We start from the raw sequence: 114,627 nt of genomic DNA on the forward strand, positions 1-114,627 counted from the left end.
ACCGACGTAACCGGTTCTTGTGAATTGCCGGAAGGCGTAGAAATGGTTATGCCAGGTGATAACGTGAAGATGGAAGTAACGCTGATTGCTCCGATCGCCATGGAAGATGGTCTGCGCTTCGCGATTCGTGAAGGCGGCCGTACCGTTGGTGCCGGTGTGGTAGCGAAGATTATCGAGTAATCTACTCGTTTGATCTGGAAAAAGGGGCTGATTTGATCAGCCCCTTTTTCTGTTTCAGTTGCAATGTATGATCCTGGTCAGTCTTCCAGTAAGGCTGTTGACAGGGTTGTTTATTATGCATACAATGCGGCTCCTTTTTTTGAAGGTCAGCGAACGGTTTCGCTACTACGAGTGGAGTTTGGTGCAACATGCAAAGCCAAAAGATTCGGATCCGGTTGAAGGCGTTTGATTATCGCCTGATCGACCAGTCCACACAGGAGATCGTCGATACCGCCAAGCGGACCGGCGCTCAAGTGCGTGGGCCTATTCCTTTGCCGACGCGCAAAGAGAAGTTCACTATTCTGGTTTCTCCGCACGTCAACAAAGACGCGCGCGACCAGTATGAAATTCGTACCCACAAGCGTTTGCTTGACATTGTTGAGCCGACGGAAAAGACAGTAGATGCTTTGATGAAGTTAGACCTGGCAGCAGGTGTAGACGTTCAGATTAGCCTCGGTTAATACCGCCAGGTATTGACCTGTGTAACTGTCCTAAGGCCATAGAGGGTGAGAGCCCCGTACACTTAGAGGTGAAACATGGCAATTGGTATTGTCGGTCGTAAGGCCGGTATGACCCGTATTTTTACGGAAGACGGGCAAGCGCTGCCCGTAACAGTGATTGAAGTTGAGCCTAACCGCATCACTCAGCTCAAAACTCTTGAAAGCGATGGCTATCGCGCAGTTCAGGTAACTGTGGGATCGCGTCGTTCCTCTCGCGTTAATAAGAGTGCAGCAGGTCATTTCGCTAAAGCCGGCGTTGAAGCTGGTCGTAGCGTATGGGAATTTCGTCTTGCGGATGGTGAAGGTGAAGACCTTGCCGCCGGTGGCGAAATTACTGCGTCAGTCTTTGAAGACGGTCAGGTTGTTGATGCTACCGGAACATCCAAGGGTAAAGGCTTTCAGGGCGGTGTAAAGCGCTGGAATTTCTCTATGCAGGATGCCACTCACGGTAACTCACTGTCTCACCGTGCGCCGGGTTCCATTGGTCAGAACCAGACTCCGGGCAAGGTATTCAAAGGCAAAAAGATGGCAGGGCAGATGGGTAATGTTCAGGTGACTGTTCAGAACCTGAAAATTGTCCGTGTCGACGCTGAGCGCAACCTTCTGCTGGTTAGTGGTGCCGTACCCGGCGCAACTGGCGGCGATGTTGTCATCAAGCCTGCTGTTAAAGCCTGAGGAGCGGTTCGATGGAATTGACTATTACAGGTAGCGGCAAGGGAATTACGGTTTCCGAGGCTGCTTTCGCGAAAGATTTTAACGAGTCCCTGGTTCACCAGGTGGTTACTGCTTATATGGCAGCTGGCCGTCAGGGTACCAAGGCTCAGAAAACCCGTTCAGAAGTCAGCGGCGGTGGTAAAAAGCCCTGGCGTCAGAAGGGCACGGGTCGCGCTCGTGCCGGTACTATCCGGAGCCCGATCTGGCGCGCCGGTGGTGTAACCTTTGCTGCCAAGCCGCGTAGCTTCGAGCAGAAGGTTAACCGCAAGATGTACCGTGCTGCGATGTGCTCCATTTTTTCCGAGCTGGTTCGTCAAGAGCGTCTGGTCCTGGTTGACGACTTCGCTGTCGATGCGCCCAAGACTAAGACCTTTACTGCCAAGTTGGCAGATATGGGTATCTCAAACGCATTGATCCTGACGGAAAGTGTTGAGCAAAACCTGCACCTGGCCTCTCGCAACGTTCCTCACGTCGATGTGCGTGATGTTGCTGGCCTGGATCCGGTTAGCTTGGTTGCCTTCGAGAAAGTCGTGGTGACTGTTCCCGCTCTGAAGAAGATCGAGGAGATGCTGGGATGAATCAGGAACGTATTTATAAGGTCCTTCTGGGGCCGCACGTATCGGAGAAGGCTTCTCTGGTTGCCGAGCACGGTCAAGTCGTTTTCCGGGTTGCCCCGGACGCTACCAAGCCGGAGATCAAGAAGGCTGTTGAGCAATTGTTCAACGTCACCGTAGAAGGTGTTCAGGTTCTGAATCGTAAGGGCAAGCTTAAGCGTACTGCCCGCGGGTTCGGCAAGCGTAATGACATTCGTAAGGCTTACGTAAAGCTGGCTGAAGGTCAGGACATCGATTTTCTGGATGTGGAATAAGGTAAAGGGGTCGTAATATGCCGATCGTCAAAACCAAACCAACATCTGCCGGACGCCGTCACGTTGTAAAGCTTTACAACCCGGATTTGCACAAAGGGCGCCCTTACGAACCGTTGGTTGAATCACAAAGTAAGTCGGGTGGTCGTAACAATGCTGGCCGCATTACCACTCGTCACGTTGGTGGTGGTCATAAGCAGCACTACCGAATCATCGACTTCAAGCGGACAAAAGATGGTATTCCTGCGACAATAGAACGCATTGAATACGATCCTAACCGCTCTGCGCACATCGCGCTGATCAAGTATGCCGATGGCGAGCGTCGTTACATTATCGCTCCCAAAGGTATGCAGATTGGCGAGCCTGTGCGCTCAGGAATCGACGCGCCTATCAAGGTAGGAAGTACATTGCCGCTGCGGAATATCCCGGTTGGTTCTGTGATCCATTGCGTTGAACTCAAGCCTGGAAAAGGTGCACAGCTGGCTCGCTCTGCGGGTGCATCCGTACAGCTGGTTGCTCGGGAAGGCGCTTATGCGACTATCCGCCTCCGTTCAGGTGAAATGCGTAAGGTGCTTGTAGACTGCCGTGCCACGTTGGGAGAAGTTTCCAACAGTGAGCACAGTCTCAAGCGGCTTGGCAAAGCGGGTGCATCACGTTGGCGTGGCAAGCGTCCAACAGTACGTGGTGTTGCTATGAACCCAGTTGACCACCCGCATGGTGGTGGTGAAGGGCGTACCTCTGGCGGACGTCACCCGGTTACTCCGTGGGGTGTTCCGACCAAAGGGCATAAGACTCGTAAGAACAAACGTACTGATAAAATGATAGTACGTCGTCGTTCAGCCAAGTAAACGACTACATAGAGGTAATTGCTGTGCCACGTTCTTTAAAGAAAGGTCCTTTTATAGACCTGCATCTGTTGAAGAAGGTCGAGGCAGCTCTGGAAGCAAACGATAAACGACCGATCAAAACCTGGTCCCGTCGTTCGACGATCTTTCCAGAGTTCGTAGGCCTGACCATCGCAGTCCACAACGGCAGGCAACACGTGCCGGTTTATGTGACCGAAGATATGGTCGGACATAAACTGGGTGAGTTCGCGGCGACGCGTACTTATCGTGGCCATGCGGCCGACAAGAAAGCTAAACGCTGATTGTGAGGGGAATAGAAATGGAAGTAGCAGCCAAGTATAAGGGCGCTCGCCTCTCAGCTCAGAAAGCACGTCTTGTCGCCGACCAGGTCCGCGGCAAGGCTGTTGAGGACGCCCTGAACATTCTGACTTTCAGCCCTAAGAAGGCGGCGGTTATTATCAAGAAAGCTCTTGAGTCTGCCATCGCCAACGCTGAGCATAACGAAGGTCTGGACGTTGACGAACTGCGGGTTTCCACCGTTATGGTGGATGAGGGCCCGACGCTCAAGCGTATCAAGGCTCGAGCCAAGGGGCGCGCTGATAGAATTATGAAGCGCACCTGCCATATCACCGTCAAGGTCGCCGACAAGTAGGAGATGCTCAGATGGGTCATAAAGTAAATCCAACCGGCATGCGACTGGGTGTTATAAAAGAACACAACTCAGTCTGGTATGCCGATAAAAAGGAATACGCCAAGAACCTGTTGAACGATATTCAGGTCCGCGAATTCCTCGACAAGCGTCTGGTTAAGGCGTCTGTTAGCAAGATTGTGATCGAGCGCCCTGCTCAGAACGCCCGTATCACGATTCATACTGCCCGTCCCGGTATCGTTATCGGTAAGAAGGGTGAAGATGTTGATCGTCTGCGTCGTGAAGTCGGCGAGATGATGGGTGTGCCTGTGCACATCAACATCGAAGAAGTCCGCAAGCCGGATCTGGATGCTCGCCTGGTAGCGCAAAACGTTGCCGGTCAGCTGGAGCGTCGTGTGATGTTCCGTCGCGCTATGAAGCGTGCGGTTCAGAATGCCATGCGCCAGGGAGCCAAAGGTATCAAGATTCAGGTTGGTGGTCGTCTCGGGGGTGCTGAGATTGCGCGTTCCGAGTGGTATCGCGAAGGTCGTGTTCCTCTGCACACACTGCGTGCAGATATTGATTACGCAACCTACGAAGCGCATACCACTTACGGCGTAATCGGCGTCAAGGTATGGATCTTCAAAGGTGAGATTCTTGGTGGTATGGAACAAGTCCGTGCTGACAAGAAAGCCTCTGGGAAGAAAGGTTCTAAGTAAAGGGGCAATCTTATGCTGCAACCAAAACGCACCAAATTTCGCAAGGTAATGAAAGGCCGTAACACCGGTCTTGCTCACCGCGCCAACAAGGTGAGCTTCGGTGAATACGGATTGAAAGCGACAAGTCGTGGGCGTATAAATGCGCGCCAGATTGAAGCGGCGCGTCGTACCATGACTCGTAAGATCAAGCGTGGTGGTAAGATCTGGATCCGGGTTTTCCCGGATAAGCCGATCACCGGTAAGCCGCTTGAAGTACGTATGGGTAAAGGTAAGGGTTCTGTTGAGTATTGGGTGGCGGAAATTCAGCCAGGCCGTATGCTCTATGAGATGGAAGGCGTTGCAGAAGATATCGCACGCGAAGCCTTCACACTCGCAGCGGCAAAGCTGCCGGTACAGACCACCTTCGTAACTAGGACGGTGATGTGATGAAAGCAACAGAGCTGCGTGAAAAATCAGCCGCGGAGCTGAATAAGGAGCTGATCGACCTCCTGAAGGAGCAGTTCAACCTGCGCATGCGCAAGGCAACCGGTCAGCTCAATCAGTCTCACCTTCTCGCCGGGGTGAAGCGTGATATTGCTCGCGTGAAAACAGTATTGAACGAAAAGGCAGGACAGTGACATGACCGAAGCTACCCAAACTGCCAGAACTCTTAGCGGTAAGGTCGTGAGCAACAAGATGGAGAAATCCATCGTGGTATTGGTTGAACGTCAGGTAAAGCATCCTCTGTACGGTAAGTACATGAAGCGTTCAACCAAGATCCACGCTCACGATGAGAGCAACCAGTGCAACATCGGTGACAAAGTTACCATCCAGGAAACCCGTCCGGTCTCGAAGACCAAGAGCTGGGCCCTGGTTGAAGTCATCGAACATGCATCCAAGGTGTAAATCGCCCGGAGAACAACCATGATTCAGACTCAGACAATGCTTGAAGTCGCGGATAACAGCGGTGCGCGTCAGGTGATGTGCATTAAGGTCCTGGGCGGTTCACACCGGCGTTATGCCAGCGTTGGGGATATCATCAAGGTAACCGTTAAGGAAGCCATCCCCCGCGGAAAGGTGAAAAAGGGCCAGGTCCTGAAGGCTGTAGTAGTACGCACCCGCAAGGGTGTTCGCCGTCCCGATGGGTCGCTGATCCGTTTTGACGGCAATGCGGCGGTACTTCTGAACACTCAGGACGCTCCCATTGGTACCCGTATCTTCGGACCGGTTACCCGTGAACTGCGAAATGAGAAGTTCATGAAAATTATCTCACTGGCACCCGAAGTACTTTAAAGGACCAGAGGCCGGTTATGAAAAAGATCAAACGAGATGACGAAGTAATCGTCACCACGGGGAAAGACAAAGGTAAACGTGGTAAAGTCCTGAAAGTGCAGGACGATGGTAAAGTGATTGTTTCTGGCATCAATATGATGAAGAAGCACACTAAACCAAACCCGATGCTGGGCACCCCAGGTGGCATCGTCGAAAAAGAAGCACCTATCCAGGCTTCCAACGTGGCTATTTTTAATCCGCAGACCGGCAAAGCCGATCGTGTTGGCTTCCAGATCAAGGAAGACGGGGCGAAAACGCGGATCTTCAAAGCTACGAAAGAAGCTGTCGATAACCAGTAAGCGGTGGTGGTTACGATGCTTAACATGAAAGAGCAGTACAGCAAGGAAGTGGTACCCGCCCTGCAGAAAGAGTTCGGTTTCAAGAACATTATGCAGGTGCCGCGTATCGAAAAGATTACCCTGAACATGGGTGTTGGCGAGGCGGTCGGTGACAAAAAACTGATTGAGAATGCTGTGGCGGATCTTGAGCGCCTGGCAGGTCAAAAGGTTGTTGTTACTACGGCACGTAAATCCGTTGCGGGCTTTAAAATCCGCGAAGGCTGGCCAATTGGTTGTAAAGTTACCCTGCGCGGTGAGCGTATGTGGGATTTCTTTGATCGCCTGGTTCACATTGCGGTTCCCCGCATCCGTGACTTCCGTGGTCTGAATCCCAAGTCTTTTGACGGACGCGGTAACTACAGCATGGGTGTGCGTGAGCAGATTATCTTCCCGGAAATCGAGTACGACAAAGTCGACAAGATCCGTGGTCTGGATATCACCATTACCACCAGTGCCCGTACCGACGATGAAGGTCGTGAGCTTTTGAAAGCTTTCGGTTTTCCGTTCAAGAAATAAAGGAACGAGTGTAATGGCTAAGGTTTCCATGAAAAACCGTGAGCTCAAGCGCGAGCAAACCGTTGCAAAATTTGCAGCGAAGCGCGCCGAGCTCAAGGCGATTATCAAAAACCCGAATACCAGCGATGATGACCGCTGGGATGCACAGATGAAGCTCCAGCAGCTTCCTCGCGATGCATCTCCTTCGCGTCTTCGTAATCGTTGCCAGGTGACTGGTCGTCCCCATGGCGTTCTACGCAAGTTCGAACTTTCACGGATTAAGCTCCGTGAGTACGGCATGCGTGGTGACGTCCCGGGTCTGACCAAGGCAAGCTGGTAAGATAGGTATCCTGGCTTCGGTCAGGTGCCTGTTGGTAAGCGGTGCGGCAAGCCGCTGCACAACTAAAAAGATCAGGAGCCTCATACCAATGAGTATGCAAGATACGCTTGCGGATATGTTTACTCGTATTCGTAATGCACAGATGGCATCGAAAGCAGACGTTACGATGCCCTCTTCAAAGATGAAGATCTCCGTAGCCCAGGTCCTGAAGGACGAGGGTTATGTTGACGATTTCTCCGTTACAGCCGATGCAAAGCCCGAGCTGACGATCACTCTGAAGTATTTCGGTGGTAAGCCGGTTATTGAGTCGATCAAGCGGGTTAGCCGCCCGAGCCTGCGCCAGTACAAGGGCACAGGGGAGCTGCCGAAAGTATCCGGTGGTCTGGGAGTCGCGATTGTTTCTACGTCCAAGGGCGTAATGACAGATCGTGCTGCACGTGCTGCCGGCGTAGGTGGCGAAGTCATCTGCACCGTATTCTAGGAGAATCACATGTCCAGGGTTGCCAATAATCCTGTCGTGCTGCCTTCCGGTGTTGAGGTTAAGCTAAACGGACAGGAAATTAGTGTAAAGGGCTCCAAAGGAGCACTTGAGTTTTCAATTCACCAGGCGGTTGAGGTAAAGCAGGAAGAAAATCTTCTGCGTTTTGCAGCCCGCGATGGTGCCCAAAAGTCCCGCGCTCTTGCTGGTACAACTCGTGCGCTGGTCAACAATATGGTGACCGGTGTATCCACAGGCTTTGAGCGTAAGCTCCAGCTGATCGGTGTAGGTTATCGGGCCCAGGCGCAAGGTAAGAAGCTTAATTTGACGCTGGGTTTTTCTCACCCGGTAGAGTATGAGCTGCCCGAGGGGATTACCGTTGAAACTCCGTCCAATACGGAAGTAGTCATTCGCGGTATCGACAAGCAACAGGTTGGCCACGTCGCTGCGGAAATCCGCGCGTTCCGTCCGCCCGAGCCCTATAAAGGCAAAGGTGTTCGGTATGCGGATGAGCAGGTAAGACGTAAAGAAGCCAAGAAGAAATAAGGCGGGACTATGAGCGCGAATAACGAAAGATTGCGTCGCGCACGCAAAGTGCGCATGAAGATCCGTGAACTGGGTACGACACGTTTGTGCGTTCATCGCACCCCGCGTCACATGTATGCTCAGGTTACGTCCGCAGATGGCAGCAAAGTTATTGCCACTGCCTCCACGTTGGATAAGGAACTGCGCCAGGGTGCAACCGGTAACGTGGACGCCGCCAAAAAGGTTGGTCAGCTGATTGCTGAGCGTGCCAAGGCGGCAGGTGTTGAGCAGGTCGCTTTTGACCGCTCCGGTTACCGTTATCATGGACGCGTTCAGGCCTTGGCCGACGCTGCCCGTGAAGCTGGCTTGCAATTCTAAGAGGTGGAGAAGATGAGCGTTAATGATCAGAAGGCGCCTGAGCTCCAGGAAAAGCTGGTTCAGGTGAATCGTGTCGCCAAGGTAGTCAAGGGTGGTCGCGTTTTCGCGTTCACCGCACTGAGTGTCGTTGGTGATGGAAAAGGACGCGTTGGCTTCGGTCGTGGCAAGGCACGTGAAGTGCCGGTCGCCATCCAGAAGGCAATGGAAGCTGCACGCAAGAACATGGTAGATGTGCCGCTTGACGGTACTACCCTGCAATACGCAGTTCGGGCCCAACATGGTGGTTCGAAGGTGTACATGCAGCCAGCTTCAGAAGGTACAGGTATCATCGCCGGTGGCGCGATGCGTGCAGTACTGGAAGTCGCAGGTGTTCAGAACGTACTGTCCAAGTGTTACGGGTCTACCAACCCGGTGAACGTGGTACGTTCCACCATCAAGGGTCTCCAGGCCACTCAGGCGCCTGAAGATATTGCAGCCAAGCGCGGTAAATCCGTCGAAGAGATTCTGGGTTGAAGTCATGGCGAACGCAAAAACGATCAAAGTAACTCTGACCCGCAGCCCAATCGGCTGTCAGCCTAAGCACAAATTGTGTGTGAAAGGCTTGGGTCTTCGTAAAATCGGTCACACCGTTGAGGTGGAAGATACACCTTCTATTCGCGGTATGATCAACCGGGTAGATTACCTGGTTCGGGTTGAGGAGAACTAAGATGCGTCTGAACGAACTTAGTCCGGAACCCGGTTCACGTCCGGCCGCAAGGCGCGTAGGTCGTGGTATCGGAAGTGGTCTCGGAAAAACCGGTGGTCGCGGTCATAAAGGTCTCAAAGCCCGTTCCGGGGGCAGTGTAGCTCCTGGTTTTGAGGGTGGTCAGCAGCCTTTGGCCCGTCGTCTGCCGAAGTTTGGCTTCACATCGCGTCAACAGCGTTATGTTGCCGAGGTTCGCTTGAACGAACTGGCGAAAGTTGAAGGCGATATTGTGGATCTTGCTGCCCTTAAAAAGGCGGACATCATCCGCGACGAAATTCGCGAAGCCAAGGTTATTCTGTCCGGAGAACTTGACCGTGCAGTGACCGTTAAGGGACTTCGGGTAACCAAAGGCGCGCGCGAGGCAATTTCTGCCGCGGGTGGTAAAGTCGAAGACTAAGGCGAGTCGAGGACTAAATGGCCAAGAACGCATCATTGCCTGCGGGCGCGGGAAAAGGACTTGCAGAGCTTAAGTCACGGCTCTGGTTTGTTTTCCTGGCATTGCTGGTGTACCGGATCGGTGCCCACATTCCGGTGCCAGGTATAAATCCCGACCGGCTGGCAGCACTGTTTGAGCAGAATCAGGGAACGATCCTGAGTATGTTCAACATGTTTTCAGGTGGTGCGCTCGAGCGCATGAGTATCTTCGCTCTCGGTATCATGCCGTATATCTCGGCCTCGATTATCATGCAGCTCATGACTGCGGTAAGTCCGCAGCTTGAGCAGCTGAAAAAAGAGGGTGAGGCGGGCCGTCGAAAGATTAGCCAGTATACGCGGTATGGTACGGTTATCCTGGCCCTGGTGCAGGGCTTCGGGATTTCCGTTGGATTGGCATCGCAGGGTGTGACCTTTAACGACAGTTTCAGCTTTCACTTTGTGGCGGTTGTGTCTTTTGTTAGCGGTGCAGTCTTCATGATGTGGCTGGGTGAGCAGATTACTGAGCGGGGTGTCGGGAACGGCATTTCACTCTTGATCTTCGCTGGAATTGTTGCCGGACTTCCCGGTGCAATAGGTCAGACTCTTGAGCAGGCCCGAAACGGCGAAATGAGCTTGCTGGTTGTTCTGGGTATCGGCATTCTTGCGGTCGCAGTGGTTGGCTTTGTGGTTTTCATGGAGCGTGGGCAGCGTCGTCTGACCATCAACTACGCCAAACGGCAGCAGGGGCGCCAGGTATTTGCGCAGCAATCCAGTCATTTGCCGCTGAAAGTAAATATGGCCGGCGTTATTCCGCCCATCTTTGCTTCATCCATTCTGCTTTTCCCGGCGTCGCTGGGGCAGTGGTTTGGTCAGGGCGAAGGCATGGAGTGGCTCAGCGACGTTTCGCAGGCTTTGGCGCCAAGCCAGCCGTTGTACATCATTCTGTTTGCGGCAGCAGTTGTGTTCTTTTGCTTCTTCTATACAGCGTTGATGTATAACCCGAAAGAAGTTGCGGATAATCTCAAGCGCTCTGGCGCGTTTATTCCGGGCATACGTCCGGGCGATCAGACTGCCAAGTATATTGATGGTGTGCTGACACGTCTGACATTGTTCGGTGCAATGTACATTGCAGCAGTCTCCCTGTTCCCTCAGTTTTTGATGGTTGCCGGGAATGTGCCCTTCTATTTGGGAGGCACCTCACTGCTGATTGTTGTAGTCGTCGTGATGGATTTCATGGCCCAGGTACAATCGCACCTGATGTCGCATCAGTATGAATCGCTGATGAAGAAGTCCAATCTCAAGGGCTATGGTCGGAACAGCTAACCCTGTTCCCCTTGAAAACTGGAGTCGACAATGAAAGTACGCGCTTCGGTAAAGAAAATTTGCCGTAACTGCAAAGTAATTCGTCGCAATGGCTCAGTACGAGTCATTTGCCCGGAACCTCGCCATAAACAGCGCCAGGGTTAATTCCTTCGGGAAATAGCCAGGCCTGTAAAAGGTGTCGTGATGATAGCGCTTGACTCGATCACGGGTCAGGCGTTATTATTTCGCGCCCCTTTTTTGTGGCGGACAATTCACACAGCAAAGCTTTGAACGCGGAGTAATTTGGATGGCACGTATAGCCGGTGTCAATATACCCGATCACAAACATGCTGTTGTCTCTCTCACCTATATTTTCGGTGTTGGCAAGACAACAGCCCAGAAGCTTTGCGATGCAACCGGTGTTAAGCCGGACGTCAAGGTCAAAGACCTGTCCGACGAGCAGCTTGAGACACTTCGTACTGAAGTGGGTAAAGCTATCGTTGAAGGCGATCTGCGTCGTGAAGTACAGATGAACATCAAGCGTTTGAAGGATCTCGGATGTCACCGTGGTCTGCGCCACCGTCATGGACTTCCAGTCCGTGGACAGCGCACCAAGACCAACGCACGCACCCGTAAAGGTCCACGCAAACCTATTCGTAAGTAACAGGTAGGCAAACATGGCAAAGCCAGGTACACGTACCCGTAAAAAGGTGAAAAAGACAGTTGTTGATGGCGTCGCGCATATTCACGCGTCCTTCAACAACACTATCGTGACCATTTCAGACCGTCAGGGCAACGTCCTGTCCTGGGCCACTTCCGGTGGTTCCGGTTTCCGTGGGTCACGTAAAAGTACACCTTTTGCTGCGCAGGTAGCAGCTGAAAGAGCCGGTAACGCGGCTGCTGAATACGGCCTTAAAAACCTGGACGTAGAGGTTAAAGGACCCGGGCCCGGACGTGAGTCTGCAGTTCGCGCGTTGAACTCGTGCGGCTACAAGATCACAAACATCACAGATGTGACGCCGATTCCTCATAACGGCTGTCGTCCGCCCAAAAAGCGCCGCGTCTAACACAGGAGACAGTGAAATATGGCTCGTTATATAGGCCCGAAGTGCAAGCTGTCTCGTCGTGAAGGGACAGATCTTTTTCTGAAGAGCGGTGTTCGCGCGCTGGATTCAAAGTGCAACATCGAGACCCCGCCGGGTATGCACGGCGCGCGTCGCAGTCGTCTGTCCGAATATGGCGTACAGCTTCGTGAAAAACAGAAAGTTCGTCGTATTTATGGCGTTCTTGAAAAGCAATTTCGCAACTATTACAAAGAGGCTGCCCGTCTGAAGGGTGCAACTGGTGAAAACCTGCTGCAACTTCTCGAAACGCGCCTCGATAACGTTGTATACCGCATGGGTTTTGGTTCTACCCGTGCAGAGTCCCGTCAGCTCGTGTCCCACAAAGCGATCCTGGTGAATGACAAAGTAGTGAATATCCCTTCCTACAAAGTCAAATCAGGTGATGTTGTGAGTGTACGTGAGAAGGCTAAGAACCAGTTGCGCGTTAAAGGTGCGCTGGATTTGTCTTCAAGCCGCGCACCAGTGGGCTGGGTAGAGGTCGACGCCACTAAGATGTCTGGCGTTTACAAGTCAGTGCCTGAGCGTACTGAACTGCCGGCCGACATCAACGAGAACCTCATCGTCGAGCTTTACTCCAAGTAAAGCCCAGTTAGCAACGATAGTAGATAGGGGCGTCTATGCAGCGTTCAGTACAAGAGTTATTGACACCTCGTACCATTGACGTGAAAGAATCTGGTGCCACGCGCGCCAAGGTAACGCTGGAGCCTCTCGAAAGAGGTTTTGGCCACACTTTGGGTAGCGCGTTGCGTCGAATTCTCTTGTCTTCGATGCCGGGCTGCGCCGTTACTGAAGCGCAGATTGACGGTGTTTTGCACGAGTACAGCGCAATCGAGGGTGTCCAGGAAGACGTCATTGAGATTCTTTTGAACCTCAAGGGCGTTGCGGTAAAGATGAACGGTCGGGACGACACTGAGCTTACGCTCAGCAAGAAAGGCCCGGGCGTCGTTACAGCCGGTGATATCAAGCTGGACCACGATGTTGAGATTTCCAACCCTGACCATGTGATTTGTCACTTGAGTGAAAAGGGCGAAGTTAACATGCGTTTGCGTGTGGCACGTGGCCGCGGCTATGAGCCGGCGGATCAGCGTGGTCTCGACGAGGATGAAACCCGTGCAATCGGACGTCTGCAGTTGGACGCAACCTTTAGCCCGGTTCGTCGTGTTGCTTACTCTGTGGAAAGTGCACGGGTAGAGCAGCGTACCGATCTGGACAAGCTGGTTATTGATCTGGAGACTAATGGCACTATCGATCCCGAAGAAGCAATTCGCCGGGCGGCCACGATTCTTCAGCAGCAGCTGGCAGTGTTTGTTGATTTCGATCATGAAAAAGAACCAGAGCGTGTTGAAGAAGAGGAAGAAATTGATCCGATTCTGCTGCGTCCGGTAGATGATCTGGAATTAACAGTGCGTTCAGCTAACTGCTTGAAAGCTGAAAATATTTACTACATCGGCGATCTTATCCAGCGCACAGAAGTTGAGCTGTTGAAGACGCCTAACCTTGGTAAGAAGTCGCTCACCGAGATCAAGGACGTTTTGGCGTCCCGTGGTTTGTCTCTGGGTATGCGTCTTGATAACTGGCCTCCGGCTAGCCTTCGTGGCGACGACCGGGTTCTGGGCGGTTGATTGCCGATTAGTTTAAGGTAAGGAATCAGAGCAATGCGTCATCGTAAGAGTGGTCGTAAGTTCAGCAGGACCAGTGCGCATCGCAAGGCCATGTTTCGTAACATGACTGCGTCACTGGTTGGTCATGAGCTGATTAAAACAACGCTGCCGAAAGCCAAAGAGCTTCGTCGGGTAGCCGAGCCTTTGATCACGCTCGCCAAGAAAGATTCGGTTGCGAATCGTCGTCTGGCGTTTTCTCGCCTGCGCGACGACGCAGCGGTAGCCAAGCTGTTTAATGAGCTTGGTCCCCGTTACAACGAGCGCCCGGGTGGTTACCTTCGTATTCTGAAGTGTGGCTTCCGTGCTGGCGACAATGCCCCTATGGCATTTGTTGAGCTGGTAGGTCGTCCGTTGGACATCGAAGCAGAAGAAGTGGACGAAGGCGACGAGTAATTTCGTTCTTTGGTCTGCAGAAAAAACCGGGTCCCGTAAGGTTCCCGGTTTTTTTTGTGTCCTGGATTTGAGTTGGTTCTCTGTAGCCTGCCTGAGTGTGGGTTTGGCCAGAGGTGGGGACGCTTTCAAAACTGAAAAACAACTCGCTTTGCTCAGACATTTTTTCAGTTTTGAAAGCGTCCCCACCCCCGGCCTTTGTGCTCCGGAATATATCCGATCTATCTATTCAGCAGTGGCTTCAAATAACGGCCTGTATGGGACGCTGGACTCTCTGCAACTTCTTCCGGAGTGCCTTCCGCAATGATCTGACCACCCCCAGAACCACCTTCGGGGCCCAGGTCGATTACCCAGTCCGCCGTTTTGATTACGTCCAGGTTGTGTTCGATGACCACAATGGTGTTGCCGTGGTCTCGCAAGCGCTGCAAAACGTTCAACAGTTGCTGAATGTCGTAGAAATGAAGCCCTGTGGTGGGTTCGTCGAGTATGTACAGGGTTTTACCGGTATCCCGTTTGGAGAGTTCTTTAGCCAGCTTTACCCGTTGAGCCTCACCACCGGACAGCGTTACTGCGCTTTGCCCAAGGCGAATGTAGGATAGCCCTACATCAATCAGGGTTTGCAGTTTTCTGGCCAGGAATGGGACTGCGTCAAAAAATTCCCGTCCTTCTTCAACGGTCATACTCAGGACTTCGTTGATATTCTTGCCCTTGTATCGGACCTCCAGTGTTTCTCGGTTATAGCGCTTGGCTTTGCATACATCACAGGGGACATAGACGTCGGGAAGAAAATGCATTTCAACCTTGATCATGCCGTCGCCCTGGCAAGCCTCACAACGCCCCCCTTTTACGTTGAAAGAGAAACGCCCTGGTTTGTATCCCCTTGACCGTGCCTCCTGGGTTCCTGCAAATAGCTCCCGAATCGGGGTGAACAGCCCGGTATAGGTGGCCGGGTTCGAGCGGGGTGTTCTCCCGATCGGGCTCTGGTCTATATCGATCACTTTGTCCAGATGATCAAGCCCTTTCAGCGAGCCATAGGGTGCGTGGCTCAGGCTGGTGGCTTTGTTTAGCTTGGCGGCTGCGACAGGATACAGAGTGCTGTTAATGAGAGTGGACTTGCCTGAGCCTGATACTCCCGTTACACAGGTCATGATGCCCAGGGGCAATGTGAGTGTCACATTCTGCAGGTTGTTGCCGGTTGCTCCGGTCAGCGTCAGAGTTTGTCCGTTTCCCTTGTTTCTTACTTCGGGAATGGCGATTTCTTTTGTCCCGCTCAAATACTGGCCGGTCAATGAATCCGGATTCTCCAGGATTTGGGCAGGGGTTCCCTGAGCTATGATTTGGCCGCCATGAACGCCAGCGCCAGGGCCGATATCAATTACGTGATCTGCCGCGAGGATGGCGTCCTCGTCGTGTTCGACCACGATGACAGTATTACCCAGGTCACGAAGGTGGGTTAGGGTGCTCAATAACCTGTCATTATCTCGTTGATGAAGCCCAATGGAGGGTTCATCAAGAATGTACATAACTCCTACCAGGCCTGCCCCAATTTGGCTGGCGAGCCTGATTCTCTGTGCCTCACCGCCAGACAGTGTGTCGGCACTGCGCTCGAGAGTCAGGTATTCGAGGCCGACATTTACCAGGAACTGGAGCCTCTGGCGCACTTCCTTTGTGATCTTTTCGGCGATCTCGCCTCTGCGCCCAGGCAGTGTGAGTGTCTCAAAGTAGGCATAAGCTTCACCGATCGGAAGATGGGTAAGGTCCGGCAGGTCGTGATTGTCGATGAAAACGTGCCGTGCGCTGCGGCGAAGGCGGGTGCCGTTGCATCCCTTGCAGGCCTGGGTGCTGAGATTGCGCGAAAGTTCTTCTCGCACGCTTTGCGAGTCCGTTTCCCGATAGCGGCGTTCGAGGTTTGGAATGATCCCTTCAAAAGAATGGGATTTTTCCATGATGTGACCACGGGAGTTCACGTAGCGAAATGGAATCTCTTCTGATCCCGATCCGAAAAGGAGAGTGGTCTGAAATTCTTCCGGGAGCTCCTCCCAGGGCGTCTCCAGATCGATGCCATAGTGTTCGGCGACACTGCTCAGTATCTGGAAATAGTATACTGCCCGGCGATCCCAGCCTTTAATGGCACCAGCGGCAAGAGTTGCTTCAGGATGCTGGACGATTTTATCCGCATCAAAAAACTGTTTTACCCCCAGTCCGTCGCAAGTAGGACATGCCCCTGCCGGGTTGTTAAATGAAAACAACTTTGGCTCGAGTTCGCTTAAAGCATAGCCGCACTGAGTGCAGGCGTATTTTGCGGAAAAAGTGCGTTCTTCTATGTCGCTGCTGCTATCGCCGTCCATCGGAGCCACAAGGGCGATGCCGTCAGCGAGACCCAGAGCGGTTTCAAAACTCTCGGCAAGACGCTGTTCCAAGCCTGGCTTAACTTTGAAGCGGTCAACCACCACGTCAATCTGGTGCTTGCGCTTCTTGTCCAGCGTTGGTACATCGTCGATATCGTAAACTGTGCCATCCACTCGAAGTCGAATAAAGCCCTGGCTACGCATGGTCTCCACGACTTGAAGGTGTTCACCTTTACGGTCACGGATAACCGGAGCAAGGATCATCAGCTTGCTGTCTTCGGGCATAGCAAGCACCTGATCAACCATCTGGCTGACAGTTTGCGCTACCAGTGGTTGGCCATGATCCGGGCATCGAGGCTCACCAGCCCGGGCGAACAACAGGCGCAGGTAATCATAGATTTCGGTGATGGTGCCAACTGTGGAGCGGGGGTTGTGCGATGTGGATTTCTGCTCGATAGATATGGCAGGGGAGAGGCCTTCGATGTGGTCGACATCGGGCTTTTCCATCATGGAGAGGAACTGGCGCGCATAGGTGGATAGAGATTCCACATAGCGTCTCTGACCTTCGGCATAAAGTGTATCAAAGGCCAGGGATGATTTGCCTGATCCGGATAAGCCGGTAATGACAATCAGCTTGTCCCTTGGGATATCCAGGTCGATGTTCTTCAGGTTGTGGGTCCGTGCCCCTTTGATCTGGATATGATCCATAACACCTCGCTTGGAGAAAAAACGGAAATTATACCGCGTTACACCCGCCGCGGCGAAAATGTAGATAAAGTCGTACCTGTCCCCCGGCGGAGAACCTTCTGATACAATGCGCCGCCGGCGACAGATATGTTCTTTCGCCAGGCCACGCATTCAACCCCGGGAGAGGAGCCGATTGCCATGAATACGCTGGAAAAACGCTCCGTATTTGCGCTGGCGTCGGTATACGCCATACGCATGCTCGGGTTGTTCATGATCATGCCAGTGTTCATGTTGCTGGGTGACAGCCTTGAAGGTGCAACTCCGGCGTTGCTCGGCTTCGCCATTGGCGCCTATGGCCTGAGCCAGGCATTGCTCCAGATTCCCTTTGGCTTTCTGTCAGATCGTGTTGGCCGCAAACGAATGATCTATATCGGCCTGGTTCTGTTTGCTGCAGGCAGCATACTGGCAGGCTCTGCGGATTCAATATACGTTGTTATCGCAGGCCGGATTCTTCAGGGGGCGGGCGCTATTGCCAGTGTGCTCATGGCGTTGCTCAGTGACCTTACCCGGGAAGAAGAGCGAACCAAGGCCATGGCGACGGTAGGTATCTCTATCGGGCTTTCCTTTTCTGTCTCGCTGGTACTGGGACCTCTGGTGGGTTCGGTATGGGGGCTGTCTGGGATTTTCTATGCCACGGGCGTATTGGCAATGATTGCCCTGTTCATCGTCAGCCGCGTGGTGCCTACTCCGCATCAGCATAAAGTCAGTGCCGACACTCATCCTGCGAAAGCCATGCTCGGAAAGGTTTTGTCTGACAAGCGATTGTTACGACTGGATTTCGGTATTTTCGTGCTGCATCTCGTTCTTACTTCGTTGTTTCTGGTGTTTCCATCAGTTCTTCAGAACCAGCTCGGATTGGCCAGTGGCTCCCATTGGTGGTTTTACCTGAGTGTGATGGTTACTTCATTTTTTGCCATGGTGCCCTTCATCATTATTGGCGAGAAAAAGCGCATGATGAAGCCTGTGCTCGGCGGCGCAATCGCCTTACTTGCAATGGCGACGGCGGGACTTTCGGGTGTATCCGACAGCCTCGCTTTCGCGTGGGTGGTGATGTTTTTCTTTTTCATGGCGTTCAATCTGCTGGAAGCCAGCCTGCCTTCCCTGATCAGTAAAGAGGCGCCAGCGGCCAGCAAAGGAACGGCTATGGGCGTGTACTCCACCTCCCAGTTTATGGGAGCCTTCCTGGGCGGAGCTTTTGGCGGTTACTTGCTGCAGCAGGTAGGTATAGACGGTGTTGTCTGGTTTATGGTCGCCGCCCTCGGATTGTGGTTGCTGGTCGCTCTGACTATGCCGGCGCCGGGCCACACATCAGGTTTCGTGGTACAGTTGCGGGATATGGTCGGCAATCAGTACGATGATGTTGATGGCAGTCTGCGCCGCTTGCCGGGTGTGCAGGATGTGGTCATTATTGAAAACGCGTCTACCGCCTACTTAAAGGTGGATCGACAGCACTTTGATGAGGCGTTACTTGCGGACTTCCCGTTTGTCCGACAGGGTAGCAGTTCTTGAAATCCGGAGGCTCGCAAGGAATGCGAGTGTCGCTGAAAACAGAATCAGGAGCAGAACATGGCAAGAGGTGTTAACAAAGTTATTCTTATCGGAAATCTCGGGCAGGATCCGGATACCCGTTATACCCCGAACGGCAATGCCGTGGTGAACCTGAATCTTGCTACTGACGAGAGTTACAAAGATCGCCAGACCGGCCAGATGGTTCCAAAAACCGAATGGCATCGAATTGTCATGTTTGGAAAGATTGCCGAGATCGCAGGCCAGTACCTGCGTAAAGGCTCCAAAGTCTATATTGAGGGCAAGCTTCAGACGCGTAAATGGCAGAACAAAGAAGGCCAGGATGTTTACACCACAGAGGTGGTTGTCGATATAAATGGTCAGATGCAGATGCTGGATAGCCGCGGCGGTGAAGGTGGTATGGGCCAAGGCGCTCCTGCCGGGCGTCCACAGCAGCAATCTGCGCCTGCTGCACCCGCCCAGAATAACCCGCAGCCTCAACAGTCAGGTGGTTACAATCAGAGTCCTGGCCAACCAACTCAGGGTGGCAGTATGCCTGAGCCAGTTGACGATTTTGATGATGATATTCCGTTTTAGGATATACCTGCGACATAAAGTCTTTAAAAATGGCTGCCTTACTTGGCAGCCATTTTTTTGAGTCGGTGATTCAGCTATTCATTGCCCTGCTCAGGCCGGATTCGGCGCCGGCCACACGCAGCGGATTCATAGCTTGAGCTCTGTCCGAACCTCAGACCATAATCGCCGATAAGAAGCCGCTGGTTCGGATCGTGGGCTCAGTAATTCCAGGGGAAGCCCTTCCTCGCCCATTCTTTCTACTGCACTGGAATACGGGATTCTTGTCTTTGATGGTTTATCAAATAGCGATGAGTTTTGTTCTACGAGTTCCCTATGAAGTTTTTTGCGCCTATCTACCAGCGTGAAGAAGGGGCGAAGCTTTTTGACGCCCAGCTTTTTGTCGCGGACAAAATCATGAAACTGTTTCCAGCTGTTTAGTGACAGCCAAGTAGGGACCAGGGGCACGTAGACCAGATCGGCGACCTTCAAAACTTGTTCCGTCAACCTGGACTGGCCAGGTGGGCAATCCAATATAACAAGGCTTGTTTCCTCCGCCAGAGGAGCGAGCATGTCTTTTAGAGGCTGGCTGCGTTCGTCTTCTTCAAGCCGGATATCGAGGTGCCTGAAGCTCTTATGAGCAGGGATGAAATCCAGGTTTGGGTAAACGCCTTCCTCTATGAAATCTGCGATTGGGGTACGACCTTCAAGCAGTTTCGTTATTTTCTTTCCTTCGCCTGGAGCTCCTCTTGACAGGTAGAAGCTAGCAGAGCCCTGAGAATCCAAGTCCCAGAGCAGGGTTGATAGCCCGCTGAGACTTGCCAGATAAGCAATGTTTACCGCAGAGGCAGTTTTTCCCACACCTCCTTTTGGACTGTAAAACGCAACGGTCCTCATGTTCTTGGCGTCCTTTCTAGTCAGACTTCATGTCTTGTGCTCAAACCAACTTATACTCTATCAGGGTACCGAAAACATATTTCAATTTGGAGCTCACTCTTCCTCCGCGCTTTCCATGCCCAGTTCATTAATTTTGCGTGTAAGAGTATTGCGCCCCCAGCCAAGAAGAATTGAGGCATCCCGACGGCGGCCTCCGGTGTGTTTCAGGGCGGTCTCGATCATGATTCTTTCAAACTCTGGCAGAGCCGATCCGAGTATTGCCCTTTCTCCTCTCTTTAATTCTTGTTCAGCCCAGTTTTTAAGCCCCTCCTGCCATGTTATTCCCGTAGTGGGGGCTTCGCTCTGGTGTAATAGCTCCGGCGGCAGGTCATTAATGTGTATTTCTCGTCCGCTGGCCATCACCGTGAGCCATCGACACGTGTTTTCAAGCTGACGCACGTTGCCGGGCCAGGGCAGGGTTGTGAGGTAGTTTTCGGCTTCCGGACGAAGAATCTTGGGCTCTACGGATAGTTCCCTGGCGGCTCGTTGCAAAAAGTGCTGCATTAATCGGGGGATGTCCTCACTGCGTTCGGACAGCTTCGGCAGATGCACGCGAATAACATTCAAACGATGAAAAAGGTCTTCCCGGAAGGAGCCAGATTGCACGAGCTTTTCCAGATTCTGGTGCGTGGCTGCGATGATGCGGACGTCTACCTTAATGGGGGTTGTGCCGCCAACGCGGTAGAACTCTCCATCCGCCAGTACCCTGAGTAGTCGGGTCTGGGTGTCGCCTGGCATATCACCGATTTCATCAAGAAACAGGGTGCCTCCATTCGCTTGTTCAAACCGTCCTTGACGGACCGCCGAAGCACCGGTGAATGCGCCTTTTTCATGGCCGAAGAGTTCTGATTCTATAAGGTCCCGAGGGATGGCAGCCATGTTGAGGGCTATGAAAGGATGTCGCGCTCTGGGGCTATGGTTGTGTAGCGCCTGGGCGACAAGCTCCTTTCCTGTGCCGCTTTCACCGTTGATAAGCACGGTGATATTCGAGTGGGAAAGCCTGCCGATAGCGCGAAAAACTTCCTGCATGGCGGGCGCCTCACCGATGATTTCGGTGCTGCGCTGCATGGTTTCTGCTTGTGGCTGAGAGGCTGCCCGTTTTTCCTGGCTATGAGCGACGGCTCGCTTCGCAAGGCCTACTGCGTCGTCTACATCGAACGGTTTTGGAAGGTACTCGAATGCCCCCGTCTGATAACTTGTAACGGCGCTTTCCAGATCTGAATGCGCGGTCATTATGATGACAGGTACGTCTGGGTGTGCTTCCACAATATGTGATAGCAAGGTGATGCCATCGACCCCTGGCATGCGAATATCACTGATTATGGCATCTGGTTGTTCGTGTTCCAGTCGCCTCATGATATTTTCGCCGCTTTCGAAAGCGGTGGGCTGCATGCCAGCCTGGCTAAGGGCGCGTTCCAGCACCCAGCGTATGCTGCGATCGTCGTCGACGATCCAGATGTTTGCGGGTTGTTGGCTCATGGTGTGCCCTCCAGGGGTAAGAAGATGATGAAATCTGTCCGACCCGGCTCGCTCTCACACTCAACCAGCCCGTGATGTTGGCTGATGATGCTCTGGGTAATGGATAGCCCGAGCCCTGTGCCATTGGCGCGGCCGCTGATCATGGGGTAGAAAATATTCTGTCGGAGTTCCGGGGGGATTCCCGGGCCGTTGTCGATGATGTCTATCCGGCACACAAGCCGATGCCGCCTTGGGCCGATGGTGACCTTGCGCAGTGCACGGGTGCGGAAAGTAATCGTGGGTGCTTTCTGGCTTTCTGAATGGATGGCCTCGCTTTCAAAGGCCGCTTCCATCGCATTTCGGGCAATGTTGAGAAAAGCCTGAATGAGCTGCTCTTTATCGCCTAAAAACTCTGGCAGACTCGGGTCGTAGTCGCGCTGCAGGCGCACCCTGCCTTTGGACTCGGCTTCCAGCAAGGTGCGCACCCGTTCAAGGATTTCATGAATATTGACGAGTGCCGGCTTCATTGCTTTGTTGGGGCCCAGCATGCGATCAACAAGGCTGCGTAGCCGATCGGCTTCTTCAATGATGACTCGTGTGTATTCGCGTTGATCTGCACTGGATAGTTCACGATCGAGTAACTGGGCGGCGCCGCGAATTCCCCCGAGAGGATTCTTTATCTCATGGGCCATGCCGCGCACCAGGATTCGTGTGGTTTCCTGCTGGGATATCAGGTCTTCTTCTCTGCTTATCCGCAGCAGGCGGTCCCTAGGTTGCACCTCCAGAAGCAAAACCGCAGGGTCTTGGTCAAGGAGTGAAACCGAGTAGTCCACAACTCTCTGAGAGCCGCCGGCAAGAAGGAACTCTGTTTCCCTGCGAGTGTAAGACTGGCCTGACTCTGCTGCAGTGCGAAGGGTATTAAAGGTGCTTTCCGCATCCAGAAGGATATCGCTGAGATGAAGCCCGGAACTGCGGGTCAGGCTGGTCTCAAAGAGACTTTCGGCAGCGGGGTTCAGGTAGCGGATTATAAGATCGCTCTCCAGTACCAGAACTGCGGTCGTAAGATGCTCCAGCATGTTCTTGTACATGTTTGCGTTGGCGAATGTGTTTGCCATACGTGCTTCCTGTTGGTGTTAAGCCGGAAGAGCGGGGTTTGGTGTTTGCTGTAACAGGAATCAGCAAAAATTGAACCAATTTCAGAGTGCGGCCGTGTTGTTTGGCCAAACAAAGGAGAAGCTGGCCGGCGGCGCGTCATTTCAGGGCGGGATTGCTATGAAAAGGGTCGGGCAGCCCGAAGCATTGCTCCGTTGCTGCCTGAAGTTTCGCACAACCATGAATCGGTTGCACTATAATGGTGCGGCTATCGAGAGTTAATTCTGAACAGAAGGGCGGTGAACGGTGAATCGAATCGAACTGCCAGTTTTAATCTGAACGCCATTGCTGTCCACAATGTGGATACCTGCCTCGTGCGTTCCCCGAAAAACATTGCTGACGGTAACCGTGCCGGAAGAGCTCTGGCCAACTGGCTGGCCATCCAGCGTTACCTCATATTTGTGCCCGGCTTCAAGTCCTGGCGTGCTGCGCATTTCGAACCGCACGTCTCCACTGCCGGAGTGGAATGCCTGTTCGTCTTCAGGATAAGAAAACGAGACGCTCTCATAGATCGAGCCTTCACGTTCCACTTCTTCCCGGAGTTTGTCGGTTTCCCGGACATTTTGGGGCTTGGGGAGCGTAATCGTAGTAACCGGCTTAACCTTTACCGCCTCTGCGCCTTTCGAGGGCTCGTCAGAGAAGGTTACATTGCCCTGGGCATCTACATTACGGTAGACCTCTGCAGCCGCGGGGCCCGCGACCAGGAGCGATAGCCCTGCGATGATTCCAAGCTTGCGGTTCATAATCACGACCTATGTAATGTTTGCATTGATTATCAATGGCGGGGCGGGCCTTTTCAATGCAGTAGAGGGAGATGTTGGTTACATATCGTTAAGGGCTGCGGCAGTGTGCGGAAGATCACAAATGCGGCCCGAAAAAAAGCCCCGCTCTTTGAGAACGAGGCTTCTGGGCTGCTATTCACCGCAAAGGCGGTTCAAGCAAAAACTGCTGGTGCAGCTTTAGCAAGAATAGTACAGCTCGAACTCAACCGGGTGGGTGGTCATGTTGATGCGTTCAACTTCGCCACGCTTCAGGTCGATATACCCTGCAATCATGTCTTCAGTAAAGACGCCGCCCTGGGTCAGAAATTCGTGATCTTCTTCCAGGCAGTCCAGCGCTTCTTTCAGGGTTTCGGCAACCTTTGGAATGCTGAGAGCTTCCTCTTTGGGCAGGTCGTAAAGATCCTTGTCCATGGCATCGCCCGGGTGAATCTTGTTCTGGATGCCGTCAATGCCGGCCATCATCATGGCTGCGAATGCCAGGTACGGGTTAGCTGCTGCATCCGGGAAGCGTACTTCCACGCGACGGGCTTTCGGGCTGGTGACATATGGGATGCGGATAGATGCAGAACGGTTGCGGGCAGAGTAAGCCAGCATGACCGGCGCTTCGAACCCGGGGACCAGGCGCTTATAGCTGTTAGTGGCCGGGTTGGTGAAAGCATTGATGGCTTTGGCGTGCTTGATGATACCGCCAACGTAGAATAGAGCCATTTCACTCAGGCCAGCATAGCTGTCGCCTGCAAACAGGTTCTTGCCATCTTTGTTCAGGCTCATGTGTACGTGCATGCCGGAGCCGTTGTCACCGACTACGGGCTTGGGCATAAAGGTGGCGGTCTTGCCGTAGGCATGAGCCACGTTGTGCACGCAGTACTTCAGAATCTGAACTTCGTCTGCTTTTTTGGTCAGTGTATTGGGTCCAACACCGATTTCACACTGGCCCGCAGTGCCTACTTCGTGGTGGTGTACTTCAATATCCAGACCCATGGATTCCATGGCCGCGCACATAGCTCCACGCAGATCATGCAGGCTATCTACCGGTGGTACCGGGAAGTAGCCGCCTTTCACGCCAGGGCGGTGGCCTGTGTTATTGCGGTCGAAATCGTCGCCGGAAACCCACGCTGCTTCTTCGGAGTAGAGCTCATACATGGAGCCCTGCATATCGGTTTTCCACTTGGCGGAATCGAAAACGAAGAACTCGGGCTCAGGGCCAAACAAAGCGCCATCTGCGATACCTGTGGACTTCAAGTACTCTTCGGCACGGCGGGCAACGGAGCGCGGATCACGCTCGTAGCCTTGCATGGTAGAAGGCTCAACAATGTTGCAGGTAATGTTGACGGTGCTTTCTTCGGTGAACGGGTCAAGAACTGAACTGCTGTCATCCGGCATCAGGATCATGTCGGATTCGTTAATGCCTTTCCAGCCAGAGATGGAAGAACCGTCAAACATCTTGCCTTCGGCAAAGAAGTCTTCATCGATATCTGTTGCAGGGATGGTGACATGCTGCTCTTTACCCCGGCTGTCGGTGAAGCGCATATCAACCCATTTGACTTCGTGTTCTTTAATCAAATCAACTGTCTTGGACATTGTGACTGCTCCATAAGTAACCCCGCACCGCGGGTGTATTCGTGATCATACTCCGGATTGCTCTTTTAGAGTCGAGTTCCGGTCTTTTGTTCAGGTTTGCGCAGCTTAGCAAAAGCTGTTGGTTGTTACCTTCACATTTCGGCTTTACAGATAATCGAAAAACCTGATGAGGGGATCAAAGCAATGTGCTTGCCAGTTTTGATTGTTTTTCCGGTGTCGGTGGTCATCTAGGTCCTATAACAGGTGGCTAGCACGGTTTGTGCAAACGAGTTGTGCCGGTCTACATATCGCGATGGTGGGGTGTCGCACTGTAATAGGGCGTTCAAAGGGCGTCATTGGCAACATTGCTCCGATTTGGTGCGCAACCTTGTCTGGGCGAGATTGATTAAGAAATAGGCGTTCTTCTTCATATAAACGGCGAAGAGTTTTCGATATACTGCGCGCCGCTTCATTTTCTCCGCACGTGCCCGGGTTAGAGACCTGCCAGGCACATGTGAGGCGCCGGGCCACCAGGCTCCGGTGGATGAGTTCATTTTACGGATTTGAGATGGCATGTGCGGGCGTTGCCCGTGAACGACCCTCTCAGGTCATTGAGTGCATGCCGCAGGAATAATTTTGTGATTGAGAAACTTCGTAATATCGCCATCATCGCCCACGTTGACCATGGTAAGACCACCCTCGTAGATAAGCTTTTGCGCCTTTCTGGTACGCTGGATCGCAAAGAGCTCGAGAACGAGCGCGTCATGGATTCCAATGACCAGGAAAAAGAACGTGGCATTACCATTCTGGCCAAGAATACCGCACTGAAGTGGAACGGCTACGACATCAACATCGTAGATACCCCGGGCCACGCGGACTTTGGTGGTGAGGTAGAGCGAGTAATGAGCATGGTCGATTGTGTGCTTCTGGTGGTCGATTCCATCGACGGGCCCATGCCGCAGACTCGCTTTGTAACCCAGAAGGCATTCGCGGCCGGGCTGCGCCCGATCGTTGTGGTGAACAAGATCGATCGCCCGGGTGCTCGCCCGGATTGGGTTGTGGATCAGGTATTCGACCTGTTTGATAGCCTGGGTGCCACTGACGAGCAGCTGGACTTTCCTATTGTTTACGCCAGTGCCTTGAATGGTATTGCCGGTCTGGATCATGAAGACCTGAGTGACAATATGGATCCTGTTTTTCAGGCGATCGTCGACCACGTGCCTGCGCCTGCGGTGGATATGGATGGCCCTTTCCAGATGCAGGTCTCGCAGTTGGACTACAGCAGCTTTTTGGGTGTGATCGGTATTGGACGTATCGCACGCGGGAAGATCAAAACCAATTCGCCTGTGGTCGCTATCGGTGCAGATGGCAAAAAACGCCAGGGTCGGATTCTGAAAATCATGGGCCACTCGGGCTTGCAGCGGGTTGAGGTTGACGAGGCTCAAGCGGGCGACATTGTGTGTGTCAGTGGTCTGGATCAGCTGTTTATCTCCGACACTCTGTGCGACATGAACAATGTTGAGGCCTTGCCGCCGTTGACGGTGGACGAGCCTACAGTGTCTATGACCTTCCAGGTCAACGACTCACCGTTTTGTGGCAAAGAAGGCAAGTTTGTCACCAGTCGGAACATTAAGGACCGCCTTGAGAAAGAGCTGTTGCACAACGTTGCTCTGCGCGTTGAAGAAGGCGATTCGGCGGACAAGTTCAAGGTGTCTGGCCGCGGTGAGCTGCACCTGTCGGTACTCATCGAGAACATGCGTCGCGAAAACTTTGAGCTGGCGGTAGGTCGTCCCGAAGTCGTTATCAGGGAAGTGGATGGCGAAAAACAGGAGCCATACGAGAACGTTATCGTCGATATCGAAGAGCAGCACCAGGGGCCTTTGATGGAACAGATGGGTCTGCGCAGAGGCGATCTGACCAACATGGTTCCGGATGGAAAGGGTCGTATGCGCCTGGAATACACCATTCCGGCTCGCGGTCTGATTGGTTTCCGGAATACTTTTCTGACCATGACTTCCGGCACAGGTATTCTTACCTCAACCTTCAGTCATTATGGCCCGATCAAGGTTGGAGATGTGACCAATCGTCAGAATGGCGTTCTGGTCTCTATGGCCAAGGGCACCGCGTTGACTTATTCCCTGGAAACACTCCAGAGCCGTGGCAAATTGTTCCTGGAGCCGGGTCAGGAAGTCTACGAGGGGCAGCTTTGCGGTATCCATAGTCGTGACAACGACCTGGTGATTAATCCGACCAAGGGCAAGAAACTCGATAACATGCGTGCGTCCGGCAAGGATGAAGTCATTGCGCTGGTACCGCCGATTAAGTTTACTCTGGAGCAGGCGCTTGAATTTATTGATGATGACGAACTGGTTGAAGTAACGCCTAAGTCTATTCGTCTGCGTAAGAAGCACCTTACGGAGAATGAGCGTAAGCGCGCCACCAAGAAGTAATCTTTATGTTCTGAATCAGGCCGGCGCTGGCAACAGCCCCGGCCTTTTTTATGCTCGTGCTTTGTGCATGGCTCACACACCGACTATTCAACTCCGCTACAATGCTACCAAACCCTATCGAATCGGCGGACTGGTCATGCTTAATTTGTACCCGGATATCAAACCCTATGCCAAACATCGGCTGGCAGTTGATGTGCCCCATGAGTTGTATGTTGAAGAGAGTGGGAATCCTGATGGTATACCTGTGCTCTTCGTTCATGGAGGCCCGGGGGGCGGGTGCGAAGACTATCATCGCCGTTTTTTCGATGCTGAGCGTTTTCGGATAATCTTGATGGACCAGCGCGGTGCCGGCCGTTCCACGCCTCTTGCCGAGCTGGAAGGAAACAGCACTGACAAGCTCGTAGAGGATATGGAGACCATTCGCACGTTTCTGGGCATTGATCGCTGGCTGTTATTCGGTGGGAGCTGGGGCTCTACTCTTAGCCTGGTATATGCCCAAGCGCATACCGAGAGAGTGCTGGGGCTTGTTCTTCGCGGTATTTTTCTGTGCCGGCCGAAGGATATTTCCTGGTTTTACCAGGATGGTGCAAGCCGGATCTTTCCGGATTATTGGCAGGACTTTGAAGCGCAGATTCCCGAAAGTGAGCGTGGGGACATGGTAAGTGCCTACTATCGCAGACTGACAAGCGATAACGAGCTGGAGCAGATTCAGGCTGCAAAAGCCTGGTCGGTCTGGGAAGGCCGTTGTGCGACTCTGCAGCCTAATCCGGGCGTTGTTGAGCATTTTAGCCATCCTCATGTTGCAATCGCGTTGGCGCGTATAGAATGCCACTACTTCATGAATGCCTCGTTTCTAGAGGATAATCAGATTATCCGGGATGCCCACAAACTCCGGGAGATACCCGGTATTATCGTTCATGGTCGCTACGACATGGTTTGCCCGCTTGATAATGCCCTTGCGCTTAGCAGAGCATGGCCGGAGGCAGATTTGCGCATTATTCGCGATGCGGGTCATTCAGCTTCCGAGCCCGCCATTGTGGACGCGCTCATGCGCGGTGTTGATGAGGTCTTGGCTAAAGCTCGCCAAAATGCGGGCTGATATCTTCTGGCCTTAAAGGGTTGCGAGAATCTGTGGGCATGGATACACTCTTACCAGATTTTAATTCTCGTTTGGTCGGAGCGGTCAGAGCGCCAGATGAAAGGGCTTGTTCAGCGGGTATCGGAAGCGAGCGTCGAAGTCGATGATCGTGAAGTTTCAAGGATAGGCGCAGGTATCCTTTTGTTGCTGGGTGTCGAGAATGGAGATGGGCTGGATGAGGCAAAGGAACTGTGCCGCAGAGTTCTTACTTATCGTATTTTTCCTGATGAAGCCGGCCGTATGAACCGAAGTGTACTTGACACTGGTGGCGCCCTTCTTGTTGTCCCTCAATTTACGCTTGCTGCAGATACCTCCTCTGGTACTCGTCCGGGGTTCTCTTTGGCGGCTGGTCCGGATATTGCAAGCGAAATGTGTGCTGGCTTCATAGCTTTTTCCCGTGCGGAAATGGGTGCGGAGAGAGTTAAAGCAGGGCTTTTCGGCGCAGATATGAAAGTGAGCCTGATCAATGACGGTCCTGCTACGTTTTTGCTCTCAACCCGGAAAAGGTAAGTGTGCCTCGAAGATACTCAGGACGAAGGTGCTCAGGAATAAGGGTTGAATGTTCTGCTGCCAAATGAGCTAAAAGGCGAGCATTAAATATTTGCAAAAAAGGCTCTGTTGTATTAAAACAGTGTCATCATCCAGTGCTTTAAGAGAGTGCTGTAACTAGCTGAACTATATGGATCTGGTTTATTCCAGGTCCCAATAATAAGAAAAGTTGCTGTCATGTCATCATTCTGACATGCGGAAGCAATACAGTCGGAGCCATCCAGTTGTTCTGGGGCGCCTTACAGAAACCGGGATTAGCCCGTTGTTATTACCTGATAAAACTCGCAAAAGGATATACAACATGAAGAAAACACTCATTGCATCGGCTATCGCTGCAGCCACTATTTCTGGCACTGCGCTGGCTCAGGAAAGCAACATGCCGACTGTGTACGGTAATATCCAGTACGCGGTGACCTACAGTGACGTTGAAGGCGGAGCTAACGGCCTCGATCATCGCGACAACGGCAGCACCCTTGGTATTTTGCACGACCACGAGATTGCTCCTGGTATCACTGGCTTCTTCAAAATTGAACTGGAAGGTATCAATGCTGATGACAAAGCTAACAGCAGCGGTATCGATAAGCTGGACGAAGCCTACATTGGTGTGAAAGGCGACAGCTTCGGTCAGTTGTGGGTTGGTTCTGACGACTCTACCTATGAGCGTGCGATTGATACCATTGCCAACTTCTACGAAGCTGCCGACCTGAGCATTGGCGGATCGTACGACACAGGTGAAGGCGATCTGGTTCAGTACTCTACTCCGTCCTTCGGTGGTTTGACTCTGGGTGCAGCTGTTCAAGTGAATGGCGACGGCACTCCTGGTGGCAAGTCCTACCCGTACCAATTGGCTGCGATCTATGCAGTGGATAGCCTGGAACTGGCGTTCGCTATGGACTCCAACGACGGTACTACTGGATATTCCAGTAATGGCGCCGATATCAACAACGAAAACACCTATGGTCTGCGCGGCACTTACGACGCGGGCGATTTCAGCCTGACCGGTGAGTACCAGACTCGCAAAGACGTCGGTGATACTTATGGCGTTATGGGCGTTTACGCACTGGGTGCTAACCAGTTCGCTCTGTCATACGAAATGTTCAGCTCTGACGTAACTGGAGGAGCAGACAGTGACACTGTGACTCTTCAGGCTCTGCACAACCTGTCTGACAACATGTATGTGTATTTCGAAGGCTACCTTGGTGGTGGTGACGACGGCGCATACGGCGTTCCTACAGAGAGCGAAGCCTCTGTTGCAGCCGTTGGTGCGGTATACTACTTCTGATCAGCTGAAAAGCTAATCAGAATTCCGAAAAACCGGCAGCCCTTTGGGCGGCCGGTTTTTTTATGGGATGTATCATCGTTTGACGAGACGGTAAGATAGCGAAGTTAGAAATCGAACTGCCTGTACCTCAACTCGGCCTGGTATAGTGCTTTGAAGTGTCTGTCAGTAAGGCTATGATTTGCTGTGATAAACGTCGCCCGAGAAGATGCTCAGGGAGTTTTGCTGATTTCGGAGGTATGGAAATTAGAGCCCAAATCCTCTTCGCCAAAACCGAGACCATTTAAAAGGAAGATATAGAATGAAAAAAACACTCATAGCATCAGCTATCGCTGCAGCCACTATTTCTGGTACCGCACTGGCTCAGGAAAGCAACCTGCCGACTGTTTACGGTAACATTCAGTACGTGCTGACACACACCAACGTTGACGGTGCCGGTTCAGATGTTGAGCACTCTGACAACGGTTCAACCCTCGGCGTCAAGCATGATCACGAAATCGCTCCGGGCATCACTGGTTTCTTCAAGTTGGAGCTGGAAGGCATCAACGCTGATGACAAAGCTAACAGCAACGGTATTGATAAGCTGGACGAAGCTTACATCGGTGTGAAAGGCGACGGCTTTGGTCAGGTTTGGGTGGGTTCCGACGACTCCATGTACGAGTCAGCGATTGACGAGATCTATAACTTTTACGAAGTCGGCTCCAATCTCGGTGGCAACTATGACACAGGTGAAGGCGATTTGATCCAATACCTGTCTCCGTCCTTCGGCGGTTTGACCATAGGTGCAGCTGTACAGGTGAACGGCGACAGCACTCCAGGTGGCAAGTCCTACCCGTACCAGTTGGCAGCAATGTACACCGTTGATGCTCTGGAACTGGCGTTCGCTATGGATTCCAATGACGGTACTACTGAGTATTCAAGTAATAGCGCCGATATCAACAACGAAAACACCTATGGCCTTCGTGCCAGTTTCAACCTTGATGACCTGCGCCTGACCGCCTCTTACGAGACCCGTAAAGATGTGGCAGACGTTCTTGGTTTGATGGGTGTATACACTCTGGGCGCAAATCAGTTCGCGTTGTCTTATCAGTTGCGTGACAATGATGTTTCCGGTGACAAAGACGACACTCTTGCTCTGCAAGCTTTGCACAACCTGTCTGACAACATGTATGTGTATGTAGAAGGCTACCTGTCGAACGCTGACAATGCTGCTCAGTACACTCTGGAAGGCAACTCAGGTGACGAGCGCACCATCGCAGCCGTTGGTGCGGTATACTATTTCTGATCAGCTAACCAGCTAATGAGTTAGTATTGAAAACCGGTGACCTGAGGGTCGCCGGTTTTTCGTTTTTGGATGAGAAAACTTTATAGGCGGTAGAGTGATGGCTGAGGAGCTGGAAATAAAACTGAGTCTTGAGCAGAATTGCCTCAAAAGTGCGCTTGATTGGCTGCTGGCGCAGAATGAAGCCTCAAAAGGGTGCAAAAAGTCCTTGGTTAACTGCTATTACGATACCCCGGATGCGCAACTCAACCGGCAGCACGCAGCCTTGCGTATCAGGCACTCGGGAGAGAAATATATACAAACGCTTAAAACCCGGGGCGAACTGGTTAACGGGGCGCACCGTCGCGGCGAATGGGAGTGGGAGCTGACCTCGCCGTCACTGTCTTTGTGCTTGCTGGCAGATACGCCGCTGAAAAAAAACATAGACCTCTCTCTGCTGGCGCCGGTATTTGAAACCAATTTCACCCGACAAGTTGTGATGCTTGATGATGGTGAAGCCGTAATCGAATGCGCCCTGGACAGCGGTGTTATTGTTGCCGGCTCACGCCAAAAACCGCTTCATGAGGTGGAGTTTGAGCTTAAATCCGGCAACCCTTCCCGTCTTCTGGTCTGGGCTGAAAGGCTCGCCTGGCAGTGCCCGGTCTTTCTCAATCTGATCAGCAAAGCGGAGCAAGGTTATCATCTTGCAGGGATACAGGAAGCAACACCGAAAGAAACTGAAAATGATGGGATGGCACCCGACAGTTTTGATGAAATCGATCGCTTGTTAAAGCGGCTAAGTGACGCATGGCTAGAGCAGAGTACAGTGTCGCTGGAAGGACTTGACCTTCCATTGCTTGGTGCTCAGGCTGAAGCTTGCGACCTGGGAGAGATCTTCTCTGGGTTGGTCAAGGATCTGGCCTCGGGCGGCGGTATAAGCTATTTGCTCGGTAAACCGGAGCTTGGTCAATGCCAACTCGGTTTATTGGCGAGCAGGGCAAGGCAGTCGGCAGGCCCCTAGGATTATGGTGGCGATACCGAAATAAACTTTCACTGCGCTCGCGTCGGTAATTGTCGCGATAAACGCTGTACTCGCGTTAGAGCAAGTGCTCAGCTAGTGGTTTTGCCTGAGTCAGTTGCGGTCGCATCATCCTGCATATTCCTCCATTTCTCCATAAATTGCCGGTATCGCTCCAGAGCTTCTTTGACCACCTCAAGCTCCGGCGGCTCGTTGGATTTGACCAGCACAATAAGCCCTTTACCCTCAATTTCCTTGTTGACTTCCGGATGGCAGATAACTTCGTCGTCGTTATCGATGTAGGCCAGCGCAGTGCCAATACCGTGCCGAATCAGCGCGCTGACGATATCTGCCCAGTTAAGGTCGTCCAGTTCCAGATCGTAACGGTGTGGGTGATCCTGTTCGTAATTGAACATGTCTTCCAGAACTTTTTCCGAACCGGGGGCAACCACGGAACGTACCATGATTTCAGGGTAGGTCCGAACGGGACGTATAACGGCCCGCACCCCGAGCTCCTTGAAGCGGCTACGGTTGGCATCTGTAACACACTCAGTGGTGGTTTTCTGGCCAAGATTTAGCTCGCCAAGGCGATGGGATATATCGAAAGTCAGGCTGTCTGAGTGAGGGTCAGATTCATCGGCAGCCAAGACAACAATGTGCTTTGCGCTGCCTGCGTGCACTGCCTTTAACGCATCCGGGTCGAAACCGGAGCCATGATAATGGACGATACCCAGGTCAGACAGCTCGGCTGGTAGGCCGCTCGGAAATTGACGAGTCAGCAGCATGATAGGAATGGTCTCATAGCCTTGTACAGCGCGGATCTGTGTTGCAAAGCGCATAAAATAGGTCATGCCGCCGTGTTTCGGAGTATTGATAATGACAATGTGGTTGTTCATTTTATAGATCCAACGTCCGGTGAGAATGCGTTCCCGGCGGTAGAACCGGTACTCGATAAAATCACTGACAATCAGGGTCAGTAGAGTGATGGCGCCCACGAACATGAGCAGGATAGTACTGATCCGGCCAATGTAGGTTACAGGGGCGAAGTCGCCGTAGCCCACAGTAGCGATGGTAGTCATCGACATCCACAGCGACTCGAACAGGGTCAGGTCTTCAACGGCCCAGATAATCAGTATCTGCGTCGTCAGCAACGCTATCAATATCATGAACAGGCGCTTCACCCGCTTCCTGATGAGCCCCCCCATGGGGATTTTGCTTTTCTCATGTTCGGCGTTGAGGGGAAAGCGGTTTCTCAGCATCCGGTATTGGCCTGTTCAGTCTCGGGTAAGTTCGTTATACAGTAATGGGAATATAACAGAGAGACAGGGGTTTGCATTATGTCCGAGCCATGGAGTTGCCTTCCGTCACCGCTGGCAGATGATGTTGCTGACGGCTGGGCGTCGGTTTTTCCGGAAGGTGTGCCAGATTGGCTGCAGGAGGACGCCAGTATATCGGCCGCAACCATTGCCCAGGCCATGGCCCGGAGCCCGTTTCTGCGCCAGACGCTGGAAAGACACCCGGAACAGGTGCGAACCTTGCTCGAGTCACGGTTGCTGAATGAACCGACCACGCCGGAATATCTGCAGGCGCGCTGGAATGAGTATCTAGTAGATGTGGAGGATGAGCCTGGCCTGCATGCGGCGTTGCGCCGTTTTCGCCGAGAAGCGCAGTTCCGCATCATATGGCGGGACCTGATGCGCTGGGCCGATTTACCCGAAACCATAGCTGCAACCAGTGCGTTTGCGGAGGTATGTATTCAGGGGGCCCTCGACTGGCTCTATAAGTCAGCTTGCGAACAATTTGGCACGCCCTGGGGCAAGGATCCGGTAACAGGTGCGGAAGCGCCCCAGTCGCTGATCGTGATCGGAATGGGAAAGTTGGGGGGGCGCGAGCTGAACGTCTCCTCGGATATTGATCTCATATTTGCTTTTCCCGGCAAAGGTGAAACCCGGGGCGGCAGTCGTTCTCTGGATAATCAGCAGTTTTTCATCCGGCTTGGACAGCGCCTGATTCAGGCACTGGATCAGATCACCGCTGATGGCTTCGTGTTCCGTGTGGATATGCGCTTGCGGCCCTATGGGCAGAGTGGCGCTCTTGCACTGAGTTTCGCAGCCCTGGAAACCTACTACCAGGACCAAGGAAGGGACTGGGAGCGTTATGCCATGGTCAAGGCACGAGTGGTTGCCGGTGACCAGAAGGCGGGCCAGGTTCTTATGGAAAGCCTTAGGCCGTTCGTGTATCGCAGATACATCGATTTCAGCGCTTTCGAGTCTCTGCGAAGTATGAAGGCGATGATAAGCCGTGAAGTTCGCAGGCAGGGGCTGGAAAACAACATAAAACTTGGCAGTGGTGGCATCCGGGAAATCGAGTTTGTTGTTCAGGCGTTTCAGCTCATTCGTGGCGGCCGGGACAGAGAGCTGCAGCAGAGGGAGTTGCTGATCATACTGAAAGAACTTGAGGCGCTGGAGTTGCTGCCTTCACAGGTTGTTAACGAACTCCGTGACGCTTATGTATTCCTGCGTGATCTTGAGCATGCCCTGCAAGGTATGGAAGACAAGCAGACTCAGCTATTGCCTGAAGACGAGCTTTCCCAGGCGCGCGTTGCACTGATCATGGGGTTTGATGATTGGCAGAGCTGCCAGCAAGCGCTGATTCAGCATAGGGAGAAAGTGGCTACACACTTTGCCAATATCATTGCTACGGAAGAAGATGAAGACGGCGCGCAGACCTCAGTTGACGAAGGCTGGTTTGAGCTCTGGCTGGCGGAGGCCGATGAGGTTTCAGATACTCAGTGGCTGGAACAAAACGGGTACGAGGATCCCTCGGGTAGTCTCAGTCTGCTTGGCAGCTTGCGCGACGGTCGTACTGTTCAGACCATGCAAACTCAGGGGCGTAAACGTCTTAATCAGTTTATGCCGGTGTTACTGGAAGCATTGACCGAAGTAGATAACCCTTCAGAAACCCTGTCTCGTGTTTTACAGCTGGTTGAAGCCATTTTGCGCCGAACGGCCTACATGGTGTTATTGCTGGAGAATCCGGGGGCTCGAACGCAATTGGTCAAGCTGTGCAGCGAAAGTCCCTGGATTGCAAGGCAGCTTGCAGAAACACCACTACTGCTGGATGAGCTGCTCAACGCTGAAAGCCTGTACAGCCCACCTGCACGAGACGAATTACAGGATGATCTGCGTCAGCAAATGTTGCGGATCTCCTATGACGACCTGGAAAACCAGATGGAGTCGTTGCGGCACTTCAAAAAGGCTCACACGCTTCGAGTCGCCGCTTCTGAGCTGAAGGGCACCCTGCCATTGATGAAGGTGAGTGACTATCTAACCTGGATTGCCGAGGTTGTTCTTGATCACGTGGTGGACGTGGCCTTTGCCAACCTGGTGGTGCGCCATGGACACCCGGGGCGTGCTGATGACGTCCCCGGTGAAACGGATTTCGCAGTCATCGGGTACGGAAAGCTGGGCGGAATCGAACTTGGCTATACCTCGGATCTTGATCTGGTATTTGTTCACAATGCAGATCCCGGTCTGGCCACAGATGGCGACAAGCCCATTGATAATGCGGTCTTCTACACTCGTCTGGGGCAGCGAATTGTGCACATCCTTAATGCACAGACCCCCTCTGGCCAGTTGTATGAGGTCGATATGCGTTTGCGTCCCTCGGGCAATTCGGGGTTGCTGGTAAGTACACTGCAGGCTTTCGAAAAGTATCAGTGCAACGACGCCTGGACCTGGGAACATCAGGCGTTGGCCCGGGCCAGAGGCGTCGCAGGTTGTCGCGAAACACTCGCGGCCTTCGAATCTGTGCGGCACAACATACTTTGTCAAAGTCGTGAAAAGGACAAGCTGCGCCAGGACGTAGTGGAAATGCGTGAAAAAATGCGTGCCAGTCTGGGTACGCCGGAAAGCCGGCGGAAAGAAACCTTTCATATCAAGCACGATGCGGGCGGTATTGTGGATATGGAGTTTATGGTGCAATACCTCATGCTTGCATGGAGTGAGGATCATCCAGAGCTTACCCAGTGGTCTGACAATATTCGGCAAATGGAGGAGTTGGGCCGAGCTGGCGTATTGCCCGTAGAGGACGCAGAAAAACTGCGAGAAGCATACATTGCTCTGCGTTCAAGCATTCACCGGCGGGCGCTGCAAAACCTGAACAGCCAGGTCGCAGGCGATGCGTTCACAGAGGAGCGGCGCTATATACAATCAGTTTGGAAGAAAATTATGGAGGTATAGTGAGCCTGGTGTCGTTCTATCAAAATTTCCTGCTAGAATGCTAAATCCCCGAAAACCGCTTTTTTAGGAGCAATAAAGAATGTCGATGGCTGATCGCGATGGCGTTATCTGGCTGGATGGTGAAATGGTTCCCTGGCGTGAAGCCAAAACCCACGTCCTGACCCACACCCTGCACTACGGCCTGGGCTGTTTTGAAGGGGTGCGAGCCTACAACACTGCGAATGGCCCGGCTATTTTTCGCTTGAAAGACCATACCGATCGTTTGTTCAGGTCCGCCCACATTCTGAACATGAAAATGCCGTTTAGCAAAGAAGAGCTTAACGAGGCGCAGTGTGCAGCGGTTCGTGAGAATAATCTTGATGAAGCTTACCTGCGCCCAATGGTCTTTCTGGGTTCCGAGGGAATGGGGCTGCGAGCAGACAACCTGAATGTTCATGTAATGGTTGCAGCGTGGAGCTGGCCGTCTTACATGTCGCCAGAAGCCAAGGAAATCGGCATCAAGGTGCGTACCTCTTCCTACACTCGTCACCATGTCAACATCACCATGTGCAAGGCCAAGGCGAACGGCAACTATATCAACTCCATGCTGGCATTGAACGAAGCCATTGCCAGTGGTTGTGAAGAAGCGCTGTTGCTGGACAACGAAGGCTATGTGGCGGAAGGCTCCGGCGAGAATATTTTCATCATGCGCAACGGTGTTTTGCACACCCCTGAGCTGACATCTTGTTTGGAAGGCATTACTCGACAGACCATTCTGGATTTTGCTGCCGACCTTGGGATTCCAGTGAAAGAACGGCGTATTACTCGTGATGAAGTGTACATTGCGGACGAGGCGTTCTTTACGGGTACTGCCGCCGAGGTGTTGCCAATTCGTGAACTGGATGGTCGGGCTATTGGCGCTGGCAAGCGCGGACCGGTTACAGAGAAGCTCCAGGCTATGTATTTTGATGCGGTCAAGGGCAGGCTCCCACAGCATAGCGAGTGGTTGACGCCGGTCAAAGGCTGAGCGTAAGTATTTTGTAGCCGTCCTCTGTTAACTGGCAGTCGGGCGGCTTCTTTGTTTTAAAATCCATAAAATTGACAGGTGCAGAAAATGACTGATGTCATTAAAGTTCCGGTTTCGTTCGGCGAAGTTCTCGACAAAATCACCATTCTGGAAATCAAATCTGAACGCATCAAAGATGAAGCCAAGGTTCGAAATGTCCGGCTTGAACTGGATGAGCTCAGCGCGACCTGGAACGAGGCAGTAAAGGACCAGAGCGCAATTGCTGAGTTGCGGAAGCAATTGAAAGCGGTCAATGAAGAACTTTGGGTAATCGAAGACGATATACGGGATGAAGAAGCGGCGCAGAACTTCGGCTCAAAATTTATAGAGTTAGCTCGTGCAGTTTACGTTACAAACGACAAGCGGGCGGCCCTGAAGAAAGACATCAATCTGGCGCTTGGCTCCCGATTTGTAGAAGAGAAATCCTATCAGGATTACACAGCACGGAAGTAAGCCTCTCCAGGCTTGTGTAAGGTAATCTTTCCCAGGCTGCACGAAATACCCCTCGTCCCGAACTGAATAGAGGTGGGAAGCGAGGGGTCCTATGGGTTAGCTGTCACCCACAAATCCAGCATCGTTGTAGCATCTTCAACCGTCACCAACTCCATGGCACCTTCGAATTCTGCCTTGGCTCCCCAGCGGGCCTCCGCCACCGTTTTTCCGGTGAATTTCTGTAATGCCTCCGGGTAACGATTAACGCACCATTTGAGCGAGTTATATGGGCCGGACCGGTTCGGGTTGCTGGCGGCAAATATTCCCAGCACATCTGTACCAACAGCGCTGGCAATGTGTGCGGGGCCGGTATCTGGCGCAACCACCAGGTCGGCATGGGACATCAATGCTGTGAGTTGCTTCAGCGTGTCTTTGCCACAGATGTTGTGAGCTTTCTCTTTCATGGCAGTTTCGATGGCGGCGCAATAGTCGGCTTCAAACGAAGCTGGGCTACCAACCAGGATAACCTTCATTCCATGCTGTCTCGCAGCATGATCCGCGAGTTGAGCGTAACGCTCAGGTGGCCAGTTTCTCAGCGCGTGGCTCGCACAGGGGCTAATGATCAGATTTTTGCGTTCACGGGCGAGGTGTTGATTGGCGAACTCGTGATCGCTTCCGGTAAGGGGGATTAACCATTTTGGCGGAGCGGCTCGCAGGCCTAGTGGTTCCAGGAAGCTGGCCAGACAGTCGCGAACATGCTGATGTTGAGCAGGCTTTATGCGGTGACCTACAAACAGACTGTGGAGGTCTTTACTGCGTGCTTTGTCATAGCCCACTCGAACTTTCGCGGGAATACAGGCGGACGCAAGGTTCGCGCGAAAGGCCACCTGCATATGCAGTAGCGCGTCAAACGAGCGGCCTTTCATTTTCTTCCGTAGGTCTGAGTAACCCTGACGCCCAGCGTTCTTGTCAAAGATAATAAACTCGACGCCGGGCATATCACCAACCAGCTTTGCTTCGATCTTTCCGATCACCCAAGTGATTTTGATGCCTGGCACCTGTTCCTGAAGGCTTAGCACGACAGGGATCACATGGGTAACGTCGCCAATAGCGGATAGTCGGAGAATACAGATGGAGTGAATCAATTTACAGCCTGTTTTAATTCTTTTACTGCTGAATGTAGAGCCTGGCGGGGCTCGTTGGTAAACTAACCGCCATTTTAGCCTATTGGGCTCCCAACGTCTTTACCCGGGAATTTCGGGTTGCCGGATTAGAGGCATCAAACTTTTGACACTGATTACGGACAGCCGGACACAACCCAGAAAATCGTTACTGCTGGTGTCATCTGAGTATGAGGCCGTATTAACCCCGGTCTGGTTTTGCCCGGACTTCTGGGCGGGCGATGCACAGCCTGTAAGCACGGGCGGGCGAGGTAGTGCCTGGTTTATCAGTGAGGAGAAAGGCAGCCTTGTTCTTCGTCACTATCGGCGGGGTGGGCTCATGGCGAGGCTGGCCGAGAAAACGTATCTGTTTACGGGTTTTGATCAGGCCAGATCGATATCAGAATTCCGTTTGCTGGAAAGCTTGTTGTCGGCTGGGTTACCCGTGCCGGAACCTGTTGCAGCGATTGCTTGGAAAACCCGCGTGTTTTGGTACCAGGCTGCAATTTTGATTAAACGTATACCTGATGCTGTAACCTTTGCGGACTCGTTAATGCTTGGCGAAGAACAATTGTGGCGGAAATTGGGGAGAGTGATACGCGAGTTTCACGATTTCGGTCTGGATCATGTAGACCTGAATTGTGACAATATCCTTGTGACTCGTGATCAGATATACCTGATTGATTTTGACCGCTGCAGGCTGCGGAGTTCGTCTGTCAGTGGAGGTGAACCCTGGAAGTCTCGTAATCTTTTGCGTTTGCGGCGATCGATGCGTAAACGGATATGCTTTTCCGAGCCAATGCTTGAACAATTTTGGGAAGTTCTCGTTGACGCCTATCAATCCGGCTCCTAGCGCCCAGCCTGGCTAAATTAAGAACCTATTGCTTGATATTAAACCCCTCGCCAAGGCAGCGATTCAGTAATTCCTGAGTCGTTGAGCAAAGTTTGAGCGTGCTTATCTAAGGCACGCCTCGATACTGGGCACACACTTTATAATCTGAGTTTTTACATGAATGATACGTCAAGCATTCGCTCCACGACCTCCCGCGTAATTTGGCAAGGGAGTGATATGTTGGCGATACCGAAACCTCTTTTTGCTTTGCTGGCTGGCCTGGCGCTACTTTACTCCATACTGCCGCTTACCGCGGTTCGATTGCCCAACTGGATCGAGATCTTATTTGCGTTGGTAGGCCTTTATACCCTGTTTCGCTTCGGAAGCGGACTGAGATGGAGTAGCCCCGTAAAGTTAATGGTGGCATCTATCGTTGTGTTGACGCTGAGCTGGGTATTCATGCTGCGGGATCATCCGGACCTCGCGCGCTCAGGACCCTCATTAGAGGATTTTCTGGATAAATTCTTTTTTCTTTTTATATCCATTGTACTTGCAGGTCGTGTTAGAAATGTTTTGGTTTACCTCAGCCTCATAGGACTTTTCATTATAGCCATGCCATGGCTGTCCGGTGACGGTTTCGAGGAGCTGGTTCAGGGCCTGCATGGCCAGCGAGCAAACTTTGGAATTAACCCGATCCGGACCGGCATATTGTACGGCGTTGTTTTCCTGGGGCTTTGCTGTTTCGCAGGTAAGTTTTTTTTGAACGGCAGGTTTTCACCTCTGCGATTCTGTATGTGGCTGATGCTACTTATTTTTACGCTCATGGCGATTGTGATAACACAGTCGCGTACTGCGATGGTGGCTCTGGTCCCTGCGCTATTCATTGGTATGGTTTATCTCTTTGCTGTTGTCAGATTATCGTGGGCTGGGAAGCTGCAGCTGGCCGTCGTGCTCGCCTTTGTATCGTTACTCGCCATTATTGCAAGCTATCAGGTGGGCTTGCCCGCTCTCGTAACAGACCGCTTTGAGAGTGAGTCAGTCGTTGTGGCTGATCTCATGAGTGGAGATTTGTCGGATATCCCTAAGACTAGCTGGGGATTGCGGGTTCATTTTCTCATTGAAGGTTCAAAGGGTATCACGGAGCGACCTTGGACCGGGTGGGGCTACCGGGCAGGGGAATTGATCCTAGACCAGGAGGGGCTTTTAAAGGGCAATAGCGACGCTTTCAGCCAAGTTCATAATGGGTATTATGAGGCTGCATTAAGGTACGGTGTTGGTGGGGTGATCATAGTTTTTTTGCTGTTTGCTTGGGGGTTCCGGGGGCTTTGGAATGCGCGGCAAGCTGGGTTGGTGGAACCCGATATGTTTGGGTTTTTGATAGTGACGCTTGTATTCTTTATGGTCACTAACCTGTTCGATGGAATATTGTTCCAAACAGAAGGTGTGCTGTTATTTAACATACTGATGGGGGTGACAGCCTCGTTTATTTTCCTCAACAGGTGTCAGCGACAAAAAAGTCAGGACGGATAGTGATGATCACACAGCTTGATTGCACCCTTAGAGACGGAGGGTATTACAATAATTGGAACTTTGAGCGGGGCTTGGTTGAGAACTATTTAGGCGCGATGGTAGAGGTTGGTGTGGGGGCCATCGAAATCGGTCTCAGATCACTCCGAAATCAGGGTTTCAAAGGAGCCTCTGCGTTCTGTAAGGATGAATATTTGAAAACCCTGCCACTTCCGGACGACGTTCTGATTGGCGTAATGGTCAATGCTAGTGAGTTGGTAGATGATGATGCCCTTGAATATAAATTGGGGCAGCTTTTTCCGGTTAATTCAGCCGCTTCACCCGTTTCGTTGGTACGTATTGCGTGCCACGTTCACGAGTTTTCGTCAGTGTTGCCGGCTACTGAATGGTTAAGGGAAAGGGGGTACATCGTCGGCTTTAACCTTATGCAGGTGGCCGACCGAACTCGAGATGAAATTCGGTCGTTAGCTCAAGCTGCGACACAGTATCAACCGGATGTTCTTTATTTTGCGGATAGCATGGGCTGTATGGATCCGCGTCAAACGGCCGAGGTGATTTCCTGGTTGCGGGAAGGCTGGCAAGGGCCGCTTGGAATCCATACTCACGACAATATGGGGTTGGCTTTGCAAAATACTTTGTGTGCGATAGACCAAGGTGTTACCTGGGTCGACGCCACCGTCACCGGAATGGGGCGAGGCCCTGGCAATGCTCGTACCGAGGAGTTGGCAATCGAAATGGCCGAGCGCAAAGGCCAGGACGTAAATCTTATCCCGTTAATGCAGTTGATCCGGACTCATTTTCGGCCGATGCAGTACCATTACGGTTGGGGGACAAACCCTTACTACTTCTTGGCTGGCAAGTTCGGAATCCACCCATCCTATGTCCAGGAGATGCTGGCGGATTCTCGTTATCTGGAAGAGGATATCCTGGCCGTAATTGAGCACTTACGCAAGGAAGGTGGCAAGAAGTTCAGTCGTGAAGCATTGGACTCGGCTCGCCACTTTTACCGTGGCGAGCCTGAAGGTAGCTGGTCTCCAGATGCCCTCCTGGCGGGAAGGGAGGTGCTGTTGCTTGGCTCCGGGCCGGGGGTCAAAGAACACAATGGCGCAATTGAGCAGTACATCCGCGAGTATCGGCCACTGGTTATGGCGCTCAACACTCAGTCGTCCGTTGATTCGGCGCTGATTGATGTGCGTGTGGCCTGCCACCCCGTGAGGCTGCTGGCGGATTGCGATGTCCATTCACGACTTCCTCAGCCATTGATTACACCCGCGTCGATGCTACCGGATCATGTTCGAAGCGCTTTACGAGGAAAAGAACTACTGGATTATGGTTTTAGCGTTAGAGGCGGTACCTTCCGGTTTGGTGACAGCTTCTGTACGGTCCCGGTTTCGTTGGTGATTGCATATGCACTCGCTATAGCGACTAGTGGAAAGGCCTTACGCATATTGATGGCTGGTTTTGATGGATATGGTGCTGATGACCCCAGGAGCGCCGAAATGCAATCACTATTGTCGCAATACCAAGCCTGTGCAGAAGCGTTACCTTTGCTCGCCGTGACGCCGACACGGTATTCAGTGCCGGTTCAATCCATATATGCCATGTAAGGGCCCTCTCATGCGCAGTGTTGTTTTAATTCCAGCCCGCTACGCTTCTAGCCGTTATCCCGGAAAGCCACTTGTGCATTTGCTAGGCAAGCCGATGATCCTTTGGGTGGCTGAGTTGGCGGCCAGAGCGGTATCGGCGGAAAATGTCTATGTCGCAACAGACGATAACCGTATCGCATCGGTGGTGGAAGGAGCTGGTTTTCAAACTGTTATGACTGAGAAAACAGCGTTGACCGGCACAGATCGTCTTGCAGAGGCAGCTGAATCGATTGAGGCGGATATTTACATTAATGTTCAAGGTGATGAACCTTTGGTAGACCCTCAGGATATCCTCAATGTCCGAGACGCTAAAGCCGCAAATATGGATCAAGTAGTCAATGGCTTTAGCTGGCTATCCGAATCGGAGGAGCCTTCAAATCTGAACATTCCCAAGGTGATTACTAACGAGTCCAGCCGTCTCATATACATGTCTAGAAATCCGCTTCCGGGCTTCAAAAGCTCGGAGAATGCGCCTTCGCGGTATCGCAAACAGGTTTGTATCTATGGTTTTACTCGCGATGAATTGTTTGCCTTCCGTGATTTTGGCCGTAAAAGTACCCTCGAACACAGTGAAGATATTGAGATTTTGCGTTTTTTCGAGCTTAGGAAAAACGTGCTTATGGTCGAAACCAAACCTGGCAGCTTGGCGGTTGACGTTCCTGAAGATGTTGCTGGCGTCGAGGCCGCGCTACTAGCTGCTGCAAACAGTTCTCCTGTCGTAAAAGGTTAATGTCTGTTGTGATCAATAAGCTACTGTTTGCAAAAAAGCGTCAAGATCGCTGGTGGCGCTTCAATACACTTAAAGCGGCTTTCTGTCAGGCCCAACATGCTGGTGACTATGCGCTGGAAGCGAGAGTGCTCTCCAAGGCATTTAGTCGTATGGGCTATAAAAGGCCTCCTACTGATATCATGAAACTTTGGCATGAGCTCGTTGACGTTGGAGCTACGCGAAGGGCAGTTATTGCCAAAACTGACATTGATCGCATCGAAGTGATTGTTGAAGATATCGATCCACTGATTTTGCCCTACTTGTGTTGGCTAGACCTCTATCATCTGTGCATAGGGTTAGGTCTATATTCACCTGCTGAAATCATGCGCAATCAGGCACTATCCAAGGCCACGGCTCAAGCAGCTTCTGAAGGTTCTCTTAGCCAGCTCTATGTTGGGTTTTACGCAGAAATAGAGGTTGGGCATTTCGGAAGTGCTTGGAAGTTTTTACAGGAAATGAGACGCCAGGGTTGTTCAGATGATCGGCTGAGACAAGCGGAGTGGCTCTGGCAGGTCCTTTCCCAAAATAGTGAAGGTGAGATCGTTGGATATAGCCGTTCAGAAGAGCCTTCAAATTCGGAATTCGCGCGGTTCATAGAGGGGCGGCAGGTTGCGTTGGTTGGACCAGTGGCCAGTTCAGTTGACCAGGGAGCTGAAATCGACAGCCACGACGTGGTCGTCAAGTTTAGCTATCGGGGGGGCGACAAGGGCAGGGACCCAGTGACTCAAGGGCGTCGTTTAGATGTCAGTTACTACAACAATACCCAGGCAAAGGCATTGGCAGAGGGTGATTTTGATAGCGTCCTGTCCAGCCTTCGATGGGCAGTGTGTATTAACCGAAAGGGCCTCGGCCAACTTCCAAAAAACCAAGCCAATATTCGCCAGTTGGCCTCGTTCGACTGGATGTTGCCGGATACTCACTTCAATGCAGGCCCAAATGCTGTTCTCGACCTCCTAAGGTTCAATCCGGCGGATATCCGTGTCTTCAATACAGACCTTATGCTATCGGCAGGACGTTTTGCGGGTTATAACCCGGCGGGAGCCAAGCCTATCGACTACACGCGCTCTTTTATAAAAACACATGATCCGATTCTCCAATACAGGTTCATGGAGCGGCTTTGGAGCATTGGTTTGATACATGGTGATGCTCGCTTCAATGAGGTGATGGCGCTGGGTGAAAAAAAATATATGAACCTGCTTCAGAAAGCGCATGGTGCGAACACGCAGGCACTGTTTTAGACAATTTCCTGGAACTGGCAGCACCACGCTGGAAGAACTTAGCGATAGCCAATGGTGTTGAGTGTGTTTCTAAGTGTATGACAATGAGCTCGATTACGTGTGAGTTGTCATCTCCTGGTTCTTCTCTGATCGGCGGAGGAACCATTAAATAGTTTACAGTGGGGTTGAACGGAGTGGCGTTCCCGAACAAATATAAAACCTGGGTTTTCGATTGTGACGGTGTCTTGCTGGATTCGAACAAGGTCAAGACTCAGGCCTTTTATCAGGTAGCCAAGCCCTATGGCGAGGCGAAAGCAGACGCATTGGTTAGCTATCATGTCAATAATGGCGGTATATCTCGATATGTGAAATTCAACATGTTCTTGACGGATATTATTGGCCGATCCACGGTTGACCAAGAAGAGTTACAACGATTGTTGAACGGCTACGCAGCATATGTTCGTGATGGGTTGAGATCGTGCGAAGTAACGAAAGGTCTGGATGAACTGCGTAAGTTGACTCTCGGAGCAAACTGGCTGGTTGTTTCTGGAGGAGATGAACAGGAGTTGCGAGAGGTCTTTGACGACCGGCAACTCAGTCATTATTTTGAAGGAAATATTTTCGGTAGTCCTGACACTAAAGATGAAATCCTGGCAAGAGAGATCGGCTCGGGGTTGATACGTCACCCTGCGGTCTTTGTGGGCGATAGCGAGTATGATTATGTAGCGGCATCACGGGCGAATCTGGACTTTATTTTTGTTCGCCGGTGGAGCGAGTCTGGCTACGCGTTTTCGGAAGCATCGATGGCTGTGGATGGGCTAGACTCTCTTGTTCAGTTGGCTCAATGAATGCTTGGAATGCCCTTGGCGGGCCAGAAGATACAGCATATGAACAATGTGTCGCTGTTGTGCCTAGACCCTTGCTTCCCAAGCCTCAGCACAATTCCCATTGTCGATTTATTTTGAAAGTCTTTAATTAGGAATACTTCTTGGCTTTAAAGTACTGGCTCAGAGCTCTAAGAATTGACACCTGGAACCGCGTTCGCTTTGGTGAGGGTGCGCCTTGCTACGCGGAGCGCATTTGGGTTGATCCTAGTCAATGCGAAAAATATATTGAGGCGGAAGATCTGGGGCATTACTTTGGAGCGAGCATTCGCCAGATGTCAGGGCGGGTTGTAGGCACATGGCCAGTACCTATGGAGCAGCCATGTGATCAGCACCCCAAACTCGCGTACTGTTGGGCTCACTGGCAAAAGGGCGACAACTGGGAGCAGTCTGGTGCGATTAGTTATATGTTAAGAGAAATTTCTGTGTCGAAAACCGGGGTGGTTGACGATTGTCGCACGCCTGAAGATGTTATCGAACGCTATAGAAAGCTGGATTCAATCTGGTCTGACGTAAAGCAGCGCGGTTCACTGCCGTCACGAGCGACTTTGGATGCGAATAACTTCCGAGAAGTTGGTGGGGTTTTGATGCATATCGGGCCGGGCGGTGAGCCAATTTTTTCAGGAGCAGGCTGCCATCGTTTTGCGATGGCGTTAATGCTCAAAACACCTTTCCCGGCGCAGATTGGAATTGTTCACCGGTCGGCCCTAGAGATCCTGCCGCAACTGCGCTCTTGCCCACGCCCCTGAATGATGGCGTTTCAGGCATTGGGGTCAATATGTAGGACATCGTGATACGCCATTAATGTATTTTGAAAAAAAGCCTCAGGCGAGAACTTTTCGATCAGGCGGGTCTTGGCGTTTACCCCCAAACGTTGCCGCAAATGAGCATCGCTCGCCATGCGCTCCCAAGCTTGAGTAAGTGCGTCAGCATTTCCTGCCTCAATGACCAGTCCGGATTTTTCGTGCTCAATCAACTCGGTTGGCCCTGGAATGTCGGTGATGATAATAGGCAGTGCTGCTGCCATGGCTTCTTTTACAGAGCGGGGCAAGCCTTCTCTTCCAAGTGAGGGCTGTATATAAAGGTCAGCATGACAAAGCCAGTCAGTTGCATTCTTGACTCTCCCGATCAAAAATATTCGCTGGTGCGCCGGCCCTTCTGAGGCCAGCCGCTCCGCTTCAGGACTGCTATTGCCGAGAACGATGAGAATATTTTTTGTGTCGTTCAGCTGATGGAATGCTTTAATCAGAATTTCAAGCCCTTTATGCGGACGTCCAGCGCTGCTACCCAGAAATATGCCGATAAACCTGTCTTCCGGTAGCTTCGGAAAGTCGGCCGGTTGCGGGCTCTCAACGTTGATCCACGAAGGGTCAAACCCCTTGTAGTTCAATCGAAGCTTATGCTCAGGCAGCCGGGTCTTCATATACTGATAAACTGACTTGCTAACACAGAACGTTAATGAAACCTTCGGGTGGAGCGCACCTAGCCAATAGGTTGGGTCAGTCTTGCGAATGCGGGCACTGGTGCCACGGTAGGCAATAATTTTAACGTTGGTAAAGTACGTTGCCCAGATTGCATTGGCGAGTGCAGTAGAATCGGTTGCATGAATCAAGTTGATATCGAATTGCTTTACGACCGAGCGAATCTGGCAAATAAATGGGACATCAAACTTCCCCTTTTTACGCACGGGGTTGATAAGTATTTCTTCTTTCTCCAGGAAGTCCAGGCTAGTGCCGCTGGCCCAGCAGATTACTTTAATGAACACGCCGTGGTTGTGCAGTTGCCGAATCAGATCGAGCTCTGCTGCATCCAGCCCTGTTTTGATAAATAAAACGCGGATGGGCGTTTTGGTCTGATCGGCTGTCATTCTCATGCTCTTAACGGAGGTGGAGTGGCGAGAAAAAGATCAACAATTCGTTTTTGGTCGAAGTCCGAGAGCCATTCAGCTTTGATAGTCACCGGCAGCTCGCTCAGTACCCTATTCATTAAATCTGCCAAACTACCAGCAGTCATCTGAGATAAGTAGCACTCCAGTTCACCTTTAAATACGTCACGGATTCCGCCAGGGCAGTCGACTGATATAACTGGCGTTCCGCAAGCAAGCGCCTCCGTCAAGACGATCCCTAAGCCTTCAAACTCAGAGGAAAGCACGAAGAGGTCTGCGTGTCTCATCCAGTTATAGGGGTTGCGCCGCTTACCCGCGAAGATTACATTCGCCGAAATTCCTAGCTCACGTGCTGTTTGTTCTAAAGATTCGCGAAGAGCACCGTCTCCCACAATAACCAGTTTTTGACGAGGCTGGGCGAGAGCATATGCGCGTAATAGCAAATCATGCCCTTTCTGAGGCACAAGGCGCCCCACGTTTAAAATATAGGGTTCCTCGGGAATATCCGGGTCAGATAGTTCTGCCAGAGCTTGAATTTCTTTGATTGGGCAGGGGTTTGTAATCACTCTGAGGCTTTTGGGTGCAATACTGCCTTGTTTAAACGCGTCGGTCGCTGATGCATACACCCCTGATGACACGCACGCCAAGTGACGGTTTTTGAAAACCAGCCTCCACTCCAGCTTCTTTTGCCAGAGGGGGCGGTCATGATGGATTACGTTTTCCAACACATAGATATTACGGTCATCGTGGAACGACCAGAAATACTTGAAGGTGCCCAATCCGCGAAATATTATCCGGTCGAATCGACCATGCTGCTTTTCCAGAACACGGACTTTGTGTTTTAGTAGCCAGCCGCTCAACCAGCCAACCCATATGAAATGAGACTTTGGCACTATAATTCCCAGAAAAAGCCGGGATAACAAGAATACTGGAATACCAATAACGGATTTCAACAATGCTTTTAACTGATCATGGTGGTGGAGGTGAACGTCCGGATGATTCGGTTGCAGGTCATTCGGGTGGTTTCGACAGGACAGAATATGGCTCTCATGGCCCTCTTCTGCGAACGCATCGGCAAGATTGACGGCCACACGCTCCATGCCACCCATCTTTAGGCTGTGAATGACAACAAGGGTTCTCATTTGGGTGAGCCCTTCTGGATGCCGTGCTCGGTTCTGATGGTTTTATTGTCCTTAACCGCTTTGCGAATGGCCTTATTTTTTGCCCAGATTTCGGGTTTGGCATAGCCCCTAGCATGATCGAGGTGCAAACAAACCGTACTGTACCGTATTTGTCGGGACTTGTGACCATAGTTCCATAGGCGTTCACCCAGCTCCCGATCAAGTCCGCCATATTGCATATCTTCATTAAATCCGTTTACTGCAATCAGGTCTTTTGTCCAGGTTGAGCTGTTCATGCCATTCCAGCTTGCAGCTGCTGGAGTGATCCGGTTCATCAGGTTTCTGAAGGCGCGGGATTTCGACAGTTTCCATAGTTTGTGGGTTTTCGGCTGTCCGCATTTTATAAGCCAGGCTGCATCGAAGATCCGGCCGGAACGTATATCTTGCTCTGTAATGGCTTCGGAAACAGGCATTGTCAGTTTAATGTAACCCCCAGAAAGAAAGGTGGAGGGTGCCGCGAGTAAACGGTGTGTTTCAATCAGGTCGGGTGCGGGGATACAGTCTCCATCAGTGAAAACAAGATAATCGCAGGAAGTGCCTGCAATTGCCTTGTTCAATATCTGGCATTTCCGAAACCCTTTATCTTCATGCCATATGTGGTCAATCGAAAGTAGCTTCCGGGCTTTGAACGTTTCGACAAGATCGCGAGTTTCGTCGTTGGAGCCATCGTCGGCGATGATGACGCGGAAGTCTTTGAACGACTGGTTTTCATAACCGGTCAGGACTTTGCTAAGCCACAGGGGCGAATTATAAGTGGTGATAACTACACCGATGGATTGAGGAGCGATACTCATATTCGTGTAACCACTAACGAAGGGTTTAAATGATGGATAGCACTGCGTTGCGCGGTTGGCCGCGAGTGATTACCCACGGCAGACCCTGTCCGGGTAGTAGGGATTGGGCTCGCCCTTGGGTCTATGCCGAAGTCGCTTGTATTCCCATTGATACTGTTCCGGGCTGAGGCGTATTACGCTTTCGATCGATTTGTTTAGCGCAGTAGCGGCGACCACAGGATCCGGGTGGGCGAGGTCTGGATGGGCTTCCTTAACTACAATGCGAAACCCCTTTGAACTTGGCAGCCGTTCCGCATATGTGACTAGGGCGTTAGCACCTGTCTTTTGCATCAGCTTGGCTACCAGTGTCATAGTTCTGACCTCTGTACCAAAAAATGGTGCATAAGCATTGGTTTTACCACGCGGAGACTGGTCCGGAAGAATGCCAGTTACACCCCCCTCCTTGAGAATCGACATTAACCTCATTAATCCCCGCCGGTCTCCTCTGACAAGTTCCGCCCCAACTCGGCTGCGGACCTTGATCATATAGTCTTCAAATTCTTTCATGTTGGGCGGGCTATATAGAGAAGCCATTTTATATTTGGATGAAAAATACAATCCTGCAAGCTCCCAATTACCGATATGGGGAGCCAGCAATATCAGCCCATTGCCGGTCGACAGTGCCTTTTCTACCAACTCCACGCCCTCGCATTGCTGAATGAGGTCGAGACATTTTTGAACTGGCCACTCCCACATCAGCGGAATTTCAAGAGCCGTCATGCCCGTATGACGCAGGGAGCTATGAGAAAGCAGGTCACGTTTCTCCTTATCCAACTCCGTCAGGCACAATTCCAGGTTCACATCCGTTACTCTTCGGGACTCTGACCTGAATTTCCAAGCTGCGCCGCCGAAAAACCTGCCAATGTGTTGAGCTGCTTTTAAGTTCAGCATGCTCGAAGCTCTGAGGACAAATTTAAGGAGGTAGGATTTTAGTTTTTTCATGCGCGCCCGTACTTGTCTTCGTATCGAACGATGTCATCCTCACCAAGATAGGAGCCGGATTGCACCTCAATCAGCTCCAGATCGATAACTCCGGGGTTTTCCAGTGAGTGCACCTGGCCTATCGGGATGTAAGTAGACTGGTTTTCGGTGACCAGATAAGTCTTTTCACCGTTGGTGACTCTTGCTGTGCCGCTGACGACAATCCAGTGTTCAGCGCGGTGGTGATGCATCTGGACGGATAGTTTTGCGCCGGGCTTTACAGTGATTCGTTTTACCTGGTAGCGAGGGCCGCTGTCGATGGAGTCATAGATGCCCCAGGGCCGGTAAACCTCCCGGTGATTCATATGCTCATGCCGACCATCGCTGCGTATTTGCTCAACCACAGCTTTTACGTCCTGCACTTTGTCTTTATGGGCGACCAGAACCGCATCCTTGGTTTCGATGATAACTAGGTCATCGACGCCGATAGTTGCGACGAGTCTGCTGTCTGCGCGAACCAGTGTGTTCCGGGTTTGATGGGCTATCACGTCGCCGTTGAGATTGTTGCCGTCCGGGTCTTTTTCGCTGACATCCCAAAGGGCGGACCAGGATCCTATGTCGCTCCAACCAGCGTCCAGAGAGACAACTGCTGCGTGATCGGTTTTTTCCATAACCGCATAGTCTACGGATTCCGACGGGCAGTTTGCGAACAGCTCTGAGTTCACACGGATAAAATGAAGGTCTTCGCTGGTATCTGCCATTGCTGCACGGCAAGCGGACAGAATGTCAGGGCGGTGTAACTCCAGCTCCGTCAAATACTGTCGCGCACCAAAGAGGAACATGCCGCTGTTCCAAAGATACTCTCCGGACTCAAGGTAGGTTTTGGCAGTCTCAATATCGGGCTTTTCCACAAATCCATCAACCGAGAAACAGTCAGTCGCCAGTTCACTGCCGCGATGTATATAGCCGTACCCGGTTTCTGGCTGATGGGGCACAATACCGAAGGTAACAAGCTTGCCCTTTTTTGCCAGAGGTACAGCTTTTGCCACGCCTGCCTGGAAAGCCTCGACATCCTTGATCAGATGGTCGGCAGCAAGAACCAGCATAAGCGGGTCATCGCCATCGGCGCTCTCACATAGTTGAAGTGCCGCCAGTGCAATGGCAGGTGCGGTATTGCGACCGCAAGGTTCAAGGATAATGCAGCTATCCTCATGGCCGGATTGCCGCATTTGTTCCGCAGCCAGGAATCTGTGCTCTTCATTGCAGATCAGGAGTGGTTGTTGAGCGCTCATTCCGTCAAGCCTGGCCACCGTCGATTGCAGCATCGAGAGCGGGCTATCTGTCAGTTTCAGAAACTGCTTCGGGTTCAGTTGTCGTGACAACGGCCAAAGTCGTGAGCCGGTACCGCCAGCCATAATGACGGGATGAATCATGAGCATACTCCGGGCTTGATTGCGTTTATGAGAGCGTTCCTGAACACTGCATTCAAAGGTTGGATCTTACCATATGGGCTGAGCATCGACAGTGCTGTGGGCCCGGTGCAGGTTTCATAACTGTTGTGAGTCCTCCCAGGACCGTTTTCTGTCACTGAGCTCCCATGCGATGCGCTTGTAGAAGCGATTGATTCGTCTCGTTATATAGCGCTTTCGCCATGCCGGAATCGCCGCTAGCTTGTTCTGAGCGCCGGGTGCTCCCAATCCGTCGACCAGGAAAAGCTCTGGTTGGTCATTTCGTAGGGTGACCACCAGATTGTGAGGCAAGAGGTTGCGAGTCAATATTCCTGTATTTTCAAGCCATTCACAGAAACGCTCTGAAGCAGCTTTTATAGGTGTGTCAAAGCCGTGTTGCTGCAAGTAGCTCTCAAGCGTCTGAGCAGGTTCTCCGTGGTCGTCCAGGAGAAGCTCACTCTCATTGGCGGAGCCGAGCGAAGTTGATGTTTCACCATAGAATCGCGGGAGATGTTTCCAGACGCAGCTTTCGTGGCCCCGTTTGATCAACGATACTATGGCACTCTGCTGGTGAGCACGCTGTTCCTGTGTGTTGTCGTTGATTCTGGATTTGCCGAGCAGTTTCTTCAAAGGCATCTGCCGCTGATAGCGGGCTTCTATATTTTCAGGGCGAATTACTTTCAGGCAGCGGCCAGGAATGCCGGGGTGCCGGTAACAGTGTCGATTGGATCCCGAGGCAAAGGGCTTCTGGTCTGAAAGATTGATCATGGCAGCGCCTTTCTCCTTGGTGGTACATGCATAAATGCAGGGGCATTAATCGTATGCGACAGTGTTGTGAGAGTGAATTCAGAGTGCTTTCAGGTATGGATGCTTTCTTGAAGCTCGTAATAGAAAGCCGCTGTTCGGGTCGCCATAGCCTCCAGTGTCAGTTCCCGTGAAGCAAACTCAAAACACGCTGTCTGGCTTTTTTTAAGGCTTTCGGGATCTGCAAGCTGTGCTGACACCAGCGTCTGTAACGCGCTCACATCTGTAGCGGTGGCCAGGCTTTCGGCGGGAAGCATCTCAAGGGCGCCATTGACCGGCGTTGAGAGCACGGGGCAGCGCACCAGTAAGGCTTCGACAAGAGTATACGGAAAACCCTCACGCGCGGAACTGATTACGCACACTGATGCTTGCTGAAGCCAGGCCGTCGGGTTGTCTTCGTAGCCAGGCAGTTTTATGAAGCTTTCAGCGTCCAGGCGCTGGAGCTGAGCCTTCAGCTTTTCGGCCTGGGATCCCTCGCCAAGTATATAGAGTGGCAGCGCCGGCTTGATCGACGCCCATGCAGAAATCAGGCAGTCGAACTGCTTGACTGGCTCGAGGCGACCTATGGCCACTGCAAAGTGCTGGTTTCCGGGTACCGGATGAGTTGTTTTTTTCTCTTTGTTCTGGAGCTTGAGCCCATTGTGAATCAGGGTCTTAGCGGGATGTGACAGTGACTTCAGAATGCCTTTGCTTACGGCAATGACGCCATCAAGTTTGTCGAAATCCTTATGGCTGGATTTGGTGCCATGTACTGTGCCCACCGTTATGCTTCCCGGGATTTCCATCGCTGAAATCAGCGCCGCGGCCTTGTTGCCCTGGGCATGGATTACATCGGGTGAGAGTTTGCGAAGCATTTGCCTCAAACGGAGCTTTAGCAAGGGATTCCGTCTTCCCCACTGAACCGGTAACGGATGGAAAGTGATTTCGTGTGAAAAGCGATGTCGGTAACCCGGGTGTGCCAGAACATGTACCCTGTGGCCGGCGCGCGCAAGTTCTTCCGCAAGGTCAGCTGTGTGCTTCTCCATGCCGCCCCAATTACCTCCCGGAGTGGCGATTAATTGGGCAACGGTGAGGCGGTTGGTTGAGTTCACGGTGAAGGGGGCGCTTTGGTGAGAACTTTGCGGTAAACCTCCAGTGTCGACTCTGTTTGTGCCTCGAGACGAAATCTGAAGGGAATCTCGATATTCGGGGAATAATCGCTCAGCAGCCTGAGCGCAACCCCGGCAAACTCTCGGGTATCGTCGGGCGTTACCAGCCCGTCCCGAAAACATGCTTGCAGCGTTTCTGCTGCGCCGCCTCGGTTAAATGCGACGACGGGCGTGCCGGACGCAAGTGCCTCGGTAACTGTGCGGCCGAAGGGCTCGGGTTTTGTCGACATGTGACAAACGAGGTCGGCGAACAGATAGAGCTCCGCCATGTCATCTCTCTGGCCGAGAAAGGTGACTTTATCGTTGAGGCCGAGCTTCGCACGGTGCTGTTCAAGCTCCTCCATGAAATGTTCTTTGCCTGGTTCTGCACCGCCAACAACAATGCCATGGCAGTCGAGCTTCTCACGGACGATTTCTTTCATGGCCTCAAGAAACTCCAGCTGGCCTTTCCAGCGGGAAATGCGTCCGGGCATCATGAGGATTCGCTTGTTATCGAGCTGCGGAAATTGCACAAATAGAGCCGTTAGCCATGCTTCGCTCAAGTCTCGGTGCTGAAAATAATCCACATCCACGCCGCGCTGTATTACGGTGAGTTTGTGTTCGGGAACCTGAAAATTATGGAGGACGTAGTCGCGCACGCAATTTGAAACTGCAATTACGTGATCTGATTTCGCCATGATCGCGCTGTATCGGTTAACGGAGTACATTCCGTGAAACGTTGAAACGATCGCGGGGCGCTGATACGCCGGTAAGCTCTTCCACGCCAGGCGTACAATCCACGCAGGCATGCGTGAGCGGACATGAATGATGTCTGGCTGCAGTTCCCGAATCAGCTTTCTCATAGGGCGAATCTGGCCGAATGACGCAGGCGATTTACGGTGGATGGGCATCTGAATGTGGGTCGAGCCTTGCTTCTCGAGGCGTTTCGCCAAAGGGCCACCGTTGGACACGACATAGGATTCATGGCCGAGACGCACCAGGTCAGACGCAAACTCGACAGTTCCTCTTTCTACACCGCCACTGTAGAGGGCGGGCAGCGCCTGAAGAATTCTCAAGAAGTCTTCCTCTTTTGCTCGTTTTGTTTTTTTCCAGCGCCCTGTGCAAGCCACCGGTGGATGACCCAGTTTGCGGCCCTATCTGCTTCCCAGATATGTTTTTCCTGGCCTGTTTTGCCGCCCATAACCGCAGCGTGATCGCTCCAGCGGGCCACATAACCTGCTTCGACGAGTCGTTGAACGCCGCTGGCGACCCGGCTGCCCGGATGCTCAGGTAGCTGAAACAGGCCGGTTGGTACGCCGGAGGTTGCAGCTTCGCACACCATGGACATGCTGTCGGGGGTTACCCATATTGCCCTGGATGCGGCAACTCTATGGTTGAGCCAATCTTCGTAAGTGTCGTCTGGGTTGACCACAGTGACTCGCGGGCCAGAAAGTTCTTCAAGTCTCGCCCTGAAAGCCTCCGGAGTTCTTCTTGAGCCGCTGATCGTCCAGCGCCATTGCGGGTACTCACCCATCAGGTTGGCAACTTGTCCAAATACAACGTCATCATCCCAGTCAAAATGTGGAGACGGCCCGCCAAGTAACAGCAGGGCTTCCGGTTTGTCCGTGATTTTCGCAAGTGGGGTGATCGTGTTGATAACACCGTCGGTAATCAGGGTGTCCCGGTTTTGAGCAATGTCATCGTGGGCCGGGATAATTGAGCCACTGATCCAGGTTCGAGGGAATCCGGGCTTCATTAGGACGAGCGTTGTGGCTTTCTTTAACCGCCTTAATGATAACAAGAGTCCGTGAGTACCCGAGCCTGCCGCGATGATCAGGTCCGGGTGGGGGAGTGCACTATCCAGGTTCGGAGGTATTGCCAGTAGTGCGCGCCAAAACGGAACCTTGGTGTCGAGCGCGTTTATCCAGAACAGGCTGGCGCCAGCTTTCACGCGCAACCGGTTGCCCAGGCCTTTCAGTTGGTTCCTGTGCCCTGGTTTGTTGTCTGTGAGCAACCATATTACAGGCGCTGCCGATGCTCTATTTATTGCCATAGAACCCTGGGTCGTCCTTGTCTGGTCGCGTTTTGAAGCGTCGGTGCATCCATAGGTACTGGTCGGGAGCGCGCCGGATTTCCCTCTCAAGTATCTGGTTGATCTCTGTTGCGTCCTGCAGGTCGTCACCGCTTGGAAACGATTCCAGCGGAGGGTGGAAATAAATGTCGTACCCGGGCTTATCCTCCCGCCGGAAGTGGCTGAAGGGAACCACCTTACATTTACTGCGCGCCGCGATTCGTGACGTTGCGGTTATGGTACCGGTAGGTATTCCAAAGAAGGGCGCAAATACAATATCTTTGCGCCCGTAGTCCTGATCGGCGGCGTACCAGACGGTGCGATTATTGCGCAGGCTTCGGAACAGGCCCCTAAGATCTCTGGCGCCAAGCACTGTGTCATATCGGCGCTCACGTGCCCGGGTCATGATGGCGTTCATTAGCGGATTGTTGTGATCACGTTGCATCACATCCGCTTCAATATACTCAGTAACGAGGCTGCCACCGAGGTCCAGTGTGCTGTAGTGGCCGCCCAGCAGCAATACGCCTTGGCCTTCGGCGAGTGCGTTATCAAGGTGCTCCTTCCCGTGAACTTCCGTTATGCCGGTAAGCTTTGCAGGGTTTCGAAACCATGCGATACCCAGTTCCATCAGGCCAATTCCATTGGCGATAAAGGCATTGCGGACCAGAGCAGCCTGCTGCGACTGATTGAGCTCCGGAAAGCACAGCCGGATGTTGACTTCGGTTATGTGGCGGCGCCTGCTGGCAAAGCGCCAGGCGAGAAGTCCGGCCAGCTTGCCGAGCCACCATTGAAAGCGGATAGGAAGTTGAGCCAGACACCACATAACTGCAATCCCGGCCCAGGTCGACCACCAGCGCGGATGGAGGTAGGCGGTGTAGTCAGTATTGCGTGGTTGCCTGCGGTATTTCTTCTTCACGTGATACAGGTCCCGGGTTCAGTAAGTTGCTGGGCAGACTATGGTGCCCGGCTGGGTCAGTCGGAAGCAAATCAATAGGCTTTGGGATATGATAGCGCACTGATTTGCTAGGAGTCCTGCGTGCTTCAATTTATATACTCTCAGCTTATACGGTTACTGCTTCCATTTATTCTTTTGCGTTTGTGGTGGCAGGGCCGGCAGGCCCCCGAGCTGCGCCGCAATTGGGAACAGCGCCTGGGCTTCGTGCCTGGAACCCGCGGCACTGTGGTGTGGGTGCATGCCGTTTCGGTAGGCGAAACCATTGCGGCGGCCCCGATGGTGCGGCGCCTGCTTGCTCGTAACCCCGATATTACGATACTGATGACAGCCATGACGGACACAGGCCTGACACAGGCCATGAAAATGTTTGGTGATCAGGTTCAATACGCCTACGCTCCCTACGATACCCCAGGCTCAATACGCCGTTTTCTGGACCGGACCAATCCCCGGATTTTAGTCATAATGGAAACTGAAATCTGGCCGAATATGATACGCCAGTGCCGCTCCCGTCGTGTGCCGGTTTTCCTGATCAATGCGCGGCTTTCCGAACGGTCTGCCCGGGGTTATGAGCGAATCAAAGGTCTTGTGGCGCCAATTGTACGCAGTATCAGCTGGGTAGCTGCCCAGGCCGAAAAAGACGCGGAGCGGTTTCGTCGAATTGGTGTTGCGGCATCCAAAGTTGCGGTAACCGGGAGTGTGAAGTTTGATGTGGATATCCCGGAAGTTGTGCGGCAGGCTTCGCTTGAACTTAAAGCATCTTTTTCTGCGCGCCCCGTATGGATTGCTGGTAGTACCCATGAGGGTGAGGATGCCCAGTTGCTGGCGGCGCACCGGCAGCTTTTAAAAAAACATCCGGGCGCCCTGCTGATTTTGGTGCCTCGCCACCCGGAACGCTTTGAATCGGTAACGGATAAAGTGGGTAAACAGGCGTTTACTCTTGCACGGCGATCTCTTGGCGAAGACCCTTCGGGTGCAGATGTTTATCTCGGAGATACCATGGGTGAGCTGATGATGCTTTACGGTGCCAGCGATGTGGCGTTTGTCGGCGGCTCTTTGATTGAACGCGGTGGTCACAACCCTCTGGAACCAGCGGGTTGGGGGATTCCTGTCATTTCCGGGCCTCACGTTTTCAACTTTGAAACTATTTACCAGAGACTTCTTGATGACCGTGGCGTGACGATGGTTAGCGATGCTGATCAGCTTTGTCGTCGTTTGGTGGTTCTGTTTAGTGATGCTGGAGAGCGCAAGGCCAGTGGTCAGCGTGCCTTATCCGTGGTCAATAAGAATAAAGGTGCTCTGGACAGAGTGGTTGACGGAATTATCGAGCGGGTGTGAAGTCTCGTGAAGTCATGGTGTCTTCAGGACAGGATTCGGGTGGGGAGGCTTGCCCCCCACCCTTTCTCGGTCAGGTATTTGGATGACGGGCCTGTGCAGGTTAGCGGGAAGGGTCGTCCAGAGTCTTGTTGTCGTTTGCCAACGCTTCTATACCGGGGGCAGTGGCGCTGATCCAGTTGTTCAGCTCAATAAGGTCCCTCGGGCTGAGCGTGCCGGCAGCCTGCTTTAGTTGAAGTGTGTTGGTCACATAGTCATAACGGGCGTTGGCGTAATCATTCAGTGCCACGTAGTAGGCGCGTTCCGCATCCAGCACCTCGACGATGTTACGGGTGCCCACGTCATAGCCTGCACGGGTTGCATCCAGTGCACTGCGGCGGGAAACAATGGTTTGCTCCAGAGCGGATGCGGTTTCAACGTTATTATTAACGGTCAGGTACAGACTGCGAGTCGTCACTTGTACGTCACGGCGCACGGTGGTCAGAGTCTCTTCCGCGACGGTCACCTGTGACCGCTGCTGGCGAACACCGGCCTGAATGCCACCACCAGAATACAACGGGACATTCAAGGTCAGCCCAACGGTGCCTTGCGTGCCGTCGAACTGACTTGTGGTGCCGTTTGCAATGTTGGTATCACTGTAGGACGCACTCAGGTCCAAAGTCGGATAATGTCCGGCTTTTGCTTCTTTCAGGACGGACTCGCTGGCATCAAGCTGGTAAAGGGCAGATTGAATCGACCAGTTCTGTTCCAGTGCAGTGACTTCCCAGGCTGCCGGGTCCATCGGTTCCGGACGGCTGAGAGGAAAGTTCTGGCGCAGGTTCTCCAGATCCTCGGAATATTCGCCGGTAAAACGGGCCAACTGCTCCCGGGCAATGTTTGTCTGGTTTTCTGCGGCAATTCGCAGGCTTCGGCTATCATCGTAGCTGGCACGGGCTTCGTAGACTTCTGTAATGGCGATCAGGCCCACGTCAAATCGCTCCTGCGCCTGTTCATACTGGCGTCGGATTGCGGCTTCGCCTGCCCGTGCGGTCGTCACTGTGTCCTGCGCGCGGAGAACGTTAAAGTATGCAGTTGCGACATCAAGAATCAGTTGCTGTTGAGCCAGGTTGTATTCGGCCCGGGCAGATTCTGTTTGAAACTGGCTGGCGTCATAACGGAACCAGGTATCTGCGCGAAATAGTGGCTGGGATAGCTGGATACCGTATGACAGTTCACGGTAGCTGTAATCCGCAGTTGGACCGCCGTCGAGGTCGACCATATTGCCTTCACCGAAGGCGCCGATCTGGGGTAGCAGGAAGCTCTGGCTGACGTCACTGGCTGCTTGTTGGGCCTCAAAACTGGCGCGGGCGGCAGCAATACCGGAGTCATAGGAGAGTGCTTTCTCATAGGTCTCTACCAGGTCCATGGAAAGGGCAGGTTGTGCCACCAAGAGGCCCACGAGCCCGGAAAGCAGTCGTTTCTTCATTGTTTCTCCTGAATTCATATGCGCTTCTGCACCCTCCCGGGGCGCTGAAAAGGAATGCCGTATCGTTCCTAGTGAGATGGTGGTGAGGCCATTAACAGCAAGGGTACGTCAAGCCGACCGAAACAGACGGGCTATTATGGACAATTATTGCTCTCAGCTCTACATTTGCAGATTGCATCTAGTTAGCACCCTACCCAGAAGGGCTCGCGCTTGCAATAACTGACTTCAAGCGGCTATCGTTCGAAATCCGATTCTAACCAGGATGAACAATGGCCGAGCCGTTTCAGTTCAAAGTCAGTGATGTCAAAATCGAAAAACGCGAAACCGTCTTCCAGGGCTTTTTTCGAATGGACAAGTTGTGGCTGACGCATCCTCGCTTTGATGGCAAGAGCATGCCCGAGTTTACTCGCGAACTCTTCATCCGTGGTGACGCGACCTGCGTACTTCCTTATGATCCCGGTCGCGACGAGGTTGTTCTGCTTGAACAGTTTCGCCTGGGCGCACTCGGTCGAGACCAGTCTCCGTGGTTGTTGGAGTTAGTCGCTGGAATGAACGAAAATGGCGAGAGTAGTGAGGAGGTTGCTCAGAGAGAGGGTCAGGAAGAGGCAGGCCTTACCTTCAGCAAACTCGAAAAAATCTGCGATTACCTGGTTTCTCCGGGTGGAAGCACAGAAATGATCTATCTCTATTGTGGCCAAGTCAGTACGGAGGCAGCAGGAGGCCTCTACGGGCTTGAGCATGAGCACGAAGATATTCGGGCCCACGTGGTTTCTGCAGACGACGCCATAGCCATGATCAGTGATGGCCGAATTAATAATGCGGCTGCAATCATTGCCATCCAATGGTTGCAGCTTAACCGGGACAGATTGCGTGCAGGGTGGCAGTGATGGGGGAGTGGACAATGAAACCCAAACGCTATGTTCCGGATTTGCGCCAGTTTGGGGCTCTGTGTGAGGGGAACTACCATCGCCTTCGCAGGCTGCGCCAGTTGAGGGTGGAAGATAAGCCCTTGTGCGAAATCGAACTTTACCGGGAAAACGAGTATCTGGGCCGTGTTCGTATCGAGGTACTGCAAACAGCCCGGTTCACTGAAACCCTCCTTCTCGAACAGACTCACAATAACGGTCGCTGGCTCAATAATCCGCAAATGACCGTTCGGGTGTATCACGATGCGGTTATGGCAGAGGTTATCAGCTGTTATCGTGATGCCCGGATTGCACCGGTTAATGACTACCCGAATCGTTTTATGCATCACCCGGACGAAAAAGTTCAGGTGAATGGGTTCCTCGCTGACTGGCTCGAATACTGTCTGAAGTTCGGCCACCTTCCTCTTGAACATGCCGCCTGGACAGCGGGAGAAGGCGCCGATTGAGGTTAATGCCGCCTGGCTGGCTGAAAGTCTGCACGCACTGAGCGAGCGAGTTTGGTTGTTAAATAATGCAATATATTGCCCGGCGCATCTTCAGAATGTGACGCCGGTTCCAGTGGCAGGTGATAAATCCGGGAGCAGACAACGTACACTTGTTCTGAAACCACGGGAACCGGCTTGAAGCGAAAGCCTGTAAAACAGTTCCTCAAGTGATTGCAGCGAGAAGACCAAGGGCATAATGACTCCAAAGGTAACAACCCGTCCGCTTCGGGTACTGCAGTTAACGGATCCGCACCTGATGTCCAGTGCCGATGGCGCGTTGCTGGGTGTGAATACCCGTGACAGTCTCGATGCCGTTATTGCTGAGGTGCTCAGATCCCATGGGCAGCCGGACCTGATCCTCGCCACCGGCGACCTTGCTCAGGATGGCTCGGAAGACGCGTACCGTGATTTTGGTGACCGGCTTGCTGCGTTCAGCTGTGATTCGGCATGGATCGCAGGTAATCATGATCATGCGACACGCCTGAATACAATTGCAGCGAACTATGGCGCGGATCACCGGCATATTGTCCAGGGCGGCTGGCAATTCATTATGTTGGACTCGTCCGTGCCCGGGAAAGTATTTGGAGAGCTTGCCGAATCCGAGCTGGAGTTTCTGGCACAAACGCTGGAGCAGCACCCGTGCTTGCCGGCTCTTGTCACCTTGCATCACCACCCGGTGGATATTGGTGCTGAATGGATGAAAGAAATCGGCCTCAGGAATCGTGAAGAATTCTGGAAAGTGGTTGATCGTTTCCCGCAAGTTAAAATAGTGCTGTGGGGCCATGTTCACCAGACCCATGAGCAACAGAGAAATGGCGTGCAGCTACTGGCGACGCCTTCCACCTGTATTCAGTTCACTTCCGGTTCCCGCAAGTTCTCGGTTGAGGATCAGGCTCCGGGATATCGCTGGTTCGAGTTCCAGGCCTCCGGCAGTTTCACAACGGAAGTTTGCCGGGCCCTGGATTTCGAGTTTGAACTCGATCAGAACAGCTCCGGTTACTGAGTCGTTTCTGCAAGCTCTGTTGCCATGACCTCTTTGCCCTTGTTTTGCGTCCGCAGCCCACGTGCTGCTGCCACCATGGCTTTGAGTGCTGGAATTACTTCCTCCCAGCGACGGGTTTTTAGGCCGCAATCCGGGTTGACCCATAGACGTTCCGCCGGAATCCGCTCCGCAGCCTTTTCCATTAGATTTGTAACCTGCTCCGTTTGCGGGATGTTTGGTGAGTGGATGTCGTAGACCCCCGGGCCGATATCATTGGGATACTCGAAGCCCTTGAACGCATCAAGCAGTTCCATAGCCGAGCGTGACGTTTCTATGGTAATGACATCCGCATCCATGCGGGCGATGGCGCCAATGATGTCATTGAACTCCGAATAACACATGTGGGTGTGAATCTGGGTATCGTCCCGCACGCCGTTTGCGCTGATGCGGAACGCCTCTATGGCCCACTCAAGATAGGCGTTCCAGTCTGATTCACGTAACGGCAAGCCTTCGCGCAAGGCGGCCTCATCTATCTGGATAATCCCTACGCCTGATTTTTCCAGGTCCTGCACTTCTTCACGCACGGCCAAAGCCAACTGCAAGCAAGTGTCTCTGCGCGGCTGATCGTCGCGCACGAACGACCAGTTCAGAATGGTTACGGGGCCGGTAAGCATGCCTTTCATGGGCTTGTCCGTCAGGGACTGGGCGTAGTTGATCCAGTCTACAGTCATGGCGTTAGGGCGGGAGATGTCACCAAATAGAATCGGAGGTTTCACGCAACGGGAACCGTAGGATTGCACCCAGCCAAAACGGCTGAAAACATAGCCCTCGAGTTGCTCGCCGAAATACTCCACCATGTCGTTACGTTCGGCTTCGCCGTGTACCAGTACGTCCAGTCCAAGCGCCTCCTGTTGCTTAACACAGTAGGCGATTTCTTCATGAATTCGCGCGGTGTAATCCTGCTGGCCCAGGTTGCCTAGACGGAACTCTTTGCGTACCTCACGGATTTCTGGTGTTTGGGGAAAAGAGCCAATGGTGGTCGTTGGGTAGGCTGGCAGTTGAAATCGTTCTTTCTGCAGCCGGGCGCGGGTGCTGAACGGGCTCTTGCGCTGGCCATACCCCGGTGTAACAGCCGACAGGGCCTTGGTAACAGCCGGGTTGTGAACCCGTGGTGACTGGCTGCGGTTTTCGATGGCTTTCTGGTTGGTCTCGAGTTCTTTTGCGACAGATTCACGGCCATTATCCAGAGCCTTCGCCAGTATGCTCAATTCCTGCAGCTTTTGGCGCGCGAAGGCCAACCAGTTGCGGACTTCAGGGTCCAGTGTGGTTTCACTTTCCAGGTCAACGGGTACATGTAGAAGAGAGCATGAGGGGGCGAGCCAGAGGCGTTCGGCCAGCTTTTCTTTTAATGGCTCCAGCAGGTCGAGTGTGGCGTTCAGGTCGGTTTTCCAAATATTCCGGCCATTGATAACACCGAGAGAAAGCACTTTATGGACCGGTAGCCAGTCAGCCAGCCGGGATACTTCGCTCCGGGCGCGGATCGCATCCAGATGAATGCCCGCCACAGGCAGTTCACAGGCAAGTTGCAGGTTCTCCCTTAGTTCTCCGAAATAGGTTGTCAGCAGCAGCTTCACTGGCGCTGTTTTCAACTCGTGATACGCAAGTATAAACGCGTGTCGCCAGTTCGCATCGAGTTCGGTGACCAGTGCTGGCTCATCAATTTGCACCCATTCGGCACCTTGTGCAGCAAGCTTTGCCAGTAGCTCGGCGTATACCGGCAGTAGCTTGTTCAGAAGATTCAGGCGATCGGAGTCGTCTTTGGCTTTGCCGAGCCAGAGATAGGTAACCGGGCCGATGATGACCGGTTTGGCGCTCACACCCTGCGTTCGCGCTTCGGCTAGTTGGTCCAGAATGCGTTCCGCGTTCAGGCTAAAGCTAGTATCAGCGCTGAACTCCGGCACTATGTAGTGATAGTTGGTGTCGAACCATTTTGTCATTTCCCCTGCATGCACACTGCAGCAGGTGCTGTCGCTTGGGGAGCGGCCCCGGGCCACACGAAAATATTCATCCAGCGCGGAGCCGTCATAGGCGCGGGCTCTTTCCGGTAAATTTCCGAGCGTGACTGTCATGTCCAGTACCTGATCGTACAGCGAAAAATCGCCCACAGGCGCAAGAGCAAGCCCTGACTGTTCTTGCCAGTTCTGCGCTCGCAGCCCGGCGGCCGTTTTTTGCAAGGCCTGTTCGCTGGCTTTGCCGTGCCATAACGATTCCAGGGCAAATTTGAGTTCACGACGGGGGCCGATGCGGGGGTAGCCAAGGTTATGGGTGGTAGTCATCCGGAACTCCATTTGTAGGTGTCAGGTTGTTAGCAGCAGCGGCAAGATTAGCGTTCCGGATTAATGAATAATAATGGTATTATTTCAGGCTTCCATTAATTCTACTCATGGTTGGCAGAATGATTGAACGTAGCCACCTGGAAGTGCTCCGGGCTGTTGAAGCAGAAGGGTCTCTCACTGCAGCGGCCAACTGCCTCCATGTGACGCAGTCAGCTCTCAGCCACTCGATTCGTAAACTCGAGCACCAGCTGGGGACTCCCCTTTGGTTAAGAGAAGGGCGCCAGCTCCGGCTGACTCAGGCTGGTAGTCACCTGCTGGCGCTGGCGAATCGCTTGTTGCCCCAGTTTGAGCATGCGGAGATGCTTATCGGTCAGTTCGCCAGAGGACAGGCCGGCACCCTTCGTATAGGCATGGAATGCCACCCTTGCTACCAATGGTTGCTGAAGGTTGTTGGCCCTTATCTCGAGCAATGGCCCGCGGTAGACGTGGATGTAAAACAGAAATTCCAGTTCGGGGGTATTGGCGCGCTGTTCGGCCACGACATCGACATGCTGGTAACTCCCGACCCGCTGCACCGGCCCGGCCTGGTATTCGAACCTGTTTTTGATTACGAACAGGTTCTGGTGGTTGCAGCTAATCACCGGTTGGCAGGCAAACCCTGGGCTGAGGCGGTGGATCTGGAGCCGGAAACTCTGATTACTTACCCGGTGGCAATCGAGCGGCTGGATGTATTCAATCATTTATTGGTTCCCGCAAACCTGCGCCCGGCCCGTCACAAAACCATTGAGACCACGGATATCATGCTGCAAATGGTTGCCGCTGGACGCGGAGTGGCAGCGTTACCCCGCTGGCTGGTGCACGAATATAGTGATCGATTGGGGGTGGTTCCTGTAAAAATTGGAAAAGAAGGGATTTCCAAGCAGATTTATCTGGGCTGTCGTGAGCGAGATGTCGGGGTACAATATCTGGATTCATTTATGCAGTTGGCGAGAGAGGTTAGCTGGCGCTAATCTCTTCGGTTACACTGCGCAAAAAATTTCTCAGGAATTTCACTTATGAGCGACACTCCCTCTGATCTCAAATACATCGATACTCACCAATGGGTGCGCGTGCACGCTGATGGCACAGCAACCGTCGGCATCACAGACTTCGCCCAGGAGCAGTTAGGCGATGTGGTATATATCGGCGTGCCCGAGGTAGGTGAAACGGTTAACGGTGGTGAGGAGGCCGGAGTTGCTGAATCGGTTAAATCGGCCTCCGACGTGTTCAGCCCGGTAACGGGAGAGGTTCTCGAGATTAACGACGCTCTTGAAGACGAGCCGGAAAAGGTCAACGAAGACCCTTACGGCGACGGCTGGTTGTTCAAAGTGAAGCTGGCTGATGAAGGTGAGATTGATGGCCTGATGGATGCTGTGGCTTATGCGGAGCATGTAGCGGCTGCTGAGTAAGCCGATCAGGGATCGTCGGGCACAGCTTTCCAAAACTGTGCGGAGCCATGGGTGAAGAGCGAGAAACTCTTCACGGGCTGGCCAAGGACGGCCAGCCCAGGACTCTCACTGCGACGCAGGAGCAATAAGCAGTGAGAGGCGGAGCCCAAGCGCCACATGGATGTGCCGCAAGGAGCGTGTTTTGAAAAGCTGTGCCCGACGGTTCCATACTCCCGGCTCAGGTGCGCCCACACTTCCTTCATGTATAATCCCCGCCCTGAATTCCTTTCCCTAGGTGGTCGCAATGAATTTCCCGGTTTTATATCTACGCAAAGGCGCGGAACGCAGGCTTCGCGCAGGCCACCTTTGGGTTTATAGCAACGAAGTCGACACCCGGCGATCACCGCTGGCTGCCTTTGAAGCCGGTGCCCAGGCTGAACTGAGAGCCTCCAATGACAAGCCGCTCGGTGTTGTGTTCGTGAACCCGCACGCCCTCATCTGTGGCCGTTTAATCAGCCGCGATGCGGCGCAGGGTATGACGCCGAACCGACTGACTCAGCGAATGGAAACGGCGCTGGCATTGCGAGAGCGGCTGTTTGACAAGCCGTTCTATCGCTGGGTATTTGGCGACAGTGACGGACTGTCCGGGCTGGTAGTGGATCGGTTTGGCGATACTGTAGTCGTGCAAATCTCCACTGCCGGCATGGAGCAGATGAAAGAATCGATTATCAGGGCGATTCAGCGCCTGGCGCACCCGAAGGCTATTATCCTCAAGAACGATGGCAAGATGCGCTCAGTCGAAGGGTTGGGCTCCTACGTTGAGCAGGCGCACGGCCCTGAGGCAGAGCTCCTTCAAGTAGAGGAAAACGGTGTTCGCTTTGAGGTGCCCCTCGAAGGCGGCCAAAAAACGGGCTGGTTCTACGATCACAGGATGAACCGCCAGCGCCTTCAGGCCTATGCACCGGGCAAAAGGGTGCTGGATGTGTTCAGTTACGTGGGCGGTTGGGGGATTCAGGCTGCGTGCGCTGGTGCAACCCAGGTTACCTGCGTGGACAGTTCCGCAGGAGCCATTGATTCGGTTCATCACAATGCGAACCTCAACGGTCTGGATAACGTCGAAACCATTGAGGGCGATGCGTTCGAGGCGCTGAAAGCGCTGGCAGATGAGAAAGAGAAATACGATATCGTTGTACTTGATCCGCCCGCACTTATTCCCCGCCGGAGGGACCAGAAAGCTGGTGAACAGGCTTATGCGCGATTGAATCAGCTAGGGCTGCGACTGCTGGAGCGAGATGGCGTATTGGTTTCTGCTTCCTGTTCCATGCACCTCTCTCAAGAGAAGCTGGTTGATATTATCCGTGGCAGCGGCCGCAAGATTGATCGGTTCGTCCAGCTTCTCGAGCAGGGGCATCAAGCGCCTGATCACCCGATTATTCCGGGAATTCCGGAGACGGACTACATCAAATCCTGCTTTGTTCGCTCACTGACCGGCTTTATGTGAAGGTGAGCGGGCCCCAAAAGCGGGGTCCACTCGTTTTCAGTGCTCATTCGTCGCGAAGCGTCATAACGCTCCACCCCTGACTTCTGGCGTACTTTTCCAGCCTCGGGTCCGGATCAACTGCAACCGGATTGGCGACTTTCTCGAGCAGTGGCAAGTCATTGTGTGAATCGCTGTAGAACCAGGCACCTTCAAGACTTTCGCCGTGAGCAGCCAGCCAATCGTTCAGCCTGTTGACCTTGCCTTCCTGGAAACTGGGAACGCCGGCAATCTCTCCGGTGTAGCAACCGTTGATCATTTCCGGCTCAGTGGCAATCAGGTGCTCAATGCCCAGGAGTTCCGCGATAGGTTCGGTTACGAACCGGTTGGTGGCTGTGATGATCATCAGGGTGTGGTCGCGCTCCCTGTGGCTTTCAAGAAGTTCACCGGCTTTTTTCAGCAGCATGGGGTGCACCTTCTTGTCCATGAAGATGGCTCGCCACTTCAGAAGCTCTTCCATGTTATGGACCGAAAGAGGCTGAAGCGCAAACTTGAGATAGTTCAGTATGTCCATCTCACCGTTCAGGTATTCCTGATAGAAGCGGTCGTTGGTCTTGCGATAAATCTCGGCATCAACGATACCTTCCTCCACAAGGAACTCACCCCAGGCGTGATCACTGTCACCGGCGAGCAGGGTATTGTCGAGATCAAAAATTGCTAGGGTCAAGCGTTTACCTCCAGGGACACAGGGCTTCGGGAAGGGCAATATCCTACCATGAGTGTCCGCGCACAGCTGCGTTTGCCGAAGCCTTGGGATTCTGTAAGAATGAGCGCAACTTGGAAAAATCCGACCGGTAAATATCTGACCGGTCTGCCGACTTTATTAAGAGGACTGTGCCGTGATCGATTCAGACGGTTTCAGACCCAACGTCGGAATCATTCTGGCCAACCACCGGGGAGAAGTTCTCTGGGCAAGGCGAATAGGGCAAGACTCCTGGCAGTTTCCCCAAGGCGGTATCAATACTGAAGAATCGCCGGAAGATGCGCTGTATCGGGAGCTTGGAGAGGAAGTTGGCCTGGGCGCCAATGATGTTGAAATCATCAGTTGTACCCGGGGCTGGCTGAGATACCGCCTTCCCCGAAGGATGGTACGGCATAACTCGCACCCCGTCTGTGTGGGCCAAAAACAGAAATGGTTCCTGCTGAGGATGTTATCGCCGGACGCGCAAGTACGCGTTGATGGCACGGATTCACCGGAGTTCGATGGTTGGCAGTGGGTAAGCTACTGGTACCCGTTGGGCCAGGTGGTTTCCTTCAAGCGTGAAGTGTATCGACGTGCGCTGAGAGAGCTCGCGCCAAGGCTGTTCCATAACATGGAGCAGTGGCACCGGAGCGAGCATAACCGGCGTTTAAAGGAACAGGCGAAATGACGGACTGACACCCCATGCTGAGCATTCTGCGAAGTCTTGTACAAGAGGTAAACAGTGCCCGGGATCTGCAAGAGGCACTGGGTATTATCGTGTCACGTGTGCAGAAAGCCATGGGGACTGAAGTCTGTTCTGTTTATCTGCTGGATCCAGCGTCCAACCGCTACATTCTGATGGCAACCGAAGGTCTGTACCTGAAGGCCGTAGGCGTGGTGAGCCTAGCGCACTCAGAAGGACTGGTCGGGCTCGTGGGCTCCCGCGAAGAGCCTATCAACCTTGAAGACGCGCCGTCTCACCCCCGCTATCGTTATTTTCCTGAAACCGGAGAAGAGCGCTTTCGCTCGTTTCTCGGGGTTCCCATTATTCATCATCGCCGGGTGCTGGGTGTCCTCGTGGTCCAGCAGCGTGAGAGTTCACGGTGTTTTGACGAAGGGGAAGAGGCGTTTCTGGTCACGGTTTCGGCTCAACTGGCGGGTGTGATTGCGCACAGTGAAGCGACCGGAGCCATCAGCGGCCTTTCGCTAACCGGTGAAGAGGCTCACGACGTCAGCTTCGATGGTGTGCCGGGAGCGCCTGGTGTGGCAATTGGCCATGGTGTTGTGGTCTACCCGGCCGCCGATCTGGACGTGGTTCCCGATAGGCCGGCAGAAGACGTTGAACAGGAACTTGAGCTGTTCCGGTCTGCTGTGCAAGCCGTTTGCGAAGACATCGAAAAGGTTGCAAAACGGCTGACCTCAAGGCTTCGTCCTGAAGAGTTAGCGCTGTTTGATGTCTACCTCCGTATGCTCGGCGACGAAGCCTTGCCTGGGGAGGTCAATAACAGAATCCGTGAGGGGATCTGGGCTCAGGGGGCGCTGAAACAGGTGGTTCAGCACTATGTCCGTCATTTTGAAATGATGGACGACCACTACCTCCAGGAAAGGGCGGTAGACGTTCGCGATCTAGGTCGTCGTCTGCTTTCCTATCTTCAGGAGGGTGAGCAGAAGGACTTGAACTATCCCGAGCGCACGGTTCTGGTGAGTGAGGAACTGACTCCCGCCATGCTGGGTGAAGTGCCCCGGGGGCAGTTGGTCGGGCTTGTGTCCGTTAAGGGCTCCAGTAACTCTCATGTTGCCATTCTTGCCCGTGCAATGGGCGTTCCCACCGTTATGGGCCTGGTGGATATTCCAGTTAATCAGCTCGATGGTAAGGAGCTTATCGTCGACGGTTTTGAAGGCCAGATTTTCGCATCACCCTCGGCGGATCTCCGTACATTTTTCCAGCAAATTTGTGACGAAGAAGATGAAATTGATCGTGGATTGGAAGCGCTCCGTGACAAGCCCTGTATAACAACGGATGGCCATCGGGTGCCCCTGCTGGTTAATACCGGGCTGATGACGGATGTGGTGCGCTCCCTGTCTCACGGGGCGGAAGGGATAGGCTTATACCGCACCGAAGTGCCCTTCATGATAAAGGACCGCTTTCCATCGGAACAGGAGCAGCGGCAGTATTATCGTGAACAGTTGGAGGCTTTTGCGCCCAATCCTGTGACCATGCGCACCCTGGATATCGGTGGTGACAAGGCGCTGACCTACTTCCCGATTGAAGAAGAGAACCCTTTCCTGGGCTGGCGGGGTATTCGGGTCACGCTGGATCACCCTGAAATCTTTCTGGTGCAGGTGCGGGCCATGCTGAAGGCGAGCGAAGGCCTGAACAATCTCCAGATCATGCTGCCGATGGTCAGCAATATTTCTGAAGTTGAGGAATCCCTGCACCTGATATACCGGGTTTATCATGAAGTTCGGGAAGAGGGGTATGACATTCATATGCCCAAGGTGGGTGTAATGGTGGAAATACCGGCTGCGGTATATCAGATTCGCGAGCTGGCTGACCGTGTCGATTTTCTCTCGGTTGGCTCCAACGATCTGACCCAGTATCTGCTTGCAGTAGATCGTAACAACCCTCGTGTTGCCCAGCTATATCACTCGTATCACCCGGCAGTGTTGCAGGCGCTGGTAAGAATTGCGCAGGATGCCCATTCGGTTGGCAAGCCAGTGGGTATCTGTGGCGAGTTGGCGGGAGACCCGGGTGGCGCCGTGTTGCTGATGGCCATGGGCTTCGACTCTCTGTCGATGAACGCGGCCAGTTTGCCGAAGGTGAAATCTGTCATTCGCAGCGTCAGCCGGGAATGGGCGGTGAAACTTCTTAAAGATGTACTGTTGCTGGATTCGCCCCATGTGATTAAAAGCTGCGTAGAGCTTGCATTGCGCAATGCTGGCTTTGGGCGCTATCTGCGGCCAGGTAAATCCACGTCTGCGGCATTGGCCGAACAGGCTGCTTCCTGATGATGCCAGTTCGGGGAGCTTTTAAATCTAGGGTGCGTACTCTAAACCCTGTTGCTAACTTGGTGTGTGTGCCGTCGAGTAGCCTCGTTAAGGCTGTTTACCCGGAAAAGGAAAAGTTATGACAACGCCAACCGGAGTAAAACCCACTCCACGCATCGGGCTTGCGCTTGGTGGCGGTGGTCCCTTGGGTGGGATATACGAAATTGGCGCGCTCAGGGCGCTGGACGAGGCGTTGGATGGGTTGGATTTTAACAACCTTGATGTCTATGTGGGCGTTAATGCAGGCTCCTTTGTAGCGGCGAACCTGGCTAACCAGATGACCACAGCCCAATTGTGCCGGATTTTTGTCCGGAATGAGGCCGAGGTTCATCCTTTTCACCCGGATGTCTTCTTCCGCCCGGCGCTGAAGGAAATGGGGGGGCGGCTACTCGCAATACCCGGGCTATTTTCCACGGCCCTCCGCCGCTTTATCAATAATCCCTACGATCAGAGCCTGCTTGAAGCTCTGACTCTTATGGCGCAGGCGGTTCCCGCCGGGCTTTTCGATAACGAAGGTCTGCATGAATACCTGAAGCGGGCATTTTCAATGCTTGGGCGTTCAAACGATTTTCGGCAGTTGAAGCGCAGTCTCTACATTGTTGCTGCTGATGTTGAAAGCACTGAGGCCGTATGTTTTGGTGCTCCAGGGTTTGATCATGTGCCGATTTCCAGAGCCATTCAGGCGAGTACGGCATCACCCGGCTTGTACGTGCCTGTTGAAATAGATGGCCGCTACTATGTGGATGGGACTCTGCGCAAAGGCCTGCATGCGTCGGTAGCATTTGAGGACGGCGCGGATCTGGTTTTTGCTGTAAATCCCCAGGTCCCGATCGACGCCAGCGCAGCGGTTCGTGCGGGAAGCATGTCGCCAGGGGAGTTGACTCGTTCGGGTATGCCGAATCTGCTGTCACAGATGTTCCGGACCATGGTGTACTCACGGATGAAATCCGGAATAGCGCATTACGCGACGGCCTATCCGGATAAAGATATTTTGTTGTTTGAGCCCACCAGAGACGATGCCAAGCTGTTTTTCTCAAATGTATTCAGCTTTCAGTCACGCAGGATGGTATGCGAACACGCTTATCAAATGACGCGCCGGGATCTGCTAAACCGGGCTGACGAACTGGAGCCAAAGCTGGCGAAGTATGGCATCAAGCTGCGCCGGGACAGGCTGGAAGATGAACAGCGTACAATAAGCACCAGCCTATATGGTGAAATGCTACCGCTGTATGTAGCCAAGAGCCGGCAGAAAAAGGCAGCAGGGAAGGGCAGGCTTGTGACCGGGCTGGAAAATGTCACGCAGCTGTTTTCAAAAGCCGAATAAATAACCGGGCCAGAGGTAGTTGAACCCCTTGGCCCGGTAGCCTCTGGTCCCGCGTGCGGGTCAGAGAATGTAGCGGCTCAAATCCTCGTCTTCCGACAAGTCTCCAAGTTTTTCATCAACGTAGCCTGCAGTTACTTCAAATGTTTCTGTTACGCCGTCTCCTGCATCGAAAGACAGGCTTTCCAGAAGTCGTTCCAGTACCGTATGGAGGCGTCGCGCACCGATGTTTTCGGTAGTTTCGTTTACCTTCCAGGAAATCTCTGCGATGCGTGCGATGGCGTCTTCGCTGAACGTCAGTTTCACACCCTCGGTGGCCATCAGCGCTTCGTATTGCTGAACCAGTGAGGCATCAGGCTCCGTAAGAATGCGCTTGAAATCATCGGGGCTGAGGGCCTGTAGTTCCACGCGGATTGGCAAACGGCCTTGAAGTTCCGGAATCAGATCCGATGGCTTGGCCAAGTGGAACGCACCGGAGGCGATAAACAGGATGTGGTCCGTGCGCACCGAACCGTATTTTGTGCTCACGGTACTGCCTTCAATAAGGGGCAGGAGATCCCGTTGGACGCCTTCACGGGAAACATCCGATGAGGTGTTCTCCGAGCGCTTGGCAACCTTGTCAATTTCATCGAGAAACACAATGCCATTTTGCTCCACAGCGAGTATGGCTTTCTGCTTGATCGACTCTTCATTGACCAGCTTGGCCGCTTCCTCTTCTTTCACCCGTTTGAGGGCTTCAGATACTTTCATTTTTCTCGGCTTGGACTTTTCAGAAGCCATGTTGGAGAACATGCTCTGCAGCTGGTTGGTCATCTCCTCCATGCCCGGGGGTGCCATGATCTCAACACCGGCGCCGGAGTTGCGCAGGTCAATTTCAATTTCCTTGTCGTCTAGCTCACCTTCCCGCAGCTTTTTCCGGAACAGCTGGCGGGTGGAGGAGTCTTGAGAAGACTTTTGGCTGTCTTCTTCAAAGCTTCTGGCTGGCGGGATCAGAGCGTCCAGAATACGGTCTTCAGCTGCGTCCAGAGCCCTTTCTTCATGAAGTTTCATTTCCTTCACCCGCAACATCTTGACGGCCATATCGGCGAGGTCACGAATGATGGATTCAACATCACGCCCAACGTAGCCTACCTCGGTAAACTTGGTGGCTTCCACTTTAAGGAACGGTGCATCAGCCAGTTTGGCAAGGCGACGCGCAATTTCGGTTTTACCAACGCCGGTCGGGCCGATCATCAAAATGTTCTTGGGCGTGACTTCGTCGCGAAGGGTGGTGTCCAGCTGCATCCGGCGCCAGCGATTTCTGAGGGCAATCGCCACGGCCCGCTTGGCCTCTTGCTGGCCCACGATGTGTTTATTGAGCTCGTGAACAATCTCACGGGGAGTCATAGCAGACATGGTTACTCCGGATCAGTGGTTTTGGAAGAGGCTTCTTTGGAGAGCAGTTCGATGGTGCGATTATGATTCGTATAGATGCATATGTCCGCTGCTATCTCCAAGCCTTTTTCCACAATCTCGTGGGCGGAAAGTTCGGTATTTTCAAGCAGTGCGCGGGCTGAGGCCTGGGCGAACGGACCGCCGGAACCAATCGCGATCAATCCTTGCTCGGGCTCAATTACATCGCCGTTCCCGGTGATGATCAGAGACGCAGTTTTGTCCGCCACCGCCAGCAGTGCTTCCAGCTTGCGCAATGCTCTGTCTGTGCGCCAGTCTTTGGCAAGTTCAACGGCTGCTCTTGTTAGGTTCCCGTTATGCTTCTCAAGTTGAGCCTCAAATCGCTCGAATAGAGTAAATGCATCCGCAGTACCACCTGCGAAACCCGCGATAACCTGCCCGTTGTATAGCCGGCGGACCTTGCGGGCGTTGCCCTTCATCATTGTGTTCCCCAGAGAAACCTGGCCGTCGCCACCCATGGCAACTTCGTCATCGCGTCGGACGGAAAGTATGGTAGTCATTTGGGCTCCAATTGCCTGATAAAAATCGGTATTGGGCAGTTATGGAGGCAGGATAGGAGAATTCAAGTAGTTCGGGGGTAGAGGCTGTGGCGCAGAGCTTTCCAAAACACGCTGTGAATACATCCCTGTACGCTCGGCTCCGCCATCCATGGCTCCGCACGGTTTTGGAAAGCTCTGCCCCATAGCCTCCAGTAGCCTACGGAAACGGTTAACCCTGTTTAGGGACCTTGCGGATAAGCGGCTGAATGTTAATAGACACCAGCTTGTCGATCGCCGAACTCATCTGGCTGCGCGATGTGAATGGGCCGACATTCACGCGATACCAGACCGAGCCGCTATCAAGCTCTATGCGCTGCACGGCGGCTCGAAGCCCCTGGAAGGCAATCTGGGCGCGTTGGCGCTCGGCGTCTTCCTTGCTGCGGAATGAGCCGGACTGCACTAGATAGTCGAAATCCTGTTTGGCCGGACCCGGCGTGTATGCATCCACTTTCGGAGGTATGACTTCCGATTCGGGAAGCATTTCGTAAAACCGGAAACCTGGCTTTTTCTCGACTTGCTTGGTGATTTTTTCTGGCCGCTGCTGCACCGGTTGTTCGAGCATAGGCTGTGGCTGTCGTGGACCCTCGCTGGGTGGTACGGAGTTCAGGTACACAATAAAACCGATAAAGCCGCCGACCGTAGCCAGTGAAAGAATCCACTTCAAAGAAAGTCCTCCACGTTGGGAGCGGGCCGGTGCTGCTGGCTTCGTGCGCTTTTTCTGGGGGCGCGCAGGTCCGGCAGGTTTTTTCTTTGCAGTTGCTGACGGTGAGCCTGATCGGCTTTTGCGAGCGTAGTCTCGGGACATGTTGCTATTTACATCTCTTCCGGAGCGCTGACACCCAGTAGATCCAGCCCGTTCGCGATTACCTGGCGCACGGCTAGGTAGAGGCTTACTCGGGCGTCACGTACTGCTGTGTCTTCGATGAGCACCTTATGGGCGTTGTAATAGGTGTGGAATTGTCCCGCCAAATCCCTCAGGTAGTGAGTGAGGTGATGCGGTTCGCGTTGGGCTGCAGAGTTGGCAATCAGCTCAGGGTACTTTGCCAGTTGATTTGCCAGATCCTTTTCCTCATCCAGTGTGAGCACAGAAAGATCGCCCAGGCACTCGTTGAATCCCCGCTCAACGCCTTCCGTCGCCAGTTTCCTCAACACACTGCAGATGCGGGCATGGGCATACTGAACGTAGTACACAGGGTTTTCATTGGTCTGGGAACGCGCCAGGTCGATATCAAAGGTCAACTGGGAGTCGACTCGCCGTGCCGCAAGGAAGAAACGAGTGGCGTCCCGGCCCACTTCATCAATCAGGTCGCGAATGGTGACGTAGCTGCCGGCGCGCTTGGATATTTTTACTTCCTGGCCAGAACGAGTGACCATGACCATCTGGTGTAGCACGTAATCCGGCCATCCCTGAGGAATGCCCGCTTTCAGGGCCTGTAATCCTGCGCGAACCCGGGTAACTGTGGAGTGGTGGTCGGCACCCTGCTCGTTAATCACGGTGGTGTAGCCGCGCTGCCATTTATCCAGGTGGTACGCCACATCTGGCAGAAAGTAGGTGTAACCGCCATCTTTCTTGCGCATCACCCGGTCTTTGTCATCTCCGAACTCAGTGGTTTTAAGCCACATGGCGCCACCGTCTTCGTAAGTGAAGCCGTTGTCTTGCAGGCGCTTGACGGTGGCTTCTACCTTGCCGTCCTGGTACAGGGAGGACTCAAGGAAGTACACATCAAACTCAACACCAAACGCCTTCAGGTCCAGGTCTTGTTCCCGGCGCAGGTACGCCACGGCAAATTCCTGAATGGCTTTACGATCGTTGGGGTCTGCGCTGGCAGTTACTTCACGGTCATCTGCGGTGACGGTGTCACCAGCCAGATACGCTGTGGCGACATCGGTAATGTAGTCGCCGCGATAGCCGTCTTCCGGCCAGCCGTCGTCCTCAGGTGTCAGCCCGTTTACGCGGGCCTGCACGGAGAGTGCGAGGTTGTTGATCTGGGCACCGGCATCGTTGTAGTAGAATTCGCGGGTCACATCATAGCCGTTAGCTTCCAGCAACCGGCAAAGGCAATCGCCAATCGCTGCGCCCCGGCCATGGCCCACATGCAGCGGGCCCGTGGGGTTGGCTGAGACAAACTCCACTTGAACTTTTTCGCCCTTGCCGCCGTTGTTGCGACCGAACTGGCCTGCCTCGGCCAGAACCGTGTTAACGATCTCGAACGCACTGGCGGTGCTCATGAAAAAGTTAATAAAGCCCGGGCCAGCAATTTCCACTTTCTCCACGGCACTGCTTTCCGGCAGTTTCTCTATCAGCAACTCAGCCAGTTTGCGGGGCGCGCAGCCGGCCGTTTTGGCGGCAACCAGCGCGATGTTGCAGGCGTAGTCACCGTGGGATTTGTCCTTGGTGTTGCCTACTTGCGGCGTGTACGCCTGGTCTGCGGGCAATGTGCCCTCTGACTGAAGAGCGGCAAGCGCGGACTGGATCAGGTCGGAAACGGTCTCTTTCATGCTGTGAGATGACTCGGTTTACTGGAAAATTGGATTGGGGCAGGGCGCCCTGTGAAAACAGAAGACCGGCATTATCGCGGAAAGTCCTCCTGCAAGCAAAAGCCTGGTGATGTTTAGCCTGTTTCCTGAGGGTCTACATCAATCATCCATTTGGTACTCTTCGGAAATTTTTCCTGCTCGAGCGTCTGACAAATGCCAGTCAAGAGTTTGTTGAGGCGCCGTCGGTTGTCGGTGTTCACGATCAGTTGCGCTCTGTGCCTGTCGGCGCGACGTGCTATCAACGCGGGCAGGGGGCCCCAGGTCTCAACACCAGGCGCGTTTGCGAGCGGTTTTATCCTGTCCAATACTTGCAGGCTTTGTTCCATGGTGTCCGCTTCGGCACGGAAGATGGCCATGGCGCGAAAAGGCGGAAGCTGGCCGCTTTCGCGTTCTTCCAGAAGTTGGTCTGCCATGTCCAGGTAGCGACCATGGCAGAGCGATTTCAGGAGGGGGTGGTCGCTATGGCAGGTTTGTACAACCACCTTGCCGGATTTAGCTCCGCGCCCGGCGCGCCCGCTTACCTGCAGTAGCGTCTGGACCAGTTGCTCCGGAGCCCTGAAGTCAACGCTGAAAAGCCCTCCGTCGGCATTGATTACGATAACCAGCGTCACGTTGGGGAAATCATGGCCTTTGGCGAGCATCTGGGTTCCGACGAGGATGCAGGGTTTTCCGCTGTTGACCTGTTTCAGAATACTCTGAATGCTACCTTTGCGTTGCGTGCTGTCGCGATCAACACGAACCACTGGCGTATCCGGAAAGCTGGCGGCAAGTATGTCTTCAGTCTGTTCTGTTCCCTGACCAACCGGCTTGAATGCTTCACTTTTACATTTAGGGCAGGTTTCGGTTGCCGGGGCCTGGTAATCACAGTGATGGCACCGCATAGCACGATCGCGGCGATGGTAGGTAAGGCGCGTATCGCACCGGGGGCACTCAACCATATGGCCGCAGTCAAAACACATCATGACCGGAGCAAAACCTCGGCGGTTTACGAACACCAGTGCCTGATTGCCATCGTCAAGAGTCTGCTGAATCGCCTGCAGTGCCGGCCGTGAAAGACCGCCTTCAAGTGGCCGGCTCCGAATATCCAGCAGGCTGACTGCTGGAGGCTTCGCTTCTCCTGCACGTTCTTCAAGCCGTATGAGTTGATACTTGCCGGCCAGGGCGTTGTGGTAGGACTCAAGGGACGGTGTGGCTGAGCCCAGAATAACCGGGCACCGGTTCAGGTGTGCCCTATAGACCGCTACATCCCTGCCGGAGTAGCGGAAACCCTCGCCCTGTTTGTATGAGCTGTCGTGCTCCTCGTCTACGATAAGCGTTTTCAGTGCCGTAAACGGAAGAAGTACTGCCGAGCGCGTGCCAATGAGAATGACGGGCTCGCCATTGCGAATTTTTAGCCAGGCGTGCAGGCGCTCGCTGTCATTAAGGGCCGAATGCCACACTAGAATACGTTCGCCGAAATAACGCTGGAAGCGGGCAACAGTTTGGGGTGTAAGGTTTATCTCTGGAACCAGTACTAATGCCTGATCTCTGGCCGAGAGGTTCTGCTTGAGGTAATGCAGGTAGATTTCTGTTTTACCGCTCCCGGTGATGCCATACAGAAGGGAGGCGCTAAATCCGCTCGTTGGTAGTGGAAGTTTTGAGGCCGCTTCGGTTTGCGCTGCGGAGAGTTCAGGGCCGCCGATGGTTTCGTCACATCTGTGGCTTTGTGTACTCTCTTTCGCTGGTGTTATCGCCCGGACCAGTTCTTTTTCTCTTAATGCCTTCAGCTGTGGACGGGTGAACCCGGCTTTGATTATGTCGCTGCCCTTTACGCCTTGCTTGTGCTGGGCGATCCAGTCCATCAGGGTTTTCTGTTTATGGGCGTTTGCAGGAAGCACAGCGCTACTGCCGAAAGCCTGCCACCAGTCTTCGCTTTTCTCGGTAGCGGAACGGCCCCGGCGCAATGCGGCTGGTAGAGCCGTGAACAGGCATTCTCCCAGCGGGTGCTGATAGTAGTCGCTGGCCCAGCTCAGGAGCTGAAAGGTTTCGTCTGGCAGGGCAGGCCAATTCTCCACTGCACTTTGGACGGGCTTGAGGGTGATACCTGCCGGAGGCTCGATATCCGTTTCCACGACCAGGCCGACCGCCTGTTGGTATCCGAAAGGAACCCTTACGCGTTGGCCGGGCTTCAGGGCAAGCCCTTCGGGTGCCAGATAGTCAAAGAGCCTTCTGAGCGGCCGATTCAGCGCTATGCGAACGGTGGATGGCACCAAGTGCTTCCTTGTAGTTTAGATGTTACGGTATCTGCCTATCCTGCTAACGCTTTGGCGCGGCCGGCCAGTTGGAAAAGCGCAGGGTCCGGGCGCGCGCAAGACTTGCCTGCTAGCATAATTGCAAGTAAGATTCGCGGTCTGTTTGCGGCAGGGCATGATTGTGCCCCGTCTTCTCCATTGATTCAAACATGCGGTGCCTGGCACCAGGGCTGTAATGATTGCCCCGTGATCAGGTAGCGGCATGACCCACAGAGGTTCGCCATGAAAGAAGGTATCCACCCCAAGTACGAAGAGATTACCGCAACATGTTCCTGCGGTAACGTAATCAAGACTCGCTCTACGATCGGTCATGATCTGCAGCTTGATGTTTGTTCACAATGCCACCCGTTCTATACTGGCAAGCAGAAAGTTATGGACACTGGCGGCCGCATCGACCGCTTCCAGAAGCGTTTCGGTGGTCGTATCGCGGGTAAGAAAGACTGATACATCTGCTGATTTTCAAAAAAAGCGCCTGCAGGCGCTTTTTTTGTGTCTGGTGAAAATTACCTGTCTTGTTTTTGATTATAGGCAATTTGCCGTATTGACTGGTCAGATTTTGCTCGACTTGCCCCTTGTCGTTTTGGGGCGAGCGAGCCATAATGGCGCGCTCCTTCAGGCAGGCGTCTGCCGTCTGGAGGTTTATTACCTTTAAACGTGACAAACGGAACAGTGGCAATGTCTCAAGATCTGAAAGAAGCAGCCCTTGAATATCACGCCAAGCCGCGGCCTGGGAAGATTAGTGTAGAAATCTCCAAGCCGACAGCGACCGCCCGCGACCTTGCCTTGGCATATAGCCCGGGTGTTGCTGAGCCGGTTCGTGAAATCGCGAAGGACCCGGAGAACGCCTACAAGTACACTGCCAAGGGCAACCTTGTGGCTGTTATCTCTGACGGTACGGCGATTCTTGGTCTGGGTAACCTGGGCCCGCTGGCGAGCAAGCCGGTAATGGAAGGCAAAGGCGTACTGTTCAAGCGCTTTGCTGGAATTGACGTGTTCGATATCGAGGTCAACTCTGAAAGCCCGCAGGCGTTCATTGAAACCGTTGAGCGTATCGCTGACACCTTCGGTGGTATCAACCTTGAGGATATCAAGGCGCCGGAGTGTTTCGAGATTGAGCGAGCGTTAATCGAGAAGTGCAACGTGCCTATCTTCCATGATGATCAGCACGGTACTGCAATTGTTACTGCAGCGGGCATGATCAATGCCCTTGAGCTTCAGGGTAAAAAAATTGAAGAAGCGAAGGTGGTATGCCTGGGCGCCGGTGCAGCTGCAATCGCTTGTATGAAGTTGTTGATCAGCTGCGGTATTCGCTCTGAAAACATCTTCATGCTTGACCGCAAGGGTGTGATCCACTCTGGTCGTGATGACCTCAATCAGTACAAGGCAATGTTTGCCAACGACACTGATAAGCGTACGCTGGATGAGGCGATGGAGGGCGCGGATGTGTTCCTCGGTTTGTCTGGACCTGACCTGTTGAGCGGGGATCAGCTAGCGAAGATGGCGCCAAACCCGGTTGTTTTTGCTTGCTCCAATCCGGATCCGGAAATTAACCCAGCGTTGGCTCATTCGGTTCGTGATGATCTTATTATGGCTACTGGCCGTTCTGACTACCCGAACCAGGTGAACAACGTGCTTGGTTTCCCGTTCATCTTCCGTGGTGCTCTGGACGTTCGCGCAAGCTGCATTAACGAAGAGATGAAAGTGGCTGCGGTAGATGCCATTCGTAAGCTGGCGAAAGAGCCGGTTCCGCAGGAGATTTGTGAAGCCTACGGTGCTGACAGTTTCGAATTCGGCAAGGAATACATCATTCCGAAGCCCATGGATGTTCGCCTTCTGGAAGTTGTTCCGGCAGCCGTGGCGCGTGCGGCAGTGGACTCAGGGGTTGCCGGTAAGGGGTACCCTGCACATTATCCGCTGAAGAGTATGGATGACATCATCTGACCGATGGCGTTGTGCGTTTACAAAAAAACCGGCGGTGATCCCGCCGGTTTTTTTGTGGTTAAATATTCGTGTTGCGCCCTGATGCCGGGCTAGAAAATCTGTCGAGAAAGGTCGTCCCCGTTTCCGCGTGTACCCCCTGGGCCCGAGTCATCCGCTGACAGCGGTGCGGGCGCATCTTCTTCTTTAAATATCTCGAAGACGCCTTCTTCGCCGGGTCTGGCCCGCTTACCCGTGTCGGAGTTTATGCGGATGTTAACGATACCGTTCGGTCTGGGCATGAAAGCCGAGGGCGACTCACTCAGCGCTACCTTCATGTAGTCGACCCAGATGGGCAGGGCAGTGCTTGCGCCAAACTCTCTGCGCCCGAGTGGGGCTGGCTGATCAAAGCCTACCCACACGGTAGTGGCAAGGTTGTGATTGAAGCCTGCAAACCAGGTGTCTCTCTGTTCGTTGGTTGTGCCGGTTTTGCCGGCTATATCATCCCGCCCCAGTGCTAGCGCGCGTCGCCCGGTTCCACGCTTGACAACATCCCGAAGCATTGAGTGCAGAATATAAACGGAGCGTTCATCTGCCAGTCGTCGCATGACGCGGGTTTCCGGCGCGACTTCTGCTGTGGTCGCTGGGGATCTTTCGGCTTCGTTGGCGATATTTGCTGGTTCAGTCTCAATCGTGTCGCAGTCCTGCTCACAAAGCACGACGTCCGGGGCTTCGTAAACCGTTTCGCCGTTAACATCCGTAATGCTCTGAATAAGGAAAGGCTCCACGTCGTAACCACCATTGGCTATAACAGCCAGGCCGCGGGCCAGTTCCATCGGGGAAAGTTGGCCGCTACCCAGAGAGAGGGAGAGGTCTTTGGGCATGCTCTCAACCGGAACCTTCAACTGATTGAGGTAGTCGAGCGTCTGGGGGATGCCGATATCCCTCAGCAGCCGGATAGAAACCAGATTGCGGGAGCGGTAGAGCGCTTCTCGCAGTGTGGTTGGGCCATAGAATTGTCCGGACGAGTTCTGTGGGCGCCAGGCGGTTTCGAGCTCCGAGTCGTCAAATACGATCGGGGCGTCGTTGTAGATGGTTGCGGGTGTGACACCGCTTTCCAGGGCGGCTAGATACAAGAACGGCTTGAAGGTGGAACCCGGCTGCCGCCTCGCTTGCATGGCACGATTGTATTTACTTTGTCCGAAGCTATACCCACCGGCGAGAGCTTCAATCGCCCCCGTTTTAGCCTCAAGGGATATAAGAGCTCCCTCTGCTTTCGGCACCTGCATCAGCGAAACCTTGACGGGCTGGCCTATTCCGGATGTAGTAATCCCTTCTTCCTGCTCGCCATTCTCTGGCGCTGTTGGGGCTTGCGGTAGTTCGTCTATGCGAACGTAGACAACATCGCCAACGCTTACAACATCAGAAGGCTTTTCCGGCTTGGGGCCGGTCAGGTTTTCTGTTTTGTAGCGCATGGCCCACTGCATTGATTCGAACGGCATAACCGCAGGGCCAAACCTTCTGACGTGAGCAAGTACTTCCTTTTTCTCATCGCTAACGGCCGTTACAACTGCAGGCATCAGGGATTCAATTCTCGGATAGTTCAGCATGGCGTTGGAGAGGTTCTCTCCCGCCAGGGTCTCGGCATCGAGTTGGCCGATGGCGCCCCGGAACCCATGTCGGCGATCATAGGCTTCAAGGCCGCTCCTGAGGGCGTCCGTAGCCGTTTGCTGGTCTTTGCTGTCTACCGTCAGCGTGACGGTGTAGCCATCTGTGTATGCTTCCTCGCCGAAGCGCCTGACCATCTCGGCACGGGCCATCTCGGCGACGTAGTCGGCATCTACTTCGGTCTCCGTAGCATTATATGTGGCTGTTAGAGGTGCCGTGATGGCGAGCTCATAGGCATCTGGGCTGATAAAGCCGAGATCCTTCATTCGGCCCAGGATCCAGTCTCTGCGTTGCATTGCGCGCTGGGGGTTGGCCAGGGGGTTGTAGGCTGAAGGCGCCTTGGGTAGGCCGGCAAGCATGGCCATTTGAGCAAGAGAAAGCTCGTTGACCGGCTTGTTGTAATAAACGCGGGCAGCGGCGGCGATGCCATAGGCACGATTGCCCAGGTAAATTTTGTTCAGGTACAGCTCGAGAATCCGGTTTTTGTCTAGTTCACGCTCTATCTGAACTGCCAGGAGTATCTCATTGAACTTGCGGATAAAGGTGCGATCACGTGACAAAAAGTAATTTTTTGCAACCTGCATTGTGATCGTACTACCGCCGGATTGGATCGAGCCGGTAGAGACCAGTTCGATTGCAGCCCGCGCCAGGCCTTTGATGTCGACCCCGAAGTGCTCGTAAAATCGTGCGTCTTCCGCCGCCATAAAGGCTTGTAACTGAATTGTTGGGATCTGTTCTATTGTGATCGGTGCCCTTCTCTTTTCTCCGAATTCTGCTATTAATCTGTTGTCTTTGCTATACACCCGCAGCGGCGTCTGGAGTTTTATGTCCAGAAGTTGCTCGACAGGGGGAAGGCCCGGACGGAGGTAAAGGTAGAAGCCTGAGCCTACGATAACGGCGACACTCAGTCCGGTGAGAAATAACCATGCAAAAAGGCGAGAAGTACGCAACAAATGAGACATTTTTTTCTGACAACTGTTGGATATAGGTCTATCATTTGAGAAATTGCTTTAGGAAGGATGAGTCGCTTCACCGTTGCAATTGTTCTCAGCTGAATAAGAGCGAACATTGTAAACGGAATAATGAAGAAATTCTCTTAAATAAAAAACACATAACACATGTAACCGGGTGCATCTAGCCAGGTACCAGGTATAGGGTGAGCGCGTGTTCGGATTGTTGGGAAAGAAATCCAGTGCAGTACTGGGCGTAGATGTGAGCTCAAGCTCTGTCAAGCTCCTTGAGCTGTCGAAACAGGGCGACCGCTATAAGGTCGAGAGCTACGCCGTTGAGCCGTTGCCGGCCAACGCCGTCGTCGAAAAAAATATTACGGATGTAGAAGCCGTTGGTGAAGTTCTCAAGCGAGTAGCTTCCAAGTCCCGGACCAGTGTTAAACAGGTTGCGGTGGCAGTCTCCGGTTCTGCAGTCATTACCAAGGTCATCCAGATGGACGGGGGGCTCAACGAGTTTGAAATGGAAGATCAGATTGCTCTTGAAGCTGATCAGTACATTCCGTACCCGCTCGATGAAGTTGCCATAGATTTTGAGGTTCAGGGCCCCTCGGAAACAAACCCGGACCAGGTAGACGTGCTCTTGGCTGCATGCCGTAAAGAGAACGTCGACATCCGTGAAGATGCCCTCGAAATTGCGTCGCTGAATACGAAAGTTGTCGACGTCGAAGCCTATGCTCTGGAGCGTGCCTACGCGCTGATCGAGTCCCAGCTGGACTCGCAGGGTGAGGACCTCGTGGTCGCCATCGTTGATGTTGGCGCGACAATGACCACTCTGAGCGTTCTCGCGGAAGGTAAAACCGTTTACACCCGGGAGCAGATCTTCGGCGGCAAGCAGCTTACCGAAGAGATTCAGCGCAGGTATGGGTTGTCTGTTGAAGAAGCAGGCCTTGCCAAGAAGCAGGGTGGGCTGCCGGATGATTATGAGTCCGAAGTGCTTACACCATTTCGGGAGGCTGTTGTTCAGCAGGTTGCACGTGCGCTTCAGTTCTTTTTCGGAGCCAGCCAGTACAACGCGGTGGATTACGTAGTACTCGCCGGTGGTACCGCTTCGATTCAGGGGCTGACAGAAATGGTGGAAGAGAAAACAGGAACGCCGACGTTGGTCGCGAACCCCTTTGCAGAGATGGCGGTCGGTTCGCGGGTTAACGCATCTGCTCTCAGCAACGATGCGCCCTCGCTGATGATTGCCTGTGGGTTGGCGATGAGGAGCTTCGACTGATGGCAAGAATTAACCTCAGGCCCTGGCGCGAAGAGCTTCGGGCAGAGAAACAAAAGCAGTTTGTTGTGATGGTTGTTGGTGCGGCTATTATTGCCGGTGGCCTTACATTCCTTTGGAATACTCACCTCGACAACAGCATTTCATATCAGCAATCCCGTAATGCTTACATAGAATCTGCTGCTAAAAAACTGGATGAACAGATCCGGGAAATAGAAAGTCTCAAGCGCAAACGTGATGAGCTTTTGGCCCGTATGAAGGTTATTCAGGATCTGCAGGGTAAGCGACCTGTGATTGTCCGGGCCTTTGATGAGCTGGTGCGCACTTTGCCGGATGGGCTCTTCTATACCGATTTGAAACGGGCAGGTGATCGGGTGAGTATTGTGGGTATGGCAGAATCAAACAGCCGTGTCTCGACTCTTATGCGACAGTTTGAGGAGTCCGACTGGTTCACGAGTCCGAACCTCTCGAATGTGTCATCGGCAGACAGTCGGCGGGCTGGTTACAGCCAGTTCAATATGACTGTCAAACAAAAAACACCTGAGCCCGAAGGGGAGGATAAGTAATGAGCCTCGCGGACTCGCTGAAAAGCCTCAATGAATTTGATATCAATGACCTTGATATAAATAATGCCGGTATCTGGCCAGCTCCCATCAAAGCCATTGTTGTCCTGATTGTTTTCGGCCTGATTATGGGTGGCGGTTACTGGTTCTTTATCAAGGATCAATACGTGCAGCTCGACAGGGTTGAGAAAACGGAACAGGATTTGCGCAAAAAGTACGAAGAGAAAGCCTATCAGGTGGCTAACCTGGAGGTTTTTAAAGCGCAAATGGTCGAGATGGAAGAAACCTTCGGCGCGCTTGTGCGACAGCTTCCAAGTGAAACGGAAGTGCCGGGGCTTTTGGAGGATATTACCAATACGGCTCTGGGTAGTGGTCTGGCCCTCCAGGAGGTCAAGCTCCAGGCTGAGCAGAAACGTGATTTCTATTCTGAATTGCCGATTAATATCCGTGTTTCAGGTACATATCACGAACTGGCTACGTTCGTAAGCAGTGTTGCAAGTCTCCCACGGATTGTCACTCTGCACGATTTAACCATTAAACCAACTGGCGGAGACGGTGAGCGACTTGATATGCAGGTTGTTGCCCGTACCTACCGCTACCGGGCTGGAGAATGAGCATGGCAGCAAAGCATGCGGGAAAAGCCTGGCTGGGTGTTTGTCTGGTATCACTCCTGACCGCCTGTTCCCAGGGCAGCGGATTTTCCGATCTGGACAAATTTATGGCAGACACACGAGCCAAGCCTCGGGGTCATGTCGAGCCATTGCCGGAATTCAACGCTTACGAGGCGTTCAGCTATTCTGCGGCGGATAGGCGCGCGCCATTCGAGCCGCCGATAGATGTCCAGCTGACTATGGTTGATGAAAAACCGGTCAGTGACATTGAGCCAGATCTGGATCGACCTAACGAAGTGCTTGAGAATTTCGATCTCAAGGACTTGGGCATGGTTGGTACGCTTCAGGGTGTTTCGGGCGGTCTTTATGCACTGATTCAGGACAATGCGGGTGGTATTCACCGCGTTCGTACCGGGAACTTCATGGGGCAGAACTACGGCCGAATAATTGGCGTCAGTGAAACCCGGATCGAGCTAATCGAAATCGTTCCTAATGGCCGGGGTGGTTGGGTAGAGCGTCCTCGCTCTCTGACCCTGGAAGAAGACGCAGGGTAAGGAGCGGCTGGATGAAAATTGAAAGAAAAATGCATATACAAAAAAGTTCGGGGTCGAGGCTAGCGATGTTCAGAAAACTCAATCTATACGTCAGCGTGATTGCTTTTGGGTTGTTCTCCGGCCTGGCCAGTGCGGTCACGCTGGAAGACGTGTCGTTTTCGTCGCTACCGGGGGAACGCCTGGAAGTGACACTTCAGTTTGATGGTCAGCCACCTGAACCGTCGGGATACACTATTGAGCGCCCCGCACGAATTGCGGTTGATTTGCGCGATACGACCAGCGGCCTTAACAGTCGCAGTATTCCTTTGGGATCGGGCAACGCTCAAAGCATGACTGTAGTGGAAACCAAGGATCGTACCCGCCTGATATTCAACTTGGTTGAGCTGGCGCCATACGAGACGGTTCGCAATAACAATTCTTTGGTGATGACCATTGGCGGGGAGTTCAGCGGCAGTGCGGTGGCAGCCAGCACCTCGGGAAGCTCTGCTTCCGCGAAGCCCGCAGTATCTCCGGACACGCTCGCTGGTGTAGATTTCCGTCGCGGCAAGGATGGCGAAGGTCGCGTAATTGTCGAGCTGGGCAGCTCTGCTACCCAAATCGACCTGTCTGAGCTTGGCGGAAAAATTCGCCTGACGATGGATGGAATCGCTGTACCCGCAGACCTGCGTCGCCGTCTCGACGTAACTGACTTCGCAACGCCGGTCAGCCGCATCGATACGTTTGTTGAAGATGGCAATGCGGTGGTCGAGATTCGTCCCGAAGGCAACTACGACTATATTGCCTACCAGTCTGGTAGCCAATTCACTGTCAGTGTTGAAAAGTTGAGTGAAGAAGAGGCTGAATCTCGCCGGGAAGAAAAGTTCCCATACACCGGCGAAAAACTGTCTCTGAACTTCCAAGATATAGAAGTTCGCTCCGTTCTTCAGCTGATTGCTGACTTCACTGGCTTGAATCTTGTAGCAAGTGACACGGTCGGCGGAAGCATAACTTTGCGCCTGCAGAATGTGCCCTGGGATCAGGCTCTGGATCTGATTCTGAAAACCAAGGGTCTGGATAAACGTCAGATTGGTAACGTGCTTCTTGTTGCACCGGCCGATGAAATTGCCGCCCGTGAGAAGCTTGAACTCGAAACGACCAAGCAGATTGCTGAGCTTGCACCCGTTCGCCTCGATATCGTTCAGGTCAATTACGCCAAAGCAGCGGACATTGTTGCATTGATCCAGGCGGACGCAGAGTTGATATCGGATCGCGGTTTCGTATCTTCTGATGTTCGGACCAATACCATCAGCGTTCGTGAGACATCTGAAAAGCTGGAAGAAATTCGTCGCCTTGTTTCCACCTGGGACGTTCCCGTGCGTCAGGTTTCGATTGAGGCCCGCATAGTGCGCGCTCAGAACAATGTTGCCGAAGAGCTTGGTGTGCGCTGGGGTGCTGCTGGCCAGGGCGATGCGAATGGCGGGTCCAACAATCTTGTAATTGGTGGTTCTCAGAGTGGCTTGGGTGGAGCTCTCGGCTTTCCTTCTGACCTGAACGTAGACCTTGGCACCACTCGGTCACCAGCCGGCTCCGTGGCCTTTGGCTATATTGGTACCGACTTCCTGATCGATATGGAGCTTTCTGCCTATGAGAGTGATGGTCAGGCCGAAGTTGTTTCGCAGCCCCGTGTGGTTACCGCTGATCGCCAGACTGCCTCGATCAAGTCAGGTGAAGAAATTCCCTATCAGGAAGCTTCTTCAAGCGGTGCGACCTCTGTGTCGTTCAAGGAAGCTGTGTTGTCGCTTGAGGTAACTCCTCAGATTACGCCCGATGACAAAATCATTATGGATCTGGTAGTCAATCAGGATTCCCGTGGTGAGGTTACAGAAGGTATCCCGTCGATTAATACCAACGAGGTAACGACTCAAGTGCTCGTAGGGAACGGTGAAACGGTTGTGCTGGGCGGTATTTTCCAGTCTGAGGTTGCGACTACTGTGGTCAAGACCCCAGTGTTGGGCGATATCCCTTATCTTGGACGCTTGTTCAAGCGCACAGAGAAAATCAATGAGCGCAGTGAGCTGTTGATCTTTATTACCCCTAAGATCATCAAGAACGACTTGATCCAGTAATCTGGGTTAGATAGAAAAAGCCGCCGCGCCAAACCGGCGGCTTTTTTGTGTCTGTATATCTCTCGGTACTGACGCTTATGCAATCTTCAGCCCTGTGATATTCTCACCCGCCTGAACCCTATTGAGCGGAAGTTATGTCTTTGCCCAAACGTGTAGTCCTGGTTGGCCCCATGGGCGCCGGTAAGAGTACGATTGGCCGGATGCTCGCCCGGGAGCTGGGGTATCGATTCCTTGACTCTGATCGAATCATTGAGGAGCGTTGCGGGGCGAATATTCCCTGGATATTCGATGTTGAGGGTGAGGAAGGCTTCAGGCAGCGAGAAACAGCCATGCTAGAGGAGTTGGCTGCAGAACCAGGTACGGTTCTAGCGACCGGTGGCGGTGCAGTCATGCGTGTCGACAACCATTCGGTGCTGAAAAAAGATGCGGTGGTGGTCTATTTGAGAACCTCGATAGAGCAACAGGTAGAGCGCACTCGTAAGGACCGCAATCGGCCGCTGCTGCAGAACGATGACCCCGAGGCCGTACTGCGCAGGTTGTTTGCGATCAGGGATCCGTTATACACCGAGCTTGCTGACATCGTTATGCACACGGATCGTAAGAGCCCCCGATTGGTGGTCCGCCAACTCGTTAATCGTATTAATCCCAAAACGCCGCGACAACAAAGACAGGTGCGAAAGGAGGGTCGTAACCATGTATAACCTGCTTCACGAACTTAATGTCAGCCTGGGAGATCGCAGTTACCCCATCATGATCGGCGAAGGCATGTTGGGTGCGTATGATCTTTCCGGTTACGTTGGCGGCTCTCAGGTAATGATCGTAACTAACGATGTTGTCGGCCCTTTGTATCTTGAGCAGGCCAGAGCCTGTTTCCCCGGCAAGAGTGTGGATACCGTTGTGCTGCCTGATGGGGAAAAGCATAAAGACTGGCAAACGCTGAACCTGATTTTTGATGCCTTGCTGGAAAAGCGGCACACGCGTAAAACTACGCTTGTGGCCTTGGGCGGCGGAGTTGTCGGCGATATGACGGGGTTTGCTGCAGCATGCTATCAGCGCGGCGTACCTTTCATTCAAATACCGACGACTCTTCTGTCTCAGGTTGACTCCTCGGTGGGTGGGAAAACAGGCATCAACCACCCGCTTGGAAAAAATATGGTTGGTGCTTTCCATCAGCCCGAAGCTGTACTGATTGATACGGATACCCTTCAAACCCTGCCGCCGAGAGAGGTGTCTGCAGGGCTCGCAGAGATTATAAAGTATGGCCTGATAAGGGATACGGACTTTCTCGGCTGGCTTGAACTTGTGATTGATAAGCTAGTAACTCTCGACCGCAAGGCCCTTGCGGAGGCCATCTTTCGGTCATGCGCATGCAAAGCGGATGTCGTCGCTCAGGATGAGCGCGAAAACGGGCTCAGAGCCACACTGAACCTTGGTCATACCTTTGGTCATGCTATAGAGACCTATGCTGGCTATGGTAACTGGTTGCATGGAGAGGCAGTGGGGACGGGCATGATTATGGCGGCGGACCTGTCTGCGCGTGAAGGCTCTATCAGTCAGGCTGATTATGACCGCATCCTGCGGCTGGTTAACAAAGCCTGCCTGCCTGATTTGCCTCCGGCGGATATGACAGCTGCTGACTTCATGAACCTGATGGCGGTTGACAAGAAAAATGTCGATGGGCGCTTGAGATTGGTATTGCTACGCTCTGTTGGGGACGCCGTGGTGACGTCTGATGCATCTCCGGAAAATCTCGCTGCAACGCTGAAGTCCTTCTGCCGGCATGAACGCTGAGCAGAGGTTGAAACATTGAACATCAGGGGGTTTTTGTGACCGACGAAAGCTTCAGTAGTCTTGATGGTGGTGGGCTGTTCCCCCGGTTGCAACAGCGATACGGTTTGAGAGCCAATCCCCTGGAAATGGAGACCCCGTTTTTTCCGGATGGCATGCGCCACCATGCTCTGGAGGCGCTTCGTCATCTTTGCGGGTTTGGTGATATGGCGCTGTTGCTCACGGGCGCACCTGGCTCGGGTAAGAGCAGGTTGCTGGCTGAATTGGTTCGCAGTGAATCCTCTCGCCTGGGCTTTCATCGTTTGTCCGCTGCAGCTATGACAAGCTCAAATTCGCTGGCAAGAGACCTCAAGCAAGTTGGCCGCTCCGGTTCGGGTGCGGATGATAACCCGCGAGAGGCCGTGTACCGTTTTTTTCGGTGGTCGGAGGGTATGGTTGGAAAGGGGCAGCGCATGGTGCTGCTCATCGATGACGCAGACCGTGCGCCGCCAGATCTTCTCAGGCTGATCCTTGACGGTTTTCTGGCGGCTGATCGTGCCAAGGCAGCGGTTCCGGTGTTTGCTGGAGAAGATCGGCTTGTGACGCTTCTGGGTCTTGAGGACTCTTCAGTCTCCATTCACCAGATTCATTTGCGCCCGCTCACCAGAGAGGAAGTGTTCTCCTACCTTGAGCCGCGTGTCCATAAAGCGGGCGGCAAGGTCAACGAGCTTCTGAGCCCGGCCCGGTTGGCGAGAATACACGACCTTAGCCAAGGCAGCTTTTCCCGACTGAAAAGAGTAACGCCCGGTATCTGGATGGATATTGTTTCCGGTGCCTCGAAGCAGAAGCGCCCTCCGGGTTTCGATTTCAGGCAGCTCCGTCTGCCTGCCCTTGTACTTCTGATGTTGGGTGGCTCTTGGTGGTTCGTATCCCAACAGTACGACGAAACAGTGGCTCTTGAGCAGGAAACCTCTCCTGAGCCTGAACGGGTTCGCAAGAGCATTACGATTGGTCCCAATATCTCCGACGAGTCGCTGGAAGATGAGGGAGCCGATGAGCTGTTTCCGCCATTGACGGAGCCTGCAGCCTTGCCGGATCCTGTTTCTGAGCCTGAGCCTGAGCCTGAGCCTGAGCCTGAGCCTGAGCCTGAGCCTGAGCCTGAGCCTGAGCCTGAGCCTGAGCCTGACTTTATTCCCAAAAGTGCCGACAGGTACGTCGATATTGGTCAGCTGCGCAGCCGCGGCAAGGGCTGGACCATTCAGTTGGTCGCAGGGAACCTTGAGCAGACTGCGCTGAATGTCATTTCCCGTTACCCGGCCCTTGATGAGATGGTTTATACGTTGGGGGAACGCAACGAAGAGCCATGGTTCATGGTGTTCTATGGAAACTACGCGTCCAAGGAAGAGGCTCGGGAGGCAGTGTCTCTGCTTCCTGAGCCACTGGCCGCTGGTTCGCCCTGGGTACGCTCAACCGACGGTTTGTGACAGGCCTGAAAACGCGAGACCGTTTCTTGTAACCCTTTGTCTTGTATGTTTAAACGTTCGGATTTTCGGGAATCCGTCGTTGGAAATAATATCAAATCTGTTTGAGTACGTGTTTGTACGTGTGTAAAATGATCAGCCCATTTTTTTTGATGTTGGCTGCTTTTTGCACTGTTTTGGTGCATAAGTCGCTGATTAAAAAGCATTTACATGCGAGAGAGCGCTTATGAAGTCAGGTTTGTATCATCCCGACGAGTTTAAAGACAACTGCGGCTTTGGACTGATCGCTCACATGAAAGGCGATGCCAGCCATAAGCTGCTACAGACTGCTATCGAGTCGCTCACGTGCATGACTCACCGGGGTGGTATCGCGGCAGATGGAAAAACCGGGGATGGTTGCGGTCTACTGATCCAGAGTCCAGTTGCGTTTCTGAAAAAAGCGGCGAAAACGGCGTTTGGCAAAGAGCCAGGTAAGTTGTTTGCGGTCGGCCAGGTTTTTCTTAGCCCGGACTCGGATAAAGCGGCCAACGGGCGTGTCACCCTTGAAAAACGGTTGGTTGAGCAGGGGCTCGAAGTCATGGGCTGGCGTGAAGTGCCAGTTGACGATAGTTGTCTTGGCCCAATGGCACTGGATTGTATGCCTCGGATCGAGCAGGTGTTCGTAACGCCTGCAACCAAATCGGAAAAAGAATTCGCCATCAGCTTGTTTGTCGGTCGCCGCCATGCCGAGCGGGATATGGAGGATGATTCCGAGTTTTATATCTGCAGCCTCTCCCACCGCACGCTCGCCTACAAAGGCCTGATGATGCCGGCGGATCTGGCGAACTTTTATAAAGATCTGGGCGACCCCGATTTCGCCACGGCTATCTGTGTATTCCATCAGCGCTTCTCCACCAACACTATGCCTCGCTGGCCTTTGGCTCAGCCTTTCCGCTATCTCGCGCACAATGGCGAAATCAACACCATTGACGGCAACAGAAACTGGGCTATTGCCCGGGCAGCCAAATTCAGCTCTCCGGATCTGCCCGATCTTCAAACCATGCAACCACTGGTTAATCTGGCGGGCTCAGATTCATCGAGCATGGACAATATGCTGGAGATTTTGTTGGCCGGTGGAGTGGATCTGTTCCGCGCTACTCGAATGATGATTCCGCCAGCCTGGCAGAATGTCGACACCATGGACTCGGAGCTCCGGGCCTTCTACGAATACAACTCCATGCACATGGAGCCCTGGGACGGACCGGCCGGGCTAGTTATGTCGGATGGCCGTTATGCGGTCTGCATGCTGGATCGAAATGGCTTGAGGCCGGCCCGCTGGGTGGTTACTAAAGATGATTTCATCACCCTGGCGTCTGAGATTGGTACATATGGCTACAAGCCAGAGGACGTAGTGTCCAAAGGCCGTGTAGGTCCTGGGCAGATGCTCGCTATTGATACCGAATCCGGCGAAGTGCTACACACTGGAGATATCGACCAGCGACTCAAGACTGCGAAGCCTTACAAGCGCTGGTTGCGCGAGAATGCCCTGCGTGTGGAAACAACGCTGAATCAGGACACGCCGGAATTCCGCCTGATGGATGCGGATGAGCTGTTAATTCACCAGAAAATGTTCATGGTGTCGTATGAGGAGCGCGACCAGGTTTTGCGCCCACTTGCGGAAAATGCTCAGGAGGCCGTCGGTTCCATGGGTGACGACACCCCCATGGCGGTATTGTCCAGCAAGATACGACATGTTGCAGATTTCTTCCGGCAAAAGTTTGCTCAGGTAACCAATCCACCGATTGATCCTCTACGGGAAGCGATCGTGATGTCCCTGGAGACTTGTCTGGGTGCAGAGCGTAACGTTTTTGAAGAAACTGCAGAGCATGCGGACCGGATTATCCTGACTACACCGATTCTGTCACCGGCCAAGTTTCTTCAGATATCCAATAACGAGCGCCCGGGCTTTGCAGTCGAACGGATTTCCTTGGGGTACTCTCCGGAATTGGGCCTTGAGCAGGCTATTCGTCGCGTCTGTGATGAGGCTGAACAAGCGGCTCGTAACGGCAAGTCGCTGTTGATTCTCTCAGACAAGGATCTGAAGCAGGGCGAGCTGCCTGTCAGTTCTTTGATGGCAACGGGAGCGGTCCATCACCATTTGGTGGCAACCGGGCTGCGTTGTGATTCAAACATCATAGTAGAAACCGGTTGGGCCCGTGATCCGCATCACTTTGCTGTGTTGTTTGGCTTTGGCGCAACGGCTGTCTATCCGTACCTGGCCTATCAGCTGCTGAACGATCTGATTCGCACCGGCGAATTGCTGATGGATCCTATTGAAGCTAAAAACAACTACCGCAAGGGCATTAACAAGGGCCTGCTGAAGATCCTGTCCAAGATGGGTATCTCGACGATTACTTCCTATCGTGGGGCTCAGCTTTTTGAGGCCATCGGGCTTGCTGATGAAGTGGTCGACCTTTGCTTCAAAGGCGTGCCTAGCCGCATTCAGGGTGCAGGATTCTTCGAATTTCAGCAGGATCAGGAGCAGTTGGCCTCCACTGCCTGGAAACCTCGCAAGCCGATATCTCCAGGTGGCTTGCTAAAGTATGTCCATGGTCAGGAGTACCATGCATTTAATCCCGATGTGGTGGGAAAGCTGCAAGAGGCAGTCACGACAGGTGATTACGGCCATTACAAAGAATACGCGGCATTGGTCAACGAACGCCCGGTTGCAACGCTCAGGGACCTTCTGGGTTTTCGTGAAGGTATCGAGGCTGTAGGAATATCTGAGGTTGAACCGGTCGAGCAAATTTTTACCAGGTTTGATTCCGCGGCTATGTCACTGGGAGCCTTGTCACCGGAGGCTCACGAGGCACTGGCGGTAGCTATGAATACACTTGGCGGCCGCTCGAACTCGGGTGAGGGTGGCGAAGACCCGGCCCGCTATGGCACAGAGAAGCGATCAAAAATCAAACAGGTCGCTTCTGGCCGCTTTGGTGTGACCGCGGAATATCTGCGTAGCGCTGACGTTATGCAAATCAAGGTTGCGCAGGGTGCCAAGCCGGGTGAGGGCGGTCAGTTGCCAGGAGGCAAGGTAAATGAGCTGATCGCGCGCCTGCGTTATTCAGTGCCAGGCGTCACTCTTATTTCACCGCCTCCGCATCATGATATTTACTCCATTGAGGATCTGGCGCAGTTGATCTTTGATCTTAAGCAGGTCAACCCGGAAGCGTTGGTTTCGGTAAAACTGGTTTCCGAGCCAGGTGTGGGCACGATTGCCGCAGGTGTGGCAAAGGCTTACGCCGATCTGATTACCGTCTCCGGTTACGACGGTGGCACGGCTGCAAGCCCGCTTGCCTCCATTCGCTATGCGGGATCGCCCTGGGAGCTTGGTTTGACCGAGACCCAGCAGGCCCTACGTGCCAATGATTTGCGTGGAAAAATCCGTCTGCAAACAGATGGCGGCATTAAAACCGGGCTGGATGTAGTGAAGGCAGCCATTTTGGGAGCCGAGAGTTTTGGTTTCGGCACCACGCCCATGGTGGCTTTGGGCTGCAAGTATCTTCGCATCTGCCACCTGAACAACTGCGCAACTGGTGTCGCCACACAGAATGAACACCTGCGTGATGAGCACTTCAAAGGCACGGTGGAAATGGCCATGAACTTCTTCCGGTTTGTGGCGGAAGAGACGCGAGAGTGGATGGCGAAGCTGGGGGTTCGCAGTCTGGAAGAGCTTGTCGGGCGTGTTGATCTTCTCGTTCGCCTGCCAGGCGATACTGAGCGCCAGAAAAAACTGGACCTGACACGGCTGTTATCCAACGATCATATCCCGGCAGACAAGCCTCAAACCTGCCAGGTTGAGCGCAACGTGCCGTTTGACCAGGGCCAGTTGGCAGAAGAAATGGTCAGGGCAACTGCATCGGCGATTGAAGGAAAAACCGGAGGTGCCTGGAGCTATCGCGTGACCAACTGTGATCGTTCAATTGGTGCCCGCCTTTCTGGTGAGATTGCTGCAAAGCATGGCAACCAGGGTATGGTTGACGCACCGATCACGCTGGATCTCGTGGGTACAGCCGGCCAGAGCTTTGGTGTCTGGAACGTGGGCGGGTTGAACCTGATCCTCGAAGGCGATGCCAATGATTATGTCGGCAAAGGCATGACCGGCGGCAAGCTCGTCGTCAGGCCACCCCGTAGTAGTGCGTTTAATACGCAGGAAACTGCCATTGTCGGAAATACCTGCCTCTATGGAGCCACGGGAGGCAAGCTGTTTGCGGCAGGTACTGCGGGAGAGCGTTTTGCGGTGCGTAACTCTGGAGCACATTCAGTCATTGAAGGTGCGGGCGATCACTGTTGCGAATACATGACAGGAGGTCTGGTAACCGTACTGGGCGCTACGGGTGCCAACTTTGGTGCAGGTATGACCGGAGGTTTTGCCTACGTGCTGGACACGGACAACACCTTTGTAGATAAATACAATCACGAATTGGTGGAGATTCAGCGCATTGCCCGCGAAGAAATGGAGGCCTATCGCAACCATCTTCGCAGCGTGATTAGAGAGCATATCTCGGAAACCGGTAGTGCCTGGGCAGAGCATATTCTTGAAGATTTCGACGATTACATCGGCCGTTTCTGGCTGGTGAAACCCAAAGCTGCGAATTTGCGCAGTCTGTTGGCAAGTACTCGTGCGCGCCCTGAATAAGTTCAGGGTGTTGAATCTGTTTACTTGTAAGGTTTCAGGGTTGCCGAAAGAAGCAGCCTTTGTCGATATTGAACTGATGAGAATGCCAACATGAAAGAACGACTCAGTAACGATTTTCAGTTTGTAGAAGTAGGTCGGGTAGACCCGAAGAAAGTACCTGCGAAAAAGCGCAAAAAAGAGTTTGGTGAAATCTATCGCCCGTTTACGGCCGATAATGCGTCCTCTCAGTCCCATCGATGCCTGGAGTGCGGGAATCCTTATTGCGAATGGAAGTGCCCGGTACACAACTACATTCCCAACTGGCTGAAGCTGGTTTCCGAAGGCAATATCATGAAAGCGGTCGAGTTGTGTCACCAGACCAACTCTCTGCCTGAAGTCTGTGGTCGTGTGTGCCCGCAGGATCGACTCTGTGAAGGGGCATGCACCCTGAATGATGGTTTTGGTGCTGTTACCATTGGCTCGGTCGAAAAATACATTACCGATACCGCCTTCGCTCTTGGGTGGAAGCCGGACATGTCTGCTGTCAAATGGACGGACAAGAAGGTAGCGGTTATAGGTGCTGGCCCTGCAGGCCTGGGCTGTGCTGATGTGCTGGTTCGCAACGGCGTGAAACCGGTAGTATTCGATATCTACCCTGAGATTGGCGGCCTGCTGACCTTCGGTATCCCGGAGTTCAAACTGGAAAAATCCGTGATGACTCGCAGGCGCCAGGTGTTTGAGGAAATGGGCGTTGAGTTCCGCTTGTCGACCGAAGTGGGTAAGGATGTTCAGCTGAAGGACATCCTTGATGATTACGATGCGGTGTTCATGGGCATGGGAACCTACACCTACATGAAAGGTGGCTTCCCGGGTGAGAACCTTCCGGGTGTTTACGACGCCTTGCCGTTCCTCGTATCCAACGTTAACCGCCGCCTGGGCTTTGAAAAAGATGCAGCGGATTTCATTGATATGAAAGGTAAGCGCGTCGTGGTGCTGGGTGGCGGTGATACCGCCATGGACTGTAACCGCACCTCGATCCGTCAACAGGCAGAGAGCGTGGCCTGCGCTTATCGTCGTGATGAGGCCAATATGCCGGGGTCGCGCAGGGAGGTTGCCAATGCCAAGGAAGAAGGTGTGAAATTCCTGTTTAATCGGCAGCCTATAGCCATCATCGGTGAAGACCAGGTTGAAGGTGTGAAAGTGGTATCCACTCAGCTTGGTGAGCCGGATGAAAACGGCCGCCGCCGGCCCGAGGTAGTTCCGGGTAGCGAGGAAGTTATTCCGGCTGATGCTGTATTGGTTGCTTTCGGTTTTCGCCCGAGTCCAGCCGAATGGTTTGAAGAGCTTACGATCAGTACCGACGATTCCGGGCGGGTAACGGCGCCGGAAGAGGCAGAGTTCGGTTTCCAGACCAGCAACCCGAAGATCTTTGCGGGCGGCGATATGGTTCGAGGTTCGGACCTGGTTGTTACTGCCATCTGGGAAGGCCGCCAGGCTGCAGAGGGCATCATGGATTATCTGGATATCTGAAAAATCGTTTGATCCGGATCAGAAGGGCGGCTTACTAAGGGTAAGCCGCCCTTTTTTATTATGGCAAACGGGGTATGATTGCTTCCGTTCCATTACGACCATCTGAAAGAGACAATGCTGGAATCCTTATGACCGAGCTGAAGAATGACCGCTTTCTGCGCGCGCTGATGCGCCAGCCTGTTGATCGTACCCCGGTATGGATGATGCGCCAGGCCGGCCGTTACCTGCCCGAGTATCGTGCCACCCGGGAGAAAGCAGGTGACTTCCTCAGCTTGTGCAAGAATACGCCCCTGGCTTGTGAGGTAACCCTTCAGCCTCTTGAGCGCTTTCCGCTGGATGCTGCGATTCTGTTCTCCGACATACTCACCATTCCGGATGCTCTTGGTCTCGGGCTGTACTTCGAAACCGGTGAAGGCCCCAAGTTCAAACATACCATTCGCTCCAAGGCGGATGTTGATGCACTGCCGAACATCAAGGCAGAAACAGATCTCGACTACGTAATGAATGCTGTCTCCACCATCCGGGGCGCACTCAATGGTCGTGTTCCGCTGATCGGCTTCTCTGGCAGTCCCTGGACACTTGCAACCTACATGGTTGAAGGCGGCTCATCCAAAGACTTCCGTGAAGCAAAGAAGCTTATGTATGGTCAGCCCGAGGTCATGCATCGTTTGCTGGATCACCTTGCAGACGCGGTTATTGATTATCTCAACGGCCAGATCAAAGCCGGCGCTCAAGCTGTTCAGATTTTTGATACCTGGGGCGGTGTGCTGAGTAGCTGGGCTTATGAAGAGTTTTCACTGCGCTATATGAAAAAGATCGTTGATAACCTGATTCGTGAGAACGACGGTCGCCGTGTTCCGGTAATCCTCTTCACGAAAAATGGCGGTCAGTGGCTTGAGTCGATCGCAGACTCTGGTGCTGATGCTGTTGGTCTGGACTGGACCACAGATATCGGCAATGCCCGTGCGCGTGTGGGTGACCGAGTGGCTTTGCAAGGCAATATGGACCCCACCATGCTCTATGCGCCACCCGAACGGATTCGCCAGGAAGTCGGTGACATCCTGCGTCGCTACGGATCAGGCCCGGGCCACATATTCAACCTTGGTCATGGCATCACTCCGGATGTGGATCCTGAGCATGCCAAGGCGTTCATCGAGGCTGTTGTTGAGTTGAGCCCCGAGTACCACCGCTAGTCCCTGCTTTCCCTCGTTTCCTGGCCTATGAGCGCTGGGGGCGGGGGTTGAGTAACCGAGTCCAAAAACCGCTACGAGCACCCCTCCGGGGTCCGGCCAGCAATCACAGATTGCTGGCGCTCGGCTGTCGCATGAAGCTTCGCTTCATAAGCGCTCGGCCTTGCCCATGTGCGCTTGTCTCCGGCCGTCCTTGGCCTCCGACACTTTTGGAAGGGCCCGCATGACGGCCTATATTAAGCTTAGGCATGATCTGAACCGCGCAATAAAAATGCACCGCCTTAACCCCGCCCCTGTCTTTAATTCTTTACACGAAACACGTCTGGATCGGTATCTCCCCTCGGTCTATAGTCATATCAGGTGATATCAACAAAAAAGGAGTCGTCCCTTGCCCGCCAAAGCCTCAGAAAAACGGAAGTTCCATCGCATAAGCTTCGACGCTCCATGCGATCTGCATGCGCTTGATAGTGTGTGGACAACTGAGGTGCTGGATATTTCCCTGAAAGGTGTCCTGGTCAAACGCCCCGAGGGGTGGGACGTGCCGTTGAGTCAACCTTGTGAGGTGATTGTGCACCTTGATAGTCAGCAGGCTGGCATCGTTATGGCGGTTGAGTTGAAACATGTTGAAGCGCACAAGCTCGGCTTTAAATGCCAGTACATCGATCTGGAAAGTGCTGCGCATCTTAAGCGCCTGGTAGAGTTGAATCTCGGCGATCAGGTTCTTCTTGAGCGTGAGTTTGCTCACCTGATCGATTAGCCAGCGTTAAAGCTCCTCCAGAGCGGTAATCGCCTCACTAAGCTTGGTCACAGGAATCACCTTCATCCCTGCAACAGCCTTGCGTGGCGCATTGGCTTTCGGAACCAGGGCACGGGTAAAACCATGCTTCGCTGCTTCGTTAATCCTTTCCTGGCCACTGGGCACCGGCCGAATTTCCCCCGACAAGCCGACTTCTCCGAAAATCACCAGATCCTGGGGCAAAGCGCGATCACGGAATGAAGACACAATCGCTGCCAGTAGGGCCAAGTCAGCGCTCGTTTCATTAACCTTCACACCGCCCACCACATTCACAAATACGTCCTGGTCCGATACATGCAGTCCGCCATGGCGGTGCAATACCGCGAGTAGCATTGCCAATCGGTTCTGATCCAGGCCCACTGCTACCCGCCTCGGGTACCCGCCCTGGGCCATATCCACCAGCGCCTGAATTTCCACCAGCATGGGGCGAGTGCCTTCCCAGACCACCATGACAACGCTGCCAGGAGCCGCTTCTTCGCCACGGTTGAGGAAAATTGCGCTGGGGTTTTTCACTTCCTTCAGGCCTTGCTCCAGCATGGCGAATACGCCCAACTCATTGACCGCGCCAAAGCGATTCTTGATGCCCCTCAGGGTGCGGTAACGGCTATCACTGGAGCCTTCAAGTAGAATAGAGCAGTCAATCATGTGTTCCAGTACTTTGGGGCCCGCGAGGCTGCCGTCCTTGGTTACATGCCCCACCAGAAACAGAATGGTACCCGTTTGCTTGGCAAACCGAGTCAGAAACGCTGCGCTTTCGCGTACCTGGGAAACCGAACCTGGCGCAGATTCAATGTCTGCCACGTGCATTACTTGAATACTGTCCACCACCAGAGTCCGTGGTTTTTCAGCCTCTGCCACCTGCATAACCCGCTCAACGCTGGTTTCTGACAGCATTTTCAGGTCTTTGGTGGGCAGGCCCAGGCGTTTGGCCCGCATGGCTACCTGCTGCAGCGACTCCTCACCGGTAACGTAAAGCGCTGGAACGCTAGCGGCCAGATGACATACAGCTTGAAGCAGCAGGGTGCTCTTGCCGGCGCCCGGGTGACCGCCCATTAGTACAGCCGAGCCTTCCACAAGTCCGCCACCAAGAACCCGGTCAAATTCCTGCATGCCGGTACTGATACGTTCCTGCTCGGCGAGGCTTACATCGTCCAGGCTCTGAACGGCAGCGAGGCTACCGGCAAAACCCTCGAAGCGAACACCGCGGGCGCCTTTGGCATTGCTGGCTACCCCACGAACTTCGCTGATGGTGTTCCAGGCCTGGCAGGCCGTGCACTGGCCCTGCCATTTGGAGTAGTCTGCACCGCACTCGGTGCAGACATAAGCGGTTTTGGCTTTTGCCATCAGGCCAGCTTCTTGTATTTCATGCGCTGGGGCACCATGGCGGAATCACCTTTACGCTTTTTGTGGTCTTCGTCGTATTCGGCGAAGTTACCCTCGAAGTACACCACTTCACCGTCATCCTCAAACGCAAGAATGTGCGTAGCTACGCGGTCAAGGAACCAGCGGTCGTGCGAGATAACCATGGCTGCGCCGGGGAAGTTCAGCAGGGCCTCCTCCAGAGCGCGCAGAGTCTCAACGTCCAGATCGTTGGTAGGTTCGTCCAGCAGCAATAGGTTGCCGCCTTCCTTCAGCAACGCTGCCAGATGGAGGCGGTTGCGTTCGCCGCCAGAAAGGTCGCCAACGCGCTTCTGCTGATCTGAGCCTTTGAAGTTAAAGCGGCCGGCATAGGCTCTTGATGGGGTTTCGTAGTTGCCTACTTTAATAATGTCCTGGCCGTCGCTGAGTAGTTCCCAGACGGTTTTCGACCCGTCCAGGTCGCGGCTCTGGTCTACGTAGGCCAACTTGACCGTTTCACCCACGGTGATGGTGCCCGAATTAGGTTGGTCGTGGCCGGCGATCATGCGGAACAACGTAGATTTGCCAGCGCCGTTACCGCCGATGATGCCGACGATAGCGCCAGGGGGTACAACAAAGGAAACATCTTCATAGAGCAGGCGGTCGCCAAAAGCTTTGCTGATACCTTCCACTTCGATGACCTTGTCACCCAGGCGCGGCCCGGGCGGGATATAGATCTCGTTGGTCTCGTTACGCTTCTGGAAATCCTGTGAGCTCATTTCCTCAAAGCGGGCAAGGCGGGCTTTGCTCTTGGATTGGCGGCCTTTGGCGTTGCTGCGAACCCACTCCAGCTCTTGCTTGATGGCTTTTTGGCGTGAGGCTTCCTGTTTGGCTTCGGTGCCCAGGCGCTGTTCTTTATTCTCCAGCCATTGGCTGTAGTTGCCTTCGAACGGAATGCCCTGGCCGCGGTCAAGTTCGAGAATCCAGCCTGCCACGTTGTCGAGGAAGTAGCGGTCGTGAGTTATAGCGACCACGGTGCCTTCGTAATCGTGCAGAAAGCGCTCCAGCCAGGCAACGGATTCGGCGTCCAGGTGGTTTGTCGGTTCGTCCAGTAACAGCATGTCCGGCCCCGACAGCAGCAGGCGACACAAGGCTACCCGTCGGCGCTCACCCCCTGACAGGTTCTTTACGGGTTGATCCCAGGCTGGGAGGCGCAGCGCATCGGCGGCAACTTCCATTTTACGCTCGATGTCGTGGCCATCGGTCGCCTGTATCAGAGCTTCCAGTTGCCCCTGTTTTTTCGCCAGTGCATCGAAATCCGCATCCGGCTCTGCGTAGGCTGCGTAAACCTGATCGAGCTCTGCAAGAGCGTTGTGAACCTCGACCACGGCTTCATCAACAACTTCTTTAACGGTTTTGCTGTCGTCCAGTTCCGGTTCCTGGGGCAGGTAGCCTACATTGATGCCGGGCTGTGGCCGGGCTTCGCCGATGTAATCCTGATCCACGCCCGCCATAATGCGTAAAAGGGTGGATTTACCTGAACCGTTCAGGCCCAGTACGCCAATTTTGGCGCCCGGGAAGAAGCTCAGGGAAATATCTTTGAGAATTTCGCGTTTGGGCGGAACCACTTTGCCTACGCGGTTCATGCTGTATACGTACTGGGCCATAAAGGCATTCCCCTCTTTGAAGGCGAGATGTGACAGGGTTTGTAAGGTATCGAAACCCGGGAGCTATAGCAATTTCAGGAAAACGTACAATATGGGTATGACGGTATCTGCGAACCTCATAAAAGGTGATTTTTAACCCGTTAATGGGCTAGAATAGCGGCCCAAATTTTCAGGGATTCCGGGGGCTATTTCCAAGACTCTCCGGGCCAGCCAAGCACACAGGGGCAGCGCACCGATGTTTAATCGTGATATGAAGATCGCCGGTTTTGACGACGAACTCTGGAACGCCATGCAGGCGGAAAGCAAGCGTCAGGAGGCTCATATTGAGCTGATTGCATCCGAGAACTACACCAGCCCGCGGGTCATGGAAGCTCAGGGTAGTGATCTCACGAACAAATATGCTGAGGGTTATCCCGGTAAGCGTTACTACGGTGGGTGCGAGTTCGTCGACATCGCGGAGCAACTGGCCATTGATCGCGCCAAAGAGCTGTTCGGCGCAGCTTATGCCAACGTTCAGCCCCACTCCGGCTCACAGGCTAACTCCGCTGTTTTCATGGCGCTGGTGAAGCCTGGCGATACGGTTCTGGGGATGAGTCTGGCTCATGGTGGTCACTTGACCCACGGTGCAGGGGTGAACTTTTCCGGCAAGATCTATAATGCTGTTCAGTACGGCATCAACACCGATACAGGGCTGATCGATTATGATGAGTTGGAAGCTCTGGCGGTTGAGCACAAGCCGAAAATGATTATTGCGGGTTTCTCCGCCTATTCTCAAGAGCTTGATTTTGCCCGCTTCCGTTCCATCGCGGATAAAGTTGGTGCCTATCTGTTTGTAGACATGGCGCACGTGGCGGGCCTGGTTGCTGCTGGTGTATACCCCGACCCTATGCCCCATGCGCACGTGGTCACTACCACCACGCACAAAACACTGCGCGGCCCGCGTGGCGGCCTGATTCTGGCCTGTGACGACGAAGCCCTGCACAAGAAACTGAACTCTGCCGTCTTCCCTGGCGGCCAGGGTGGCCCTCTGATGCACGTGATTGCTGCCAAGGCGATCTGTTTCAAAGAGGCCATGAGTGACGAGTTCAAGGCTTATCAGCAGCAGGTGGTCAAGAACGCGTCTGCCATGGCTAACGTATTTGTTGATCGTGGTTACGACGTTGTTTCCGGTGGCACGAAGAACCATCTGTTTCTGGTGAGCCTGATCAAGCAGGATATTACCGGTAAGGATGCAGATGCCGCCTTGGGTCGCGCGCACATCACAGTGAACAAAAACGCGGTTCCTAACGATCCACGCTCTCCGTTTGTGACCTCTGGCCTGCGCCTCGGCACACCCGCAATCACCACCCGTGGGTTTGGAGAAGTAGAGAGCCGCGAGCTGGCAGGGTGGATTTGCGATATTCTTGATAACCTGGACGACGAAGCTGTGAGTAACCGTGTTCGCGAGCAGGTTGAAGCCCTGTGCGCGCGCTTCCCGGTTTACGGCTAAGCATTTTGCAAGATCTGCCGGGCACGGGGTGCACTCACCTCGCTGCCCGGCTCCCTCTCCGGAGTTCCTGACATGCATTGTCCTTTCTGTGGTGAAGCAGATACCAAGGTTATTGACTCACGCCTGGTGGCGGAGGGCGATCAGGTGCGCCGCCGTAGAGAATGTCTTTCCTGCCGGGAGCGCTTTACTACGTTTGAGTCGGCCGAGCTGGTGATGCCCAGAGTGGTTAAGCAGGACGGTATCCGTCAGCCCTTTGATGAAGAGAAGCTGCGGTCAGGGATCATGAAGGCACTGGAGAAACGCCCAGTCAGTATTGAGCAAATCGACGCAGCACTTAATCGCATCAAGTATCGCCTGCGGGCGACAGGCGAGCGTGAGGTCAAGTCTATGCAGTTGGGTGAAGAGGTGATGACCGAGCTACGTCAGCTCGACAAAGTTGCCTATGTCCGGTTTGCTTCTGTATATCGCAGTTTTCAGGATATCAACGAATTCAAGGAAGAAATTGAGCGGCTTTCTGCCAGCAATGGCGAAACGCCGGTTGATGTTGCGAAAGTATTGGCAGATAACCACGCCCCTGAAGGAAAAAAATGACCGCATTCCGGGACCGGTCCATGATGGCTCGGGCTATACAGCTTGCATGGCGGGGCCGCTATTCGACTCATCCCAACCCGCGAGTGGGTTGTGTGGTGGCCCGTGGTGATAAGATCCTGGGCGAAAGCTGGCATGAACGGGCCGGAGAGGCCCATGCTGAAATCCGCGCGCTCAGCCAGGCTGGTCCGTCTGCACGTGGTGCCACAGCCTATGTCACGCTCGAACCCTGCAGCCATTTTGGCCGAACACCGCCATGCGCGCGGGCGTTGATTGATGCAGGCGTGTCCCGCGTATTCGCGGCCACTAAAGACCCCAACCCGTCGGTCTCCGGAAGGGGCCTTGATATGCTTCGTGAAGCCGGTATCCGGGTCTACGAAGGGCTCTTGGCGGAGGAGGCTGCACGACTGAATCCCGGCTTCATGAAGCGCATGAATACAGGCCGGCCCTGGGTCAGGCTCAAGATGGCGTCCAGTCTGGATGGGCGCACCGCTATGGCCTCGGGTGAGAGCCAGTGGATTACCGGTGATGAGGCCCGCCGCGACGTTCAGCGGCTCAGGGCCATCAGTGATGCGATTCTTACCGGTGTAGGAACCGTACTTGCAGATGACCCCTCATTGACAGTCCGGCGAGAAGAACTTGGGGATATAGGCGATGCAACCGAGCCTTCCCGTCAGCCGTTGCGTGTGATTGCCGACAGGGACGCCAGAACGCCTCCGTCTGCGACAATTCTGCGTGGGGGAAAGGTTCAGGTGTTTTGTGCCTCGTCCACGCTTGCAACAGCGCCCGCACAGGATCTTGCCGCCTTGGGGATCCGTCTGAAGGGCGTGGCCTGGAAAGACAATGGTATAGATGTTGCCGAGCTTTTGGATTCGCTGGGTAAACTGGGTATTAATGAACTGTTGGTGGAAGCCGGGCCTACTCTGGCAGGCACATTCATCAGTGAAAAGCTTGTGGATGAACTCTGGCTTTACCAGGCTCCGGTATTTCTGGGAAGTACTGGTCGGCCGACGGCGCATCTGCCTCTGGAAACTATGGCTGACAAGATCGAGTGGATCGTACAAGACCGGCGACAGGTAGGGGATGACCAGCGTCTGATTCTGGTTCGCCGTTAAATGTCTAAATTCACAGTGCGTCCCGGTATGGCGGCCTGAAGCTGCAGCGGGTGCATTGAAAGGGTGCAAAACAGTATGGCACTGAACAGTGTTGAAGAAATCATTGAGGACATTCGCCAGGGCAATATGGTGATCCTGATGGATGATGAAGACCGGGAGAACGAAGGTGACCTGGTGATGGCGGCCGAGCATTGTTCTGCCGAAGCCATCAACTTCATGGCTCGCTTTGGCCGCGGCCTTATCTGCATGCCTATGACCCGGGACAGGTGTGAGCAGCTGGGTCTCCCGTTAATGGTGCAGCAGAACGCCTCGGGGTTTGGAACCAAGTTTACGCTTTCCATTGAGGCAGCCACAGGTGTGACGACGGGCATTTCGGCCGCAGACCGCGCTCGCACGGTGCAGGCTGCAGTGGCCCGAAATGCAAGGGCGTCAGACCTCGTTCAGCCTGGGCACATTTTCCCGTTGATGTCGGACCCCGGCGGAGTGCTGAGCCGTGCAGGCCATACAGAAGCATCCTGCGATCTGGCTGCTTTGGCCGGTTGCGAACCTGCCGGTGTAATTTGTGAAATCATGAACGATGACGGTTCCATGGCACGGCGGGAAGACCTTGAACGTTTTGCCGCAGAGCACAATCTTAAAATTGGAACAATTGCTGACCTTATCCATTACCGCACCACGCATGAGCGTACCGTGGAATGCGTCGAAGAGAATCAGATCGATACCGAATATGGTGTGTTCAAACTTCGCACTTATCGGGATGTCATTCAGGGCTCTACGCATCTGGCAATGGTGTATGGTGAGCTCCCGGTGGATGAGCCGGTGCACGTACGTGTTCACATCACAGATACACTTCGGGACCTGCTTGGAGCCCGTCGCAAGGATTCCCGAAGCTGGCCGTTACACCACGCGCTTGAAAAAGTTGCAGTTGAAGGTAGTGGGGTTGTGGTTCTGCTGAACAGTGCGGAAGATAGCTACAATCTGGAAGACCGTATTCAGGAGTTCTTTGATCAGGGGCAGGGGCCTGCCGGTAAGGGTAGCTCTGGTGTTTATTTCACCGTAGGGACAGGCTCCCAGATTCTGCGGGATCTGGGCGTGAGCAAAATGCGTTTGCTTAGTCCGCCGGTGAAATACTCGGCTATTTCCGGATTTGATCTGGAAGTGGTTGAGTACATTCCCTACACCCCAGACTGATAAACCTGGCTGCAGCACTGTGGCTGCAGCCCGAGAAGGAGCCATCGATGGCAGATATTAAAGTAATTGAAGGTGATTTTACCCAGTGCAGTGGTCGTTATGCGTTGGTGGTTGGTCGTTTTAACGGTTTTGTTGTGGAAAGCCTGGTAGATGGTGCCGTTGATACCCTGCGCCGCCACGGTATTGCTGACAGTGATATCACCATTGTGCGTGTCCCTGGTGCATATGAAATGCCGCTGGCGGTGAAGCGCGTGGCAGAAGCGGGCGACTACGATGCCATTATTGCTTTGGGCGCGGTTATCCGTGGTGGAACGCCGCATTTCGAATATGTGGCAGGAGAAGCCTCAAGCGGCCTTGGCGCGGTAAGTCTGGAAACAGACGTGCCGGTGACCTTTGGTGTGCTGACCGTTGATTCTATCGAGCAGGCTATCGAGCGCTCCGGCACCAAGGCCGGCAACAAAGGCGCAGAAGCAGCTATTACGGCGCTGGAAATGGTCAGCCTGTTCAACAAGCTGGGTGAGTAATGAGCGATACTGAAGATACGACATCCCGCCCGGCGCCGTCCGGTCAGCCAAAAGCTGGCGATCGCCGCCGCGCTCGGGTTCTGGCAATGCAGGGGCTTTATCAACGTCACTTTACCAAGAGCCCGATCTCGGATATCGAAGCTGAGTTCATGGTCGATAACGACATGGCAAAGGTCGATACCCTGTACTTCCGGGATGTTCTGCGCGGTGTCCATCGCGAGCAGGAAGAACTTGATAAGCTGATTGAGCCGTTTCTTGATCGCCCGCTGCTTGAGGTGGATCCGGTGGAGTTGGCGATTGTTCGAGTTGGTGCTTATGAGCTGCGTCACCGGCTGGATGTGCCTTACAAAGTTGTGATTAACGAAGGCATTGAGCTAGCGAAGCGATTCGGTGGTACAGAAGGGCACAAGTTCGTTAACAGTGTGCTGGACAAGCTGGGCCGGCGTTTGCGCCTCGCCGAGACACGTTCGCGTTGACCGATGGGCGAATTTGAGCTGATTCGGCGGTATTTCGTGCCGTTAGCCTGCTCGCCCGGCTCCCAATCAGTCCTTGTGGGGCCGGGCGACGACTGTGCCATCCAGAGAATTCCCGCCGGTTCTGACCTGGTTTTTTCCATAGATACCCTTGTTGAAAGTGTGCACTTTCCCCTCAACTATCGTCCGGATTTTCTTGGTTGGAGGGCGCTTGCAGCTGCTGCCAGCGATCTTGCGGCTATGGGAGCGGACCCAACCTGCTTCACGCTTGCCCTGACCTTGCCGGAGGTTGATGAGAGCTGGCTGCGTGGCTTTGCTTTCGGGCTTGGAGAGGCTGCTAAAGCGTTCGGGTTGGTGCTTGCGGGCGGTGATACAACCCGTGGGCCTCTGGCTTTGAGCGTACAGGTACATGGCCTGGTTCCTCAAGGAACCGCCATCCGTCGATCTGGTGCCGGGCCGGGTGATCTGGTCGTGGTGTCCGGTAGCTTGGGTGATGCTGGTGCCGCCCTGCAGTACCTTGACGTCCTGAGCCCTTCCGCCGACGAAGCTTATGTGATTGAGCGTTATCACCATCCTGAGCCGAGGTTGAAACTGGGCATAGCCCTTAGAGATTTCGCGACGGCTGCCATTGATGTATCAGACGGCTTGTTGGCCGATCTGGGCCATATTCTTGAGGCCTCCTCTGTCGGTGCGAGTATTGAGCGTTCCCGTGTGCCGGTGTCGCCTTCACTCAAGCGGTTGACCGGCTCCGCAGCCTGCGATTATGCGCTGCACTCCGGAGATGACTACGAGCTCTGTGTCACCATTCCTGAGGCAAGCTGGGCCAGCGCGCCATTGTCACTGAAGCAACAGCTTACTGTTATTGGTGTGATAGAGTCTATGCAGGGTTTGCGCCTGGATGGTGCTGATGTAGGGTCGGGGTCTGAGACAGTAGGTTTTGACCATTTCAGGAGAGAATCATGAGTCAGGAAGATCAGTGGCCAGAGCCGGATTTGCCCCAGGCTATTCTGCCTCCGGGTTTTCTGAAAAACCCCGTACACCTTTTGGCCTTCGGGTTTGGTAGTGGTGCCGCGTCCCGCGCTCCCGGAACCTGGGGTAGCCTGGCTGCCATTCCTCTATGGTATGGCTTTGCGTGGTTGCCACCTCTCGCCTATTGGCTTGTGGTTGTCCTGGCCTTCCTGGTGGGTATCTGGTTGTGCGGAAAAACAGCCGCTGACCTGAAAGTTCACGACCACGGTGGGATTGTATGGGACGAGTTCGTTGGGATGTGGATTGCCCTCGGGCTCTTTCCCGATCAGATTTATGGTGTATTGCTGGCGTTTCTGATTTTCAGGTTTTTCGATGTTCTCAAACCTTGGCCCATAAACTGGCTGGATGAGCGGTTGCCCGGCGGGCTGGGGATCATGGTGGACGACGTGGTTGCAGGTGGCATGGCGCTCCTGTGCCTGGTCGCGATTGATGCCTGGCTGGCGCCTTACATTCTTTAAAAGAAGCCTGGGCTGCTTAATTATATCTGGAGCGTTGAAGAGCCTTTAGTGCACCTGCTGCTCTTCCGGCAATAGCCTGACCACGTGCAGGAAGCGCTGTAGCCCGGTTTCCGCTCGATCCCTCGAGGCAAAGGGGCCACTGTCAAAACCCTCACGGGTTGTGAAATACCACTTGTTCCCGACGCAGAAAAACCTGCTACTACGAAAGGGGATGCTGCCCTCTTCTCCTGATCTGACCTGAGTATTCATGGCCGACTCCTGTGCAAGCGCCAAATATCTGCCTTGCGGGCAGCGTGTAATGGATAGGCGTTTGTTTAAAATTAATACAGATTCAGGGGAATTCAACATTTTTTAACAATTATGTGTTAGCTAGTTAAACCGTGACCGAGCGTTGTTTTCTTTTGCGTATCCGGTTGCCCTCAACATTGGCTGTGTTCAGAATACAGGATAACTGACCACAGCCTTCGCCCGTCGGTTCCTAACCTGTGCCCCTAAGGAGAAAAAATGAGTATCAGTCGCGTTTTGCGTGTTAGTCGTTCTGAGTTGCGTTATCCCGCCCGATGGTTGCAGTTGGTTCGGGTGTTGTTCCCCGCTTTGCTTCTTTCAGCGTTGGTTGGCTGCTCCTCTGCAGTTACCAAGCTCGAGACTTGGGAGGGGGATCCGGCGACTGCAGTGAATGCGGCTACGCTGAAAGCGCCAGGTGCTATTCAGGTCAGCCGAGTCAACGGGCGGAGCATGACTAACTATCTGATGGATGACCTGGCCCTGGATTATGCGCTACTTCCAGGTGAGAACGAGGTGGTGTTCACTTATAAAACTATCTGGGCCAAGTCTGGAGTAGTGGATAACGGTGAATCCAAAGTTCATGTGATTAAAAGCAAGCCCCAGGTCGCGCGATTTGAAGCTAGCCCTAACGAGACCTATAGATTCGAATTTGACAAGCCAGAGTCCCGTCAACAAGCCGAACAGGTCATGCCGGAGTTCTCTGCGGCGATCGTGGGGAGCGATGGTCAGACACGGGTACAGTCTTCAGACTGGTCGCCTGCGGAAAGCACTTCGGTTGGTCGGACCCCTCTGTCAGGAAGCACGGCCGCAGCGGGCGGAACTCTGTCAGAGGATGGTATGACGTCGTTGGAGCGCCTGAAAGCCATCTGGGCAACTGCTACTGACGAAGAGAAGAAAACGTTTTTGCGTTGGGCGTTTGAGTAAGCGTCTGGCCCTTTGCTAGCTGTTATCGCCTGAAGCGGCCCGTGAGCCGCTTCAGTGCGCCTTCCAATAAACCCATTGCGTTGTCTGCCAGTGTCTGGCTCCGGGTCTCGGTTAGCGGAGTATGTAATTCCTCAGGGTCAAGCTCGCTGGCCGCTTTCTCTATGGCCTCAAGGCTGTCACAGACATGCTTCCGGAGTGAATTGCCCTGGGGCACGACATCGGGGCAAACAGTAAAGTTGAGTGTCAGGCTGCCTTGATAACTCATGGCAACCACCACCAGCCCCATGCTGTCGAACAATGGTGCCGTATTATACTGCTGAGTCAGCTTCGCACCCTGCAAATAAAGGGGTACCTTAGGGCCGGGCACGTTGGTAATCGCCAAATTGAAAACAGGCCGATAGCGTTGGGCAATCTGCAGTTCTGAATATAGTCTGGCAGACAGCGCCAGCATATTTGATGGTAAAAGCTCTGTGAGCCGGTCTGCAGCAATCGCGTCACGATAGGGTTCCGAAGATACGGCGTTCCAGTGAATTTTCCTTATGCGCCGTGCCGGGTCGGGCTCGTTGGTGGCGAGGTCCAGCAGCATGGCTGACATCTGGTTTCCGGTGGTTCTGCTCAGAGTGCTTGAGCGCACTGAGATGGGCGTCATGGCAATCAGAGACTGGCGTGTATCTGCGTCTTGCGTTCCAAGGTATCGCTTCAGTGTTTCTGCACAAAGTCCAAGCACCACATCGTTAAGCGTGACATCACCCAGTGCCGCCTTGATCGCTTTGAGGCGGGACAACTCAACTTTAGCGGGTACGATCTGCCGATTCGGGGTGATTTTCCGGTTAAACGGACTGTGAGGTGCTGAAAATAGGGGGAATGGAAGAGGAATCTTCAGCAGTTGTTTCTGGATCAGCCCTCGGGCAGTTGTCTCCGCAGCTCCCGCTGCCAGAGAGGCAAATCGCCAGGGCGTGCGCAGGATATTGGCTCCGGCCTGGATTATCACCCTCTCCTCGGACGGCTTTGGGCGCGCCTTCCAGGGACGTGGCGCATTGATGGGCTGCGGTTGCGGAGTATACTCGAGAAGCTTGCCGATAATTTCTTCGCCACTGAAGGCGTCGATGGCTGCGTGATGCAGTTTGACAATAAGCGCAAACCCCTCCCGACCTTTTTTGCTGCTTTCTTCAGCATTCTTTTCGCCCAACTGAAAGCCATCCACGAAGGTTATATGCCACAGCGGGCGGTCCCGTTTTAGGGGCTCTTCGAGGATTTTCGACGCAAGAGTCATCAGGTTTGACTCACGGCTGTTTACGCCGAGGCTTACATAGGCCAGATGCCGTTCGATGCTGAATTCAGGATCATCAATCCAGTAGGGTCGCCCCAGACGCAGAGGTATCTCTTTCAGGCGTTGGCGGAAAACAGGCACGACATGAAGGCGGCTGCGCAGATGCGAAATAAAGGTACTGAAGGCCAGAGGTGCGTCCCTTTCGCTGGCGTCGAACAGGTAAATGCTGCCGATATGCATTGGCGCATTCGCGGATTCGAGATACAGGAAGGACGCGTCCAGTTCGGATAGCTGCCACATCAATGGGCTCCGTTCATTTTCCGGGTTTTTCGTAGTATAGATGAATGTGATCTAGCCTCGGTTGACTCATTTGCCTGTAAGCACTCTGCGCCGGAGGCATTATTCCGCCCGACTCGCCTCGAGGCCTTAAGCATCGAGCCATTCTGTAAGCGCTGAATCGCTGGTGAGTCGTTGCCAGAACCACATCAATGCTTTGCCTTTGTCGTCCGCATGCCTTGCTGCCTGCAACGCGACAGCCTGCCTTGGTTCGCACACCTGCTTTTCGATAAGTTGGCCTGAGGCAAGAAGCCCTTTCACTCGAGGCTTTGGCAGCCAGCCGACACCCAGGCCTGCTTTCTGTATGGCGATTTTATGGTCGATGTTTGCGCCGGTCAGCGTGCGTTGTCGGTGAAAAATTCCTGCGTGGCCGGCGGGTAGAGAACGGGAGGTGTCAGCCGCGACCGCGGCGGGAAAGCGGCAAATATCGTCTTCACTCAGCGGTTCTGGTGCCTGTGCCAGCGGGTGGTCAGGTGCAACCGCAAAAACAAAGCTCATTCTGCCAAGCATATGGCTGGTGAAGTTTCCGGTGGGCTTACTGATGTCGTCGGCACCAACAATAAGATCAGCCCTGCGGCCTTGAAGTGCATCCCAGGCGCCTGCAAAAACCTCTTCAGTAATCTGAACGTCAACCGGGATGCCCAGGGCGCAGAACTCTTTTATAGCCGGGAACAGACATTCTGCAGGCAGTAGCGAGTTGAACCCGATACGCAGTCGGGTTTCCCAACCCTGGGCAACTTGCCTGGTTGAATGTGCGAGGTTGGCGGCAGCATCAAGCAGCGTCCGTCCCT

The 114,627-nt window shown here is 53.5% G+C and carries 111 protein-coding genes and 1 pseudogene (1 of these 112 only partly in view); 80 read left to right on the top strand and 32 right to left on the bottom strand.

Annotation, left to right across the window (positions count from 1 at the left end; genetic code table 11):
• From tuf to rplQ, 29 genes and pseudogenes are all read left to right on the top strand, one after another.
• Positions 1-180, top strand: a pseudogene (tuf, locus tag Q4501_RS16810) (elongation factor Tu); the annotation flags it as partial.
• Positions 181-368: 188 nt separating this feature from the next.
• Complete coding sequence (rpsJ, locus tag Q4501_RS16815) at positions 369-680, top strand: 30S ribosomal protein S10 (protein WP_007350503.1); 312 nt, start codon at positions 369-371, stop codon at positions 678-680.
• 75 nt (positions 681-755) lie between these two features.
• Entirely contained in the window at positions 756-1,394 is a 639-nt protein-coding gene (gene rplC, locus Q4501_RS16820; RefSeq protein ID WP_303597431.1) for a 50S ribosomal protein L3, read from the top strand.
• Positions 1,395-1,405: 11 nt separating this feature from the next.
• On the top strand, positions 1,406-2,011 hold the full coding sequence (gene rplD, locus Q4501_RS16825) for a 50S ribosomal protein L4 (protein WP_303597432.1): 606 nt from the start codon (positions 1,406-1,408) through the stop codon (positions 2,009-2,011).
• Positions 2,008-2,301, top strand: coding sequence for a 50S ribosomal protein L23 (gene rplW, locus Q4501_RS16830; protein ID WP_144780223.1), 294 nt, complete (start codon positions 2,008-2,010; stop codon positions 2,299-2,301). The genes rplD and rplW overlap by 4 nt, the downstream gene beginning before the upstream one ends.
• Before the next feature lie 17 nt (positions 2,302-2,318).
• The gene (gene rplB / locus Q4501_RS16835; protein WP_144780222.1) at positions 2,319-3,146 is read left to right on the top strand and encodes a 50S ribosomal protein L2; all 828 of its coding nucleotides are present in this window, start codon (positions 2,319-2,321) and stop codon (positions 3,144-3,146) included.
• A gap of 23 nt (positions 3,147-3,169) precedes the next feature.
• A complete protein-coding gene (gene rpsS, locus Q4501_RS16840) occupies positions 3,170-3,445 on the top strand; it encodes a 30S ribosomal protein S19 (protein WP_100689245.1) in 276 nt (91 codons plus the stop codon).
• A 17-nt stretch (positions 3,446-3,462) separates the two neighbouring features.
• Positions 3,463-3,795 (top strand): 50S ribosomal protein L22, encoded by a 333-nt coding sequence (gene rplV / locus Q4501_RS16845; protein ID WP_096784144.1) that lies wholly within the window; start codon positions 3,463-3,465, stop codon positions 3,793-3,795.
• A gap of 11 nt (positions 3,796-3,806) precedes the next feature.
• Positions 3,807-4,490, top strand: a complete 684-nt coding sequence (gene rpsC, locus Q4501_RS16850; RefSeq protein WP_303597433.1) for a 30S ribosomal protein S3 — start codon at positions 3,807-3,809, stop codon at positions 4,488-4,490.
• Positions 4,491-4,502: 12 nt separating this feature from the next.
• Positions 4,503-4,916 carry a 50S ribosomal protein L16 gene (gene rplP / locus Q4501_RS16855; RefSeq protein WP_303597434.1) on the top strand — a complete coding sequence of 138 codons (414 nt, stop codon included), beginning with the start codon at positions 4,503-4,505 and terminating at the stop codon, positions 4,914-4,916.
• A complete protein-coding gene (rpmC, locus tag Q4501_RS16860) occupies positions 4,916-5,107 on the top strand; it encodes a 50S ribosomal protein L29 (protein WP_298453395.1) in 192 nt (63 codons plus the stop codon). The genes rplP and rpmC overlap by 1 nt, the downstream gene beginning before the upstream one ends.
• A 1-nt stretch (position 5,108) precedes the next feature.
• The gene (gene rpsQ, locus Q4501_RS16865) at positions 5,109-5,375 is read left to right on the top strand and encodes a 30S ribosomal protein S17 (RefSeq protein ID WP_303597435.1); all 267 of its coding nucleotides are present in this window, start codon (positions 5,109-5,111) and stop codon (positions 5,373-5,375) included.
• 18 nt (positions 5,376-5,393) lie between these two features.
• Positions 5,394-5,762: a 50S ribosomal protein L14 gene (rplN, locus tag Q4501_RS16870; RefSeq protein WP_114335795.1), complete on the top strand. Its 369-nt coding sequence runs from the start codon at positions 5,394-5,396 to the stop codon at positions 5,760-5,762.
• 17 nt (positions 5,763-5,779) lie between these two features.
• Entirely contained in the window at positions 5,780-6,100 is a 321-nt protein-coding gene (gene rplX, locus Q4501_RS16875) for a 50S ribosomal protein L24 (RefSeq protein ID WP_144780220.1), read from the top strand.
• Between the two features lie 15 nt (positions 6,101-6,115).
• Entirely contained in the window at positions 6,116-6,655 is a 540-nt protein-coding gene (rplE, locus tag Q4501_RS16880; protein ID WP_303597436.1) for a 50S ribosomal protein L5, read from the top strand.
• 13 nt (positions 6,656-6,668) lie between these two features.
• On the top strand, positions 6,669-6,974 hold the full coding sequence (rpsN, locus tag Q4501_RS16885) for a 30S ribosomal protein S14 (RefSeq protein ID WP_041341451.1): 306 nt from the start codon (positions 6,669-6,671) through the stop codon (positions 6,972-6,974).
• 88 nt (positions 6,975-7,062) lie between these two features.
• Positions 7,063-7,455, top strand: coding sequence for a 30S ribosomal protein S8 (gene rpsH, locus Q4501_RS16890; RefSeq protein ID WP_303597437.1), 393 nt, complete (start codon positions 7,063-7,065; stop codon positions 7,453-7,455).
• A 9-nt stretch (positions 7,456-7,464) separates the two neighbouring features.
• Entirely contained in the window at positions 7,465-7,998 is a 534-nt protein-coding gene (rplF, locus tag Q4501_RS16895) for a 50S ribosomal protein L6 (protein WP_303597438.1), read from the top strand.
• A gap of 9 nt (positions 7,999-8,007) precedes the next feature.
• Positions 8,008-8,355 carry a 50S ribosomal protein L18 gene (gene rplR / locus Q4501_RS16900; RefSeq protein ID WP_303597439.1) on the top strand — a complete coding sequence of 116 codons (348 nt, stop codon included), beginning with the start codon at positions 8,008-8,010 and terminating at the stop codon, positions 8,353-8,355.
• A 12-nt stretch (positions 8,356-8,367) separates the two neighbouring features.
• The gene (rpsE, locus tag Q4501_RS16905) at positions 8,368-8,868 is read left to right on the top strand and encodes a 30S ribosomal protein S5 (RefSeq protein ID WP_071267330.1); all 501 of its coding nucleotides are present in this window, start codon (positions 8,368-8,370) and stop codon (positions 8,866-8,868) included.
• 4 nt (positions 8,869-8,872) lie between these two features.
• Entirely contained in the window at positions 8,873-9,061 is a 189-nt protein-coding gene (gene rpmD, locus Q4501_RS16910) for a 50S ribosomal protein L30 (protein WP_012139786.1), read from the top strand.
• Position 9,062: 1 nt separating this feature from the next.
• Entirely contained in the window at positions 9,063-9,497 is a 435-nt protein-coding gene (gene rplO / locus Q4501_RS16915; RefSeq protein ID WP_144780212.1) for a 50S ribosomal protein L15, read from the top strand.
• Positions 9,498-9,514: 17 nt separating this feature from the next.
• Positions 9,515-10,837: a preprotein translocase subunit SecY gene (gene secY, locus Q4501_RS16920; protein WP_303597440.1), complete on the top strand. Its 1,323-nt coding sequence runs from the start codon at positions 9,515-9,517 to the stop codon at positions 10,835-10,837.
• 30 nt (positions 10,838-10,867) lie between these two features.
• The gene (gene rpmJ / locus Q4501_RS16925) at positions 10,868-10,981 is read left to right on the top strand and encodes a 50S ribosomal protein L36 (protein WP_072799745.1); all 114 of its coding nucleotides are present in this window, start codon (positions 10,868-10,870) and stop codon (positions 10,979-10,981) included.
• 142 nt (positions 10,982-11,123) lie between these two features.
• Complete coding sequence (rpsM, locus tag Q4501_RS16930; protein WP_144780210.1) at positions 11,124-11,480, top strand: 30S ribosomal protein S13; 357 nt, start codon at positions 11,124-11,126, stop codon at positions 11,478-11,480.
• Positions 11,481-11,493: 13 nt separating this feature from the next.
• A complete protein-coding gene (rpsK, locus tag Q4501_RS16935) occupies positions 11,494-11,883 on the top strand; it encodes a 30S ribosomal protein S11 (protein ID WP_044387623.1) in 390 nt (129 codons plus the stop codon).
• 18 nt (positions 11,884-11,901) lie between these two features.
• Complete coding sequence (gene rpsD / locus Q4501_RS16940; RefSeq protein ID WP_303597441.1) at positions 11,902-12,522, top strand: 30S ribosomal protein S4; 621 nt, start codon at positions 11,902-11,904, stop codon at positions 12,520-12,522.
• A gap of 35 nt (positions 12,523-12,557) precedes the next feature.
• Positions 12,558-13,562, top strand: coding sequence for a DNA-directed RNA polymerase subunit alpha (rpoA, locus tag Q4501_RS16945; protein WP_096784130.1), 1,005 nt, complete (start codon positions 12,558-12,560; stop codon positions 13,560-13,562).
• Positions 13,563-13,595: 33 nt separating this feature from the next.
• The gene (rplQ, locus tag Q4501_RS16950) at positions 13,596-13,994 is read left to right on the top strand and encodes a 50S ribosomal protein L17 (RefSeq protein WP_303597442.1); all 399 of its coding nucleotides are present in this window, start codon (positions 13,596-13,598) and stop codon (positions 13,992-13,994) included.
• Positions 13,995-14,212: 218 nt separating this feature from the next.
• Here rplQ and uvrA read toward each other — a convergent pair whose 3' ends face one another.
• Positions 14,213-17,047 (bottom strand): excinuclease ABC subunit UvrA, encoded by a 2,835-nt coding sequence (gene uvrA / locus Q4501_RS16955; protein WP_303597443.1) that lies wholly within the window; start codon positions 17,045-17,047, stop codon positions 14,213-14,215.
• 177 nt (positions 17,048-17,224) lie between these two features.
• Here uvrA and Q4501_RS16960 point away from each other — a divergent pair, with 177 nt between their 5' ends.
• Entirely contained in the window at positions 17,225-18,595 is a 1,371-nt protein-coding gene (locus Q4501_RS16960) for an MFS transporter (RefSeq protein WP_303597552.1), read from the top strand.
• 57 nt (positions 18,596-18,652) lie between these two features.
• The gene (ssb, locus tag Q4501_RS16965; protein ID WP_303597444.1) at positions 18,653-19,189 is read left to right on the top strand and encodes a single-stranded DNA-binding protein; all 537 of its coding nucleotides are present in this window, start codon (positions 18,653-18,655) and stop codon (positions 19,187-19,189) included.
• Between the two features lie 126 nt (positions 19,190-19,315).
• Here the strand turns inward: ssb and Q4501_RS16970 are convergent, their stop codons facing one another.
• From Q4501_RS16970 to glnA, 5 genes are all read right to left on the bottom strand, one after another.
• A complete protein-coding gene (locus tag Q4501_RS16970; protein ID WP_303597445.1) occupies positions 19,316-20,062 on the bottom strand; it encodes a ParA family protein in 747 nt (248 codons plus the stop codon).
• A 93-nt stretch (positions 20,063-20,155) separates the two neighbouring features.
• On the bottom strand, positions 20,156-21,580 hold the full coding sequence (glnG, locus tag Q4501_RS16975; protein ID WP_303597446.1) for a nitrogen regulation protein NR(I): 1,425 nt from the start codon (positions 21,578-21,580) through the stop codon (positions 20,156-20,158).
• Complete coding sequence (glnL, locus tag Q4501_RS16980; RefSeq protein WP_303597447.1) at positions 21,577-22,674, bottom strand: nitrogen regulation protein NR(II); 1,098 nt, start codon at positions 22,672-22,674, stop codon at positions 21,577-21,579. The genes glnG and glnL overlap by 4 nt, the downstream gene beginning before the upstream one ends.
• Before the next feature lie 255 nt (positions 22,675-22,929).
• The gene (locus Q4501_RS16985) at positions 22,930-23,454 is read right to left on the bottom strand and encodes a DUF4124 domain-containing protein (RefSeq protein ID WP_303597448.1); all 525 of its coding nucleotides are present in this window, start codon (positions 23,452-23,454) and stop codon (positions 22,930-22,932) included.
• Between the two features lie 216 nt (positions 23,455-23,670).
• Positions 23,671-25,074 (bottom strand): glutamate--ammonia ligase, encoded by a 1,404-nt coding sequence (gene glnA / locus Q4501_RS16990; RefSeq protein WP_303597449.1) that lies wholly within the window; start codon positions 25,072-25,074, stop codon positions 23,671-23,673.
• A 617-nt stretch (positions 25,075-25,691) separates the two neighbouring features.
• Between glnA and typA the strand changes: the two genes are divergently transcribed.
• The 6 genes from typA to Q4501_RS17020 all read left to right on the top strand — a co-directional run bounded on the left by typA (position 25,692) and on the right by Q4501_RS17020 (position 32,751).
• Positions 25,692-27,503 carry a translational GTPase TypA gene (typA, locus tag Q4501_RS16995; RefSeq protein ID WP_303597450.1) on the top strand — a complete coding sequence of 604 codons (1,812 nt, stop codon included), beginning with the start codon at positions 25,692-25,694 and terminating at the stop codon, positions 27,501-27,503.
• A 136-nt stretch (positions 27,504-27,639) separates the two neighbouring features.
• Entirely contained in the window at positions 27,640-28,602 is a 963-nt protein-coding gene (gene pip, locus Q4501_RS17000) for a prolyl aminopeptidase (RefSeq protein WP_303597553.1), read from the top strand.
• A 96-nt stretch (positions 28,603-28,698) separates the two neighbouring features.
• Complete coding sequence (gene dtd, locus Q4501_RS17005; RefSeq protein ID WP_303597451.1) at positions 28,699-29,151, top strand: D-aminoacyl-tRNA deacylase; 453 nt, start codon at positions 28,699-28,701, stop codon at positions 29,149-29,151.
• A 340-nt stretch (positions 29,152-29,491) separates the two neighbouring features.
• On the top strand, positions 29,492-30,472 hold the full coding sequence (locus tag Q4501_RS17010) for a porin (protein WP_303597452.1): 981 nt from the start codon (positions 29,492-29,494) through the stop codon (positions 30,470-30,472).
• Between the two features lie 298 nt (positions 30,473-30,770).
• Complete coding sequence (locus Q4501_RS17015) at positions 30,771-31,754, top strand: porin (RefSeq protein ID WP_303597453.1); 984 nt, start codon at positions 30,771-30,773, stop codon at positions 31,752-31,754.
• 97 nt (positions 31,755-31,851) lie between these two features.
• Positions 31,852-32,751, top strand: a complete 900-nt coding sequence (locus Q4501_RS17020) for a CYTH domain-containing protein (RefSeq protein WP_303597454.1) — start codon at positions 31,852-31,854, stop codon at positions 32,749-32,751.
• Between the two features lie 89 nt (positions 32,752-32,840).
• Here the strand turns inward: Q4501_RS17020 and Q4501_RS17025 are convergent, their stop codons facing one another.
• Positions 32,841-34,007, bottom strand: a complete 1,167-nt coding sequence (locus tag Q4501_RS17025; protein ID WP_303597455.1) for a potassium channel family protein — start codon at positions 34,005-34,007, stop codon at positions 32,841-32,843.
• A gap of 78 nt (positions 34,008-34,085) precedes the next feature.
• Between Q4501_RS17025 and glnE the strand changes: the two genes are divergently transcribed.
• The 3 genes from glnE (at position 34,086) to Q4501_RS17040 (ending at position 38,487) form a co-directional block, all read left to right on the top strand.
• Complete coding sequence (gene glnE / locus Q4501_RS17030) at positions 34,086-36,989, top strand: bifunctional [glutamate--ammonia ligase]-adenylyl-L-tyrosine phosphorylase/[glutamate--ammonia-ligase] adenylyltransferase (RefSeq protein ID WP_303597456.1); 2,904 nt, start codon at positions 34,086-34,088, stop codon at positions 36,987-36,989.
• Between the two features lie 79 nt (positions 36,990-37,068).
• Positions 37,069-37,995: a branched-chain amino acid transaminase gene (locus tag Q4501_RS17035; protein ID WP_303597457.1), complete on the top strand. Its 927-nt coding sequence runs from the start codon at positions 37,069-37,071 to the stop codon at positions 37,993-37,995.
• Between the two features lie 87 nt (positions 37,996-38,082).
• Positions 38,083-38,487 carry a DUF6165 family protein gene (locus Q4501_RS17040; RefSeq protein WP_303597458.1) on the top strand — a complete coding sequence of 135 codons (405 nt, stop codon included), beginning with the start codon at positions 38,083-38,085 and terminating at the stop codon, positions 38,485-38,487.
• Between the two features lie 89 nt (positions 38,488-38,576).
• Here the strand turns inward: Q4501_RS17040 and Q4501_RS17045 are convergent, their stop codons facing one another.
• The gene (locus Q4501_RS17045) at positions 38,577-39,608 is read right to left on the bottom strand and encodes a glycosyltransferase family 9 protein (RefSeq protein WP_303597554.1); all 1,032 of its coding nucleotides are present in this window, start codon (positions 39,606-39,608) and stop codon (positions 38,577-38,579) included.
• A 145-nt stretch (positions 39,609-39,753) separates the two neighbouring features.
• Between Q4501_RS17045 and Q4501_RS17050 the strand changes: the two genes are divergently transcribed.
• From Q4501_RS17050 to Q4501_RS17080, 7 genes are all read left to right on the top strand, one after another.
• Positions 39,754-40,479 carry a 3-deoxy-D-manno-octulosonic acid kinase gene (locus Q4501_RS17050; protein WP_303597459.1) on the top strand — a complete coding sequence of 242 codons (726 nt, stop codon included), beginning with the start codon at positions 39,754-39,756 and terminating at the stop codon, positions 40,477-40,479.
• Positions 40,480-40,635: 156 nt separating this feature from the next.
• A complete protein-coding gene (locus Q4501_RS17055) occupies positions 40,636-41,988 on the top strand; it encodes an O-antigen ligase (RefSeq protein ID WP_303597460.1) in 1,353 nt (450 codons plus the stop codon).
• A gap of 2 nt (positions 41,989-41,990) precedes the next feature.
• The gene (locus Q4501_RS17060; RefSeq protein ID WP_303597461.1) at positions 41,991-43,592 is read left to right on the top strand and encodes an aldolase catalytic domain-containing protein; all 1,602 of its coding nucleotides are present in this window, start codon (positions 41,991-41,993) and stop codon (positions 43,590-43,592) included.
• A gap of 10 nt (positions 43,593-43,602) precedes the next feature.
• Positions 43,603-44,361 carry a 3-deoxy-manno-octulosonate cytidylyltransferase gene (locus Q4501_RS17065; RefSeq protein WP_303597462.1) on the top strand — a complete coding sequence of 253 codons (759 nt, stop codon included), beginning with the start codon at positions 43,603-43,605 and terminating at the stop codon, positions 44,359-44,361.
• Positions 44,362-44,369: 8 nt separating this feature from the next.
• Entirely contained in the window at positions 44,370-45,638 is a 1,269-nt protein-coding gene (locus tag Q4501_RS17070) for a hypothetical protein (protein ID WP_303597463.1), read from the top strand.
• A gap of 173 nt (positions 45,639-45,811) precedes the next feature.
• Positions 45,812-46,465 (top strand): HAD family hydrolase, encoded by a 654-nt coding sequence (locus Q4501_RS17075; RefSeq protein WP_303597464.1) that lies wholly within the window; start codon positions 45,812-45,814, stop codon positions 46,463-46,465.
• Positions 46,466-46,908: 443 nt separating this feature from the next.
• On the top strand, positions 46,909-47,250 hold the full coding sequence (locus tag Q4501_RS17080; RefSeq protein WP_303597465.1) for a hypothetical protein: 342 nt from the start codon (positions 46,909-46,911) through the stop codon (positions 47,248-47,250).
• Positions 47,251-47,261: 11 nt separating this feature from the next.
• Here Q4501_RS17080 and Q4501_RS17085 read toward each other — a convergent pair whose 3' ends face one another.
• From Q4501_RS17085 to lpxL, 10 genes are all read right to left on the bottom strand, one after another.
• Positions 47,262-48,368 (bottom strand): glycosyltransferase family 4 protein, encoded by a 1,107-nt coding sequence (locus Q4501_RS17085; protein ID WP_303597466.1) that lies wholly within the window; start codon positions 48,366-48,368, stop codon positions 47,262-47,264.
• Positions 48,369-48,370: 2 nt separating this feature from the next.
• Entirely contained in the window at positions 48,371-49,528 is a 1,158-nt protein-coding gene (locus Q4501_RS17090) for a glycosyltransferase (protein WP_303597467.1), read from the bottom strand.
• On the bottom strand, positions 49,525-50,361 hold the full coding sequence (locus Q4501_RS17095; protein WP_303597468.1) for a glycosyltransferase family 2 protein: 837 nt from the start codon (positions 50,359-50,361) through the stop codon (positions 49,525-49,527). The genes Q4501_RS17090 and Q4501_RS17095 overlap by 4 nt, the downstream gene beginning before the upstream one ends.
• A 69-nt stretch (positions 50,362-50,430) precedes the next feature.
• Positions 50,431-51,342 carry a lysophospholipid acyltransferase family protein gene (locus Q4501_RS17100; RefSeq protein WP_303597469.1) on the bottom strand — a complete coding sequence of 304 codons (912 nt, stop codon included), beginning with the start codon at positions 51,340-51,342 and terminating at the stop codon, positions 50,431-50,433.
• Entirely contained in the window at positions 51,339-52,754 is a 1,416-nt protein-coding gene (locus Q4501_RS17105; RefSeq protein ID WP_303597470.1) for a mannose-1-phosphate guanylyltransferase/mannose-6-phosphate isomerase, read from the bottom strand. The genes Q4501_RS17100 and Q4501_RS17105 overlap by 4 nt, the downstream gene beginning before the upstream one ends.
• A gap of 114 nt (positions 52,755-52,868) precedes the next feature.
• Positions 52,869-53,537 (bottom strand): YrbL family protein, encoded by a 669-nt coding sequence (locus Q4501_RS17110; protein ID WP_303597471.1) that lies wholly within the window; start codon positions 53,535-53,537, stop codon positions 52,869-52,871.
• Positions 53,538-53,626: 89 nt separating this feature from the next.
• Entirely contained in the window at positions 53,627-54,664 is a 1,038-nt protein-coding gene (locus Q4501_RS17115; RefSeq protein WP_303597472.1) for a glycosyltransferase, read from the bottom strand.
• Positions 54,661-55,776 carry a glycosyltransferase family 4 protein gene (locus Q4501_RS17120; RefSeq protein WP_303597473.1) on the bottom strand — a complete coding sequence of 372 codons (1,116 nt, stop codon included), beginning with the start codon at positions 55,774-55,776 and terminating at the stop codon, positions 54,661-54,663. Before Q4501_RS17120 ends, Q4501_RS17115 begins: the two co-directional genes overlap by 4 nt.
• Positions 55,773-56,753 carry a mitochondrial fission ELM1 family protein gene (locus tag Q4501_RS17125; protein ID WP_303597474.1) on the bottom strand — a complete coding sequence of 327 codons (981 nt, stop codon included), beginning with the start codon at positions 56,751-56,753 and terminating at the stop codon, positions 55,773-55,775. The genes Q4501_RS17120 and Q4501_RS17125 overlap by 4 nt, the downstream gene beginning before the upstream one ends.
• Positions 56,740-57,687, bottom strand: coding sequence for an LpxL/LpxP family Kdo(2)-lipid IV(A) lauroyl/palmitoleoyl acyltransferase (gene lpxL, locus Q4501_RS17130; protein ID WP_303597475.1), 948 nt, complete (start codon positions 57,685-57,687; stop codon positions 56,740-56,742). Before lpxL ends, Q4501_RS17125 begins: the two co-directional genes overlap by 14 nt.
• 120 nt (positions 57,688-57,807) lie before the next feature.
• Between lpxL and waaA the strand changes: the two genes are divergently transcribed.
• Complete coding sequence (waaA, locus tag Q4501_RS17135) at positions 57,808-59,061, top strand: lipid IV(A) 3-deoxy-D-manno-octulosonic acid transferase (protein WP_303597476.1); 1,254 nt, start codon at positions 57,808-57,810, stop codon at positions 59,059-59,061.
• Between the two features lie 100 nt (positions 59,062-59,161).
• Here waaA and Q4501_RS17140 read toward each other — a convergent pair whose 3' ends face one another.
• Positions 59,162-60,523, bottom strand: coding sequence for a TolC family outer membrane protein (locus Q4501_RS17140; RefSeq protein ID WP_303597477.1), 1,362 nt, complete (start codon positions 60,521-60,523; stop codon positions 59,162-59,164).
• Between the two features lie 269 nt (positions 60,524-60,792).
• On the opposite strand from Q4501_RS17140, the gene Q4501_RS17145 reads away from it, so the two are divergent.
• The 3 genes from Q4501_RS17145 (at position 60,793) to cpdA (ending at position 62,937) form a co-directional block, all read left to right on the top strand.
• The gene (locus tag Q4501_RS17145) at positions 60,793-61,410 is read left to right on the top strand and encodes an NUDIX domain-containing protein (RefSeq protein ID WP_303597478.1); all 618 of its coding nucleotides are present in this window, start codon (positions 60,793-60,795) and stop codon (positions 61,408-61,410) included.
• Positions 61,410-61,895, top strand: coding sequence for a DUF1249 domain-containing protein (locus Q4501_RS17150; RefSeq protein WP_303597480.1), 486 nt, complete (start codon positions 61,410-61,412; stop codon positions 61,893-61,895). Before Q4501_RS17145 ends, Q4501_RS17150 begins: the two co-directional genes overlap by 1 nt.
• Before the next feature lie 235 nt (positions 61,896-62,130).
• Positions 62,131-62,937: a 3',5'-cyclic-AMP phosphodiesterase gene (cpdA, locus tag Q4501_RS17155; RefSeq protein WP_303597481.1), complete on the top strand. Its 807-nt coding sequence runs from the start codon at positions 62,131-62,133 to the stop codon at positions 62,935-62,937.
• Here the strand turns inward: cpdA and metE are convergent.
• A complete protein-coding gene (gene metE, locus Q4501_RS17160; RefSeq protein ID WP_303597482.1) occupies positions 62,931-65,252 on the bottom strand; it encodes a 5-methyltetrahydropteroyltriglutamate--homocysteine S-methyltransferase in 2,322 nt (773 codons plus the stop codon). The genes cpdA and metE overlap by 7 nt on opposite strands.
• Positions 65,253-65,371: 119 nt before the next feature.
• Here metE and Q4501_RS17165 point away from each other — a divergent pair, with 119 nt between their 5' ends.
• From Q4501_RS17165 to Q4501_RS17175, 3 genes are all read left to right on the top strand, one after another.
• Positions 65,372-66,262: a LysR family transcriptional regulator gene (locus Q4501_RS17165; RefSeq protein WP_303597483.1), complete on the top strand. Its 891-nt coding sequence runs from the start codon at positions 65,372-65,374 to the stop codon at positions 66,260-66,262.
• 45 nt (positions 66,263-66,307) lie between these two features.
• Positions 66,308-66,700: a glycine cleavage system protein GcvH gene (gcvH, locus tag Q4501_RS17170; protein ID WP_303597484.1), complete on the top strand. Its 393-nt coding sequence runs from the start codon at positions 66,308-66,310 to the stop codon at positions 66,698-66,700.
• 283 nt (positions 66,701-66,983) lie between these two features.
• Positions 66,984-68,180, top strand: coding sequence for a class I SAM-dependent rRNA methyltransferase (locus tag Q4501_RS17175; RefSeq protein WP_303597485.1), 1,197 nt, complete (start codon positions 66,984-66,986; stop codon positions 68,178-68,180).
• Positions 68,181-68,223: 43 nt separating this feature from the next.
• Here the strand turns inward: Q4501_RS17175 and Q4501_RS17180 are convergent, their stop codons facing one another.
• Positions 68,224-68,883, bottom strand: a complete 660-nt coding sequence (locus Q4501_RS17180) for an HAD family phosphatase (RefSeq protein ID WP_303597486.1) — start codon at positions 68,881-68,883, stop codon at positions 68,224-68,226.
• A 172-nt stretch (positions 68,884-69,055) separates the two neighbouring features.
• Here Q4501_RS17180 and Q4501_RS17185 point away from each other — a divergent pair, with 172 nt between their 5' ends.
• The 3 genes from Q4501_RS17185 to Q4501_RS17195 all read left to right on the top strand — a co-directional run bounded on the left by Q4501_RS17185 (position 69,056) and on the right by Q4501_RS17195 (position 73,270).
• Entirely contained in the window at positions 69,056-69,586 is a 531-nt protein-coding gene (locus Q4501_RS17185) for an RNA pyrophosphohydrolase (RefSeq protein WP_303597487.1), read from the top strand.
• Positions 69,587-69,600: 14 nt separating this feature from the next.
• On the top strand, positions 69,601-71,907 hold the full coding sequence (gene ptsP / locus Q4501_RS17190; RefSeq protein ID WP_303597488.1) for a phosphoenolpyruvate--protein phosphotransferase: 2,307 nt from the start codon (positions 69,601-69,603) through the stop codon (positions 71,905-71,907).
• 118 nt (positions 71,908-72,025) lie between these two features.
• Positions 72,026-73,270, top strand: coding sequence for a patatin-like phospholipase family protein (locus Q4501_RS17195; protein ID WP_303597489.1), 1,245 nt, complete (start codon positions 72,026-72,028; stop codon positions 73,268-73,270).
• 60 nt (positions 73,271-73,330) lie between these two features.
• On the opposite strand, the gene hslU is transcribed toward Q4501_RS17195, so the two are convergent.
• The 5 genes from hslU to Q4501_RS17220 all read right to left on the bottom strand — a co-directional run bounded on the left by hslU (position 73,331) and on the right by Q4501_RS17220 (position 80,045).
• The gene (gene hslU / locus Q4501_RS17200; protein WP_303597491.1) at positions 73,331-74,662 is read right to left on the bottom strand and encodes an ATP-dependent protease ATPase subunit HslU; all 1,332 of its coding nucleotides are present in this window, start codon (positions 74,660-74,662) and stop codon (positions 73,331-73,333) included.
• A 2-nt stretch (positions 74,663-74,664) separates the two neighbouring features.
• A complete protein-coding gene (hslV, locus tag Q4501_RS17205) occupies positions 74,665-75,219 on the bottom strand; it encodes an ATP-dependent protease subunit HslV (protein WP_303597492.1) in 555 nt (184 codons plus the stop codon).
• Between the two features lie 208 nt (positions 75,220-75,427).
• Positions 75,428-75,922 carry an SPOR domain-containing protein gene (locus Q4501_RS17210; protein ID WP_368497963.1) on the bottom strand — a complete coding sequence of 165 codons (495 nt, stop codon included), beginning with the start codon at positions 75,920-75,922 and terminating at the stop codon, positions 75,428-75,430.
• Positions 75,923-76,071: 149 nt separating this feature from the next.
• On the bottom strand, positions 76,072-77,757 hold the full coding sequence (gene argS / locus Q4501_RS17215; RefSeq protein ID WP_303597494.1) for an arginine--tRNA ligase: 1,686 nt from the start codon (positions 77,755-77,757) through the stop codon (positions 76,072-76,074).
• Positions 77,758-77,870: 113 nt separating this feature from the next.
• On the bottom strand, positions 77,871-80,045 hold the full coding sequence (locus Q4501_RS17220; RefSeq protein WP_303597495.1) for a primosomal protein N': 2,175 nt from the start codon (positions 80,043-80,045) through the stop codon (positions 77,871-77,873).
• Positions 80,046-80,309: 264 nt separating this feature from the next.
• Between Q4501_RS17220 and rpmE the strand changes: the two genes are divergently transcribed.
• Together rpmE and Q4501_RS17230 are read left to right on the top strand one after the other, a co-directional pair.
• Positions 80,310-80,531 (top strand): 50S ribosomal protein L31, encoded by a 222-nt coding sequence (rpmE, locus tag Q4501_RS17225; protein ID WP_096784074.1) that lies wholly within the window; start codon positions 80,310-80,312, stop codon positions 80,529-80,531.
• A gap of 231 nt (positions 80,532-80,762) precedes the next feature.
• Positions 80,763-82,028: a malic enzyme-like NAD(P)-binding protein gene (locus Q4501_RS17230; protein ID WP_303597496.1), complete on the top strand. Its 1,266-nt coding sequence runs from the start codon at positions 80,763-80,765 to the stop codon at positions 82,026-82,028.
• Between the two features lie 89 nt (positions 82,029-82,117).
• On the opposite strand, the gene Q4501_RS17235 is transcribed toward Q4501_RS17230, so the two are convergent.
• Complete coding sequence (locus Q4501_RS17235; RefSeq protein ID WP_303597497.1) at positions 82,118-84,634, bottom strand: penicillin-binding protein 1A; 2,517 nt, start codon at positions 84,632-84,634, stop codon at positions 82,118-82,120.
• A 202-nt stretch (positions 84,635-84,836) separates the two neighbouring features.
• Between Q4501_RS17235 and Q4501_RS17240 the strand changes: the two genes are divergently transcribed.
• The 12 genes from Q4501_RS17240 (at position 84,837) to Q4501_RS17295 (ending at position 101,110) form a co-directional block, all read left to right on the top strand.
• Complete coding sequence (locus Q4501_RS17240) at positions 84,837-85,901, top strand: pilus assembly protein PilM (RefSeq protein ID WP_303597498.1); 1,065 nt, start codon at positions 84,837-84,839, stop codon at positions 85,899-85,901.
• On the top strand, positions 85,901-86,464 hold the full coding sequence (locus tag Q4501_RS17245) for a PilN domain-containing protein (protein WP_303597499.1): 564 nt from the start codon (positions 85,901-85,903) through the stop codon (positions 86,462-86,464). The genes Q4501_RS17240 and Q4501_RS17245 overlap by 1 nt, the downstream gene beginning before the upstream one ends.
• Positions 86,464-87,075 (top strand): type 4a pilus biogenesis protein PilO, encoded by a 612-nt coding sequence (locus Q4501_RS17250; protein ID WP_303597500.1) that lies wholly within the window; start codon positions 86,464-86,466, stop codon positions 87,073-87,075. The genes Q4501_RS17245 and Q4501_RS17250 overlap by 1 nt, the downstream gene beginning before the upstream one ends.
• A gap of 2 nt (positions 87,076-87,077) precedes the next feature.
• Positions 87,078-87,626, top strand: coding sequence for a pilus assembly protein PilP (locus tag Q4501_RS17255; RefSeq protein ID WP_303597501.1), 549 nt, complete (start codon positions 87,078-87,080; stop codon positions 87,624-87,626).
• 65 nt (positions 87,627-87,691) lie between these two features.
• Positions 87,692-89,731 (top strand): type IV pilus secretin PilQ, encoded by a 2,040-nt coding sequence (gene pilQ / locus Q4501_RS17260; protein ID WP_303597502.1) that lies wholly within the window; start codon positions 87,692-87,694, stop codon positions 89,729-89,731.
• Between the two features lie 134 nt (positions 89,732-89,865).
• The gene (gene aroK, locus Q4501_RS17265; RefSeq protein WP_303597503.1) at positions 89,866-90,432 is read left to right on the top strand and encodes a shikimate kinase AroK; all 567 of its coding nucleotides are present in this window, start codon (positions 89,866-89,868) and stop codon (positions 90,430-90,432) included.
• Positions 90,425-91,522, top strand: coding sequence for a 3-dehydroquinate synthase (gene aroB / locus Q4501_RS17270; protein ID WP_303597504.1), 1,098 nt, complete (start codon positions 90,425-90,427; stop codon positions 91,520-91,522). The genes aroK and aroB overlap by 8 nt, the downstream gene beginning before the upstream one ends.
• A 35-nt stretch (positions 91,523-91,557) precedes the next feature.
• Entirely contained in the window at positions 91,558-92,982 is a 1,425-nt protein-coding gene (locus Q4501_RS17275; RefSeq protein ID WP_303597505.1) for an AAA family ATPase, read from the top strand.
• Positions 92,983-93,205: 223 nt separating this feature from the next.
• Positions 93,206-97,654 carry a glutamate synthase large subunit gene (gltB, locus tag Q4501_RS17280; RefSeq protein WP_303597506.1) on the top strand — a complete coding sequence of 1,483 codons (4,449 nt, stop codon included), beginning with the start codon at positions 93,206-93,208 and terminating at the stop codon, positions 97,652-97,654.
• A 90-nt stretch (positions 97,655-97,744) separates the two neighbouring features.
• Entirely contained in the window at positions 97,745-99,163 is a 1,419-nt protein-coding gene (locus Q4501_RS17285; protein ID WP_303597507.1) for an FAD-dependent oxidoreductase, read from the top strand.
• Between the two features lie 128 nt (positions 99,164-99,291).
• Entirely contained in the window at positions 99,292-100,356 is a 1,065-nt protein-coding gene (gene hemE / locus Q4501_RS17290; RefSeq protein ID WP_303597508.1) for a uroporphyrinogen decarboxylase, read from the top strand.
• Positions 100,357-100,741: 385 nt separating this feature from the next.
• Complete coding sequence (locus Q4501_RS17295) at positions 100,742-101,110, top strand: PilZ domain-containing protein (RefSeq protein WP_303597509.1); 369 nt, start codon at positions 100,742-100,744, stop codon at positions 101,108-101,110.
• A 6-nt stretch (positions 101,111-101,116) separates the two neighbouring features.
• On the opposite strand, the gene radA is transcribed toward Q4501_RS17295, so the two are convergent.
• Both radA and ettA read right to left on the bottom strand, forming a co-directional pair.
• The gene (gene radA, locus Q4501_RS17300; RefSeq protein ID WP_303597510.1) at positions 101,117-102,493 is read right to left on the bottom strand and encodes a DNA repair protein RadA; all 1,377 of its coding nucleotides are present in this window, start codon (positions 102,491-102,493) and stop codon (positions 101,117-101,119) included.
• Entirely contained in the window at positions 102,493-104,154 is a 1,662-nt protein-coding gene (gene ettA, locus Q4501_RS17305; RefSeq protein ID WP_303597511.1) for an energy-dependent translational throttle protein EttA, read from the bottom strand. Before ettA ends, radA begins: the two co-directional genes overlap by 1 nt.
• A gap of 235 nt (positions 104,155-104,389) precedes the next feature.
• On the opposite strand from ettA, the gene glyA reads away from it, so the two are divergent.
• The 8 genes from glyA (at position 104,390) to Q4501_RS17345 (ending at position 111,021) form a co-directional block, all read left to right on the top strand.
• Entirely contained in the window at positions 104,390-105,643 is a 1,254-nt protein-coding gene (gene glyA, locus Q4501_RS17310) for a serine hydroxymethyltransferase (protein WP_303597512.1), read from the top strand.
• A 72-nt stretch (positions 105,644-105,715) separates the two neighbouring features.
• Complete coding sequence (gene nrdR, locus Q4501_RS17315) at positions 105,716-106,234, top strand: transcriptional regulator NrdR (protein WP_303597513.1); 519 nt, start codon at positions 105,716-105,718, stop codon at positions 106,232-106,234.
• Positions 106,231-107,346 (top strand): bifunctional diaminohydroxyphosphoribosylaminopyrimidine deaminase/5-amino-6-(5-phosphoribosylamino)uracil reductase RibD, encoded by a 1,116-nt coding sequence (gene ribD, locus Q4501_RS17320; RefSeq protein WP_303597514.1) that lies wholly within the window; start codon positions 106,231-106,233, stop codon positions 107,344-107,346. Before nrdR ends, ribD begins: the two co-directional genes overlap by 4 nt.
• Positions 107,347-107,421: 75 nt before the next feature.
• The gene (gene ribBA, locus Q4501_RS17325; RefSeq protein ID WP_303597515.1) at positions 107,422-108,537 is read left to right on the top strand and encodes a bifunctional 3,4-dihydroxy-2-butanone-4-phosphate synthase/GTP cyclohydrolase II; all 1,116 of its coding nucleotides are present in this window, start codon (positions 107,422-107,424) and stop codon (positions 108,535-108,537) included.
• A gap of 47 nt (positions 108,538-108,584) precedes the next feature.
• Positions 108,585-109,061, top strand: a complete 477-nt coding sequence (ribE, locus tag Q4501_RS17330; RefSeq protein WP_303597516.1) for a 6,7-dimethyl-8-ribityllumazine synthase — start codon at positions 108,585-108,587, stop codon at positions 109,059-109,061.
• A complete protein-coding gene (gene nusB, locus Q4501_RS17335; RefSeq protein WP_303597517.1) occupies positions 109,061-109,537 on the top strand; it encodes a transcription antitermination factor NusB in 477 nt (158 codons plus the stop codon). Before ribE ends, nusB begins: the two co-directional genes overlap by 1 nt.
• 3 nt (positions 109,538-109,540) lie before the next feature.
• Positions 109,541-110,497 (top strand): thiamine-phosphate kinase, encoded by a 957-nt coding sequence (gene thiL / locus Q4501_RS17340; RefSeq protein ID WP_303597518.1) that lies wholly within the window; start codon positions 109,541-109,543, stop codon positions 110,495-110,497.
• On the top strand, positions 110,494-111,021 hold the full coding sequence (locus Q4501_RS17345; protein ID WP_303597519.1) for a phosphatidylglycerophosphatase A: 528 nt from the start codon (positions 110,494-110,496) through the stop codon (positions 111,019-111,021). The genes thiL and Q4501_RS17345 overlap by 4 nt, the downstream gene beginning before the upstream one ends.
• A gap of 45 nt (positions 111,022-111,066) precedes the next feature.
• Here the strand turns inward: Q4501_RS17345 and Q4501_RS17350 are convergent, their stop codons facing one another.
• On the bottom strand, positions 111,067-111,270 hold the full coding sequence (locus Q4501_RS17350) for a DUF6316 family protein (protein WP_303597520.1): 204 nt from the start codon (positions 111,268-111,270) through the stop codon (positions 111,067-111,069).
• Positions 111,271-111,525: 255 nt separating this feature from the next.
• Between Q4501_RS17350 and Q4501_RS17355 the strand changes: the two genes are divergently transcribed.
• Positions 111,526-112,230, top strand: coding sequence for a DUF2057 family protein (locus Q4501_RS17355; protein ID WP_303597521.1), 705 nt, complete (start codon positions 111,526-111,528; stop codon positions 112,228-112,230).
• Between the two features lie 22 nt (positions 112,231-112,252).
• Here Q4501_RS17355 and Q4501_RS17360 read toward each other — a convergent pair whose 3' ends face one another.
• Positions 112,253-113,800: a wax ester/triacylglycerol synthase family O-acyltransferase gene (locus tag Q4501_RS17360; RefSeq protein WP_303597522.1), complete on the bottom strand. Its 1,548-nt coding sequence runs from the start codon at positions 113,798-113,800 to the stop codon at positions 112,253-112,255.
• 126 nt (positions 113,801-113,926) lie between these two features.
• A protein-coding gene (locus tag Q4501_RS17365; protein WP_303597523.1) for a LysR substrate-binding domain-containing protein crosses the window boundary here: on the bottom strand, positions 113,927-114,627 show its 3' portion. The gene runs 211 nt beyond the window's last position; 701 of the gene's 912 nt are visible here — the last part of the coding sequence; the start codon falls outside the window, past its right edge — the gene reads right to left on this strand; the stop codon is at positions 113,927-113,929.

This window comes from Marinobacter sp. 2_MG-2023 (assembly GCF_030546935.1).
In the GTDB taxonomy this organism is placed as follows: Bacteria; Pseudomonadota; Gammaproteobacteria; order Pseudomonadales; family Oleiphilaceae; genus Marinobacter.

Excerpts from the sequence above, each read along its gene's own strand:
- hslV (WP_303597492.1), bottom strand. The coding sequence starts at position 75,219 with ATGACTACCATACTTTCCGTCCGACGCGATGACGAAGTTGCCATGGGT.
- Q4501_RS17235 (WP_303597497.1), bottom strand. The coding sequence starts at position 84,634 with ATGTCTCATTTGTTGCGTACTTCTCGCCTTTTTGCATGGTTATTTCTC.
- Q4501_RS17140 (WP_303597477.1), bottom strand. The coding sequence starts at position 60,523 with ATGAAGAAACGACTGCTTTCCGGGCTCGTGGGCCTCTTGGTGGCACAA.
- Q4501_RS17100 (WP_303597469.1), bottom strand. The coding sequence starts at position 51,342 with ATGAAAAAACTAAAATCCTACCTCCTTAAATTTGTCCTCAGAGCTTCG.
- Q4501_RS16970 (WP_303597445.1), bottom strand. The coding sequence starts at position 20,062 with ATGAGGACCGTTGCGTTTTACAGTCCAAAAGGAGGTGTGGGAAAAACT.
- Q4501_RS17095 (WP_303597468.1), bottom strand. The coding sequence starts at position 50,361 with ATGAGTATCGCTCCTCAATCCATCGGTGTAGTTATCACCACTTATAAT.
- rpsM (WP_144780210.1), top strand. The coding sequence starts at position 11,124 with ATGGCACGTATAGCCGGTGTCAATATACCCGATCACAAACATGCTGTT.
- Q4501_RS17060 (WP_303597461.1), top strand. The coding sequence starts at position 41,991 with ATGATCACACAGCTTGATTGCACCCTTAGAGACGGAGGGTATTACAAT.
- glnG (WP_303597446.1), bottom strand. The coding sequence starts at position 21,580 with ATGAGCCAACAACCCGCAAACATCTGGATCGTCGACGACGATCGCAGC.
- thiL (WP_303597518.1), top strand. The coding sequence starts at position 109,541 with ATGGGCGAATTTGAGCTGATTCGGCGGTATTTCGTGCCGTTAGCCTGC.
- ribD (WP_303597514.1), top strand. The coding sequence starts at position 106,231 with ATGACCGCATTCCGGGACCGGTCCATGATGGCTCGGGCTATACAGCTT.
- rpsN (WP_041341451.1), top strand. The coding sequence starts at position 6,669 with ATGGCTAAGGTTTCCATGAAAAACCGTGAGCTCAAGCGCGAGCAAACC.
- Q4501_RS17355 (WP_303597521.1), top strand. The coding sequence starts at position 111,526 with ATGAGTATCAGTCGCGTTTTGCGTGTTAGTCGTTCTGAGTTGCGTTAT.
- secY (WP_303597440.1), top strand. The coding sequence starts at position 9,515 with ATGGCCAAGAACGCATCATTGCCTGCGGGCGCGGGAAAAGGACTTGCA.
- rplC (WP_303597431.1), top strand. The coding sequence starts at position 756 with ATGGCAATTGGTATTGTCGGTCGTAAGGCCGGTATGACCCGTATTTTT.
- ptsP (WP_303597488.1), top strand. The coding sequence starts at position 69,601 with ATGCTGAGCATTCTGCGAAGTCTTGTACAAGAGGTAAACAGTGCCCGG.
- pilQ (WP_303597502.1), top strand. The coding sequence starts at position 87,692 with ATGTTCAGAAAACTCAATCTATACGTCAGCGTGATTGCTTTTGGGTTG.
- rpmD (WP_012139786.1), top strand. The coding sequence starts at position 8,873 with ATGGCGAACGCAAAAACGATCAAAGTAACTCTGACCCGCAGCCCAATC.
- ettA (WP_303597511.1), bottom strand. The coding sequence starts at position 104,154 with ATGGCCCAGTACGTATACAGCATGAACCGCGTAGGCAAAGTGGTTCCG.
- rplX (WP_144780220.1), top strand. The coding sequence starts at position 5,780 with ATGAAAAAGATCAAACGAGATGACGAAGTAATCGTCACCACGGGGAAA.
- Q4501_RS17285 (WP_303597507.1), top strand. The coding sequence starts at position 97,745 with ATGAAAGAACGACTCAGTAACGATTTTCAGTTTGTAGAAGTAGGTCGG.
- rpsH (WP_303597437.1), top strand. The coding sequence starts at position 7,063 with ATGAGTATGCAAGATACGCTTGCGGATATGTTTACTCGTATTCGTAAT.
- Q4501_RS17025 (WP_303597455.1), bottom strand. The coding sequence starts at position 34,007 with ATGCTGAGAAACCGCTTTCCCCTCAACGCCGAACATGAGAAAAGCAAA.
- Q4501_RS17345 (WP_303597519.1), top strand. The coding sequence starts at position 110,494 with ATGAGTCAGGAAGATCAGTGGCCAGAGCCGGATTTGCCCCAGGCTATT.
- rplD (WP_303597432.1), top strand. The coding sequence starts at position 1,406 with ATGGAATTGACTATTACAGGTAGCGGCAAGGGAATTACGGTTTCCGAG.
- rplE (WP_303597436.1), top strand. The coding sequence starts at position 6,116 with ATGCTTAACATGAAAGAGCAGTACAGCAAGGAAGTGGTACCCGCCCTG.
- glnE (WP_303597456.1), top strand. The coding sequence starts at position 34,086 with ATGTCCGAGCCATGGAGTTGCCTTCCGTCACCGCTGGCAGATGATGTT.
- glyA (WP_303597512.1), top strand. The coding sequence starts at position 104,390 with ATGTTTAATCGTGATATGAAGATCGCCGGTTTTGACGACGAACTCTGG.
- nusB (WP_303597517.1), top strand. The coding sequence starts at position 109,061 with ATGAGCGATACTGAAGATACGACATCCCGCCCGGCGCCGTCCGGTCAG.
- Q4501_RS17125 (WP_303597474.1), bottom strand. The coding sequence starts at position 56,753 with ATGGCAATAAATAGAGCATCGGCAGCGCCTGTAATATGGTTGCTCACA.
- Q4501_RS17015 (WP_303597453.1), top strand. The coding sequence starts at position 30,771 with ATGAAAAAAACACTCATAGCATCAGCTATCGCTGCAGCCACTATTTCT.
- rpsJ (WP_007350503.1), top strand. The coding sequence starts at position 369 with ATGCAAAGCCAAAAGATTCGGATCCGGTTGAAGGCGTTTGATTATCGC.
- Q4501_RS17195 (WP_303597489.1), top strand. The coding sequence starts at position 72,026 with ATGACAACGCCAACCGGAGTAAAACCCACTCCACGCATCGGGCTTGCG.
- Q4501_RS17165 (WP_303597483.1), top strand. The coding sequence starts at position 65,372 with ATGATTGAACGTAGCCACCTGGAAGTGCTCCGGGCTGTTGAAGCAGAA.
- Q4501_RS17175 (WP_303597485.1), top strand. The coding sequence starts at position 66,984 with ATGAATTTCCCGGTTTTATATCTACGCAAAGGCGCGGAACGCAGGCTT.
- Q4501_RS17065 (WP_303597462.1), top strand. The coding sequence starts at position 43,603 with ATGCGCAGTGTTGTTTTAATTCCAGCCCGCTACGCTTCTAGCCGTTAT.
- Q4501_RS17090 (WP_303597467.1), bottom strand. The coding sequence starts at position 49,528 with ATGAGAACCCTTGTTGTCATTCACAGCCTAAAGATGGGTGGCATGGAG.
- hemE (WP_303597508.1), top strand. The coding sequence starts at position 99,292 with ATGACCGAGCTGAAGAATGACCGCTTTCTGCGCGCGCTGATGCGCCAG.
- Q4501_RS17040 (WP_303597458.1), top strand. The coding sequence starts at position 38,083 with ATGACTGATGTCATTAAAGTTCCGGTTTCGTTCGGCGAAGTTCTCGAC.
- rplW (WP_144780223.1), top strand. The coding sequence starts at position 2,008 with ATGAATCAGGAACGTATTTATAAGGTCCTTCTGGGGCCGCACGTATCG.
- Q4501_RS17145 (WP_303597478.1), top strand. The coding sequence starts at position 60,793 with ATGGCCGAGCCGTTTCAGTTCAAAGTCAGTGATGTCAAAATCGAAAAA.
- pip (WP_303597553.1), top strand. The coding sequence starts at position 27,640 with ATGCTTAATTTGTACCCGGATATCAAACCCTATGCCAAACATCGGCTG.
- argS (WP_303597494.1), bottom strand. The coding sequence starts at position 77,757 with ATGAAAGAGACCGTTTCCGACCTGATCCAGTCCGCGCTTGCCGCTCTT.
- uvrA (WP_303597443.1), bottom strand. The coding sequence starts at position 17,047 with ATGGATCATATCCAGATCAAAGGGGCACGGACCCACAACCTGAAGAAC.
- Q4501_RS17150 (WP_303597480.1), top strand. The coding sequence starts at position 61,410 with ATGGGGGAGTGGACAATGAAACCCAAACGCTATGTTCCGGATTTGCGC.
- Q4501_RS17255 (WP_303597501.1), top strand. The coding sequence starts at position 87,078 with ATGGCAGCAAAGCATGCGGGAAAAGCCTGGCTGGGTGTTTGTCTGGTA.
- hslU (WP_303597491.1), bottom strand. The coding sequence starts at position 74,662 with ATGTCTGCTATGACTCCCCGTGAGATTGTTCACGAGCTCAATAAACAC.
- cpdA (WP_303597481.1), top strand. The coding sequence starts at position 62,131 with ATGACTCCAAAGGTAACAACCCGTCCGCTTCGGGTACTGCAGTTAACG.
- glnA (WP_303597449.1), bottom strand. The coding sequence starts at position 25,074 with ATGTCCAAGACAGTTGATTTGATTAAAGAACACGAAGTCAAATGGGTT.
- rpoA (WP_096784130.1), top strand. The coding sequence starts at position 12,558 with ATGCAGCGTTCAGTACAAGAGTTATTGACACCTCGTACCATTGACGTG.
- Q4501_RS17010 (WP_303597452.1), top strand. The coding sequence starts at position 29,492 with ATGAAGAAAACACTCATTGCATCGGCTATCGCTGCAGCCACTATTTCT.
- rplQ (WP_303597442.1), top strand. The coding sequence starts at position 13,596 with ATGCGTCATCGTAAGAGTGGTCGTAAGTTCAGCAGGACCAGTGCGCAT.
- Q4501_RS17360 (WP_303597522.1), bottom strand. The coding sequence starts at position 113,800 with ATGTGGCAGCTATCCGAACTGGACGCGTCCTTCCTGTATCTCGAATCC.
- rpmE (WP_096784074.1), top strand. The coding sequence starts at position 80,310 with ATGAAAGAAGGTATCCACCCCAAGTACGAAGAGATTACCGCAACATGT.
- rplP (WP_303597434.1), top strand. The coding sequence starts at position 4,503 with ATGCTGCAACCAAAACGCACCAAATTTCGCAAGGTAATGAAAGGCCGT.
- Q4501_RS17080 (WP_303597465.1), top strand. The coding sequence starts at position 46,909 with ATGTTAAGAGAAATTTCTGTGTCGAAAACCGGGGTGGTTGACGATTGT.
- Q4501_RS17245 (WP_303597499.1), top strand. The coding sequence starts at position 85,901 with ATGGCAAGAATTAACCTCAGGCCCTGGCGCGAAGAGCTTCGGGCAGAG.
- aroK (WP_303597503.1), top strand. The coding sequence starts at position 89,866 with ATGTCTTTGCCCAAACGTGTAGTCCTGGTTGGCCCCATGGGCGCCGGT.
- rplF (WP_303597438.1), top strand. The coding sequence starts at position 7,465 with ATGTCCAGGGTTGCCAATAATCCTGTCGTGCTGCCTTCCGGTGTTGAG.
- Q4501_RS17230 (WP_303597496.1), top strand. The coding sequence starts at position 80,763 with ATGTCTCAAGATCTGAAAGAAGCAGCCCTTGAATATCACGCCAAGCCG.
- Q4501_RS17020 (WP_303597454.1), top strand. The coding sequence starts at position 31,852 with ATGGCTGAGGAGCTGGAAATAAAACTGAGTCTTGAGCAGAATTGCCTC.
- gltB (WP_303597506.1), top strand. The coding sequence starts at position 93,206 with ATGAAGTCAGGTTTGTATCATCCCGACGAGTTTAAAGACAACTGCGGC.
- rpmC (WP_298453395.1), top strand. The coding sequence starts at position 4,916 with ATGAAAGCAACAGAGCTGCGTGAAAAATCAGCCGCGGAGCTGAATAAG.
- rpsD (WP_303597441.1), top strand. The coding sequence starts at position 11,902 with ATGGCTCGTTATATAGGCCCGAAGTGCAAGCTGTCTCGTCGTGAAGGG.
- Q4501_RS17105 (WP_303597470.1), bottom strand. The coding sequence starts at position 52,754 with ATGATTCATCCCGTCATTATGGCTGGCGGTACCGGCTCACGACTTTGG.
- rplN (WP_114335795.1), top strand. The coding sequence starts at position 5,394 with ATGATTCAGACTCAGACAATGCTTGAAGTCGCGGATAACAGCGGTGCG.
- glnL (WP_303597447.1), bottom strand. The coding sequence starts at position 22,674 with ATGGCAAACACATTCGCCAACGCAAACATGTACAAGAACATGCTGGAG.
- Q4501_RS17350 (WP_303597520.1), bottom strand. The coding sequence starts at position 111,270 with ATGAATACTCAGGTCAGATCAGGAGAAGAGGGCAGCATCCCCTTTCGT.
- rpsK (WP_044387623.1), top strand. The coding sequence starts at position 11,494 with ATGGCAAAGCCAGGTACACGTACCCGTAAAAAGGTGAAAAAGACAGTT.
- Q4501_RS17110 (WP_303597471.1), bottom strand. The coding sequence starts at position 53,537 with ATGATCAATCTTTCAGACCAGAAGCCCTTTGCCTCGGGATCCAATCGA.
- ssb (WP_303597444.1), top strand. The coding sequence starts at position 18,653 with ATGGCAAGAGGTGTTAACAAAGTTATTCTTATCGGAAATCTCGGGCAG.
- rplR (WP_303597439.1), top strand. The coding sequence starts at position 8,008 with ATGAGCGCGAATAACGAAAGATTGCGTCGCGCACGCAAAGTGCGCATG.
- rpmJ (WP_072799745.1), top strand. The coding sequence starts at position 10,868 with ATGAAAGTACGCGCTTCGGTAAAGAAAATTTGCCGTAACTGCAAAGTA.
- ribE (WP_303597516.1), top strand. The coding sequence starts at position 108,585 with ATGGCAGATATTAAAGTAATTGAAGGTGATTTTACCCAGTGCAGTGGT.
- rpsQ (WP_303597435.1), top strand. The coding sequence starts at position 5,109 with ATGACCGAAGCTACCCAAACTGCCAGAACTCTTAGCGGTAAGGTCGTG.
- metE (WP_303597482.1), bottom strand. The coding sequence starts at position 65,252 with ATGACTACCACCCATAACCTTGGCTACCCCCGCATCGGCCCCCGTCGT.
- ribBA (WP_303597515.1), top strand. The coding sequence starts at position 107,422 with ATGGCACTGAACAGTGTTGAAGAAATCATTGAGGACATTCGCCAGGGC.
- Q4501_RS16960 (WP_303597552.1), top strand. The coding sequence starts at position 17,225 with ATGAATACGCTGGAAAAACGCTCCGTATTTGCGCTGGCGTCGGTATAC.
- rplO (WP_144780212.1), top strand. The coding sequence starts at position 9,063 with ATGCGTCTGAACGAACTTAGTCCGGAACCCGGTTCACGTCCGGCCGCA.
- Q4501_RS17250 (WP_303597500.1), top strand. The coding sequence starts at position 86,464 with ATGAGCCTCGCGGACTCGCTGAAAAGCCTCAATGAATTTGATATCAAT.
- Q4501_RS17035 (WP_303597457.1), top strand. The coding sequence starts at position 37,069 with ATGTCGATGGCTGATCGCGATGGCGTTATCTGGCTGGATGGTGAAATG.
- rplV (WP_096784144.1), top strand. The coding sequence starts at position 3,463 with ATGGAAGTAGCAGCCAAGTATAAGGGCGCTCGCCTCTCAGCTCAGAAA.
- rpsC (WP_303597433.1), top strand. The coding sequence starts at position 3,807 with ATGGGTCATAAAGTAAATCCAACCGGCATGCGACTGGGTGTTATAAAA.
- aroB (WP_303597504.1), top strand. The coding sequence starts at position 90,425 with ATGTATAACCTGCTTCACGAACTTAATGTCAGCCTGGGAGATCGCAGT.
- radA (WP_303597510.1), bottom strand. The coding sequence starts at position 102,493 with ATGGCAAAAGCCAAAACCGCTTATGTCTGCACCGAGTGCGGTGCAGAC.
- gcvH (WP_303597484.1), top strand. The coding sequence starts at position 66,308 with ATGAGCGACACTCCCTCTGATCTCAAATACATCGATACTCACCAATGG.
- rpsE (WP_071267330.1), top strand. The coding sequence starts at position 8,368 with ATGAGCGTTAATGATCAGAAGGCGCCTGAGCTCCAGGAAAAGCTGGTT.
- Q4501_RS16985 (WP_303597448.1), bottom strand. The coding sequence starts at position 23,454 with ATGAACCGCAAGCTTGGAATCATCGCAGGGCTATCGCTCCTGGTCGCG.
- rplB (WP_144780222.1), top strand. The coding sequence starts at position 2,319 with ATGCCGATCGTCAAAACCAAACCAACATCTGCCGGACGCCGTCACGTT.
- dtd (WP_303597451.1), top strand. The coding sequence starts at position 28,699 with ATGAAAGGGCTTGTTCAGCGGGTATCGGAAGCGAGCGTCGAAGTCGAT.
- Q4501_RS17055 (WP_303597460.1), top strand. The coding sequence starts at position 40,636 with ATGAATGATACGTCAAGCATTCGCTCCACGACCTCCCGCGTAATTTGG.
- nrdR (WP_303597513.1), top strand. The coding sequence starts at position 105,716 with ATGCATTGTCCTTTCTGTGGTGAAGCAGATACCAAGGTTATTGACTCA.
- Q4501_RS17085 (WP_303597466.1), bottom strand. The coding sequence starts at position 48,368 with ATGACAGCCGATCAGACCAAAACGCCCATCCGCGTTTTATTTATCAAA.